General features: G+C 62.0%; 95 protein-coding genes and 5 pseudogenes (2 of these 100 running past the window's edge). 55 read left to right on the top strand and 45 right to left on the bottom strand.

Going from position 1 to position 115,343, the window contains the following annotated elements; translation table 11 throughout:
• The 10 genes from K426_RS23310 to K426_RS23265 all read left to right on the top strand — a co-directional run.
• Positions 1-687: the 3' portion of an amidohydrolase family protein gene (locus K426_RS23310; protein ID WP_145907654.1), read on the top strand. It extends 393 nt beyond the left edge of the window; the window shows 687 of its 1,080 coding nt (coding positions 394-1,080); its start codon lies beyond the left edge, outside the window; the stop codon is at positions 685-687.
• 124 nt (positions 688-811) lie between these two features.
• Positions 812-1,783, top strand: coding sequence for an alpha/beta hydrolase (locus K426_RS23305; protein WP_082749040.1), 972 nt, complete (start codon positions 812-814; stop codon positions 1,781-1,783).
• Positions 1,776-3,713, top strand: a complete 1,938-nt coding sequence (locus K426_RS23300; protein WP_066562839.1) for a flavin-containing monooxygenase — start codon at positions 1,776-1,778, stop codon at positions 3,711-3,713. Before K426_RS23305 ends, K426_RS23300 begins: the two co-directional genes overlap by 8 nt.
• 15 nt (positions 3,714-3,728) lie before the next feature.
• Positions 3,729-5,315 (top strand): class I adenylate-forming enzyme family protein, encoded by a 1,587-nt coding sequence (locus tag K426_RS23295; protein WP_158511774.1) that lies wholly within the window; start codon positions 3,729-3,731, stop codon positions 5,313-5,315.
• 39 nt (positions 5,316-5,354) lie between these two features.
• Positions 5,355-7,091, top strand: a complete 1,737-nt coding sequence (locus tag K426_RS23290) for an N-acyl-D-amino-acid deacylase family protein (RefSeq protein ID WP_066562835.1) — start codon at positions 5,355-5,357, stop codon at positions 7,089-7,091.
• A gap of 317 nt (positions 7,092-7,408) precedes the next feature.
• Positions 7,409-9,160, top strand: coding sequence for an N-acyl-D-amino-acid deacylase family protein (locus tag K426_RS23285; protein ID WP_066562833.1), 1,752 nt, complete (start codon positions 7,409-7,411; stop codon positions 9,158-9,160).
• A gap of 141 nt (positions 9,161-9,301) precedes the next feature.
• Positions 9,302-10,783: an aldehyde dehydrogenase gene (locus tag K426_RS23280; protein WP_237230086.1), complete on the top strand. Its 1,482-nt coding sequence runs from the start codon at positions 9,302-9,304 to the stop codon at positions 10,781-10,783.
• Between the two features lie 499 nt (positions 10,784-11,282).
• Positions 11,283-13,697: a TonB-dependent receptor gene (locus K426_RS23275; protein ID WP_082749038.1), complete on the top strand. Its 2,415-nt coding sequence runs from the start codon at positions 11,283-11,285 to the stop codon at positions 13,695-13,697.
• Between the two features lie 114 nt (positions 13,698-13,811).
• Positions 13,812-14,909, top strand: coding sequence for an NAD(P)-dependent alcohol dehydrogenase (locus tag K426_RS23270; protein WP_066562829.1), 1,098 nt, complete (start codon positions 13,812-13,814; stop codon positions 14,907-14,909).
• Positions 14,909-16,363 carry an aldehyde dehydrogenase gene (locus tag K426_RS23265; RefSeq protein ID WP_066562827.1) on the top strand — a complete coding sequence of 485 codons (1,455 nt, stop codon included), beginning with the start codon at positions 14,909-14,911 and terminating at the stop codon, positions 16,361-16,363. The genes K426_RS23270 and K426_RS23265 overlap by 1 nt, the downstream gene beginning before the upstream one ends.
• Before the next feature lie 67 nt (positions 16,364-16,430).
• On the opposite strand, the gene K426_RS23260 is transcribed toward K426_RS23265, so the two are convergent.
• The 10 genes from K426_RS23260 to K426_RS23215 all read right to left on the bottom strand — a co-directional run bounded on the left by K426_RS23260 (position 16,431) and on the right by K426_RS23215 (position 26,493).
• Complete coding sequence (locus tag K426_RS23260) at positions 16,431-16,856, bottom strand: GlcG/HbpS family heme-binding protein (RefSeq protein ID WP_443018228.1); 426 nt, start codon at positions 16,854-16,856, stop codon at positions 16,431-16,433.
• A 2-nt stretch (positions 16,857-16,858) separates the two neighbouring features.
• The gene (gene glcF / locus K426_RS23255) at positions 16,859-18,160 is read right to left on the bottom strand and encodes a glycolate oxidase subunit GlcF (RefSeq protein WP_066562824.1); all 1,302 of its coding nucleotides are present in this window, start codon (positions 18,158-18,160) and stop codon (positions 16,859-16,861) included.
• 3 nt (positions 18,161-18,163) lie between these two features.
• Positions 18,164-19,324: a glycolate oxidase subunit GlcE gene (glcE, locus tag K426_RS23250; RefSeq protein ID WP_066562823.1), complete on the bottom strand. Its 1,161-nt coding sequence runs from the start codon at positions 19,322-19,324 to the stop codon at positions 18,164-18,166.
• Complete coding sequence (locus tag K426_RS23245) at positions 19,324-20,817, bottom strand: FAD-linked oxidase C-terminal domain-containing protein (protein ID WP_066562821.1); 1,494 nt, start codon at positions 20,815-20,817, stop codon at positions 19,324-19,326. The genes glcE and K426_RS23245 overlap by 1 nt, the downstream gene beginning before the upstream one ends.
• An 85-nt stretch (positions 20,818-20,902) precedes the next feature.
• Positions 20,903-21,244, bottom strand: coding sequence for a 2Fe-2S iron-sulfur cluster-binding protein (locus K426_RS23240; RefSeq protein WP_066562818.1), 342 nt, complete (start codon positions 21,242-21,244; stop codon positions 20,903-20,905).
• Positions 21,245-21,317: 73 nt separating this feature from the next.
• Positions 21,318-22,418, bottom strand: coding sequence for a Zn-dependent alcohol dehydrogenase (locus tag K426_RS23235; protein ID WP_237230084.1), 1,101 nt, complete (start codon positions 22,416-22,418; stop codon positions 21,318-21,320).
• Positions 22,419-22,428: 10 nt separating this feature from the next.
• Positions 22,429-22,812, bottom strand: a complete 384-nt coding sequence (locus tag K426_RS23230) for a VOC family protein (protein ID WP_066562816.1) — start codon at positions 22,810-22,812, stop codon at positions 22,429-22,431.
• A gap of 43 nt (positions 22,813-22,855) precedes the next feature.
• A complete protein-coding gene (locus K426_RS23225; RefSeq protein ID WP_066562815.1) occupies positions 22,856-24,460 on the bottom strand; it encodes an ABC-F family ATP-binding cassette domain-containing protein in 1,605 nt (534 codons plus the stop codon).
• A gap of 109 nt (positions 24,461-24,569) precedes the next feature.
• Entirely contained in the window at positions 24,570-25,439 is an 870-nt protein-coding gene (locus tag K426_RS23220) for a MaoC family dehydratase (RefSeq protein WP_066562813.1), read from the bottom strand.
• Between the two features lie 130 nt (positions 25,440-25,569).
• Complete coding sequence (locus K426_RS23215) at positions 25,570-26,493, bottom strand: LysR family transcriptional regulator (RefSeq protein ID WP_237230083.1); 924 nt, start codon at positions 26,491-26,493, stop codon at positions 25,570-25,572.
• Between the two features lie 164 nt (positions 26,494-26,657).
• Here K426_RS23215 and K426_RS23210 point away from each other — a divergent pair, with 164 nt between their 5' ends.
• The 4 genes from K426_RS23210 to acs all read left to right on the top strand — a co-directional run bounded on the left by K426_RS23210 (position 26,658) and on the right by acs (position 31,314).
• Complete coding sequence (locus tag K426_RS23210; RefSeq protein ID WP_066563881.1) at positions 26,658-27,818, top strand: acyl-CoA dehydrogenase family protein; 1,161 nt, start codon at positions 26,658-26,660, stop codon at positions 27,816-27,818.
• A 284-nt stretch (positions 27,819-28,102) separates the two neighbouring features.
• On the top strand, positions 28,103-28,960 hold the full coding sequence (locus tag K426_RS23205; RefSeq protein WP_066563879.1) for an FAS1-like dehydratase domain-containing protein: 858 nt from the start codon (positions 28,103-28,105) through the stop codon (positions 28,958-28,960).
• A gap of 38 nt (positions 28,961-28,998) precedes the next feature.
• Positions 28,999-29,139: a hypothetical protein gene (locus K426_RS31890; protein ID WP_158511772.1), complete on the top strand. Its 141-nt coding sequence runs from the start codon at positions 28,999-29,001 to the stop codon at positions 29,137-29,139.
• Positions 29,140-29,370: 231 nt separating this feature from the next.
• Complete coding sequence (gene acs / locus K426_RS23200) at positions 29,371-31,314, top strand: acetate--CoA ligase (RefSeq protein WP_066562810.1); 1,944 nt, start codon at positions 29,371-29,373, stop codon at positions 31,312-31,314.
• 139 nt (positions 31,315-31,453) lie between these two features.
• Here the strand turns inward: acs and K426_RS23195 are convergent, their stop codons facing one another.
• The 4 genes from K426_RS23195 to K426_RS23175 all read right to left on the bottom strand — a co-directional run bounded on the left by K426_RS23195 (position 31,454) and on the right by K426_RS23175 (position 33,861).
• Positions 31,454-31,819, bottom strand: coding sequence for a hypothetical protein (locus tag K426_RS23195; protein WP_066562806.1), 366 nt, complete (start codon positions 31,817-31,819; stop codon positions 31,454-31,456).
• Positions 31,820-31,952: 133 nt separating this feature from the next.
• On the bottom strand, positions 31,953-32,927 hold the full coding sequence (locus K426_RS30550) for a tyrosine-type recombinase/integrase (protein WP_082749037.1): 975 nt from the start codon (positions 32,925-32,927) through the stop codon (positions 31,953-31,955).
• A gap of 204 nt (positions 32,928-33,131) precedes the next feature.
• Positions 33,132-33,461 (bottom strand): transposase, encoded by a 330-nt coding sequence (locus tag K426_RS23180; RefSeq protein ID WP_066552878.1) that lies wholly within the window; start codon positions 33,459-33,461, stop codon positions 33,132-33,134.
• Between the two features lie 121 nt (positions 33,462-33,582).
• The gene (locus K426_RS23175; RefSeq protein WP_066562800.1) at positions 33,583-33,861 is read right to left on the bottom strand and encodes a hypothetical protein; all 279 of its coding nucleotides are present in this window, start codon (positions 33,859-33,861) and stop codon (positions 33,583-33,585) included.
• 120 nt (positions 33,862-33,981) lie between these two features.
• Here K426_RS23175 and K426_RS31520 point away from each other — a divergent pair, with 120 nt between their 5' ends.
• The 3 genes from K426_RS31520 to K426_RS23160 all read left to right on the top strand — a co-directional run bounded on the left by K426_RS31520 (position 33,982) and on the right by K426_RS23160 (position 36,496).
• On the top strand, positions 33,982-34,365 hold the full coding sequence (locus K426_RS31520; protein ID WP_145907651.1) for a hypothetical protein: 384 nt from the start codon (positions 33,982-33,984) through the stop codon (positions 34,363-34,365).
• Positions 34,310-35,605 (top strand): DUF3422 domain-containing protein, encoded by a 1,296-nt coding sequence (locus K426_RS23165; protein ID WP_066562796.1) that lies wholly within the window; start codon positions 34,310-34,312, stop codon positions 35,603-35,605. Before K426_RS31520 ends, K426_RS23165 begins: the two co-directional genes overlap by 56 nt.
• Before the next feature lie 297 nt (positions 35,606-35,902).
• On the top strand, positions 35,903-36,496 hold the full coding sequence (locus tag K426_RS23160; protein ID WP_145907632.1) for a cupin domain-containing protein: 594 nt from the start codon (positions 35,903-35,905) through the stop codon (positions 36,494-36,496).
• Positions 36,497-36,584: 88 nt separating this feature from the next.
• On the opposite strand, the gene K426_RS23155 is transcribed toward K426_RS23160, so the two are convergent.
• The 3 genes from K426_RS23155 to K426_RS23145 all read right to left on the bottom strand — a co-directional run bounded on the left by K426_RS23155 (position 36,585) and on the right by K426_RS23145 (position 39,526).
• Positions 36,585-38,273, bottom strand: coding sequence for a bifunctional protein-serine/threonine kinase/phosphatase (locus K426_RS23155; protein ID WP_066562792.1), 1,689 nt, complete (start codon positions 38,271-38,273; stop codon positions 36,585-36,587).
• Between the two features lie 197 nt (positions 38,274-38,470).
• Positions 38,471-38,830, bottom strand: a complete 360-nt coding sequence (locus K426_RS23150) for a hypothetical protein (protein ID WP_197672814.1) — start codon at positions 38,828-38,830, stop codon at positions 38,471-38,473.
• Between the two features lie 288 nt (positions 38,831-39,118).
• Positions 39,119-39,526 carry a glycine zipper 2TM domain-containing protein gene (locus K426_RS23145; RefSeq protein WP_335339806.1) on the bottom strand — a complete coding sequence of 136 codons (408 nt, stop codon included), beginning with the start codon at positions 39,524-39,526 and terminating at the stop codon, positions 39,119-39,121.
• 732 nt (positions 39,527-40,258) lie between these two features.
• Between K426_RS23145 and K426_RS23135 the strand changes: the two are divergent.
• Positions 40,259-41,295: pseudogene (locus tag K426_RS23135) on the top strand (IS3 family transposase); the annotation flags it as partial.
• A gap of 23 nt (positions 41,296-41,318) precedes the next feature.
• Here K426_RS23135 and K426_RS23130 read toward each other — a convergent pair.
• Together K426_RS23130 and K426_RS23125 are read right to left on the bottom strand one after the other, a co-directional pair.
• On the bottom strand, positions 41,319-43,391 hold the full coding sequence (locus K426_RS23130; protein ID WP_066562785.1) for a recombinase family protein: 2,073 nt from the start codon (positions 43,389-43,391) through the stop codon (positions 41,319-41,321).
• On the bottom strand, positions 43,381-43,578 hold the full coding sequence (locus tag K426_RS23125; RefSeq protein ID WP_066562783.1) for a hypothetical protein: 198 nt from the start codon (positions 43,576-43,578) through the stop codon (positions 43,381-43,383). The genes K426_RS23130 and K426_RS23125 overlap by 11 nt, the downstream gene beginning before the upstream one ends.
• 348 nt (positions 43,579-43,926) lie before the next feature.
• Between K426_RS23125 and K426_RS31885 the strand changes: the two are divergent.
• From K426_RS31885 to K426_RS23110, 4 genes and pseudogenes are all read left to right on the top strand, one after another.
• Positions 43,927-44,064 (top strand): annotated as a pseudogene (locus K426_RS31885) (integrase catalytic subunit); the annotation flags it as partial.
• Positions 44,065-44,179: 115 nt separating this feature from the next.
• Complete coding sequence (locus tag K426_RS32010) at positions 44,180-44,587, top strand: hypothetical protein (protein ID WP_162492914.1); 408 nt, start codon at positions 44,180-44,182, stop codon at positions 44,585-44,587.
• A 2-nt stretch (positions 44,588-44,589) separates the two neighbouring features.
• Positions 44,590-44,937 carry a hypothetical protein gene (locus K426_RS31515; RefSeq protein WP_145907626.1) on the top strand — a complete coding sequence of 116 codons (348 nt, stop codon included), beginning with the start codon at positions 44,590-44,592 and terminating at the stop codon, positions 44,935-44,937.
• 251 nt (positions 44,938-45,188) lie between these two features.
• Positions 45,189-45,998, top strand: coding sequence for an arylamine N-acetyltransferase family protein (locus tag K426_RS23110; RefSeq protein WP_066563873.1), 810 nt, complete (start codon positions 45,189-45,191; stop codon positions 45,996-45,998).
• 180 nt (positions 45,999-46,178) lie between these two features.
• Here the strand turns inward: K426_RS23110 and K426_RS23105 are convergent, their stop codons facing one another.
• From K426_RS23105 to K426_RS23090, 4 genes are all read right to left on the bottom strand, one after another.
• Complete coding sequence (locus tag K426_RS23105; RefSeq protein WP_066562776.1) at positions 46,179-47,078, bottom strand: MucR family transcriptional regulator; 900 nt, start codon at positions 47,076-47,078, stop codon at positions 46,179-46,181.
• Positions 47,079-47,376: 298 nt separating this feature from the next.
• Positions 47,377-47,592 (bottom strand): hypothetical protein, encoded by a 216-nt coding sequence (locus K426_RS23100; RefSeq protein WP_066562775.1) that lies wholly within the window; start codon positions 47,590-47,592, stop codon positions 47,377-47,379.
• Positions 47,593-47,740: 148 nt separating this feature from the next.
• Positions 47,741-48,088, bottom strand: coding sequence for a glycine zipper 2TM domain-containing protein (locus K426_RS23095; RefSeq protein WP_066562773.1), 348 nt, complete (start codon positions 48,086-48,088; stop codon positions 47,741-47,743).
• Between the two features lie 343 nt (positions 48,089-48,431).
• Entirely contained in the window at positions 48,432-49,457 is a 1,026-nt protein-coding gene (locus K426_RS23090) for an IS110 family transposase (protein WP_066562771.1), read from the bottom strand.
• 311 nt (positions 49,458-49,768) lie between these two features.
• Here K426_RS23090 and K426_RS32225 point away from each other — a divergent pair, with 311 nt between their 5' ends.
• Both K426_RS32225 and K426_RS23085 read left to right on the top strand, forming a co-directional pair.
• Positions 49,769-49,942 carry a hypothetical protein gene (locus K426_RS32225; RefSeq protein ID WP_197672813.1) on the top strand — a complete coding sequence of 58 codons (174 nt, stop codon included), beginning with the start codon at positions 49,769-49,771 and terminating at the stop codon, positions 49,940-49,942.
• A 30-nt stretch (positions 49,943-49,972) separates the two neighbouring features.
• Entirely contained in the window at positions 49,973-50,317 is a 345-nt protein-coding gene (locus K426_RS23085) for a hypothetical protein (RefSeq protein ID WP_066562770.1), read from the top strand.
• 184 nt (positions 50,318-50,501) lie between these two features.
• Here K426_RS23085 and K426_RS23080 read toward each other — a convergent pair whose 3' ends face one another.
• The gene (locus tag K426_RS23080) at positions 50,502-51,161 is read right to left on the bottom strand and encodes a sigma-70 family RNA polymerase sigma factor (RefSeq protein WP_066562769.1); all 660 of its coding nucleotides are present in this window, start codon (positions 51,159-51,161) and stop codon (positions 50,502-50,504) included.
• Positions 51,162-51,462: 301 nt separating this feature from the next.
• Here K426_RS23080 and K426_RS23075 point away from each other — a divergent pair, with 301 nt between their 5' ends.
• From K426_RS23075 to fdhD, 6 genes are read left to right on the top strand one after another with little or no spacing between them, the layout of a single operon-like run.
• Complete coding sequence (locus K426_RS23075; protein ID WP_066562765.1) at positions 51,463-51,708, top strand: hypothetical protein; 246 nt, start codon at positions 51,463-51,465, stop codon at positions 51,706-51,708.
• Positions 51,695-52,174, top strand: coding sequence for a formate dehydrogenase subunit gamma (locus K426_RS23070; protein ID WP_066562763.1), 480 nt, complete (start codon positions 51,695-51,697; stop codon positions 52,172-52,174). Before K426_RS23075 ends, K426_RS23070 begins: the two co-directional genes overlap by 14 nt.
• Positions 52,171-53,760, top strand: a complete 1,590-nt coding sequence (locus K426_RS23065; protein WP_066562761.1) for an NADH-ubiquinone oxidoreductase-F iron-sulfur binding region domain-containing protein — start codon at positions 52,171-52,173, stop codon at positions 53,758-53,760. The genes K426_RS23070 and K426_RS23065 overlap by 4 nt, the downstream gene beginning before the upstream one ends.
• On the top strand, positions 53,757-56,603 hold the full coding sequence (gene fdhF / locus K426_RS23060) for a formate dehydrogenase subunit alpha (protein WP_066562760.1): 2,847 nt from the start codon (positions 53,757-53,759) through the stop codon (positions 56,601-56,603). Before K426_RS23065 ends, fdhF begins: the two co-directional genes overlap by 4 nt.
• A 10-nt stretch (positions 56,604-56,613) precedes the next feature.
• On the top strand, positions 56,614-56,850 hold the full coding sequence (locus K426_RS23055) for a formate dehydrogenase subunit delta (protein WP_066562758.1): 237 nt from the start codon (positions 56,614-56,616) through the stop codon (positions 56,848-56,850).
• Positions 56,847-57,635: a formate dehydrogenase accessory sulfurtransferase FdhD gene (gene fdhD / locus K426_RS23050; protein ID WP_066562756.1), complete on the top strand. Its 789-nt coding sequence runs from the start codon at positions 56,847-56,849 to the stop codon at positions 57,633-57,635. The genes K426_RS23055 and fdhD overlap by 4 nt, the downstream gene beginning before the upstream one ends.
• Here fdhD and K426_RS23045 read toward each other — a convergent pair.
• The 3 genes from K426_RS23045 to K426_RS23035 form a co-directional block, all read right to left on the bottom strand.
• Positions 57,632-58,678: a tetratricopeptide repeat protein gene (locus tag K426_RS23045; RefSeq protein WP_066562754.1), complete on the bottom strand. Its 1,047-nt coding sequence runs from the start codon at positions 58,676-58,678 to the stop codon at positions 57,632-57,634. The genes fdhD and K426_RS23045 overlap by 4 nt on opposite strands.
• A gap of 137 nt (positions 58,679-58,815) precedes the next feature.
• Entirely contained in the window at positions 58,816-60,438 is a 1,623-nt protein-coding gene (locus K426_RS23040; protein ID WP_237230170.1) for a vWA domain-containing protein, read from the bottom strand.
• A 189-nt stretch (positions 60,439-60,627) separates the two neighbouring features.
• Entirely contained in the window at positions 60,628-61,173 is a 546-nt protein-coding gene (locus K426_RS23035; protein WP_082749029.1) for an RNA polymerase sigma factor, read from the bottom strand.
• A gap of 166 nt (positions 61,174-61,339) precedes the next feature.
• On the opposite strand from K426_RS23035, the gene K426_RS23030 reads away from it, so the two are divergent.
• On the top strand, positions 61,340-61,921 hold the full coding sequence (locus tag K426_RS23030) for a TetR/AcrR family transcriptional regulator (RefSeq protein ID WP_066563871.1): 582 nt from the start codon (positions 61,340-61,342) through the stop codon (positions 61,919-61,921).
• 50 nt (positions 61,922-61,971) lie between these two features.
• On the opposite strand, the gene K426_RS23025 is transcribed toward K426_RS23030, so the two are convergent.
• Together K426_RS23025 and K426_RS23020 are read right to left on the bottom strand one after the other, a co-directional pair.
• Positions 61,972-62,682: a helix-turn-helix domain-containing protein gene (locus K426_RS23025; protein ID WP_066562752.1), complete on the bottom strand. Its 711-nt coding sequence runs from the start codon at positions 62,680-62,682 to the stop codon at positions 61,972-61,974.
• A gap of 113 nt (positions 62,683-62,795) precedes the next feature.
• On the bottom strand, positions 62,796-63,461 hold the full coding sequence (locus K426_RS23020) for a GntR family transcriptional regulator (protein ID WP_066562751.1): 666 nt from the start codon (positions 63,459-63,461) through the stop codon (positions 62,796-62,798).
• 90 nt (positions 63,462-63,551) lie between these two features.
• On the opposite strand from K426_RS23020, the gene K426_RS23015 reads away from it, so the two are divergent.
• From K426_RS23015 to K426_RS22990, 6 genes are all read left to right on the top strand, one after another.
• Positions 63,552-64,304, top strand: a complete 753-nt coding sequence (locus K426_RS23015; protein ID WP_066562749.1) for an SDR family NAD(P)-dependent oxidoreductase — start codon at positions 63,552-63,554, stop codon at positions 64,302-64,304.
• Positions 64,305-64,328: 24 nt separating this feature from the next.
• Positions 64,329-65,498, top strand: a complete 1,170-nt coding sequence (locus K426_RS23010) for an acyl-CoA dehydrogenase family protein (RefSeq protein WP_066562748.1) — start codon at positions 64,329-64,331, stop codon at positions 65,496-65,498.
• Positions 65,495-66,565, top strand: a complete 1,071-nt coding sequence (locus K426_RS23005; RefSeq protein ID WP_066562745.1) for a phosphotransferase — start codon at positions 65,495-65,497, stop codon at positions 66,563-66,565. The genes K426_RS23010 and K426_RS23005 overlap by 4 nt, the downstream gene beginning before the upstream one ends.
• Positions 66,566-66,671: 106 nt before the next feature.
• Positions 66,672-68,405, top strand: a complete 1,734-nt coding sequence (locus K426_RS23000) for an acyl-CoA dehydrogenase C-terminal domain-containing protein (protein WP_066562743.1) — start codon at positions 66,672-66,674, stop codon at positions 68,403-68,405.
• A 14-nt stretch (positions 68,406-68,419) separates the two neighbouring features.
• Positions 68,420-70,495, top strand: coding sequence for a 3-hydroxyacyl-CoA dehydrogenase NAD-binding domain-containing protein (locus K426_RS22995; RefSeq protein WP_066562741.1), 2,076 nt, complete (start codon positions 68,420-68,422; stop codon positions 70,493-70,495).
• Positions 70,496-70,509: 14 nt separating this feature from the next.
• The gene (locus K426_RS22990; protein WP_066563862.1) at positions 70,510-71,688 is read left to right on the top strand and encodes an acetyl-CoA C-acyltransferase family protein; all 1,179 of its coding nucleotides are present in this window, start codon (positions 70,510-70,512) and stop codon (positions 71,686-71,688) included.
• Positions 71,689-72,054: 366 nt separating this feature from the next.
• Here the strand turns inward: K426_RS22990 and K426_RS32650 are convergent.
• Positions 72,055-72,477 (bottom strand): annotated as a pseudogene (locus tag K426_RS32650) (IS630 family transposase); the annotation flags it as partial.
• An 8-nt stretch (positions 72,478-72,485) separates the two neighbouring features.
• Between K426_RS32650 and K426_RS33150 the strand changes: the two are divergent.
• A pseudogene (locus K426_RS33150) lies at positions 72,486-72,563 on the top strand (hypothetical protein); the annotation flags it as partial.
• Positions 72,564-73,150: 587 nt separating this feature from the next.
• Here K426_RS33150 and K426_RS22980 read toward each other — a convergent pair.
• On the bottom strand, positions 73,151-74,182 hold the full coding sequence (locus K426_RS22980) for an IS110 family transposase (protein ID WP_066563859.1): 1,032 nt from the start codon (positions 74,180-74,182) through the stop codon (positions 73,151-73,153).
• Between the two features lie 238 nt (positions 74,183-74,420).
• On the opposite strand from K426_RS22980, the gene K426_RS22975 reads away from it, so the two are divergent.
• Positions 74,421-75,620, top strand: a complete 1,200-nt coding sequence (locus tag K426_RS22975) for an IS256 family transposase (protein ID WP_066562735.1) — start codon at positions 74,421-74,423, stop codon at positions 75,618-75,620.
• 319 nt (positions 75,621-75,939) lie between these two features.
• Here the strand turns inward: K426_RS22975 and K426_RS22970 are convergent, their stop codons facing one another.
• The 3 genes from K426_RS22970 to K426_RS22960 all read right to left on the bottom strand — a co-directional run bounded on the left by K426_RS22970 (position 75,940) and on the right by K426_RS22960 (position 80,351).
• On the bottom strand, positions 75,940-78,387 hold the full coding sequence (locus tag K426_RS22970) for a TonB-dependent receptor (RefSeq protein ID WP_082749027.1): 2,448 nt from the start codon (positions 78,385-78,387) through the stop codon (positions 75,940-75,942).
• A gap of 430 nt (positions 78,388-78,817) precedes the next feature.
• The gene (locus K426_RS22965; protein ID WP_066562731.1) at positions 78,818-79,588 is read right to left on the bottom strand and encodes an enoyl-CoA hydratase-related protein; all 771 of its coding nucleotides are present in this window, start codon (positions 79,586-79,588) and stop codon (positions 78,818-78,820) included.
• A 16-nt stretch (positions 79,589-79,604) separates the two neighbouring features.
• On the bottom strand, positions 79,605-80,351 hold the full coding sequence (locus tag K426_RS22960; RefSeq protein ID WP_066562729.1) for an SDR family NAD(P)-dependent oxidoreductase: 747 nt from the start codon (positions 80,349-80,351) through the stop codon (positions 79,605-79,607).
• A 333-nt stretch (positions 80,352-80,684) separates the two neighbouring features.
• Between K426_RS22960 and K426_RS22955 the strand changes: the two genes are divergently transcribed.
• Genes K426_RS22955 through K426_RS22945 form a run of 3 tightly spaced genes read left to right on the top strand, consistent with a single transcriptional unit; the run spans position 80,685 to position 83,534 of the window.
• A complete protein-coding gene (locus K426_RS22955; protein ID WP_066562727.1) occupies positions 80,685-81,767 on the top strand; it encodes a zinc-binding dehydrogenase in 1,083 nt (360 codons plus the stop codon).
• A 14-nt stretch (positions 81,768-81,781) separates the two neighbouring features.
• A complete protein-coding gene (locus K426_RS22950) occupies positions 81,782-83,038 on the top strand; it encodes a cytochrome P450 (RefSeq protein ID WP_066562724.1) in 1,257 nt (418 codons plus the stop codon).
• A 7-nt stretch (positions 83,039-83,045) separates the two neighbouring features.
• Positions 83,046-83,534 carry a flavin reductase family protein gene (locus tag K426_RS22945; protein ID WP_066562721.1) on the top strand — a complete coding sequence of 163 codons (489 nt, stop codon included), beginning with the start codon at positions 83,046-83,048 and terminating at the stop codon, positions 83,532-83,534.
• Positions 83,535-83,582: 48 nt separating this feature from the next.
• Here the strand turns inward: K426_RS22945 and ribB are convergent, their stop codons facing one another.
• Complete coding sequence (gene ribB, locus K426_RS22940) at positions 83,583-84,698, bottom strand: 3,4-dihydroxy-2-butanone-4-phosphate synthase (protein ID WP_066562720.1); 1,116 nt, start codon at positions 84,696-84,698, stop codon at positions 83,583-83,585.
• A 27-nt stretch (positions 84,699-84,725) separates the two neighbouring features.
• On the bottom strand, positions 84,726-86,411 hold the full coding sequence (locus K426_RS22935; RefSeq protein WP_082749023.1) for a class I adenylate-forming enzyme family protein: 1,686 nt from the start codon (positions 86,409-86,411) through the stop codon (positions 84,726-84,728).
• A gap of 292 nt (positions 86,412-86,703) precedes the next feature.
• On the opposite strand from K426_RS22935, the gene K426_RS22925 reads away from it, so the two are divergent.
• The 4 genes from K426_RS22925 to K426_RS22910 are packed head-to-tail and all read left to right on the top strand — an operon-like array spanning position 86,704 to position 90,307.
• Positions 86,704-87,810 (top strand): LLM class flavin-dependent oxidoreductase, encoded by a 1,107-nt coding sequence (locus K426_RS22925; protein WP_066562715.1) that lies wholly within the window; start codon positions 86,704-86,706, stop codon positions 87,808-87,810.
• A 47-nt stretch (positions 87,811-87,857) separates the two neighbouring features.
• Positions 87,858-88,703, top strand: a complete 846-nt coding sequence (locus tag K426_RS22920; RefSeq protein ID WP_066562713.1) for a crotonase/enoyl-CoA hydratase family protein — start codon at positions 87,858-87,860, stop codon at positions 88,701-88,703.
• 20 nt (positions 88,704-88,723) lie between these two features.
• Complete coding sequence (locus K426_RS22915; protein ID WP_066562711.1) at positions 88,724-89,659, top strand: SMP-30/gluconolactonase/LRE family protein; 936 nt, start codon at positions 88,724-88,726, stop codon at positions 89,657-89,659.
• 54 nt (positions 89,660-89,713) lie between these two features.
• On the top strand, positions 89,714-90,307 hold the full coding sequence (locus K426_RS22910; protein WP_066562706.1) for a TetR/AcrR family transcriptional regulator: 594 nt from the start codon (positions 89,714-89,716) through the stop codon (positions 90,305-90,307).
• Between the two features lie 99 nt (positions 90,308-90,406).
• Here the strand turns inward: K426_RS22910 and K426_RS22905 are convergent, their stop codons facing one another.
• Positions 90,407-91,546 carry an LLM class flavin-dependent oxidoreductase gene (locus K426_RS22905; RefSeq protein ID WP_066562704.1) on the bottom strand — a complete coding sequence of 380 codons (1,140 nt, stop codon included), beginning with the start codon at positions 91,544-91,546 and terminating at the stop codon, positions 90,407-90,409.
• Between the two features lie 344 nt (positions 91,547-91,890).
• Between K426_RS22905 and K426_RS22900 the strand changes: the two genes are divergently transcribed.
• The 3 genes from K426_RS22900 to bktB are packed head-to-tail and all read left to right on the top strand — an operon-like array spanning position 91,891 to position 94,553.
• On the top strand, positions 91,891-92,553 hold the full coding sequence (locus K426_RS22900; protein ID WP_066563854.1) for a TetR/AcrR family transcriptional regulator: 663 nt from the start codon (positions 91,891-91,893) through the stop codon (positions 92,551-92,553).
• A gap of 24 nt (positions 92,554-92,577) precedes the next feature.
• Entirely contained in the window at positions 92,578-93,357 is a 780-nt protein-coding gene (locus tag K426_RS22895) for an SDR family NAD(P)-dependent oxidoreductase (RefSeq protein WP_066562702.1), read from the top strand.
• Between the two features lie 11 nt (positions 93,358-93,368).
• Complete coding sequence (gene bktB, locus K426_RS22890; RefSeq protein WP_066562700.1) at positions 93,369-94,553, top strand: beta-ketothiolase BktB; 1,185 nt, start codon at positions 93,369-93,371, stop codon at positions 94,551-94,553.
• A gap of 45 nt (positions 94,554-94,598) precedes the next feature.
• Here bktB and K426_RS22885 read toward each other — a convergent pair whose 3' ends face one another.
• Positions 94,599-96,932, bottom strand: coding sequence for a pyrroloquinoline quinone-dependent dehydrogenase (locus K426_RS22885; protein ID WP_237230168.1), 2,334 nt, complete (start codon positions 96,930-96,932; stop codon positions 94,599-94,601).
• Positions 96,933-97,186: 254 nt separating this feature from the next.
• Here K426_RS22885 and K426_RS22880 point away from each other — a divergent pair, with 254 nt between their 5' ends.
• The 4 genes from K426_RS22880 to K426_RS22865 all read left to right on the top strand — a co-directional run bounded on the left by K426_RS22880 (position 97,187) and on the right by K426_RS22865 (position 105,242).
• Positions 97,187-97,819 (top strand): TetR/AcrR family transcriptional regulator, encoded by a 633-nt coding sequence (locus K426_RS22880; protein ID WP_158511771.1) that lies wholly within the window; start codon positions 97,187-97,189, stop codon positions 97,817-97,819.
• Positions 97,820-98,175: 356 nt separating this feature from the next.
• A complete protein-coding gene (locus K426_RS22875; protein WP_066562697.1) occupies positions 98,176-100,557 on the top strand; it encodes an arylsulfatase in 2,382 nt (793 codons plus the stop codon).
• Positions 100,558-100,647: 90 nt separating this feature from the next.
• Positions 100,648-102,876, top strand: a complete 2,229-nt coding sequence (locus tag K426_RS22870; protein WP_082749019.1) for a TonB-dependent receptor — start codon at positions 100,648-100,650, stop codon at positions 102,874-102,876.
• 89 nt (positions 102,877-102,965) lie between these two features.
• Positions 102,966-105,242: an arylsulfatase gene (locus K426_RS22865; protein ID WP_237230166.1), complete on the top strand. Its 2,277-nt coding sequence runs from the start codon at positions 102,966-102,968 to the stop codon at positions 105,240-105,242.
• A 508-nt stretch (positions 105,243-105,750) separates the two neighbouring features.
• Here the strand turns inward: K426_RS22865 and K426_RS22860 are convergent.
• The 5 genes and pseudogenes from K426_RS22860 to K426_RS32645 all read right to left on the bottom strand — a co-directional run.
• The gene (locus K426_RS22860; protein WP_066562693.1) at positions 105,751-106,944 is read right to left on the bottom strand and encodes an IS91 family transposase; all 1,194 of its coding nucleotides are present in this window, start codon (positions 106,942-106,944) and stop codon (positions 105,751-105,753) included.
• Positions 106,945-106,948: 4 nt separating this feature from the next.
• Positions 106,949-107,854: a tyrosine-type recombinase/integrase gene (locus tag K426_RS22855; protein ID WP_046764605.1), complete on the bottom strand. Its 906-nt coding sequence runs from the start codon at positions 107,852-107,854 to the stop codon at positions 106,949-106,951.
• Between the two features lie 413 nt (positions 107,855-108,267).
• Positions 108,268-109,299 carry an IS110 family transposase gene (locus tag K426_RS22850; RefSeq protein WP_066563851.1) on the bottom strand — a complete coding sequence of 344 codons (1,032 nt, stop codon included), beginning with the start codon at positions 109,297-109,299 and terminating at the stop codon, positions 108,268-108,270.
• A gap of 126 nt (positions 109,300-109,425) precedes the next feature.
• The gene (locus tag K426_RS22845; RefSeq protein ID WP_066562688.1) at positions 109,426-109,701 is read right to left on the bottom strand and encodes a hypothetical protein; all 276 of its coding nucleotides are present in this window, start codon (positions 109,699-109,701) and stop codon (positions 109,426-109,428) included.
• A gap of 25 nt (positions 109,702-109,726) precedes the next feature.
• A pseudogene (locus K426_RS32645) lies at positions 109,727-109,963 on the bottom strand (transposase); the annotation flags it as partial.
• 512 nt (positions 109,964-110,475) lie between these two features.
• Between K426_RS32645 and K426_RS22835 the strand changes: the two are divergent.
• Positions 110,476-112,857 (top strand): TonB-dependent receptor, encoded by a 2,382-nt coding sequence (locus K426_RS22835; RefSeq protein WP_066562684.1) that lies wholly within the window; start codon positions 110,476-110,478, stop codon positions 112,855-112,857.
• 105 nt (positions 112,858-112,962) lie between these two features.
• Positions 112,963-114,012, top strand: a complete 1,050-nt coding sequence (locus K426_RS22830) for a tyrosine-protein phosphatase (protein ID WP_066562683.1) — start codon at positions 112,963-112,965, stop codon at positions 114,010-114,012.
• A 216-nt stretch (positions 114,013-114,228) separates the two neighbouring features.
• Here K426_RS22830 and dmpG read toward each other — a convergent pair whose 3' ends face one another.
• Positions 114,229-115,248 carry a 4-hydroxy-2-oxovalerate aldolase gene (dmpG, locus tag K426_RS22825; RefSeq protein WP_066562682.1) on the bottom strand — a complete coding sequence of 340 codons (1,020 nt, stop codon included), beginning with the start codon at positions 115,246-115,248 and terminating at the stop codon, positions 114,229-114,231.
• Positions 115,245-115,343, bottom strand: partial view of an acetaldehyde dehydrogenase (acetylating) gene (locus K426_RS22820; protein WP_066562681.1) — the 3' end only. Its footprint extends 843 nt past the window's final position; only the last 99 of its 942 coding nucleotides appear in the window; its start codon lies beyond the right edge, outside the window; the stop codon is at positions 115,245-115,247. The genes dmpG and K426_RS22820 overlap by 4 nt, the downstream gene beginning before the upstream one ends.

Here is a 115,343-nt window from a genome sequence, read left to right as displayed (position 1 = left end):
CTCGAAGCCCATCTTGAAGCAGGCGGCGGCCGGTTTCGCGGCATCCGCAACGGGATGGCGTGGGATGCCGATCCGGCTGTCATGGGACCTTTTGCCGGCAGGCAGGGCCTCTACGCGTCGAACGGTTTCCGCCAGGGGTTGCGCCGGCTGGCGGATTTCGGTCTGTCCTTTGACGCCTGGCTGCTGGAACCGCAACTGCCCGACCTGCTGGACCTCGCCCGCGCCGTTCCCGATGCGCTGATCATCCTCGATCATCTCGGCGCGCCGCTGGGCCTCGGCGCCTATGCCGGGCGTCAGGACGAACGCTTCCCTATCTGGCGCGGGCTGCTGCGGAACCTCGCCGCCTGCGACAATGTGGTGGTCAAGCTTGGCGGTCTGGGCATGCCGCTGGCCGGTCTGGGCACATTCGGCCGGACCTGTTCCTCCGTGGAACTTGCTCAATTGTGGTTCCCCTATTTCGAAACCTGTATAGAGATTTTCGGCCCCCGCCGCTGCATGTTGGAAAGCAATTTCCCGGCCGAGGCGGGGAGCTGCTCCTATCGCATATTGTGGAACAGCTTTAAGATAATATGCAATAAATTCAGTGAAACTGAGAAAGCTGACCTGTTTCATGGTACCGCTGCCAGGGCCTACCGGCTGAAGATGGCGGCGCTTCCTTCGGCGCAGGATGAAAGAGTTGAAGTTTAAACAGTAACGCTTATAGAGATATCTGAATAGGCCGAATCTCCAGATTTGGGCGGGGTCGGAAGAGAGTGAGTTCCCGCAATCAGAACGGGGACTGGAAAAGCGGAATCCTTTGGTTGGAGAGCATATGTTGCACGCTGAGGCTGAAAATCTCATTGAGCTCGCCAACGGTCGTCCCGGCCCCAAGCTGCGCGATCGCGCTCCTGAACAAGCTCGCCATATCGTTCGTGAAAGCTTTGCCACTTTGGATTGCTGCGAAGGCAGCGCAGCAGTCAGTCTGGATATCGTTCTGGAAGGCCCGGCGGGTTCAATCGGCGCCAGGGTCTACAGACCGGACATGCTGTTGTCTCACGATGTCCTTCTGTTCTTTCATGGCGGCGGCTGGGTATATGGAGATCTGGAAACCCACGACGGCCTGTGCCGGACCCTGGCATCGACCCTCAGCGTCCGCGTCGTGGCGGTCAACTATCATCGCGCGCCCGAACATGTGTTTCCGGCCGCTTATCTGGACGGCGTCGCGGCGATGGAGTGGCTGGCCGCTTCGCCCGGCCAATTGGGCGAGGGGGTTTCAGGCATCATTCTGGCGGGCGACAGCGCTGGGGGCAATATCGCCGCCGCGCTGGCCGCGAACGAGGGAACCGGTCGACCGGTCCGGGCGCAGCTTCTGCTCTATCCCGTGCTCGATGTCGCGGGGCAATCGGCATCCTATGACGAATTCGACACCGGCTATCTTCTCGAAGCAGCCGACATGGAATGCTTCATCGCCAGCTATATCCCCGATCCGCTTCTGCGCGATGGACCGTGCGCGTCTCCGCTGCGCGGCCCTATCGCCGATCTTCCGCCGACCGTGATCGTCACCGCGGGATGCGATGTCCTGCGCGACGAGGGGCGCGCCTATGCCGCCCGGCTGATCGGCGCGGGCATCGAATGCCATTTTCTCGAAGCAAAGGGTTTCCCCCACAACTGGGCAACATCCCGTCGCGTCCTGCCTTCGGCACGGATCCATCTGAACCAGGCGATCGACAGCCTGCGCCAGCTCATCTCACGCCAATCACAGTCCGTCACCGCGGACCAGATGGAAAGGGCTCCGAATGCCTGAAACATTTTCCCTTGAAACACTCGATGCCGCCATCAACGAAGCGCATGTGCCCACGTTGCAGATGGTCATCTGCCATCTGACGGGCGAAACCTCCATTCTGCGGCACGAATGGCGGCCTCGCGTTTCCAGCCATGTCGCGCCCGAATCGCAGCTTGCGCCCGAGGATCAGCAATATGTCCGGTCGGTCGCGCGGGATGCCCTGAAGCGGCATTTCGAAGCAGGCTCGCCCGAGTTACCGCAACTCGACATGCAGACCCTGGACAAGATGATTCGCTATCTTGTCGGCGATGCGGCACCGGATGCCTATCTGCCGTTTCTGGAGGAAGAACTGGGCGTTGCCGATCTGCGCACCCCGCAATGGCACAGCCCGGAACTGCGCCGGGGAGCCGCAGGCCTGTCGGCGGTGATCATAGGCGCGGGCATGTCGGGCCTGCTTGCCGCGATCCGGTTCAAGCAAGCCGGCATCGCCTTCACCATCATCGAGAAGAACCCCGAAATCGGCGGCACATGGTACGAGAACACCTATCCCGGCTGTCGCGTGGATTCCGACAATCAGCTCTATTCCTATTCCTTCGAACCCAATGCGAATTGGCCGCAGCATTTTTCCACGCAGGAAATCCTGCTCGACTATTTCCGCAAAGTCGTCGAAAAATATGATCTTCGCGATCATATCCGGCTGGGCTGCAAGGTCGAGGATGCGACCTTTGACGAGGCGGAGGGAAAGTGGAAGGTTCGCTATGCCGATGCTGACGGGGGGGGGCTTTGCGAGCTGACCGCCAATATTCTGGTCAGCGCGGTCGGACAACTGAACGTCCCGCGCATTCCCGATCTTCCTGGCCTGCCGTCCTTCGCCGGCCCGGTGTTTCATTCCGCGACGTGGCGCCACGATGTCGATTTGCGGGGCAAGCGGGTAGCGGTCGTCGGCACGGGGGCAAGCGCGTTTCAGTTCGTGCCCGAAATCGCTCCACAGGTCGCTCAGCTCGACGTTTTCCAGCGCAATCCCCCATGGCTGCTGCCGACGCCCCATTATCATGAACCGGTGAGCAGCGGCCAGCGCTGGCTGCTTGCCAACGTGCCCTTCTATCAGAACTGGTACCGGTTCTGGTTGTACTGGCGCACGGTCGACGGCATGCATCATGCGGTCAAGCGCGATCCCGCGTTCGACGGCGGCGGTCGCGCGATCAGCGCCCAGAACGCGGAGTTTCGCGCGGTGCTGGAAGGCTGGATCAACCGCCAGATCAGCGACCATGCCAAGCTGGGCGATCATGTGGTTCCCAAATATCCGGTGGGCGGGAAAAGGGCGCTTCGCGACGCTGGCAGCTGGATCAAAGCGCTGGAGCGCGACAATGTCGCCCTGGTTACGGAAGGGATACGGGAAATCCGGCCGGAGGGAATCGTTACCGCAGACGGCGAGACGCATCCCGCCGATGTCCTGATCTTCGGCACGGGATTTCGCGCCAGCGAATTTCTGTCGACCTTCAGGATCACGGGACGCGACGGAGTCGATCTGCACCGCTTCTGGAACGGCAATGCCAGGGCCTATCTGGGGACAATGGTGCCCCGGTTTCCCAACATGTTCATCCTGTACGGACCGAATACCAACCTGGTGATCAACGGCAGCATCATTCTTTTTGCCGAATGTTCGGTAGGCTACATGCTCCAGAGCCTGAAGACGATGATCGAGCATGGCCAAAGGACGGTCGAGGTACGGCGCGACGTCTTCGACGACTTCAATGAGCGGATCGACGCGGCAAACGCGGAGATGGCGTGGGGCGTGGAGGGCGTGTCGAGCTGGTACAAGAACGATCTGGGCCGGGTCAGCCAGAACTGGCCTTTCCCGACGGTCGATTATTGGGAAGCCACTCGCCGCGCCGATCCGGCTGATTTCGGCTTCGACGATCCCGTCGAACGCCGGACCCTGGCGGGTTGACCGGGGATGAGCGTCATGCCGGATGCCGATTGGCTTGTTCCGCCGGAAACGCGGCTATCCATGCCGGGCGCGCCCGCGAGCGTGGCACGGATGATAGACGGGCCGGCCAGGGAAACCCCTGACAAGATCGCGCTGATTGGCCGTCACGCCAGACTGAGCTACGCCGAACTTGACCAAAAGGCGGACGCGGCGGTCGCATTGCTGATCGAACTGGGGGTGAAGCCTGGCGACCGCGTTGCCGCGACGGCGGCCAATGGGGCGGATTTGATCACCGCCTTCCTCGCCTGTCAGCGGATTGGCGCCATCTGGGTAGGCATCAACCGCAACTATGCCCCGGCGGAAAAGCGCTATTTTCTGGAGGATTCCGGCGCATCGCTCTATCTGGGAGACCGGGATGCGATCGCGCAGACGGCCGCTGCCGGTATCGTCGCCCTGGAGATGGAGCCGGGCGATGAACAGTGCGCCTGGGCCCAAGCCCTTGCGCGCCACGCGGGACACACACGGCCTGCTGTCGGTCTCGATCCGTGGGCGCCGGCGGCCATCGCCTATACCAGCGGAACGACCGGCCGTCCCAAGGGCGCGGTGCACAGCCAGCATAATATGATCGTCGCCGCGACCATGTCGCAGGTCATGTCTCAGGACGATTCGGACCAGGTGGTGCGCGGCATGACATCGCCCATGACCATTCTCAACATGATGATCCTGGGAGCTATCGCGACCCTGTCGCGGGGCGACCGTCTGGTGTGCATGGACCGCACCGATAGCCGCGGCGTCGCCGACTGGATCCGGGAAGAGCGGATCACCACCACAAACCTGGTTCCGACGATCGTGTACGATCTGCTCACCCGGCCGGACATCCCGGCCGAGGATCTCGCTTCCCTGCGTTGGCTCGTCGTCGGCGGCGCCATGGTGCCCGAAGGATTGCCCCGCCTCTACGAGGAACGGTTCGGCACGCGGATGACGACTGGCTACGGGCAGACAGAGCTGCCCACGACCATCTCGAGAACGCATGAATACTCGGCAACCGTACAGGGGGCGGTCGGGCGACCTCTGCCGCATCTTGAAGTCGCGATCCGTGATGAAGATGATTGCGAGCTTCCTGCGGGGACGGCCGGGGAAATTTGCCTGCGCGCCGCGCGGAGCGGCCCCTTCGCCGGCGTGTACACGCCGATGCTTGGCTATTGGAACCGGGCGGAAGCGACGCGCAACACGATCCGCAACGGCTGGCTGCGCACGGGCGATATCGGGCATCTGGCCGAAGACGGCGACCTTTTCGTCCACGACCGGCGAAGCGACGTCATCATCCGTGGCGGGGCTAACGTCTATCCGGCCGAGATAGAGCGCGTTCTGCGGACCGTTCCGGGCGTGTCCGATTGCGCCGTGATCGGCCTGCCGGATCAGCGGCTGGGCCAGTCGATCGCGGCGGTGATCGAGGCGGCGCCCGCACAGGGTGAAGATGCCCTGATCGCGGAGTTGGACGCCCGGTGCGAAGAGGAAGTCGCCCGTTACAAGCGTCCGGTGGCGTGGCGCGTCGTGGAAAGCCTTCCCCGCAATGCCGGGGGCAAGATCGTGAAGGCCGAATTGCGAAACCTGTTTGGTTAGGTTGGTCCGGCATGCCGCCGGACGCGAAAGGATGATGGAATGAGCGGACAATTGGATATCATCGTGCGTGGCGGCACCGTCCTTGACGGTACTGGCGCGCCCGAATTCACCGCCGACATCGGCGTGGCCGACGGCAGGATAGTAGAAGTGGGCAAGATCAGCAGCACCGCGGCCGAAGAGCTGGATGCGTCCGGCTGCATTGTCACGCCCGGTTTTGTCGATATCCACACCCATTATGATGGGCAGGCCACTTGGGAAAACTGCCTCCAACCCTCATCGGGGCATGGCGTCACCAGCGTCGTGATGGGCAATTGCGGCGTCGGCTTCGCGCCTTGTCGCGCCGGTGACCGGCAACTGTTGATCCAGTTGCTTGAAGGCGTGGAAGATATTCCCGAACCCGTCATGACCAACGGCCTGCCGTGGACATGGGAAACCTTCCCCGACTATCTGGATGTTCTCGCCACGCGCACCCTCGACATCGATTTTGCCGCGCAGCTCCCGCACTCGGCCCTGCGCGTCTATGTCATGGGCGAACGCGGCGCGAACCACGAACCGGCCACGGCCGAGGATCTCGCGGCCATGCGCCAGCTCACCACGGAAAGCATTCGCGCCGGCGCGATCGGCGTGTCCACGTCGCGTTCGCTCGCCCACCGCAGCAAAGCGGGGGACCTGGCGCCGAGCGTGGGAACGGTCGAACAGGAACTGCTCGCGATCGCGCGCGGATTGGGCGACAGCGGCGCGGGCGTGTTCCAGCTCATCTATGACGGGCACGGCGGCGCCGAAAGCGAATTCGCGCTCATGCGCCGCATCGCGGAGGCATCCGGACGTCCCTTGTCCTTCTCCCTGTTGGATCATCCCAACTGGCCCGGTGGCTGGCGCACGATGCTTTCCGAGCTCGAAAAGGCCGTGGCCGACGGGCTGGAAATGCGTGCCCAGATTTTCCCCCGGCCGGTCGGGGTGCTGATGGGGCTGCAGCTTTCACTGCATCCCTTCTCCTTCCATCCGAGCTACAAGGCCATCGCCGATCTGCCGCTCGCCGAACGCGTATCCCGCATGCGCGATCTCGCGCTGCGCGAACGCATGCTGGCCGAGCAGCCCGAATGCTCCAATCCGATCACCTTGCGCCTCATCCAGCGGATCGAGGAAATGTTCGTTCTGGGCGATCCGCCCGAATATGAGCCAGACCCCGGCAAGCGCATCGGCGCGCAGGCGGCGCAACAAGGCGTGCCGGCCATGCAGCTTATCTACGATGCGTTGCTTCAGGAGAATGGCGAGGCGATCCTGTGTCTCCCCGCCGCCAACATGACGGCCGACACGCCGCACTCCACGTCGACCATGATCCGGCACCCCAACACGGTCTTCGGCCTGGGCGACGGCGGGGCGCATTATGGGCTGATCTGCGACGCCAGCTTCCCCACCCACAGCCTGATCCGCTGGGTTCGAGACGCGGCAGGCGAAGAGCGGCAAAGCCTGGCCCAGGTGATCAACAAGATGACCGGGGCTCCAGCCCACGCCGTCGGCCTGTTCGATCGCGGTGTCGTCAAGCCGGGGCTGAAGGCGGATCTCAACGTCATCGACCTGTCGCGGCTGACGTTGCACGCGCCTCGCGCGAAGCACGATCTTCCGGGCAACGCCTTGCGCATCCGTCAAAACGCCGATGGCTATGTGGCGACGATCGCAAGCGGGCAAGTCACGTATCGCGATGGCGAACATACCGGGGCGCTGCCGGGCCGGCTCGTGCGCGGCAGTCAGATGCCCGGAACCGCCGCCCGCTAGAGCATCGTGCGCAAAAAGCGATGCGACAACAAGAACTTGGAGCGCGCGACTCGCGTCCGATTTAATGCAGCGCGCTCCAGGCGGGCGCCGGGCTTCGGCAACCCCGCTCCGGACGCGCGAAGATAATAAAAAGCACTATACAGTATCTTTTACTTGCAACAGTTAGAAGTTACTCTATAAGAGGAATAGGCCGAGACGCCCTGAGTCGCCAATGCTCAAAATCCCAGCATCTGGTGAAAGCCGTCGGGCGCATGCGGTGCTTCAAGAACATTATTAGAGTCATCTCCATAAGGGGGATGTAGGAAAGGAATGACGCAATGACGGTGGAATATGATACAATCATTCGCGGCGGCACCATCGTCGATGGTACCGGCATGCCGAAGTGGGTCGGGGACCTGGCCATCAAGGAAGGCAAGATCGCCGCGATCGACGGTTTGAAGAAGGCGAAAGCGAAAAAGGAAATCAACGCCGAAGGGCTTATCGTCGCTCCGGGCTTCGTCGATGCGCACACCCACTATGACGCGCAGCTGTTCTGGGACCCCTATTGCACCATCTCCGGCTGGCATGGCGTGACCAGCGTGGTCATCGGCAATTGCGGCTTCGGTTTTGCCCCGTGCCGTCCCGAAGATCGGGATCGCTCGATGCTCTCGATGACCCGCAACGAGCAGATCGCCCTTGAGGCGATGCAGGAAGGGATGCCTTGGGACTGGACCACTTTCCCGGAGTTCCTCGACTCGCTGGATCGGACGCCGAAGGGCGTGAACGTGCTGACCTTCGCGCCGCTGTCGCCTTTGATGATCTACGCCATGGGATCGTTTGCCGAAGCCAAGAAGCGCCGCCCCAATGAGGAAGAACTCAAGAAGATCTGCGATCTTATCGATGACGCTATGGAGGCGGGCGCTGCCGGCTGGTCGGTCCAGCGCATGGGCGAACATTCGATCCAGCCTGACTTCGACGGCACGCCGATGGTCACCGACATCATGACCGATGAAGAAGGCTACGCCTTTGCTGAAGTCCTCCGCAAGCGCGGCGAAGGCATCATCCAGCTGACCTATGCTCCTTCAGGCGACAAGATGGCTGAAGACTTTTTCGACCTTCCCACCGTGGAGGGCTGGGTCGAAAAGCTTGCGGAGGTTTCGGGACGCCCGGTACTGCACAACACCCTGCTTGCGATCGACGGCAAACCGGAGGTGCACCGGCATGCGATGGAGTGGCTCCAAGCCTGCCATGAGAAGGGGCTGACGGTCTATGGTCACGCCGACACCAATCGCAACTTCCAGCAGTTCAATTTCGAGACATGGAATGGTTTCGACATTGCGCCGAACTGGAAGGCGGCGCTCATGGGCACGTCCGAAGAGCGGCTCGCCAATCTGAAAAATCCCGAAATCCGCGCAAAGATGATCGCGGACAAGCCGTGGCTCGCAAGCTTCGAGGGCATTGGCCTTATCGTCGACGAGATCGAAGTGCTTGACGGTGCGGGCTATCCTGAGGTCGAGAAATATGTCGGCAAGAACCTGGGCCAGATCGCGGCCGAGGAAGGCAAGGACAATCTCGAAGTCATGATCGAGATCGCCGTGGCGTCGGAACTCAAGGCGACGCTGCGCACCCCCATCGTTCACCGTCCTAACGCGGAATATATCGCCGAACTGATGAAGAGCGGCAAGGCGCTGCCCGGCATTTCGGACGGTGGCGCGCACATGAAATATTTCGTGGGTGGCGCCTATTCGACTGACTTCCTGACGTGGATGGTTCGGGACACCGGCCTGCTGACGCTCGAAGAAGCGCATTTCCTGCTTTCGGCACTGCCTGCGCGGGTCAACGGCTTCAAGGATCGGGGTACCCTGACGGAAGGACAGGCCGCCGACATCATCATCTATGACATGGACGTCCTGAAGCAGGTGCCTGAAGGCCTGTTCGAGACCCGCCAGGATCTTCCCGGCGGCGACTGGCGCCGCGTTCGTTGGGCTGAAGGCTATCGCTGGACGATCGTCAATGGCGATGTCACGTTCGAAAACGGCGTGTGCACGAATGCGACCCCCGGCAAGCTGCTGCGCCATGGCCGCGCGTAACGGCACATCCAGGATCAGGTGAAATGAGGAGCGTAACTGTCGTTACAAGACGTGACGACAGTTACGCTCCTCCTGATTTTGACGTTTGAGAATAGAGTTACGACGTCGATAACGAAAAAGACCATGGAGAAGGAGTTGGCAGTGGCAGATGTTTCCGCGAGAATACGCGATTTCGACCATCTGTTCATCAATGGTGAATGGCAGCCTTCGACGTCTGGAGCCTGTTTCGACATATTCGATTCTTCGACGGAAGCTCTGTTCGCCCGTACCGCACTTGCGCGGCCCGAAGAACTCTCGCGAGCCGTGCAGGCTGCCCGCGACGCTTTCGACACCGGTCCGTGGCCGCGAATGACTCACAAGGAGCGCGCCGGCTACCTGCGCGCGATTGCTGCGAAACTCCGTGAACGCGCAGCCGATCTCGGGGAATGCTGGACCCGGGAAACGGGAATTTTGCATAGCGCCGCGCTGCACGTCGGCGATGGCGTGGCAGGCATGTTCGATTATTATGCCGGACTTGCGGAAAGCTACCCCTTCATTGAGCCGGTTTCGCCGACGGCAGGGGGCGAATATGGTTTGATCGTGCGCGAACCTGTTGGCGTAGTCGGCGCGATCATTCCCTGGAATGGTCCGCTCGGCATGATCGGCGCCAAGGTGGCGCCCGCGTTGATCGCAGGCTGTACCATCGTCCTGAAGGCGGCGCCTGAGGCTCCCGCGGCGCCGATGATCGTGGCCGAAATCGCGCAGATGGTAGGACTTCCGCACGGCGTGCTGAACGTACTCGTCGCCGACCGCGATGTGTCCGAACAGCTCGTGCGCGATCCGCGAGTCGACAAGATCACTTTTACCGGTTCCACATCAGCGGGACGCCGTATCGCATCACTTTGCGGCGAACGGATCGCGCGCTGCACGCTCGAACTCGGCGGTAAATCTGCGGCGGTTCTCCTGAACGATGCTGATGTCGATCATGCTGCCCGGCATCTGGCGGCCAGTGAGACTCTACTTTCCGGGCAGGTCTGTTCCTCCCTCACGCGCATCATCGTGCCGCGAAAGCTTCAGGATGATTTTGTCTCAGCGCTTTCATCGGCATTCGAGCAGGTCAAGGTGGGCGATCCCTTCGATCCGTCCACCGGCATGGGGCCGCTTGCGACCGAGCGGCAACGCAGCCGCGTCGAACATTATATCGACCAAGGTGTTCGGGATGGAGGGCGCCTGGTGACTGGTGGAGGCCGCCCTCGTCATCTTGACAAGGGCTGGTACATTGAACCCACGATTTTCGATAGTGTCGACAATGGCGCCACCATCGCCCAAGAGGAGATATTTGGCCCCGTTCTCGCGGTTATTCCAGCCGATAGTGAGGAGGAGGCGGTGCGGATCGCCAACGACACAATCTATGGCCTCAACGCGTCGGTATTTACTGCCGACATGGATCGCGCATTGGCGGTATCACGCGCGTTGCGTTCGGGCACGGTTGGCCACAATGCATGGCGCTCGGACTTTGGTATTGCATTTGGCGGGTTCAAGCAATCTGGCCTTGGACGGGAAGGTGGAAAGGAGGGCCTCTTGCCGTTTCTGGAAACGAAGGTCGTCATCCTCGATGGCGTCCCGGGAGCAGTTGAGAATTGAAGGCTCTGCGCTGCCCACTTGCCGAGAACGGTAAGGCTGGCACGTCATACTTGCAGCGGCTGAAGGAAAAAGAGCATTCTCAATTATGGGATCACACCATACCATCGGTCTGTCTGGCACCTGTCAGTTGCCTGCAGCATGGACGCTAAAAATCCCTGCTTCCGGTGATTTGTTTCCCACACATAATGTGTGAGCGTTTTCAGTCGGCAGGCTACAAACGTTCCAGATCCTCACCGAAGTGCTTGACGATATCTTCCAATTAAGGTATCTCAATGTTTCCCGCTCAGTATTTTGAAGGGTTGGCGCCACAATTGATCGAACGACTCCCTTGTCGGCATCTTTCCAGCATTCGGCAGGAGTCGTCCATTCAGGACTGCGCACCGTTCAGGGTTACATCGACGGGCTGAATATAGGTTGCAATTCGGCAATGAGCGGGGACTTGCGGTCACGCAAGCGCTCCAGAAAAAGTTCAAAATGAAGAGCAAAATCGGGAGAGGGTATGACGTTTAAGGTTTTGATACTGAGTGGCGTCTCTTTGGCCGTCCTGCCGTCCGCTGCTTTTGGGCAGCAGGCGAGTCCGGGCGGTGCAGAAGTGCAAGCCGTACCTGCCGCGCAATCCGCTCCCAACGGATGGATTCAGGACATCATCGTCACCGCGCGAAAGCGCGCGGAACTGTCGCAGAACGTGCCTGTCTCCATCACGGCGTTCAATCCCGAGATCCTGGCCGAGAAGCGGATCGTCAGCGTCACCGACGTCGCCAACAACACGTCGGGTCTGACCCTGCAGGCGAGCACCACGACGCAGCAGTTTTCCGCGACGATCCGCGGGCAGAACACGCTCGACACCACGCTCAACCTCGATCCAGCTGTCGGCATCTATGTGGACGGCGTCTATATCGGCCCGGAGATCGGCAATGGTACGGCATTGAACTTTGACGATGCCGCAGGCGTCGAAGTCCTGAAAGGCCCGCAAGGCACTTTCTATGGCCGCAATACCTCGGGCGGCGCCATCAAGCTCGACCATGTCGTGCCGGAGTATAAAGTCGAAGGCTGGGCGACCCTGGAGGTCGGGAACTACGACTATCACAAGCTGGCCGGGGCGGTAACGCTTCCGCTGGTCGATCAGTTCGCGACGGTCCGTCTCTATGGCCGCTACAGCGCGCGGGATGGCTATGGCTGGAATCCCACTCAGCGCGTCGACATTCAGGATGACAAGAATTACGCTCTTGCGGGCACGCTGCGTCTTGATCCGGCGCCCGGCCTGCGGGTGGTGGTTCGCGGATCCTATGATCGCGATACCAGCGGCGGCCCGAGCATCCGGCCGGTCGCGCTGGCCGACGGCACCAACCTCATGACGCTGGCGATCGCGCTGGAGAACGGCCTTCCGCTCCAGCCGAACGGTTCGCTCAGTCCTGCCACGCTTGCCCAGGCTCGCGATCTGTTTTTCGCGAATGCCCCCCAGGGCTTCTATGACATGACCAGTCGTTTCCCGACGACGAACCGGCTGAAGATTTGGGCCGTGTCGGGGACGATCGATTATGATGTGTCAGACGCCATCCAGATCCGGTCTATTACCGGTTATCGCGATCTTGATACCTATCGCGGCGTCGATTTTTCGGGTTCGTCCATCGTCACCAATGTGGCGACGGCCCAGCCGCTGAACTACCGGCAGTTCACGCAGGAACTGCTGCTCAACGGCCGCACGGTGGACAGCAAGCTGAAATATACGTTGGGTGCCTTCTATCTGAAGGCAGAGGGCCGCGACATGGCGCGCGTCGTGACCGCGCCCATTCTGGGCGTCGTCTTCGGCGCCGCCTCTCCCATTCCAACCGGCATCAGCATTCAGAATGGCGAAGTCGACAATCGCAGCTACGCCGCCTACGCCCAGATGAGCTATGAGGTCCTGCCGCAACTCAATCTGACGGGCGGCATCCGCTATACCAAGGAGCATAAGGATCTCACGACCCATAATCAGTTCCTGGCCGGCACCTACAACCCTGCCGAGGGTTTCGTTGATCCCTTGCCTTCCATACTCAATCAGACCGTGTTCTGCAGCGAGCAGACGCAGGGGATCGGCGACGCCTGCTCTTCCTTCCAGCCTTTCTCCTTCTCCAAGGTGACCTACACAGCCTCGGCCGACTACAAGATCGACGACGGCATCCTTGTCTATGGCAAGGTGAGCCGGGGCTTCCGGAGCGGTGGCGGACAGTTGCGCCTGGGCGGCGCTGGCGCTCCCCCGTTCGGCCCGGAAACGGTCGACGATTATGAGATCGGCATCAAGGCGGATCTCTTCGACCGCCATGTCCGGTTGAACCTTGCCCTCTATAACGACGACTATAAGGGCCTGCAAAAGACCTTCGTCCAGGTGGTGAACGGGCAGGTCGGAGCCGTGGTGCAGAATGCAGGCAAGGCTCGGGTGCGCGGCGTGGAGTTCGACGCGATCTTCAAGCCCGTCGAGGAGCTGACCCTGAACTGGTCGGGCGCCTACACGGACGCGAAATATGTCGATTTCCGCAGTCCCGTGACGGGAGCCGATCTGTCGGCGCAAAAGTTCCAGGGGGTCGCCGACTTCGTCTGGACCCTGTCCGCAGCCTACAAGATGCCCACGTCCTTCGGCAGCATCGACGCCAACATCGCCTACTGGCACACCAGCGATGTTCCGCTCGATCCCGATGGCGGTCCCAGTGGTTTCGGCGATGCCCCGTGGAACACGCAAAAGGCCTATGGCCTGCTGAGCGCCCGGGTCGCGGCGCAAATCCTTGACGGGCAGGCCACCATTGCCCTGTGGGGCAAAAACTTGCTCGACAAGGAATATTACACGTTCGGCACCGACCTTACCAAATCGCTGGGACATGCGATCAGCTGGGGTGGTACGCCCCGGACATACGGCCTCGAACTGACCTTCCGGTTCTAGGGCCGATCCCGTCCCAATACTCAGTCTGCCCGGATCGGCCACGGTCGCTCCGGGCAGGCATTGCCTTCTAACGGAACCATCGCCCTTGCACATCCAACCGCCAGGCTCCGCCGCATGAAGATCCAGGCCGCTGTCGTCAGGAATCCGGGACGTTTCGACATCGCCCATGTGGACCTCGACGCACCGCGTGCGGACGAAATCCTGGTCCGCGTCGTCGCGGCGGGCATCTGCCATACGGACATTTCGGTATTGAACGGCGATATTCCATGGCCACGCCCGGCGCTGCTGGGTCATGAGGGCGCGGGCATTGTCATGTCGGCGGGAGCGTCGATCACCGACCTCGCTCCGGGCGACCAGGTGGTCATGTCGTTCGCGTCCTGTGGCACATGTGGCCGGTGCACGGATGGCGCCATCGCCTATTGCGAGAATTTCGCGACTTATAATTTTTCCGGAAGGCGTCCCGACGGTTCCCCCAATTGTCACCTTGATGGCGAACCGGTGGGTGCGTCCTTCTTCAGCCAGTCTTCCTTTGCGGCTTATGTGATCGCGCGCCGCAGCAATGTGGTGAAGGTGTCCTCCGTACTTCCCCTGCCGATGCTGGCCCCGCTGGGATGCGGCATCCAGACCGGCGCGGGCGCGGTTCTCAATCGGCTGAAGCCCGAACGCGGGTCCAGCATTGCCATATTCGGCATGGGAGCGGTCGGCCTGTCCGCCGTCCTTGCGGCCCGGATAAGCGGCTGCGATCCGATCATCGCGGTCGATCTCCATGAAGAGCGTCTCGCTTTGGCGCGTGAAATGGGCGCGACCCACATATTGCGCGGGGACAGCGCCGATCTGGCTGCAACATTGCGGAACCTCTCGGATGGAGGCGTGGCCTATGCCGTCGAGGCGACGGGCGTTCCGGCCGTCATGGCGACGGTCACCGGCTGCCTGCGCAAGACCGGCGAGGTGGTTTTGCTGGGTGTCCCGGCTGCTCGGGAAATATCCTTTCCTTCCGGGATCATGAGGGGAATCACAATCCACACCTGCGTCGAGGGCGACAGCGACCCCCAGGAGATGATCCCCCGCTTGATCGAACTCCATAAGACTGGCGATTTTCCGTTCGAAAAGATGATCCGCTTTTTCCCCTTCGCCGATATCAACGAAGCGGTCGGCGAGATGAAGAACGGCAACGCCGTCAAACCGGTCCTCCTTTTCGAGAAGGAAATGTGATGAGCCAGTCCGTGGTACGACTGAAGCATGCCGACCGCCTTTACATTGGCGGCGAATGGCTGCCGCCCTCGACCGATCGACGCTTTGAGATCGTTCACCCCGGCACGGCCGACATCCGGCTGAGCGTGCCCGAGGCGCGCGAGGCAGACATGGATCGCGCGGTCTCCTCAGCGCGGGAAGCCTTCGATCATGGTGCCTGGCCGCGCATGTCGCTGTCGGAGCGGTGCGCCTGCATGCTCCATTGGGCCGACATGCTGGATGCGCGTGCCGAAGATCTGGCTGTCGCTTACACGACGGAAATCGGAGCGACCATTCGCTCCACCCGTCAGAACATGGCCTATATGTCGAGCCTGATCCGGCACGGCGTGAAGCTTGCCGAGGCCTTCGCTTTCGAAGAGGAGATGCCAGTCCCCGGCGGCAAGGCTGTCGTCACGAAGGAGCCTGTCGGGGTTGTGGCGGCGATTGTGCCTTGGAATTTTCCTGCCCATCTTGGCCTGATCAAGATGGTCCCGGCGCTGATTGTCGGCTGCACCATGGTGGTCAAGCCTTCGCCCGAAGCGCCGCTCGACATGATCCTGATGGCCGAATGCGCAGACCTGGCCGGATTTCCAAAGGGTGTTCTGTCCATCGTCCAGGCGGACCGCGACGTCGGTGACCGGCTGATCCGGGATCTGAGGGTCGACAAGGTCAGCTTTACCGGCTCGACTGCCGCCGGGCGGCATATCGGCGCGGTTTGCATGGATCGCGTCGCGCGCGTCAGTCTCGAACTGGGAGGGAAATCCCCGGCCATCATCCTCGATGATGCACCGATGGAGGCGGTCGTGCCGCGTCTGGTCCGGATGTCGACGCTGATTTCCGGACAGGCCTGCATGTCGCTGACGCGCGTGCTGGTATCGGAAGCCAAGGCGCCGGCGCTCGAGGAAGCTCTGGCCGCCGCCTATGCCGCCATAAGGATCGGCGATCCTTTTGACGAGACGATCGACATGGGGCCGTTGATCAACGCGCGGCAACGCGACCGGGTGGAGGGATATGTGGCCACCGGAACCCGGCAGGGCGCTCGCATCGCGACGGGCGGCCGCCGCCCCACCGGGCTGGATGCCGGCTTCTTCTTCGAGCCGACGGTTTTCGCCGGCGTGACCAACGACATGACGATCGCGCAGGAGGAAATTTTCGGCCCGGTCATCAGCGTCATCCGGTATCGGGACGAGGGCGATGCCGTGGCATTGGCCAATGACACGCCCTACGGACTCAACGCCGCGATCTTCACCGAGGATGCGGACCGCTTCCGCGACATGGCAGGGCGCATCCGGGCGGGAACCGTCGCGCAGAACGCGCTGGGGCCGCAGATCAACATGCCCTTCGGCGGCTTCAAGCAGTCCGGCATCGGCCGCGAGGGTGGGGTCGAGGCATTCGAACTCTATACCGAGGTCAAGGTCATCTACCAGGCGGCTTGATCGATGGCATGATGCGGTGTGCCGCAGGCCCCGGCGAGAGGACGTGCTCGCCGGGGTCTGCGGCGTATCAACCCTGTGCCGCCAGGCCCACGGCCGCCACGCCCGCAAGCGCGCATGCTTCGTCATTGTCGGATGTGTCGCCGGTGATACCCACCGCGCCGAGGATGGCCCCATCTGCTCCCTTGACGATGATCCCCCCGGCCGCCGGGATGATGCCAGCCGGCGAGATCGGACCCAGCGAAGCGATGAAGACTGGCCGCTCCGCCGCCATCTCGGCGATGGTGCGGCTCGATACGCCCAGGCTCAGGGCACCGGCCGCCTTGCCGATGGCGATTTGCGGGCGCATCGTGGATGCCCCGTCCTGACGCTGGAGCGCGATCAAATGTCCCCCGGCATCGAGTATCGCTACCGTCAACGGCTTCAGTCCCAGCTCCAGACCCCGGTCGAGTGCGGCCGCGATGATGGCTCGCGCCTGGTCGAGAGAGAGGTTCAAATTCATTCTCCTGCAATGTCGATATGCGCGAGGGTCGATGGGCGCGGTCCGCCAGTCGCCCAGTCGAGCAATTCCACGGTGTGGGCCACCGGAATGCGGCCGTGTCCCAGCTGCATCATGCAGCCGATGTTGCCGGATGCAATCACGTCCGGTTGCAATTGGGCTATGTTCGCGAGCTTGCGATCGCGCAAGGAGCCGGAAATCTCCGGCTGGAAGATGTTATAGGTGCCTGCGGAGCCGCAGCAGAGATGCGCTTCGGCTGGTACGCCAACCTCGTAACCGGCGCGCTCCAGAAGCTGCTTGGGGGGGGCAACCACCTTCTGGCCATGGCTGAGCGAACAGGCGGGATGATAGGCCACCCGCAGGCCGCGTCCATTCCCCGCCGGCAAGGTGGCTTTGTCCAGAAACTCACTGATGTCCTTGGCAAGCGTCGAGATGCGCGCAGCCTTTTTCGCATAGTCGGGATCGTCGCGCAGCATATGCCCGTAATCCTTGACGGTGGTGCCGCAGCCTGAGGCGGTAATGATGATCGCCTCCACGCCCCCCGCCTCGATTTCCGCGGTCCAGCAGTCGACGTTGCGACGGGCAGCGGCCAAGCTGTCCGCTTCGCGCCCGATATGATGCACGAGGGCGCCGCAACATTGCTCCCCGGCGGCGAAACTGGCGGCGTAGCCAGCCTGTTCGAGCAACCGGATCGTCGCGGCCCGGACTTCGGGCTTCAACACCTGCTCGACGCAGCCTTGCAGCAGGATAACGCGCTTTTTGCCGCGGTCGCCGGCGGCGGGCAGGGGAACAAGCCGGGGCAAACTGGATGGGACGAGTGACAACATTGCTGCCAATGGCTTCAATCCGGGCACGCGGGCGAACAGCCGGGCCAGCGGTCTGGCAGGACGTCCCAGCGACAGCGCTAGGCGGAATCGACGCGGTTGCGGCAATACCCATGCCAACACGGCTCGCAACAGGCGCTCATGCCAAGGGCGAGCATAGTGTTGATGGATATAGCTTCGGGCGTGATCGATCAAATGCATGTAATTCACGCCCGATGGGCAGGTCGTCATGCATGACAGGCAGGAAAGGCATCTGTCGACATGCTTCACCGTCTCGGCGGTCGGCTGCCGCTGGTTTTCCAGCATGTCCTTGATCAGGTAGATGCGCCCGCGGGGACTGTCGAGTTCATCCCCAAGCAACACATAGGTGGGGCAGGTCGCCGTGCAGAAGCCGCAATGCACGCATTTGCGGATAATCGCTTCCGATGAACGGTTGGCGGGGTCCTGAAGCAGGGCAGGGGGGAAATCAGTGCGCATCGGTCATTCCAGGAATCTGCCGGTTTCGAATATTTGAGCCGGATCGAAGGCGCGGCGGATCCGTTGCTCCAGCGCAGCCACCCCGGGCGCGCGGGGGTGGAAGGCGGGCACCGCGTCGAGCAAGGCACGGCTGCCGCGCATCAACATCGCATGGCCGCCGGCCTGCTCGGCCAACCGGCGGACGCGCGCAGGGTCAATGTCGGTCGCGGCCCAGATCAGCGCGCCGCCCCAATCGCAAAAATAGTCGGCGCCCGCCGCGTCAAGATCGCTGATCATCGCGGGCGCCTTCGAAGCCGGGATGCTGATCCGCCAGAGGGGCAAATCAACAGGAAGCCGCGCTGCCGTTCGCACCTCCGCCCACAGCGCGTCGCTGTCGTCGCCTGAGGTGACGGCCGCTGGGCCGAATTCCCCCAGTTTTTCCCGCAGCATCGTCTGGCGCGCGACGACCGATGGCTCAAACCCCTGGAGGCATAAGATCGTTCGCGACGCCGCGGCCGTCAGCCGATCGGGCATATAGGCAGCGGCACAGACCTCGGCCTGGCTTGCCATAGCCCGCGCAATCGCGTTGAGCGCCCGGGCGGGAGCGAGATTTTCGATAAGGAGTGTCGCGCTGTAGCGCGGTCGCGGCATCAGCTTCAGGGTCAGCTCGGTCATCGCCGCGAGCCGACCCCAACTGCCCGCCATCAGCTTTGAGAGGTCGTAGCCGGTCACGTTCTTCACAACCTTGCCGCCTGCAATGAAGCGTTCGCCGCGGCCGGACACCGCCTCAAAGCCGAGCAGGTGGTCGCGCGGCGCGCCCAATGTCAGGCGCCGGGGTCCGGCGACGCCTGCCGCAATAACGCCGCCGATCGTTGCCTTGCCCGATTGTTCGCCGAACAGGGACCCTTGATCCCACGGATCGAACGCCAGCGTCTGACCGGCCCCGGCGACGAGCGCCTCGACCTCATGAAGCGGCGTTCCCGCGCCGACCGTCAGGACCAACTCCGCCGGGTCATAGTCGATGATCCCGGAGAAGCGGCGCATCGATACCAGTCGGGCGTCGCGCGACGCGCCGATCGCCGCCTTGCTACCGCCGCCGCGCAGTTCAAGTCGTTCGCCGACATCGGCCGCACTGCGAATGACGTCGCGAAGTTCGTCGATCGTGGAAGGCGCGACCATGGTCATCAGAAGCGCGGCAGTTCAGGGAAGGGCACTGCGCCGCTATGGACGTGCATCCGGCCGAGTTCGGCGCAGCGATGCAGGACCGGGAACATCTTGCCGGGGTTGAGCAGCAGCTGCGGATCGAAGGCGCATTTGACCCGCTGCTGGTGAGCCAAGTCGATCGGACTGAACATCTCGGGCATCAGGTCACGTTTCTCCACGCCCACGCCATGCTCGCCAGTCAAGACCCCGCCGACCTTCACGCAAAGGCGCAAAATGTGGTTGCCGAACTCCTCGGCCCGCTCCAGCTCCCCAGGCTGGTTGGCGTCGTAGAGGATCAGCGGGTGAAGATTTCCGTCGCCTGCGTGGAAGACATTGGCCACCGCCAGTTTGTAACGATCGGATAACGCCTCGATCCGTTGCAGGACTTCGGGCAATTTCCGACGCGGGATGGTGCCGTCCATGCAGTAATAATCCGGCGCCAGCCGACCGACAGCGGGAAATGCCGCCTTCCGGCCTGCCCAGAACAGGAGCCGTTCCTCTTCGCTGTCGGACATGCGCGAGGTAAGCACGCCATTATTGCTGGCAATCTGCGCGATGACCTCTATCAGATGATCGCATTCGGCGGCTGGCCCATCGAGTTCCACGATGAGCAGCGCTTCGACGTCCAGCGGATAGCCGGCTCCGACGAAGGCCTCGGCTGCATGGGTGGCCCGTCGGTCCATCATCTCCATGCCTGCGGGAATGATGCCCGCGGCGATGACATCGGCCACACACTGACCGCCGCCCTCGACGCTTGGAAATCCCAAAAGGAGGGCGCGGGCCGTCTGCGGCCGGGGGAGAATGCGCACGGTCACCTCGGTGACGACGCCCAGCAGCCCCTCCGAGCCGACAATCACGCCCAGAAGGTCGAGACCGGCCTGATCGAGCTGGCGCCCCCCGATGCGCAGCGCCTCTCCATCGATGGTAACGATCTCCACGCCCAGCACGTTGTTCGTGGTCAGGCCGTATTTCAGGCAATGCACGCCACCCGAATTTTCCGCCACATTGCCGCCGATCGAACAGGCGATCTGGCTGGATGGATCGGGCGCGTAATAAAAGCCCGCCGCCTCCACGGCTTGGGTTATGGCAAGGTTGGTGACGCCCGGCTGCACCGTTACGATGCGGTCGACATAGTCGATGTCGAGGATCCGGTTGAACTTGGCCATCCCCATCAGCACGGCGTCGGCCAGCGGCAGCGCGCCGCCGGACAGCGACGTGCCGGCCCCGCGAGGCACCACTTTGACGCCCTGTTCGCTGCACCAGCGCAGGATGCGCGCGACCTGTTCGACGGTTTCCGGCAGCACCACGACCAGCGGCGGCTGGCGATAGGCGGTCAGCCCGTCGCTCTCATAGACGCGGAGCGCCTCAGGCCTGTCGATGACGCTGTCATAGGGCACGATCGAACGAAGCGCATCCACGATCTCGCCACGCCGTGCGATCGTCGCCTTGTCAGGCTCGGGCATGCGCAACGTCATGAGCTGACCCCGTCTGCCGGGCAGCAAATCATCTCGCCAACTTGCTCCGCTTCCGAATGCTCCCTCGCCTGATCCGGAGGTCTGGTCATGATGCGGGTTTGGCCTCCGTCAGATAGCGAGCACGGCGGCACAGCACCCTGACATCCCCGCTCGGCTGCGCGCAGCAGCCGAAACGGACCTTGTTGCCTGAACTCGCGACCCGGGCCACGGCTCGAAACAGCGCTTCCTCGGCGGGAGATTCCTCCATGAAATTCTCTTCTCCCTCCAATATCTCGAATCGGCAGGCGCTGCATTGCGCCACGCCACGACAGATGGTGGGCCAATGCATGCCATGACGGGTGGCGCATTGCATCATCGTTTCGCCGGGCAGGCAGGTCAGCGTCACGCCGGCAGGCTCCACAGTGATGCTAAAGGTGGCCTCGGTCATTATCGTCCTCAATTTCCATATTGAGATACCTCTAATGTATATGTGGCATTTTGCAAGCCTCAGGGCGACCGCGTCAGAATTCAATCACGATCCGCGTGGCGAGACCCTGGTTCAGCCGGGCATAACCCTCGTTGATCCGATCCAGCGAAATCCTCTCCGAGACCAGCTCGTCCAGCTTCAGCCTGCCCTGACGATAGAAGTCGATCAGCCGCGGCATGGCGAGCTGGAAGGACGTGCTGCCCATCAGCGAGCCTGTGAGCTTTATCTCACGAAACAGGATGGAACACAGAGGGATCGCAAGCTCGCCTTCCGGCTGGGCGGCGCCGACCAAAACGGCTGTTCCGCCCTTCTTGAGCATGTGACAGGCATCCCTCAGCGTTTCCGGCGTGCCGACCACGTCGAAGGCGTAATCGATGCCGATGCCGCCATCCGAAAGATCCCGTATCGCCACCGGGAGACCGGCATGGGATTGTACGAGATCGGTGGCGCCGAACAGGCGGGCCTGTTCGAGTTTCGTGCCATCGCGATCGATCGCGATGATCCGCGTCGCACCGGCGATCGCAGCGCTCTGGATCACGTTGAGGCCGACGCCGCCGCATCCTATCACGGCTGCCGAACTTCCCGGCCGGACGCTGGCGGCCGAGGTCACTGCCCCATATCCGGTCAGCACGGCGCAACCCAGAAGTGCGGCCGGAACCGGCGGCATGTCGGGGGGAAGCTTGACGACGGACCGGTGGTGGACGACCATGGCCTCGGCAAAGCCGCCCAGCCGCGCAAGCTGATAGAGCGGGTCGCCAGCGGCATCGCGCAGGCGCGGGTCGGCCCGCCAATCCGCCCGGCCAGGCGGCGTGTCGCAGCGATGGTTATGGCCTGCCTGGCATTGCGCGCAGACCCCGCAGAACACCGATGCGCAGGTGACGACCAAATCGCCGACGGCGATGTCCCGCACCTCTTCGCCGATCTGTTCGACGATCCCCGCCGCCTCGTGCCCAGCAACGACAGGAAATGGAACGGGAATCCGGCCGAGCATGACGTGATGATCGGTGTGGCATAGCCCGCTCGCAAGAACGCGGACCCGGATTTCGTCTGAACGAGGGGTGTCAAGCGTGACGGATTCGATATCGAAGCGGCCGGGCTGCCGGATCACTGCCGCACGCACGGGACCGGTCGTCATGTCCGATGCCTCAGTTCGGGACGTGGAAATAGGCGCACAGCTTGTTCCCGACCGGATCGCGCAGATAGGCAAGATATAGGGAATGACCGGACAAGCGGCGTATCCCGGGCGGGTCCTCGCAGGCGGCGCCTCCCGCGGCCACGCCGGCTTTGTGCCAGGCGTCGACGTCGGCCGCTCGACGGGCTAGAAATCCGATGGTGCCGCCATTGGCGAAGCTCGCGGGACGGCCGTCCAGAGGTTTGGTCAACGCAAACACATTGTCTCCGGCACGATAGATGACATGGCCTGCGCCATCCCCCCGCCCGGGCGGAAGGCCGAGTTCGCCCAGTGTGGCATCGTAGAATTTTCGCGATGCATCCAGGTCGTTGGCGCCGATCATGATATGGCTGAACATTGCCGCCTCCGCTTGAAAGAGAATGTTTTGCCGGTTTGACTTCTCAGGGCGTCATGACCTGGTGAGAGTGGGCAGTCAGATCCAGCCGGTGATCGACGCCGACATTTGCGAGGAAAGACTCATCGTGGCTCACGAGGATCAGCGCTCCGTCATAGGCGGCCAGCCCTCCCTCGATCGCCTCGACCGATTCAATGTCCAGGTGGTTCGTCGGCTCGTCGAGCATGAGCAATTGAGGGGGTTGGGTACCGCCAAGGATGCAGGCCAGACCGGCGCGCAACATCTGCCCGCCGCTCAACGTACCCACCAACTGAAGCGAGGCATCCGCCCTGAAGAGAAAGCCCGCGAGGGCGGAGCGGCACGCCTGCTCGTCCGACCCGGGATTGAGCCGCATGAAATTGTCCAGGATGGACGCCTGCGTATCGAGGATGCCTACGCGCTGGTCGAGCATGGCGAGCGATTGGGTAACCCAGATCGTCCCGGCAGATGGAGTCATCTGCCCGGTGATCATATTCAGCAGGGTCGTCTTGCCAGAGCCGTTGGAACCGGTCACCGCAAGCCGCTGCGGACCCGTCAGCGTCAATGACAGGTCGTGAATGAGGGGCGATGCGGCGTCATAGCCGCCCGTGACCCGATCCAGCCTGAGAACAGTTTGACCCGCCGCCAGGCCGCTTGGCGGAAGGACGATGGAAAGCTGTTGCAAAACCTCGATCCGCGCCCGCGCTGATGCCACCGCCTCCGTCGCTTCCGTGCGTTGCCGCTCGGCAAGCCTTGCGCCCTGGCCGCCGCTCGCTTCGGCATTGTTCTTGCGCGCTCCGAGCAGAATGCGCGGAAGATCGCCCCGGGCACTTTTGCGGGCGCCGGCGGCATCCCGCCGCGCCTTGCGCTCCGTCGCCATTTGCACCTTGCGTTTGGTGTCGGCCGCCCGCTTTTCCGCGTGGGCCAGATCATGCTGCGCAGCCTCCAGCTCGATCGCCTTGCGCTCCCGGTAATGGGTCCAATTGCCGCCGTAGCGGGTCGCACCCAGCGACGTCAGCTCGACGATCGCGTCCATCCGCTCCAACAGTTCGCGATCATGGCTGATCACGATAGCGCCCGCCCGCCATCCTTCGAGCAGGGCGATCACGGCATCCCTGCCTTCTCGATCAAGATTGTTGGTGGGCTCGTCCAGCAACAGGAAAGTGGGTTCGGCGAAGATCGACGCCGCAAGTCCCGCCCGCGTGCGCTGGCCCCCGGAAAGTGTGCCGAGCCGTGTATCCGCGCCAGCATCCAGTCCGACCCGAGCGAGCGCGACCGTCATCCGTTCTTCGAGCGTCCAGTCCGCTTCGGCCAGCTCTTCGAGCGTCGCTTCCCCCATCTCCGCCCGGCGAAGCGTGGCCAGGGAATCGCGCACGCCGAACAGGTCCGCCAATGTTTCCTGCCGGTCGACCTGGACCGTCTGCTTCAGGAAACCAAGGGTGCCGTTCACGGTCACGGACCCTGCCGATGGTTCCAACTCTCCCAGGACGAGTTTGAGGAGCGTCGTCTTGCCCACGCCGTTGCGCCCAACCAGGCCGGCACGCTCTTTCCGGAAGCTGAGGTTCAAATCGGAAAAGAGAATGCGGCGATCCGGCGTCAAGCAAGCGATGTGAGAAAGCGTGATGGAAGACATCGAAGGAAACCCGGTTCAGCCGAAATAAGGCACGATATCGTATTTTTATGGGTGACGAACGGAAAACGCAAGCTTCTAAAGCCCGATCAGCATGGCCTAATGCGATAGGTCAACCGTCGGCGTCGGGGCGCAGCAGGGTACGGCCGTTCCGGATCACCGTCACGCCGCGCGACGGCACGGACGCCTCGAAAGAGGCTGCATCGCCGTCCTTCCAAATATCAATTCGCACGGTGTCGCCCGGATAGACGGGCGCGGAAAACCGCGCCGAATGATGGATGATCCGGCTGGGGTCGTACTCGCAGATGGTCTGGAGCACGGCTCGGCAGCTCAGGCCGTATGTGCACAGCCCATGCAGGATGGGTCCGTCGAACCCGGCCAGCTTCGCCGCCTCCGGATCGATATGGAGCGGATTGCGGTCGCCGCACAGCCGATAGAGGGCGCCCTGGTCGGGACGCGTGGCGATGTCGACCGAAAAATCCGCCGCGCGAGTGGGGACGGCATGCGGCATCGGGGGCGGTTCGGTCGAACCGCCGCATCCGCCGTCCCCGCGCGCGAATAATGTCCGGTTGATCGTGCAAAGCGGCTCCCTATCGGCCGCAGAGCGGATCACCGTTTGAAGGACGACCAGCGCCCCCTTGTCCCGCCCCTTGTCGTAGACTCGGGAAACCGCCCAGTCGGCGATGATTGCAGCGGCGGGCGGCAACGGGCGGTGAAAGATGATCTCTTCCTCGCCATGCAGGACAAGGTGATGGTCGAGGCCCAGTTTGTCGGTGCTGATGCCCGCTCCCCATGAGATCACTGTCGCGAGCGAGGGGACTGCGCGCAGATCCTTCTCGTAGACGAAGGGCAGTTCGGCGGCATTCAGCGGATCTGCCCCCATGCCGATGCCCAAAGCGTACAGCATCGTGTCGCGATCGCCATACTGCGTGCGATAGCCTTCCTCGCGAAGCGACAAGATGGCGGGGTAGTCGAGAGGCATCGAAAAATCGCTTTCGTTCGGCAAAATTGCCCTTCGTTGACCGCTCCGGGTCGAGGGCCTCCAATTCTAAATCAGATACCTCAATATCATATCGACTCAGATGGTCAATGCGATCTTCCTGGCCTTCCCGTCAAAAGCCCGATGGCTTCGACCGTCCCCCTTCTGTTGCGTCATCCGCCATCGCCGGGGCGATGCGCCAGCCGCCGTCCTGCGCGTTCGATAGGATGATTCTGCGCAGCAGGGCGGCAATTTGCTGGCCGCTTATCGCGTCGGCGCGCTGGGCGGCCGTTGCGATGATCAATGGGCGGACGAGTGGCGGCGGGCCGACGTGCCATGCTCTCAGCGTGCCCGCGACCAGTTCCGATCGGACCGCAGACCGGGGAAGGATGGTGAGCGCGGCCCCCTGCCGCACCAGTGCAATCGTCGCATCGAGCGAGTCGAACTCGAGCATGAGATCCAGCGTGACGCCATTGGCCGCCGCATGGTCGTCGATCATCTTGCGTAGCCCATGTTGCGGCGTTGGCAGCACGAGGGGAAATCCGACCAGATCGGCGATCGGCACCGTCGCGCCGACGGGAAAAGGCACTTCCTTGCCGCCGCTGAGAATCGATAGAGGCTCTTCAGCTATGAGGTTCGAGCGCAGGGAGCCGCCCGCCGGCATATGGTACAGGATCGCGGCGTCTATCCGGCCGGCCTGAAGCCATTCCAGCAATGTGCCGCTGAACGCTTCGGCAATGCGCAGACGCAATCCGGGATAATGAATCTGGACATGCTGGACCAGGGGCAGGGTCAGCAATCGCCCGATGGTCGGCGACAGGCCGATCGTGGCTTCGCCGGACAGGCGCTCGCCCAGGCCCCGGATCCGGCGGCTCACCCTGTCGGCTTCTTCCAGCAGCAGGCGCGCCTCGTCGAGCAGGGCGTTGCCCGCGGGCGTCGGGACGACGCCCCGGCCGGTACGCAGGAAGAGCTTTGTTCCCAGCTCGCGTTCGAGCGCCTGCATCTGGCGGCTGAGCGCCGGCTGGGCAACATGAAGAATGGCGCTGGCCGCAGACACGCTTCCGCTTTCCGCGATCTGCCGGAAGTGACGCAACTGTCGAAGGTCCATGCCGCTGTATAGGTTTCGCGAGCTATGCTTTCAATGCATATCCGATAGGCTGAATGGGAAGTGGACCCTTTCGCAGCAATCGGAAAAGAATGATCCCGACAGAAGGGATTGAGATGAGTCACGAACAGGAAAGCTTTCCCGAAATCCGCGAGGCGGTCCGGCGGCTGTGCGCGGATTTTCCAGGAGAATATTGGCAGCATCTCGATCGCGACCGGGCGTATCCGGCCGAATTCGTGAATGCTCTGACGACGGCCGGCTTTCTTTCCGTCTTGATACCTGAAGAATATGGCGGGTCCGGTATGGGGTTGCAGGCCGCCACGGCGGTCCTGGAGGAAATTCACCGCTCCGGATGCAATGGCGGCGCTTGCCATGCCCAGATGTACACGATGGGAACGGTCCTGAAACATGGGTCCGAGGCGCAGAAGCAGGCCTATCTCCCCAAGGTCGCGTCGGGCGAGCTGAGACTGCAGGCCTTTGGCGTGACCGAGCCCACGGCGGGGACCGACACGACCCGCATTCGCACCTTCGCAAAGAGGGTGGGCGACAAATATGTTGTGAACGGACAGAAAATCTGGATTAGTCGCGCCGAGCATTCCGACCTCATGGTCCTGCTCTGTCGAACCACCCCTCGTGACGAATGCGCCAAGCCGTCGGACGGCATCAGCGTGTTGCTGGTCGACATGCGCGATGCGATCGGCAAGGGGCTGACGATTCGTCCTGTCCGCACGATGCTGAACCACGCCACGACAGAGCTTTTCTTCGACGATCTCGAAGTGCCGGTGGAAAACCTGATCGGTAATGAAGGCAATGGGTTCCGGTACATATTGTCCGGCATGAATGCCGAGAGAATCCTGATCGCAAGCGAGTGCATCGGCGACGGGCGCTTCTTTATCGATCGCGCGTCTGCCTATGCCAGGGACCGGGAGGTGTTCGGACGTCCGATCGGCCAAAATCAGGGCATTCAGTTCCCGATCGCGCGCGCTTATGTGCAATTGACCGCCGCTGCTGAAATGGTCGACAAGGCGGCCCGGATGTTCGACGAGGGGCTGGATTGCGGCACCGAGGCGAATATGGCCAAGATGCTGGCGTCAGAGGCCAGCTGGTACGCCGCCGACATGTGCATCCAGACCCATGGCGGATTTGGTTTCGCCGAGGAGTATGATGTCGAGCGTAAATTCCGTGAGACGCGGCTCTATCAGGTGGCGCCGATCAGCACCAACCTGATCCTCAGCCATGTCGCCACCCATGTCCTCGATCTGCCGAAAAGTTTCTGATGAAGCCCTCGGGCCTCCTGGTTGTGTCGCTCGAGCAGGTGGTGGCGCCGTGTCCATCCCCGCATCCGCCGTTTCCTGAGACGCTGACGGCGCGCCGCGTGCCGGAACTCGACGAACATGGCCCCAGTCTCAGAAGGGAGTTTGCCTGACCGCTTCCAGACAGGATACCAGGGCGGAAACCATTCGACGCGGCATCCTCGACCTTTTCGAAGCCGCCGCCGGGAACCGGGCGCAGGTCATCGCCAGCGGCATGGGCGCTGCGCAAAATGGAAGGAGAGGGCGCAATGACCGAATGGGATGGTTGGGTAGGACGGGAAGAGCGCCGCGAAGACCGGGTGGATACTTCGCTCGTCGCCCGCTGGTGCGCGACGTTCAACCGGCCCGCCGCGCAAGAAGGCTTTGCGCCGCAGGGCCTGCACTGGTGCCTGTGCGTGCCCGATGCGCCCACCGCCGGTCTGGCGCAGGACGGACATCCCCGGCGCGACACTTCGGCTGACAGCTTTCTCCCGCCGATCCCGCTTCCGCGCCGGATGTGGGCATCGAGCGCGGTCGAGTTTCTGCGTCCCCTCCCCATCGGGGAAAATGTCGAGCGGGTCTCACAGGTGAAGTCGATCAAGCCCAAGCAGGGCAGCACGGGACCGTTAGTGTTCCTTGAAGTCGAACATGAGACGAGGTTTGGCGGCGAGATTGGCGTGCGCGAGGTGCAGACGATCGTCTATCGGGATGCTTCGGCCGCTGGTGCGCCGCCTGCTCCGCCGCTGCCCGGCGCGGATGCCTTCGATCCCGCGCCATGGGGAACTGTTCACACGATCACCCCGGGCGAGACGCTTCTGTTCCGCTATTCCGCCCTGACCTTCAACAGTCACCGAATCCACTACGACCTCCCTTATGCAAGGGGGGAGGAAGGCTATCGCGGATTGGTTGTCCACGGGCCGCTGATGGCGAGCTTCCTGCTGGATCTGGCGCGCCGTGAACTGGGCGAACAGGCGCTGGCGACCTTCGCCTTTCGTGGAGTTGCCCCGGCCTTTGGCGGCGAGGTGCTCCACCTTGCGCTACGTTCGGCGGGTACCGGGCATGAGCTTGGCGCCTTCGCCCGTGACGGGCGCCAGGTGATGAGCGCCACCGCCACTGTGAGGGCCTGACTGAACGGATCGTCAGAAAGCTGAAAGGGGCATTCGCCGTGGACGAACAGGGCGAGACAATGGGCGAACTTATCGTCGTAAGCAAGGACGCGCCGTTACAGTTGCGGTACAAGCGCAGCGATCCCGAAATTTTCGATCAGTGCCTGGCGGACGCGATACTCTATCGGACGGTATTTTGATCTGACAATACAATCCCAGAACAGTATAATCGCCAGCGATCTTTTGTACCTGGTTGAAGTCGATAGGGTTCCGTCTCACGGCCGCGTCCAACGTAATTGAAGTTATTGATGCAGCAATCGTTCCTGTTTTGAGAGGATGATGGCTAAAGCTGCACCGAGATCTGGCCGATCGGAGCCTTCGATCTGGAAGCTTTTTGAAAAGCGAGGGTTTCGCATTGGAAAGGATGCTGCATGTCTGACGATTTTTTCCCGGTTCCTGCGGAATGGGCGACATCTGCCCTGTTCGACCGGGATGGGCGCGCGGCGGATTATGCGCGGTCGATCGGGGATACCGACGCCTATTGGCTGGAGCAGGCCAGGCGGCTCGACTGGGTGAATTTTCCCACGAAAACCGATGAGAGCAGCTTTGCCGAGGCCGATTTCGGGGTGAAATGGTTTGCCGACGGCGTGCTGAACGTCAGCGTCAACTGCATCGATCGGCATCTGGCCAAGCGCGGCGACCAGACCGCGATCATCTGGGAACCCGACGCGCCGGACGCCGAGCCGCGCCGCTACACCTATGCCCAGGTGCATGAAGAGGTTTGCCGCTTCGCCAATGTGCTGAAGGGCGCGGGCGCGAAGAAGGGCGACCGCATCACCGTCTACATGCCGATGATTCCGGAGGCCGCCTTCGCCCTGCTCGCCTGCGCGCGGATCGGGGCGATCCACTCGGTGGTGTTTGGTGGCTTCTCGCCCGAAGCGCTGGCGGGGCGGATCGTCGATTGCGATTCGACTTTGGTGATCACCGCCGACGAGGGCCGCCGCGCAGGCAGACAAGTGCCGCTCAAGGCCAATGTCGACGCGGCACTGAAGCTGTGCACCAGCGTCCGCAAGGTCATCGTCGTCCAGGCGACCGGCGGGGCTATCGCCATGACCGAGGGCCGCGACCTGTGGCTGCATGAGGAGGCGGCCAAGGTGTCGGCGGATTGCGCGCCCGAGCCGATGCAGGCGGAAGATCCGCTGTTCATCCTCTACACATCGGGTTCGACGGGAAAGCCCAAGGGCGTGCTGCACAGCACCGGGGGCTATCTGCTCTGGGCCAGCCTGACGCATGAGCTGTGTTTCGACTACCGGCCCGGCGACATCTATTGGTGCGCGGCGGACATCGGCTGGGTCACGGGGCACAGCTATATCGTCTACGGCCCGCTGGCGAACGGGGCGACGACGCTGATGTATGAGGGCGTGCCCAATTACCCGACGCCCAGCCGCATCTGGGAAGTGGTCGACCGGCATCAGGTGCAGACCATCTTCACCGCCCCCACGGCGCTGCGCGCGCTGATGAAGGAGGGGGACGAGTTCGTCCACTCGACCAGCCGCCAGTCGCTGCGCCTGCTGGGCACGGTGGGCGAGCCGATCAATCCGGAGGCCTGGCGCTGGTATCATCATGTCGTGGGCGAGGATCGCTGCCCGATCATCGATACCTGGTGGCAGACCGAGACGGGCGGAGCGATGATCGCGCCGATGCCGGGCGCGACGGACCTCAAGCCCGGTTCCGCCACGCTGCCGATGCCCGGCGTCGTGCCGCAGATCGTCGATGCGGAGGGCCATGTGCTGGACGGCGCGGCCGAAGGCAATCTGGTCATCGCGCAGAGCTGGCCGGGGCAGATGCGCACTGTCTGGGGCGATCATGAGCGCTTCTTCCAGACCTATTTCACCACCTTCCCCGGCAAATATACGACCGGCGACGGGGCGCGGCGGGACGCGGACGGCTATTATTGGATCACCGGGCGCGTCGATGACGTGATCAACGTGTCGGGCCACCGCATGGGCACGGCCGAGGTCGAAAGCGCGCTGGTGCTGCATGAGGCGGTGGCCGAGGCGGCGGTCGTCGGTTTTCCGCACGACATCAAGGGACAGGGCATCTACGCCTATGTGACGCTGAACAGCGGGAAGGAAGCGAGCGAGGAACTGCGCAAGACGCTGATCAAATGGGTGCGGACCGAGATCGGGCCGATCGCGACGCCCGACGTGATCCAGTTCGCGCCCGGCCTGCCCAAGACCCGCTCCGGCAAGATCATGCGCCGCATCCTGCGCAAGATCGCGGAAGGGGAGGTCTCGCCCCAGGCGCTGGGGGACATTAGTACACTTGCCGATCCCTCGGTTGTGGATAATCTGGTCGCCAACCGTCAGGGGTAAGGTTGGGTTAAGGGCCAGGGACCTCAAATAGATCGGCCCCAGTCGAAGGCACCTGCCCTCAACACGCTAAACGAGTCTTTGCCTTTGCGTGTTCGAAGAAAGCGAGCAATGGAATGAGATCAAAGCTGTTTGTGGGTTTCTAATATTGATTGGGCGAGTTAAGATGGTTGCCTGCTCCCGCAACCAAAAAAACCCGGCCACACGCCGGGTTTTTTGTTTTACCCTCGCTGACCGGAAACGCGCTCTCCGACGCGCCGGCAGGGGCACCCGGCACTCCCGCGATCGCCGCCTGCTGCAAGCCGCTTCGCAATCCTCCTGCAGTGCATGATACATTCTCGTCCAACTGCTCGCGATAATGATGCCCCATGTTTGGATGCAGGAGCGCCGGCGGCTCGTTGGCAGCCGCCAGAGTTTTTTCCAATTCCCTCTTCCAAGCCTCCATGGCCACAATTCGGATGTTGATCTTATCGGCAGCACCGCCTTTGAGGATCAGCTTCACCCGCATATCGAGATCCAGGTCGATCTTTTTTATCTCGGCCTTAGCGGTCTCGATCGACGATCCCCCTCCAGGACAGTCAGGTCAAGCACGGTTTCGTCGGCCGACCTTAACTGTCTGGGATGCTTGCGCTTGTTCATGCTCACCTCTTCCGAGCCGTAGCGCAAGAGTCAAAAAAATTCACCGGCCCGATCGCAAATATTTCGCGATGGGAGGGTTTATGATCCTGAGGCAAGGGAAGAAGAGTCTCGCAGCGCCCCTTGCCCTTCACCCGCAAGGTTCCAGAATCCCAATCGATGTCCCCAAGGCGCATCTCCCAAATGTCGCCCGCGCGCAGTCCGAGGCGCGCCAGGAGGAGCAGAATCGCACGATCGCGAATGCCCCGTCTGGTTCTCAGGTCACAGGAAGCGACGATCCGGTCGACCTGATCAGGCGACAGATAGCGTGGCAATGATGAGAGTCGCCATTGTGGAATGCGCGGTACTGCGTGTTCAAGGCCAGGACGACACAGGTCAGCGGCGGCCAGAAAACGCAAGTATCCGCGCAGAGCGGTGATCATCGTCTTGGTGTACGCTACAGAGCAGCGCTGGGCCTCATTTAGAATAACCATTCTGATCTCCGCTGGGTTGTATGCATGTGGGTCTGATCCCAGCGAAGGGAGCAGTCGCATTATCATCCTTCCGTGCCGCACGGCCGTTCGGTCGCGAATGCCTCGATGGCGCATGAGCCACTCCTGGAAATCACGAACCAAGGGATCGACGGGGCTGGCAATCGCTTCAGCCAGCGGCGCGACGACACCGCGTCCGGCGAGAAACACGACAAAACGATGAACGCGGCTCAGATAGCTGGTCAAGTGCGGCACGGCGCGTCGATAACCCCCGCAACGACAACGGTGCTTGGCGAACCGGCCAAGAGCGTCGTCTCCCACTTCACTGAGCTCGACGTTCTCGATTACAAGCCAAGCGGCAAAATGACGAGCGCAATCGATGTAACATCGGATGGTCAGCGGCGTGTGCCTCGGCGAACCGAGCTCGTCAGCGAACACAGCGACCCACGGCGTCAACTCACCGGCATCCATGATCCTTGGTGCCGTGGTCGGTCTCTCATTGATGTTCATGACTTCTCTCCCGTGCGCCGGATCGGCGCTTGGGAAGTCTAGATTATGCTGAGTTCCTGCCCGCACAGATCTCTCATCAGCATGTATTTATTAAGTAAAATTAGCCTGGCCGCCCAGGACTCCACATAATCCCACGCGCCGCATAACGCCGCATGTCCGTGTGCCCCGTTGCGATCCATATCCGAACGCCGGAAGGAACTGGGATCACGGCTTGACCGACCGCAGCACTGCCGACACCAGCCCAGGTGATGCGCCAGCGGGAATGCGCACGATCGCCCGCTCAAACTCGACGGTGATCGCCGATCCGATCACTGGCACCGGATCGGCTTGCACCTGCACCTCGGCAAAGCCCTGCGCTGCCTGCCCCATCTGCCGTCGCCATCTGTAGATCTGGTTCGGCCGCAGATCGGCACGGCGGGCAATCTCCGCCACGTTCGCACCGGGCGCCGAAACCGCCGCGACCAGTTCGCGCTTCTGCTGGTCGCTCCATACCCGCCGCCGCTCCGGCCCCGAAATTACCGTGATCTGACTCATCGCACCGTCCTTAGTACCGGTGCAAACACCAGTGCTTGCACCGGTGCCATGTCAAAATATCAGCGGATCACCGCAAGGCGGCCCTCACCGGAGCGATACCGGCCAGCGCCTACCAAGGGCGTCAGGAGCGCGCGCGTTGATCCCGGTCATGCCCAGACCAGCGGGCCGAGAGTTTCACCGGTTCCCACAGGCGCGATCCCATCGCCGTCAGTGCTGCCCCGCCGCTGGCACTTAAAAACAACAGCGCGGCGAGCAGCAATTCTGTCGCGTTCATGTCTGCCGTCGGGTTTTCCATGACCAACCTGCGCAGCAGCCCGCCTTCAGGCCAGGCGGAGATGAGAAGTATCAGGCCCGCGATCCTCAGCCCGATCTTCGCCGCCAGATGTTCATACCAGCTCATATCGGCATCCTCCCTTGGAGAGGATGTTCATTTACGCATGCGGACATAGCTTCTCGAGAGCGAGAAAGGTTGGTTTCCGTTGAAAATGCATAGGATTTGGCGGAACTTTCCGGAATTCCTATGCGAACCTATGCCGATCGCATAAAGCTCCACATCCACCTGATCACGCGACGGGCGACCCATTGCCTCTGCCATCACGAGATGAAAGCGGCCACCCGCGGCATCCTCAATCATCAACACATCATCGACCGATCCCACGATCACGAAATGGTGATTGATGAGGGTTCGAAATGGGGCCGAGCATGGAAGGTGCTGCGGACATTTCCAGACCTGCCATCATCCTTTCGGGCAGGATCAATTGCCAATCGCGATCCCGCCGAAGTAACAGTTGATAGTCACGGCATCGCCGGACTTTTTAATGCAACCATGCCGAGGCAGAAAACCGCACATGGACGACATGACCAGCATCCAGGCCGATCCGTTCGCGGCGCTCAGCCAGCGTAACCACCCGCTACGCGCTTCGCTCTCGCGGGAAATGCATATTCGCGGCCTGCCCCGCTTCGATGCACCGGCTCTTGCTCTACAATTCGTGTTGCTGGTCGATGAACAGCAGGCCCATGAAACTATCGCCCTTCTTTACGAACGCTTTCCCATCCTCAAGACCGGCGACCGCTTTCTTTCCGTCCGGATCGACGATCTCCATTTTTCCTGGGAGCGTCACACCGAATATATGACATACAGTTTTCTTGCGCCAGTCGAAGGCGCGACGCTGTTCGACCTTACTCCTTTTGGCAATGTGCCGCACTGGATGGCGGAGATTCCCGGTCGCGTGATCCGTTCTACTCAGATCGCGATGGTCATGAACGAACCGCTACCCGCCGCCATCGCCGCGCATTTCGCCACCGATGACCTCATCATATCCGATGTCGCGGATGGCCATGCCCGCATCTGGAGCGACTTCCGCTTGCATGAGGACGGCTTTGGCCGGCTGCTTATCCATGACAAGGGTCTGCAAGGCGGTGAAAGCTCACAACTCGTCCAGCGGCTCCAGGAACTGGGCAATTACCGCAAGATAGCCCTGCTCGGTCTGCCCGAAGCGCAACAGGCGACGCCGCTGCTCACTGAGCTTGAGCAAAGGCTGACGGCCATCACCAGCCGCGTCGCGCAGAATGATACGGACGCTGATCAGGTGCTGGAGCAGCTTTCTGCACTGAGCACGGAACTGGCCGAAATCGTGGCGCGCACCCGCTACAGGATGAGCGCCACGCAGGCCTATGCGGAAATCTGTCGCGACCGTATCCGTCGCCTCGCCGTCGTGCCGGTTCGCGGCTACCGCTCACTCGATGATTTTACCGAGCGGCGGTTGCTCCCGGCCATGCGCACCTGCGACGCCTTCACCCGCCGCCTGGAAGATCTGGCGCAGCGCACCGCCTGGACCAGCGCCTTGCTGCGTACCCGGGTTGACACCGCTCTCGCCCGCCGCAACCGTGACCTGCTGGCATCCATGGATCGCCGGACTGCCCTCCAATTGCGGCTCCAGCATACGGTCGAAGGACTGTCGGTCGTGGCGATCAGCTATTACGCGCTCGGTCTCTGGCATCATTTGAAGGAGGCGTTGGAGCTGCAGGGGCTGCATTTGCCCGGTTGGGTCGATATCGCGCTGTTCCCGGTGACGATCATCACGGTTTTCTTGGGCATCGGCCAAATCCGGAAGGTCAAGCGGTTACCCGCAGATGGGCATTGAAAGTCAGCTCCAGGCCGCATCGTCCAGTCGCAACTTCACGCACCGCAATGAGCCCCGCCTCAGAAGGGGGTTGAGGCGGGGCCGTTGGGTTCCTCCAAGGGAGAGGAGCGCTGACCATGCACCTATGCGCGTGAGTTTGCTATTCATCAGGTGAAATAGGCCAAACGAATCTGATTCATTCATCGATCGACATAATCCCTCTGCGCCATAGTCTTCGCTTCCGGACGCGAGCATAATCCAGATTAGCTAATTCTCTCCGAATCAGTTCCGCATCAATGAACCTCGACGCGGACCTTTGTGCTGTTCCGCAAAAGAGCAACCATCACATGCACGTCCTTGACTTGGGATAATGATAATCCGGTCGCTACACTTCTTCCGGTGAACAGGAGATTGGCGATGAAGCACCTCAACCCATCACGCGTCGTCCTTCCGATGACAGCGGCTGCCACGGCGATTTTGACCGCTCTGCCCGCCTTGGCGACAAGTGGTTCGGGCTTTGCTCCCGCGCCTATAGTGACGGGGCATTACGGTTCACTCGATGTGAAGGCCGACAAGGTCGAGAAATGGGATTTGTTCCTGAAGACCAAGGCCGACTCTGATGTGGGCGCGGATCGTCTGACGGTTCAGCCGGGCGGCTATAGCGGATGGCACTCGCACCCCGCGCCGGTATTCATTACCGTCACCGAAGGCGAAATTCAGTGGTATGATGGTGGCAATCCCCTGTGCACCTGGCAAACCTATCATGCGGGCCAGTCGTTCATCGAGCAGGCATTTCGCATCCATCAGATCCGCAACGCCACGGGCAATATCGCAGAGTTTATCGGCATCCGCATATCGCCCGCCGGGGTAGGCTTCCGGATCGATGAAAATAAGCCGACTAACTGCCAATAATGTTCAGGCGACCGCGGGGCGATCTGCCTGACCGGAAGGATCACCTCCGGTCAGGCGGCTTCGATTCCCCGATGCTTTCCAAACCAGCTCAGCGCGTCACCAATGCGACGATCACCATGATGGCCAGCACGAGCGAGACGACTTGCCAGAAACGGACAGGGTCGCGTTCGATGAAGGGAAGCCCGCGCTGGTTGACGCGGGCGACCGCTGCGCCGCCCTCAAGGGCGCGCAAAAGTTCGATGACGTCACCGAACCTGTCGCTGGAATCGATGGCCACGCTGCGCGTCAGGATATTGTCCAGCCAGGCCGGCAATTCGGGTCTGTGCGTGCTGGGCGGGGCGGCCTTGCGAAAGCGCGGTCGGCTGAACGCCTCGATTTCGCCATAGGGATAGCGCCTGGCGAACAGGCGCCAGAGCGTGACGCCCAGCGCATATTGGTCGGTCCCTTCGTCGCCCGCATTTTTGGCGAACATTTCGGGGGCAAGATAGCTGAAGGTGCCGGGAACCTCCTTGCTCGCAAATTCCTCGATCCGGGGCAGGCGCGCGACGCCAAGATCGATGAGCTTCAGCCCGCCATCGCGCAGCAACAGGACATTGTCGGGCTTGATATCACGATGGATGATGTCGAGCCGGTGCAGGGCGGCCACGGCGCGGGTGAGCTTGATCGCGATGGCCAGCCCATCTTCGAGCGAGACAGGACGCGCAAGGCGCTTTTCGAGCGTCTCGCCGTCATAGAAGGGCTGGACGCCATAGAGTCGGGTCTGCCTGTCGGGAGGAACGGGGACGGCCGCAGCCACGAACGGGCTGGAGACACGGCTGCCCACCAGCATTTCGCGCGCGAAAGCCAGACGGGCGCCGCCTTCGGAAAGAAGGTTGGGTTTGGGGAATTTGACGACCATCTGTCCGCCCGACAGCGTGTCGGTCGCGCGGAACAGGCGGGCATAACGGCCATCCGACAGGAGGCTGTCGAGGCGGAAGCCGTCCACGCTATCCCCCTCTCGGGGTGGAGCGAGAATGGGCAATCGCGCAATGTCGCTGGCGACGCTGTCGTGGTCGATGGCGGGAAGGCTCACAACGTCCAGCACCACCGCGCTTGTATTGTCGGCGCTGCCCGCCGACAGGGCGGCATCGACGATCGCGATGGCGTCGGCCTCGGCGGAATTGCGGGCTCCCAGCAGTTTTTCCAGCCGCTTTGGCGACAGGCTGCCATGGACCCCGTCGCTGGTGAGCAGGAGCCGGTCATGCTCGGCCAGCACGATCTGGTGATGGTCCAGCCGGAGATGCTCCTCGATGCCGAGTGCGCGATAGAGGATATGCTTCTGGTCGGGATGAGACCGGCTATGATCCTCGGTCAAAAGGGTCAGGCGTCCCTCGCGATAGTGCCAGGCGCGGCTGTCACCTACATGGCAGAGATGGGCGCGACGGCCCTTGAGAATGAGCGCGGTGAAGGTCGTCGCGGCATGCGCCATCGTCTCCGTCCGTCCCATGGCGGCCAGCCAGCGGTTGAACGGCGCCATCACACGCTGGACCGCCGCGGGCGTGCCGATGGTGTCGGGCTGGTCGTAAAGTCCTTCGATCAGCGCGCGAATGGCCAACTCAGCAGCGATCCGTCCACCCCGCGCCCCGCCGACCCCATCGGCCAGGGCGGCGATCATGCCATGGCGGATGCGTTCGGTTTCCGTCGCGGCATAGATGCCGACAAAGTCCTGATTATCGGGTCTCGCGCCCTGCTCGGAGGCATGTCCCGCAGCAACCCGCAAGCGTCCTTCAGGCCTCATTCCGTCCACCCCCCTCATGCACATGCGCACGAAGGGAGCGGGGAAGATGGGGGTTCGTCAAGCCCTCCATCCGCAAAGTATGCAAACTTCTCTGGTCATCAAAGCGAAAAGTCAGCCGTCTCCCAGTGCGCTACAGCCTCAATTGCGCTGACGCATTTGCGGTCGGTTACGCCGTAATAGGCCATCCGCTGCCCGTATCAATCATCATCGTCATCATGATGGTGACGCCAATGCCGATCGTTATGGCGATACCACCGCCTGTCATAATAGCGCGGATAGCTGTCGTAATAATAGTAATTATATGACCGGTAATGCGGTCGGTAATATCGTTCGCGATAATAATAATCATCATCATCGTAATAATAGCGCGGCCGATCCGATGCGATGGCCGCGCCGATGGCCAAGCCGACAATTCCTGCGCTCAAGGCGAGCGCCGTATCATTGTCATAGTGACGCGAATAATAACGATGATGATCGCGTGCCTCCGCAGGCGTGACGCTGATTGGCATGGACGCTGCCAACATCAGCCCAAAGGCCGCGTTACGGAGCATTTTCATCTCCTGCCTCCTTATTCTTTGCCCTGTCCGCACCCGGCGGAAGGGGTAGAGCGTTTTCCAAGCGGATAGAATCAGCTGACTCGGAAAACGCGGCAAAACAAAGATCTAGAGCAGCCGATCCGATGCAAGCGGGTCGGATTCTGCTCTAGTCTGTCACTCAAGCATAGGTGCGCTGAACTCGATCTGAACCCGCTCCAGCAAAGAGGGGCGTGGTTCCATAACGGTTCCACCCCCCACATCCTCCCGCCATCAAAGGGAATTCAGACCATTGTGCCTGGATAATCCTGGTCAGCAATCGGAGTTGCGGTCGACTTCCCGGCCCAGCAAGGCGCCTGCGCCCGCACCGATAATGGTCCCCGGCGCCCGATCGCCATAGCGATCGACCGAACGTCCCAGCAATGCGCCTGCCGCACCGCCCAGCAGCAGCCCCGTCGTTCCGCTGCCGCCACAACGATAGTGGCGCTCACCACGATAATAGCGCCGTGGTTCGGCATAGCGGGGGCGCTGATAGTCCCGCTCCTCATAATAACTGCGGCGGTAATGCGGACGGTCATCGTCATCGTCATCGTCGCCGTCATCATGATATTCTTCGTACCGATACCAACTTCCCCGGCCGTCATGGGCATGGGCCAGAGATGGCAGGCCTGCCAGTATTGAAGCAGCCAGGGAAAGTGCCATTAGGGGTTTGCGCATCATTTTTCACCTCCTCCACAGACGGTTACGTCTCGACGAGCAGCGTTATTACCATCCGTCTCTGGCGTATTTCTGAACGGGGCAGTCAGCAATCGTTCAGCAACAGATCGCGTTTACGGCGCGTCATTGCCCAATCCTACGATCGCCTCTCACAATCATTATTGTCGCATATTGCATTGAAGGGCCGTCATTCTCGGAATAGGCCAGCATATCCGCGGCTTCGTCCGGCTGGCTGTGTGCCGCCGTGGGGCTTGCCGTCATGACCCTGTCCATGCAGGTTCATGCGATTGAAGCCAATCGCTCCGCCATCGCCGGTGCGGCGGACCGCCTTGATTATACGTCGAGACAGGTCGGCGCGTTTGCAAGACATCCCGCAAACTGTTGAGGTCGTGACGGAGGCCGTCATCCGCGACCAGCGCGATGCCGTTACAGAGTGGCGTAGATCTCGCTTCGCTGCAGACGGACGCCTGGCGGCGTGTGATCTGCTTTGAGAATGTCGCTCCCGCCGCTGACAATGCCGATGGGTTTCAGAATGGTTGTTGGATTTTATCCAGGCTGGCATAAAGAAGGTTCGCACGGAGTGGGGACGATTTGTGATGACGAATGGCGAACCATTTATTGATTACTACAAGATTTTGCAGGTCAGTCCGAACTGTGACGCGCGTGCGCTGGTGATCTGCCCCCTTCTGAGTGGCCCATCGACTATCATAGTCTGGACCACGAAGGAGGAATGGAATGGCACGGAAGCACAAGCCCGAGGAGATCATCGGCAAGCTGCGTGAAGCGGAAATCGTGCTGGCGCAGGGCGGGACGGTGGCCGACGCCTGCCGCCGGATCGGCGTCACGGAGCAGAGCTACTATCGCTGGCGCAAGGAGTACGGCGGCCTGAAGATGGACCAGGCGCGGCGGATGAAGGACCTGGAGCGGGAGAATGCGCGGCTTCGGCAGGCGGTATCGGACCTGACGCTTGACAAGCTGATCCTGCAGGAGGCCGCCAGGGGAAACTACTGAGCCCCGCGCGGCGACGGCGCTGTATCGATCACATCCGAGGGATGATGCGGGTGTCCGAGCGACGGGTCTGCCGTGTGCTTGGACAGCATCGATCGACACAGCGTAAGGCGTCGCGCGGGGCGGATGACGAAGTGGCTCTGACCGAGGACATCATCGCGCTTGCTCGGCAGTATGGCCGTTACGGCTATCGCCGGGTGACCGCCTTGCTGCGCGATGCCGGCTGGCATGTGAACAGGAAACGGGTCGAGCGCATCTGGCGGCGCGAGGGGCTCAAGGTGCCGCAAAAGCAGCCGAAGCGCGGCCGTCTCTGGCTCAATGACGGATCGTGTATCCGGCTGCGACCTGAGTATCCGGGGCACGTATGGTCGTACGACTTCGTCGAGGGTCGCACTCACGATGGCCGCAAGTTCCGCATCCTGTCGATCATCGACGAAGCCAGCCGGGAGTGCCTGGCCCTGCCGGTGGCACGGCGGCTCAGGAGCGAGGACGTGCTGGCGGCGCTGGCCGAGCTGTTCGTCACGCGGGGCCCGCCGGCACACATACGGTCGGACAATGGCCCTGAATTTATCGCCACAGCCGTCCAGCAGTGGTTGGCGAAGATCGGCGTGAAGACGCTCTATATCACACCCGGCAGCCCGTGGGAGAATGGCTACTGCGAGTCCTTCAACGGCTCGATGCGCGACGAGTTGCTCAACGGCGAGATCTTCTACACGCTGGCCGAAGCCCGTATCCTGATCGAAGCCTGGCGGCGGCACTACAATCCTGCTTCATAACACCCATCTGTCTATGTTGTTGAAGTAAATAGGCTTTGCTGATCGGGATGCGATCCCGTGGGGTATTTTGGGTTTTTCCGGGCGCGGTTTACGAGTTGATGGGCGGCAGATCCACCAAGTTCGGCCCGGCTGAATATCCATGGTCCTTCCGGTAGAGGATGGATGCCTTTGATCTCGCCGGCTTCCGCTGCGACCCGGAGCGTCTTCGGGGTCACGCCGATTTGGCGGGCCGCCTGGCTCAAGTTCAGCCATGAAACATCGCCATCGGTTCCTGCGCGGAAGACCGGAATCTTGTGATGCGACCTCAGCGCGGTGACCCGTTCACGCGTCCAGCGGTTGCCGTGCCCGGTCATCAGCCCGTTCCGGTTGAGGATCCCAGCGATCAGGTCGTCATTGGCGATGAGCACGAGTTGGCGCACGGCGACAATGACGTCGGCCGGGGTGCTGTTACGCTGTCCCTTGCGGCGCTTGGGCAGTCGTAACTCGGTATGGACGCCGCCCGCCCAATGGATCAGCAACACGATCTCGGATGCGTCGCCGTCGATGTCAGCGATTACCTCTTGGATGAGAGTGCGCACGATGCGCTTCTTCAAGCGCGCATCGGTCTGCGGGTCTTTCCAGACGGCTCTGAGATCGGCGGCAAGGCCGTCGATCTCCTTCAGGGACGTCGACGCTGGTTGCGGCATCGCGGCATCATGCGCGGCGATCCTGGCTTCCACTTCACTGACGCGCGTGAGTGCGCGGTTCCATCGGGCTTCCAGTTCCGCCGTTACCAACCGGTTCTGAGGATCGGCCGCATCGTATTGTCGGAAGGCCCGATCGGCTTCGTAACGGGCCGCTTCGAAATCGCGCATCAGCGCGTCGCGGACCTGATCGCGGCGACTGGCTGCTTGTGCTTCGGCTTCAACCGCGGCCGCAATCGCTCCGGGTTCGAGGACCGGAATGAGCGCCTGCTCGATCGCATCATCGACGCGTAATCCGCCGAATGCGATACAACGCGGCTCGCCATTGTCGAGCAGGCCCCGCCAGCAGGAATAGCGGGGAATATCATGCCTGGCACCGGTGTAACGCACGGTCAGCTTGCGGCCGCACCGCCGGCAACGGACGAGCCCGGCGAGCAGCGCATCGCCATGCTTGGGCGCCCCATGATGCCGACTAGTGGGAACATTGTCGCTCACCATCTTGCGGATAATCTCCGATCGCTCCCAACTGACATAGCCTTCGTGCGAACCAGGGATGAGCGCCAGCCACTCGTCCCGCGCCTTGCGGCGACTCTGCGATCGCATACCGCCGCCATTATATCCGGTGGCGGTGCGGCTTTTACCATAGGCATAGGCGCCACCGTAAATCGGGTTCTCGATCATCCGGTGAATGGTTGCGTAGTTCGGCTTGCGCCACTCGACATCGCCGTTGTTGCGCTTGGCGGGAAGGTCCAGCCCATGCTCGATAAACCAGAGCAGCGCTTGCCGTGCACTGCCGAGCTCGGCGACCTTGTCAAACACCAGGGCGATGGCTTCTTGGACCCGACGATCAGGATCCTTCTCGATCCGGTCGCCGACCTTCACGAAGCCGACCGGGGCCGCAACAATCAGCTCACCGCGCCGGGCCTTCTCGTAGCGGGCCGAGAGCGAACGCTGGCGCAGAAGATCCAGTTCATACTCATTGAGGCTGCCCTTCAGGCCAAGCAGCAGCCGGTCATTGCCTTGGCGCGGGGCGTACACAGTCTCTTGGTCGATCAGCACCGTATCGACGACCCGGCACATCTCGATAAGCTGTTGCCAGTCACGGCTGTTGCGGGCGAAGCGCGAAACTTCCCGTGCAGCGACTGCACCGACTTTGCCGAGGCAGACCTCGGCAACCATCCGGTCGAAACCAGCGCGTGTCACACCTCCTGCGGCTGATCGGCCAAGATCTTCGTCGACGGTCTCAATGCGAGACCACCCCAGAGTGACCAGGCGATCACGCATTGCGTATTGCAGAGCGCTGCTCTCCCGGTTGTGAAGGACCTGATGGGGGGAGGACTGCCGCACATACAGGATCGCCTTGCGTTCGAGATGCTGCGGGCCGATCTTCTCAAAGTTCATCGTACGTCTCCCGTGGTTCCGCGACGGGATCGCTGTCGATATGCTCGAGTAGCAGGCGTACGATCAGCGGCATCAACGCTTGGCGTGTCGGCGGCGGCAGGGTCTGCCATCGCGGAAGCTGCGCGATCCCGGAACCGCTGGGGCTGGAGAACAGATCGAGCTGCACTGTCATCGGCTTGCGTGCCATCAAGACCTCCCGAATACGAGTCGTGAGGGCTGAATGCTGCGCTCGAAACCGATGAAGCCGAAATCTTCTTGGCTGCCACCTGCAGGAGTCTGGACAGCGCGCTCAGCGCGCCGATATCCACGCGAGATGCAGCTTCAAGGCACGTCATGGTACAAACAGCGCGGTCAAACATCCACGCCGGAATCTCAAGCAAGCGATCGGACGTCGTACCTGTGAGGTTGCACCGAAAAACAATCCCCCCGGCGCGTTCCACGGCTTGATGCACGTGGATCGGCCGACCCCTCCAGGGGTGCCATTGATAGATAACTTCCCGGATATCGGTCCCGTGGGCGTTGCGTCGCCGTGTTGTACAACACCGTCAGGCCGCATAGCTCGCTGGGCTATCGACCACCGGCCCCGGAAACGGCGACGGCGCCATGGCCGCCCTCCGGTTCCGCTTCGCTCCACCTGCGGCCGGCCATGGCGCCGGAGGCGACAATGCACTAACAATCAACCCGGACCACTCGGTGGGGGCCGATCACTGGAAACTGCCTATCGCTTTCTTGCGAAGAAATACCACCCCGACCATGTGGAAACGGCTGACGTCACGAAATTCAATGAGGTGATCGAGGCGTATAAGGCGCTCAGAAATCCCGACCAGCGCGCTCAGTATGACCTTCTCTACACCGGCAAAACCGGGTTTATATTTTCTGCGAATGTTGAAGTCGATGACGAAAAAACTGCGAATGCTGACGCAGACGCGCATGCTAAAATCCTGTTATTTCTATATAAAAGGAGAAGGGAAAATGCTCAGGATGCCGGGGTTGGCCGATATTTCGTCCAGAAGATGTTGAACTGTTCGGATGAGCATTTTGAGTTTCATCTATGGTATCTAAAGTCGAAAAGTTTAATTGAAATCACCGAACAAGGAACTTTGGCGATCACCATTGAAGGCGTAGATCACGTGATCTCCATGTCTCAGACCATCATGCGAGAAAAATTGCTGATTGGACGAGTGATCGATACCTAGGATTGGGCAACTCTATCGAACGGCAGCTTTTTCATCGCACTCACCCAAAAAATGACGGACCACTCCCCGACCATCTTGCGGGGCGAGCATGGCGCTATGCCCAGCAGGGCGTGGTTGAGGTGGAGGAGCAGGTGTTCCCTGGCCATCCGGATGTTATGGACGCCGACCTTGCTGACGACTTCGGCACCATTCCTCGACTTGAGCTGATGAAACCTTTATTGCGCCGGATCGTCGATCCGAGCCGGCTGTATCCGATCCAATCCTGGCTGGAATATGCTGTCGAGGAAACTGGCGGCAAGGGTCGAGGGAAACGAACGACACAGGCCCGCCCGCCGTCGGTGGAGGCATGACGTCTTGTCCGAGAGCCGAATGTGGGAGATCTGCACATCCGGTTCGATAGCAGGGAATGGAAATGGACCGTCTGGCGAGCCCCGGAGGTGTGCCGCACGGTATCGCGCCACTTCCTGACACTACCGAGGTCGAAGAGGCGGCTTCACGGCATGTCCGATGTTGGCTCCCTTCCCTAAATTTCTCTTCCAAATGATCGGCTATGGCAATCGGCAAGCATCTATGGTCATTTACCGACGGAGGGGATGAGGTCATGCAGACGAGACTGACGGATACTGAGTTCGAAGCCTATCTGGCGCGGATTGGCATCCGGCGGCCGGAACGGCCCGATCTTGGAGCGTTGATCTCGATCCACCGTGCCCACTCCTATAGCTTCACCTGGGAAACGATCGACTGCTTCATGGGCTGGCCCTCCAGCATCGATCCCCAGGACGCCTTCGCCAAGATGATCGATCGCCGCCGGGGCGGCTGGTGCTATGAGATGAACGGCCTGCTTGGCGCGGCCTTGTCCGCCTGTGGCTTTGCCGTGACGCGGCTTTGCGGAGCGGTTCGCCGCGCGGAACTCGGCGATAACGTCATCGGCAATCATCTGACCCTCCGTGTAGATCTGGATGAGCCCTGGCTTGCGGAGGCAGGACTGGGCGACGCGCTTGTCGATCCCATTCCCCTGGCGATCGGATCGTCGACGCAACGCGGCTATGAATTTTCGATCGGGCAGGCGGACGGAAACTGGCTGCGTTTCCATAATCACCCTCATGGCGGGGCGCCGACCTTCGATTTCCAGGCGGACTATGCAGACGAGGCCGCTCTTGAAAATGCGCAGCGCTGGCTGCTCGAAAGCGAGGAGTCTCCGTTTGCCGGCAATCTCCTGCTGCAGCGCCATTTTCCCAACCGCATCGAAAGCATCCTTAACGGCATGTGGCGGACGACGACGCCTCAGGGTGTGGTCGAAAGGCCGATCGGAAGCGCACCGGAATTTGCGGCGCTGCTGGCTGGCATTTTCCAGATCGATGAGCCTCGGACAGACGCCATCTGGGAACATGTGCGGGAAATCACCGCATAGCGTCTATCGCAGAACGGGGCGCCAGTGTCTTTCGGTTGTCGTAGAAAAAGACAGGCGAGGTGATTTGGATGGGGCGTGCGCGAAACAGTCATCGCATGCGCCTCTTGCATTCATTGTCGAGGACCGTCGGCCTCGAAACTGTAGCGGGAGCGAGACTGACGGTCCCGCTCCCGTGGTTCATCAGGCTTTCACTGGTGCGGGTTCGGCCGCCTTGGCATCAGTGCCAAGGTGCGAGCCCGCAGCTTCAAGCGCAGCCTTCAACGTCTTGGGCTTGGATGCCGATTTTGCCTTGGGAGCGGCGCCAACCTTCTTTGCGGGCTTGGCCTTCGCAGCTTCTGCGGCTGGAGCAGGCTCGACCTTGGCATTGGCCTTATCCGCTTTTGGACCCGCTATTCCCAGACGCTTGCGCGCTTCGCCTTTCGCTGTGGCGGGTGCGGCGCTGGCACTGGTTAAACGGTTCGAGATAAGCGGGGCGGCCTTGGGGGTGGAATCCTTCGCTTTGGCGGCTTTCTTCACCGGCGCAGGTGCAGGGTTCGCAGCACCCTTCGGAGCGTCGGCCACGGCGGGGGCAGCCTTTGCAGCAGGGACAGCCGCAGCCTTCGCAGGCTTCTTCGCTGGAGCTGAGGCTGCTTTCTTGGGTGTCTTCGGGGCCGCCTCAGCAGGCTTGGCAGCGGCGACCGGCTTCTTGCCCAGGCCGATCTTTTCCGCGACGGCGCGCCGGGATTCCGAATAGCTCTGAGCCACCAGCGGATAGGTCTTCGGCAATTTATAGCGTTCGCGATATTGCTCAGGGGTGAGGTCGTTCGCCGCGAGATGGCGCTTCAAGGTCTTGTACGGCTTGCCGTCGATCAGGCTGATGATGTGATCGGGCGACGACAGGCTCTTGCGCACCGACACGGCGGGCGTGAAAGTCGGAGCAGCAGCTTCCTCTGCGGCGGCTGCCGGATTTTCCGTCAGCGCAGCGCGCGTCGTCTTGATCAAGTCCGCCAGGCTGTCGCTCGCGACGGAGTTGTTGGAAACAAAAGCACTGACAAGCTGGACGGTGAGAGCGGTGATGTCGGATTGATTAGCTTCGGCCATTTTGCGAACCCGTGGAGAGAGGAATGTTGGCGCTATTTGCGCGCTTCAACATCAAATGTAAATATTGCGATTTGGCTGCATCCCAAGATCAGATTGCCCGATGAAGCAATCAAATAAACTGGACCCGATGTTATGCCGCGTCGAATGGTAAGGCGTGGCAGAACCAAAGGGGCTATTAACGCCGTGTCCGCTACTGTCCGTGGCTTGATCGACCTGACCTCACGCGCTTCAGATGCAAAAGCTAAAGCTGCGGCACACGCAGCATAACAACGATGGTTCGGGTCTATAGAACCCGGCGCTAATCACTTGATGGCGGTACGGCCGTGTCGAGATGAATGTGCTTGGATAGGGCGGCCAGTTCTTTTGCCGTCTCGGAATCGCGATTGTCCTGAGCGCCACCGGCCGCTTCCTTGAGGGCGCCCATGATGCCTTGCACCTGTTGCCGGTTGATCGCCCCGGATTGAAACAGCGCACGGATTATCGCTCGAATTGCCAGCTCGGTTCCGCTGTCCATCGCTTGCCTCCATCAACTTCCGCCGACATGATCATAGCATCTTTTGATCGCTGGCGGATGTAAGGCGATAATGGCCGGCGCATATTTTCGCTCGCGTGGAAGGCAAAGCGGTGGCGTCCGTCTGGGCGCCGCCGCTCGTCCTCAACGCTTAGCAGCGCGAATTGCGATCGATGGCGCGGCCGGCCAGCGCTCCGGCGCCAGCGCCGATGATGGTGCCCGGTGCGCGGTCGCCTCGCGTATCGACGGCGCGGCCCAGAAGCGCGCCGGCTACGCCGCCGAGCAGCAGGCCGGTGGTCCCGCCCGACTTGCGGCAGCGATAACCGCGATCATCGCGATAGCCGCGATAGTCGCGGCGATCAGAATAGCGAACCCGCTCATGGCGATCATAGCGGCTCCAGCCACGATCGCCGTCATGGGCGAACGAAGTCGCCGGCACGGCAGCCGAGAGGGTGGCGGCGGCAAGAGCGATGCCGAGAATGGATTTGCGAATGGTCATAACGGGTTGTCTAATCGCATTTCATTCGTCAAGGCGGTTTGGAAACAGAGGATCGTCCCGCGCAGATGTTTGCAGCGCGACGGTCAATCTATCGTATCAATTGTCTCAGTCTGTCGTTTGTTTGCGCGAGGATAATCGTATGCCGGGAGCAGGGTTGTCTTCGCGGTCGGCATGGAGCCGCCGCATCATGGGTCTTCGCGAGCGAGGCCTTCCTATGTCTCCTACGCAGTCTCTAGCGAGCTGCAGCCAGTATGAGCGGAATGGCCTGACCCACGTCCCCGGCAGGGACGCCTCGACGCGTCAGCTGACGACGCGCTGAGAGTGGTAGCCTGGCAGGCTCCCGTTATGCGGAGGCGCCGGCCGATGTGTTGAAGACTTCTCCCGTTTTGAGCATGCTATGCATGATGACCGCGAGTTTGCGCGCTACGGCGACAGCAGCGCACTTGAAGCCCAACCGTTCACACAAGCCGAGCCCCCAATCTTTCAGGCTGCTTTCACTCCTGGTTCGGGTAAGGAGCGCTACTGCCGCTTCATAGAGCAGCCCGCGCAGATAATTGTCGCCTCTTTTCGAAATGTGACCATTTCGATCGACCTCACCAGACTGATAGCGGCGTGTGGTAAGACCTAGCCATGCCCCCACTGAACGCGACTTACCGAAGTTATCAGGGTCTTCAATGGCAACGAGATAGGAGACGGCCGTGGCAGAACCGACACCCGGGATCGTCATCAATAGCTGTGCCTCGCGGCTTTTTCTCGCCATGGCCAGTAAATAACGAGTCAGAACGGCAGCTTGCTTGCGGATGTCGCGCCATGCTTCGAGCAGGGGCAATATGATCCTCGCCAGGCCATCTTCCTTCTCCAAAAGTTCCCGAACATGTCCCTCGAACACGCGGCCGCCGCCCTTGGGGACGATGAGACCAAATGTCTTCATGACGCCACGAATCTGATTGCCAAGCTTGGTCGAGATGCGAATGAGTTGCTCGCGCGCGCCTGCGAGCGTGCGGGTTAGCATGGCGTCAAAGGACTTTACGCGGACTTCCTTGTAAAATCCCGCCTCGGCTAGCTGAGCCAGGCCATCGGCGTCGTTGGCATCAGTTTTATTGAGCGTTTCATCCAATATCTTCTGCGCGTGGCGCGCTTCAATGCAGATCGCGGGGACCCCTTCGGCCGTCAACGCGTGAAAGAACCATGTCGATAATGGCCCTGTCTCGAACACCACTCGTCGGGCGGACGGGGCATGCTTGCGGATCGCCTCTGCCAAAATCTTCGGATCCGAAGGAGCTTTGCCGCGCCAAATCCGCTTTCCGTCCTGCCGGATCGAGATCGCGGTATCTTTCAATGAAACATCGAGGCCGATATACTGATCCATGGTTGCTCTCCGTGCGATGTTTGGGCCCGGTCCAAAATCGTGAGCCCGTTTCTCCATCTTATCGGGGGGCAACCACCCTGTCGTCCCGCGCTTGCTGCTCAAGGGGATGGGCGACTCGCTCCGCGATTACCCCATGTCTCCTCAAATCTTTGTGTTGCCTGGCCTTATTCCACCTCGCGCATGGGCCCAGGCTGAACCGCTTTGTTATCAAAGGTTAAGCTGACCGTGCTTTGCGAGGTCTCTCTGCTTTCTCCCTCACCATAGCATTGCTTTCTTGCCTGTCCGGCGCAGGCGGGTCATAGGCTTTGGAAATGAACGACGAAACAGATGCGATTATCGCTCGCGTGGTCGAGCGGATTCCGCTGTACCTGCGCAACAATCTGGCCTCGAAGGATGCCGGTGTTCGCAAGGAGGCCGAGGAGGCGCTTGCGGCGATGATCTCAAGCGCGCTGGCGAATGGAACCGCCGAAACTTCCGAGGATTAAGGCGCCATCGACTTTTCTGGAACTTTGACGATGCGAGCGGTGCCGGACACCGGGACAATCTCCATCGCGATCGTGGCGTCGTTGCTGCTCATGTCGGCCAACTCCGCCGCGGCGCATCCGGCGGATTTCATGCAGGTAAAATGCGCGCAGGGGCGAAGCTTTTTCCTTCGGATCGAAAAAAAACAGGCCATCATCCGGTCGGGCGCTGTGCAGATGCGGCTCGATCGGCGCATTTCCGCGCTGGGGCAGCAATTTGAGAGCGAAGCTGCGACCTTGATCATCGACGGCGATTTCGTGGCCTTCGTTCCCAAGGGTGATCCGAGCTGGCGCGACTGTCGCATCGAAGCGGCAACGGAGGCTTCGCCGCATCCCTGAAGGATGAGCAATGAGCAACGGGATCAATCCGTTATGGAATGGCTTCGAGCTTGAAATCATCTGGGAGAGGCATAAGTTCAAAAGCGTCACTCTTCCCTTTCGAGTGACTCTCCCTGAACCTTCCCCGCGTGGAGCCTGGCTCCGGCGGGGCATCTTTTATCCCTGACCAGCCCTGTGTCCGGCCTCAAGCTGCTTGCGAAAGCAGCGGCGACCTGTCGGCCTCCAGCAAGCCTGCCCTGCGGCCCTGTATCTGGTCAAGATAGGCAAAGATGGAGACGATGGCCGGCGTGGCGGTTGCGCTGTCCTGCCGCTTGGTGTCGAGCGTGCCGCCGTTCATCAGCGCTTCGAGCGCATCCCGCCCGCGCGCGACGCGGCTTTTGATCGTGCCGATCGCTGTCCCCATAATATCGGCCGCTTCGTCATAGGAGAAGCCGCCCGCACCCACCAGGATCAGAGCCTCGCGTTGGGATTCGGGCAGTTGCGCCAGCGCGCGCGTCAGATCGCGCAGCTCGACGCACATATGCTGGGCCGCTGGCGCCGCCAGCAAGCGGTCGGCCACAAGCTCATCCCAATCGCCGGTAAAGCGGCGGCGGCGCATCTGGCTGAAATAATGGTTGCGCAGGATTGTGAAGGTCCAGGCACGAAAATTGGTGTCGGCCCAGAAGCGACTGCGTGCGGCCCATGCCTTGAGCATGGTTTCCTGGACGAGGTCGTCGGCGGTATCGCGATCGCCGCATAGGCCACGGGCGAAGGCACGCAATTGGGGGATGATGCCAGCCAGCTTTTCCTTGAAATCCCCGTCCGAGAGGGTGGTTCGCGTTTCAGTCGATCCGCAATCTTCCATGTCGTTCACCTCTCTCATCAACGGGAGAAGAACATTTCGGATCAGTATCGGTTCCGCTTTTCTAAAATTGTGCGCCGGACCTCATTATATACGGGTCGATTTGGTTCTGACTCATGATTGATGCGATTGGCTGATTTTCCAAGGAGGATCAGCATCATATCGCGTCAATTGCGTGATGGAACATTGGTGCCAGCGAACCTGGTCGCGGAACAGGTCGGAAATATTGGAGAAGTGATGGAAATTGCGGTTCGCTCGGCTCAACCATATTCCCGATGTCCGAGCCGCGGCGTAAGCAACTGCGGTGCATAGCGAATTGGAAGCGACAGGCGGAAAAAGCGGAGAATTGCATCTGGCTCCTTCCGCCCGAACGATCGGGCGGCTGATGATGGCAGAGCGCGAAGATCGTTATTGCGACGGTTTGACCATCATGTTTGATAGGGTTTATCTATCAAACATGATGGTCTTCGATTTGACGCCGGCTCCGCCGGAGCGCAGCATAGCGCGCGGGAAAAGGCGTCGGAAGAATGAAGAAGATGCAGCAAGGTGAGGCCGTCGATGAAACGGCGCGGTTGATCGAGGATTGGACCAGCGTGCATGGCCAGACGCGGGACCGGCTGTTGCCGTTGCTGCACATGTTGCAGGAAGAGATAGGTTCTGTCGATGATGCGGCGATCCCGGCTATAGCCAAGGCACTGAACCTGAGCCGCGCCGACGTGCATGGGGTGGTGACATTCTACCATGATTTCCGGCGCACGCCGGTTGGGCGGCATGTGGTGAAGCTGTGTCGGGCGGAAAGCTGCCAGGCACGCGGCGGCGCGGCGATGGAGCGAGCGGCGGCGGAACGGCTGGGTGTCGCCATGGGTGAGACGGGGCGCGACGGACAGGTGACGCTGGAGCCGGTTTACTGCCTGGGTTTGTGCGCCGTGGGGCCGAATGCGCTGGTCGACGGGCGGCCGATTGCGCGGGTTGACGCGACGGTTCTGGAACGGATTGCGCGGGAGATCGCGGCATGACGCCGGGCCAGAAAAACAAAGTCTATGTCAGCCGGGACATGGCGTCGGTAGCCTTGGGTGCAGACGATGTGGCGCACGCTTTCGAGACTGCCGGATGTGAGGTGGTGCGCACCGGCAGCCGGGGGTTATTTTCCATCGAGCCTTTGGTTGAGGTGGAACGCGATGGGGCGCGGGTTGGGTTCGGGCCGGTGGGACCGGACGATGTGGCGGCCGTGCTGGACGGAAGCCATGCGGCGCGGCTGGGGGATGTGGCCGCCTTGCCCTTTTTCGCGGGGCAGCAGCGTTTTACCTTTGCCCGCTGTGGGATCATCGATCCGCTGAGTCTGGAGGATTATGCCGCGCATGGCGGTTGGCGCGGGCTGGATGCGGCGCGGGCGATGGCGCCGCAGGCGGTGGTGGATGCGGTAAAGGCTTCCGGCTTGCGGGGGCGCGGCGGGGCTGGCTTTCCGACCGGGATCAAATGGCAGACGGTGCTGGATGCGCCGGGCGAGCCCAAGTTCATCGTTTGCAATGCTGATGAAGGCGACAGCGGAACCTTTGCCGACCGGATGCTGATGGAGGGCGATCCTTTCTGCCTGATCGAGGGGATGGCGATCGCCGGGCATGCGGTGGGGGCAGGCCACGGCTATATTTATATTCGCAGCGAATATCCGTTTGCGGTCGCGGCCATGCGGCAAGCCATCGAGATTTCCGCCCAGCGGATCGCTCCCTTCACGCTGGAGGTGCGGGTAGGGGCAGGCGCCTATGTCTGCGGCGAGGAAACGGCGCTGCTCGACAGTATCGAAGGCAAGCGGGGACAGGTGCGGGCGAAACCGCCTCTTCCGGCGCTGGAGGGGCTGTTCGGGCAGCCGACGGTGATCAACAATGTGCTGAGTCTGGCGGCGGTTCCCTTCATCCTGGCGGAAGGAGCTGAGGCCTATGCGGCGGTCGGTTTCGGGCGGTCGCGGGGCACCATGCCGGTGCAGCTTGCAGGCAATGTGAAGCATGGCGGGCTCTACGAAATCGGCTTCGGTATCACGCTGGGCGAGTTGGTGAACGACATTGGCGGCGGGACGGCCAGCGGAAGGCCGGTGCGTGTGGTGCAGGTGGGCGGGCCGTTGGGGGCTTATTTCCCGCCGGGCATGTTCGATCTGCCCTTCGACTATGAGGCTTTCGCGCAGGCCGGAGGACTGATCGGCCATGCCGGGATTACCGTATTCGACGACACAGTGGACATGGCGCATATGGCGCGCTTCGCAATGGAGTTCTGCGCGGTCGAAAGTTGCGGGAAATGCACGCCCTGCCGGATCGGGTCGACGCGGGGCGTTGAAGTGATGGACCGGATCATCGCGGCGCGGGATGCCGAGCCGGTGGTGGTGGAAGAGGTCGGCGGCGGATTGGCGAAGGCGCTATATTCGCGAGCGCCTGAGCGGATCGACAGCGGGCTGGAGACGCAGACGGCGCTGTTGCGCGACCTGTGCGATACGATGAAATATGGCTCGCTCTGTGCGTTGGGCGGTTTCACGCCCTATCCGGTGCTGAGCGCGCTCGATCATTTTCCCGAGGATTTTGGGGCTTCTGCTCCGGTGAAGGAAGCTGCGGAATGACCTATACGCGCGAAGCCGATCATGGAACGCCGCCTGCTGTCGCGACGAGCAAGAGCGTGACCCTCACCATCGATGGCGATATGGTCACCATGCCGGAGGGCACGTCGATCATGCGGGCGGCTTCGCTGACCGGCTGCTCGATCCCGAAACTGTGCGCGACAGACAATGTCGAGAGCTTCGGCTCCTGCCGCCTCTGTCTGGTCGAAGTCGAAGGGCGCAATGGCTATCCCGCTTCCTGCACCACGCCGATTGCCGAGGGCATGGTGGTGCGGACGCAGAGCGAGCGGTTGAAGCAGTTGCGGCGCGGGGTGATGGAGCTTTACATCTCCGACCATCCGCTCGACTGCCTGACCTGCCCGGCTAATGGCGATTGCGAGTTGCAGGAACAGGCGGGCGCGGTGGGCCTGCGCGACGTGCGCTATGGCTATGATGGCGCGACCAATATGGGGCAGGCGAAGGACCAGTCGAACCCCTATTTCGACTTCGACCCCAGCAAATGCATCGTCTGTTCGCGCTGCGTGCGGGCTTGCGACGAGGTGCAGGGGACTTTTGCGCTGACCATCGAGGGAAGGGGCTTCGATTCCAAGGTTTCCCCATCCCAAGGGCAGGATTTCCTGTCGTCCGAATGCGTGTCCTGCGGCGCCTGCGTCCAGGCCTGCCCGACCGCCACGCTGACCGAGAAAAAGGTGGTGGAGATCGGCACGCCGGACCGGGCGGTCGTGACCACCTGCGCCTATTGCGGCGTCGGCTGCACCTTCCGCGCCGAGATGCGGGGCGAGGAGCTGGTGCGGATGGTGCCGTGGAAGGAGGGCAAGGCCAATCACGGGCATAGCTGCGTGAAGGGCCGCTTCGCCTGGGGCTATGCCCAGCATCGCGACCGCATCCTGAAGCCGATGATCCGCGCTTCGGTGGACGAACCCTGGCGCGAGGTGTCGTGGGAGGAGGCCATCGCCCATACCGCCAGCGAGTTCAAGCGCATCCAGGCAAAATATGGCACGCGCAGCATCGGCGGCATCACCTCCAGCCGCTGCACCAATGAGGAGACCTTCCTCGTCCAGAAGCTGATCCGGCAGGGTTTCGGCAACAATAATGTAGATACCTGCGCGCGGGTCTGCCATTCCCCGACGGGCTATGGATTGAAGACGACGTTCGGCACTTCGGCGGGCACGCAGGATTTCGACAGCGTTGCCGAGGCCGACGTCATTCTGGTCATCGGCGCCAATCCGACCGACGGCCATCCCGTCTTCGCCAGCCGAATGAAGAAGCGGCTGCGCGAGGGCGCGAAGCTGATCGTCATCGATCCCCGGCGGATCGATCTGGTGAAGTCGCCCCATGTCGAGGCGGCGCATCATCTGCCGCTGCGGCCCGGCACCAATGTCGCCATGCTGACGGCGATGGCGCATGTGATCGTGACGGAAAATCTCTTCGACGAAGCCTTCATCCGGGATCGTTGCGACTGGGATGAATTTATGGACTGGGCGGCCTTCGTCGCTGAACCCAGCCGCTCGCCCGAGGCGATCGAGCCGCTGACGGGGGTGAAGGCGGAAGAGGTGCGCGCGGCGGCGCGGCTTTATGCCACCGGGGGTAACGCCGCGATCTACTATGGTCTTGGCGTCACCGAGCATAGTCAAGGGTCGTCCACCGTCATGGCGATTGCCAACCTCTCCATGGCGACCGGCAATGTCGGGCGCGAGGGCGTCGGCGTGAACCCTTTGCGCGGGCAGAATAATGTGCAGGGCGCCTGTGACATGGGCAGCTTCCCGCACGAATTTTCCGGCTATCGCCATGTGTCGGACGATGCTGTGCGCGGCCAGTTCGAGCGGGCCTGGGGCGTGACGCTGGATGCCGAGCCGGGCCTGCGCATCCCCAATATGCTCGACGCGGCGACGGACGGGACGTTCAAGGGCATCTTCATCCAGGGCGAGGATATTCTTCAGTCCGACCCCAATACTCATCATGTCGCGGCGGGCCTTGCCGCGATGGAATGCGTGGTGGTGCAGGATCTGTTCCTCAATGAGACCGCCAATTACGCCCATGTCTTCCTGCCGGGGTCGACCTTTCTGGAGAAGGATGGAACCTTCACCAATGCCGAACGGCGCATCCAGCGCGTGCGCAAGGTGATGGCGCCGCTCAATGGTTATGGCGATTGGGAGATCGTCCAGCTTGTTGCGCAGGCCATGGGGCTTGGCTGGTCCTATGCGCATCCGTCCGAGATCATGGACGAGATCGCCGCGCTGACCCCGACCTTCGCGGGCGTGCATTATGACCGGCTGGACGTGGAAGGATCGCTGCAATGGCCTGCCAATGACGCGGCGCCGGACGGGACGCCGACCATGCATATCGACGGCTTCGTGCGCGGCAGGGGCAAATTCGTCGTCACCGACTATGTGCCGACCGATGAGAAAACCGGGCCGCGCTTCCCGCTGTTGCTGACGACCGGCCGCATCCTCAGCCAATATAATGTCGGCGCGCAGACGCGGCGGACGGCGAACGAGGCCTGGCATCCGGAGGACCGGCTGGAAATCCATCCGGCCGATGCGGAGAACCGGGGAATCAAGGATGGCGATTGGGTCTCGCTCAAGAGCCGGGCCGGGGAAACCAGTCTGCGCGCATTGATCACCGAGCGGGTCGCGCCGGGCGTGGTCTACACCACCTTCCACCATCCTGATACGCAGGCCAATGTCATCACCACCGACTATTCGGACTGGGCCACCAACTGCCCGGAATATAAGGTGACGGCGGTACAGGTCATGCCCTCCAACGGGCCAAGCGACTGGCAGCGCGACTATGCCGATCAGGCCCGCCACAGCAGGCGGATTGCGCCGCTGGCAGCGGCGCAATAGGATCGGGCGCATGAGCGATGAAAATGAGGTCATGTCGACCGAAGACCGCCTGATCTACATGGCAAACCAGATCGCCCGCAATCTTGTGGCATCGGGTGAGGCGGAGGCTGTGGCGATGACGGCGGATCATATACGCGCCTTCTGGGATCCGGCGATGAAGCGGCGCATCGCCGTGCTGGCGGCGGAGCGTCCCGAGGCGCTTTCCTCCATCGCCGCCGCCGCCGTCCGCCGGGTCGCGGCCCCTTGAGCGCCGTGCTGGAGGATGAATCCGTCATATTCAGGCAGGTGACGCCGGAAGGCCGGGTGACGGCGGTGACCCGCGAGCTGGCCGAGGAAGTGCCGGTCGCGATCGAATTTAACGGCATCGGCTATGCCGTGCTGATGGCGACGCCTGCGGATGTGGCGGACCTGGTGCTGGGCTTCGCGCTGGCGGAGCGGCTGATCGGGCCGGAGGATGCGCCCTTCGACGTCGACATGCATGCGACGGAGCAGGGGATCATTGCCCGTGCGACCTTGCCGGAGGGGCGGACGGAAGCTTTGCTCAGCCGGGTGCGGCATCGCGCTTCGGAATCCTCCTGCGGGATTTGCGGCGTGGAGAATCTGGAACAGGCGATCCGGCCTTTGCCGGCCGTTACCGGCCCGTCGCTGGCCGACAAGGGGGCGATCTTTCGGGCACTGGGCGATTTGGGACAGCATCAGCCGCTCAACATGCGAACCGGCGCGGCGCATGTCGCGGCGCTGGTGGCGGCGGACGGCACGATCCGCCTGGCGCGGGAGGATGTCGGGCGGCATAATGCGTTCGACAAGCTGATCGGCGCGATGCGGCGGCGCGGATGGGAATGGGATGGCGGCTTCGCGCTGCTTTCTTCGCGCTGTTCCTATGAATTGGTGGAAAAGGCGGTGCTGGCGGACTGCCCCTTGCTGGTGACGATTTCCGCGCCGACGCGGCTTGCGGTCGAACGGGCGGCGGGGGCGGGGCTGCCGCTGGTGGTGCTGGCCCGCCCCGACGCGATCCTGCTGAGCGGGGATTAGTCGGGATCGTAGCGGCTGTCGAGTTCGGCGGCGCGGGCTCGGTCTGCTTCCGCTTTCCGGATTTCTCCGCGCTGCTGCAACAGCAGGCTGCGATGATAATAGCCCTGCGCCGCATAGGGCGCATAGCGGACGGCCTTGTCGAAATCCTCCAGTGCGCGGTCGCTCTCGCCCTGCGCCTGATAGGCCATTGCGCGATTGAGATAGGCTTGGGCCGATTTCGGCGCGACGGCGATCGCCTTGTCGAAGGCGGCGACGGCATCGCGCCAGTCGCCCTGCCAAGCCCGCGTCAGGCCATCGGCCATAGGCGCGCCGATACGGCCCCTGTCTCCTTTGGCGGCGGGATCGACCTGCCGCTTGCAGGCGGTGAGGTCTTGCTGTGGGTCCAGCACGGTGCAGGCGTTCCAGTCGCCCCGTCCGCGCAGCAGGCCCGGATCGGCCCTGGCGCTGGTGACGACGATGTCCCCGGCGGCTTCGCTATCGGCCGCCTTGTTGGCGCGCCTTGCCGAAACCTCCGCATTGGCAAGGACTGCGGGGGGAGGGGGAGCGGCAGGAGAGGCAGCGGGAGCCGCCGCCATGCTTCCATAAGCCTGCATGGCGGGCGCTTGCTCTGGCGGCTGTACCGTCTTTTCCCGAACCGGCTCTAGGGCAGGCGCGGGGGGTTTTGTGGCTGACTTCTCCGGGACGATAGCTGGCGGTTCGGAGCGCAAGGGCGGCGGAACGGGCGCGGCGGCCATATCGGCAGCGGCCCGTTCTTCCTGCGGTCGGGCGGCGATCCGAGGGGAAGGGGCGTCCTGTCGCGGCATATTCATCCATGCGACGGGCAGGACGACAAGCGCAAGCAGGGATAGGGCAAGCGCGCTCCCCAGATAGGGACGGTCCAGCAGATGCCGCCAGCGCGCAGCTTTGCCGGTCCCGACAGGTGGCGCACCCTGCTCCGTTCCATCGAACCGGCGCAATGCCGCCTCGATCGCTGCCTCGCGCCGCGCTGGGGCAGGCGGCGGCGGATCGGGCAGGGAGAAGGGTGTGTTTCGCTCGCCGGCCATTTACGGCTTCCTGTCATCCTTGCGGGACGGGCCTTGCGTCGGATCAGGAGAGGCGGGCGGGTACATAGGCTGGTCTTATGCGGCAAAGCGTTGCGGTGCGAAAGGGGCCGGTTTTCCCTGACTAGCCCCCTTCCCGATCAAAGTGGTTGCATGGAGGCAGCCGTCCTGGCGGTGCGGACCAACTGGATGAATTCGCCGCGATAGCCGAATGGATCGGCGCCGCGCGCTGCCGTAGCGATGCGCAGCACATCGTCATAGCTCAGCGATCCGCCATAGCGCCCGCCCCGCAGCAATTCGGCAAAGGCCGCCACGCCGGTCGCAAAGCGGGCATCGAGCGGCGCATTTTCGAAGCGGGCGAATTCCACGGCCCGGTTGATCGGGGTCGCGATCAATTGGCTCCGATCCGATTTGGGCGCCTTGTAGCGGATCTTGACGAAGCCATATTCGCTTGCGCTCCCGGCTGGCGCTCTGGCTGACGGGGCGTAGCGCAGGTCGGGGACGGCGCGGGGACCGCCCACCGGCACGATTTCATAGAGCGCCGTCACCGTCTGGCCCGATCCGACATCGCCTGCATCGACCCGGTCATTGTCGAAATCCTCCCGGTTCAGCATCCGCGTTTCATAGCCGATCAGCCGATATTCCGCGACGGTCGCGGGGTTGAATTCGACCTGGATCTTCACATCCTTGGCGATCGGGAAGAGGGTGGAGCCGGCCTCCTCCACCAGCATCTTGCGCGCTTCGCTGAGGGTGTCGATATAGGCGGCGGCGCCATTGCCGTTCTGCGCCAGCGCCTGCATCAGCGCGTCATTGTAATTGCCCATGCCAAAGCCAAGGACGGACAGGAAAATTCCCTTGTTCCGCTCGCGTTCGACAAAGCCCTTCAACTCATCGACATTGGTGATGCCGATGTTGAAATCGCCGTCCGTGGCCAGCATCACCCGGTTGACGCCCGCCGGGTCCAGATTGGCGGCAGCCAGCGCATAGGCCTGGCGAACGCCCTCCGCCCCCGCCGTGCCGCCGCCCGCGCCAAGGCGGTTGATGACCTCCAATATTCTGTGCTTCTGGCTGACCGGCGTGGGTTCCAGCGCGGTCCCGGCGCTGCCCGCATAGGTGACGATGGCGACATGGTCATTGGGGTCGAGCTGGCCGACCAGCATGGACAGGGATTGCTTCACCAGCGGCAGCTTGTTGGGCTCGTTCATCGATCCGGAGGTGTCGATCAGGAACACCAGATTGGCGCGGGGCCGCACGGCGCGCTGGACCGCATAGCCGCGAATGCCGATGCGGACGAGCTTGCGTCCTGCCGTCCAGGGGCTGGGGAAGACCGCGACATTGGTCGTGAAGGGCTGGGCCACGCTGCGCGGCGCGGCATAATCATAGGGGAAATAGTTGATCATCTCCTCCGGCCGGACGGCGGCGGGTTGCGGCAGGACATTCTGGTTGAGCGACGCGCGCACGAAGGAATAGGATGCGGTGTCGACATCGATGGAGAAGGTCGAAACCGGCTGTTCCCGGACGATCTGGAAGCGGTTCTCCTCCTTGTTCACGAATGTGTCGCGCCCGACGTCATGATAAGCGGGCGGCCACGGCCTGCGCTCCGGCATGGCGAGCATCGGCGCAGGGGGTGGAGGGGCATATGCCGGTTCCGCCCGAACCGCTCCATTGGCCTTGCGGGTCTGGTATGCGCCGCCGGCGCTGTCGGCCCGCTGGGAGGTAACGACGATTTCCTCAGCCGGTGCGGGGGCGTTCGGCGCTGCCATTTCGTGCGTCCCCTGACCGGCACAGGAAGCCAGGGCCAAGCACATCAACCCTGTGGCGATGGAAGGAAGGAAGCGAGACATAAAATTCTCCCATGATGGAGACGGCGCAGATCATCCGTCAGTCACTGGGACGCGGCTCAAGGGGGAAAGCTTGGGAGGTTGAGAAAATTTTTTCCGGAGGGGCGTGAGCTAACGCGCCTGCGCTTTGTCGAAAGACAGCAATCGTCGGATTTCGTGCATCCGCCACGCGACGGTGGACTCGCTTACCCCCAGCAGTGGGGCAGCTTCCGCATGGGTAAGCTGTTGACCGGCGATCAGCACCGCCGTGTCCCGATAGGCGGGCTTCAGTCGGGCGATCGCGCTTTTGAGCCAGATGGCGTCGTGCAGATCGCGGCCGTCCGGCGCGGGCGTCAGTCCGGCGATCACCGCCAGCCGCTCGGCAAAGCCACTGAAGGAGCGCTTGCGGCGGCGCAGGTCGCGGCAGGCATTATAGACGATGCCGCAGAGCCAGGTGGTGAACTTTGCCTCCCCGCGAAAGCTGCCGATCTTCTCGACCAGGGTGCAGCACACTTCCTGCGTGATGTCGTCGGCATCGCTGCGCGAGCCGGTCAACTGCCAGGCGAGCCCGTGAATCCGGTCATAATGCCTCCGTAGCAAGGTTTCGAAAGCCTTGCGGTCGCCGTCGACCGCCGCGGCGACCAAGAGGCTGTCCGGGAAATAGGACGGGTCATCCATCGGTCAGGGCCGCATCCCGCCGCCCATGACGGCCGGCGGCCCTGCACTCCCATCTTTCCGGCCAGCCCCCGACATTCCGACAGAGCTAGCAAAGATGAAGCGCCTGTTCCACTTATCCGGAACAGAGGCTTCGCGGGCTTTCAAGGATGTGCTAGCGCCGGTCGTGATGACAAAGCCTATTCTATCCGGATCGACCGATGAGGGGTCGGCGCGCCGCCGCCAGATTCTGGAGATTGCGGCCCAGCTATTCGCCAAAAAGGGCTATCGCGGAACGTCCATGCGGGACATTGGCGAGCAGGCGGGCGTGCTGGGCGGTTCGCTCTACCATCATATCAAGTCGAAGGATGCGCTGTTCGTCGAGCTGCACAATGCCGCGCTCGACGGGGCGGAGGAACAGATAGCCGAAGCCGTCGGGGCGCAATCCGATCCATGGGCGAAGCTGACGGCGGCCTGCGCGACGTTGCTGGACATTCAACTCGCCCCCGATTCGCTGACGACGCCGATGATGAACGATTTTCGGGAGGTGCCCGATGATGTCCGCAAACAACTGATCGCGCGGCGCGACCGGTTCGAGGGGCTGTTCCGGTCGCTGGTGGAGGAGCTTCCGCTGCCGCCGCATATCGATCGGCCAGTCTATCGCAATCTGCTTCTGGTTCAACTGAACGGCATGGCGGACTGGTATCGGCCTGGCCGGCTCACGCCGGGCGAGATGGCCGCGCAGATCGTTGCCGTCTTTCGGCACGAATAATCCTTGGTGGAGGGACGTTGGCGACAGTGCCGCCACCGTATCGACCAATGCTAATATTCGATATAGATGTGAACCTTGAACTTATTCACGCCCGCCGCTTCGGCAATTTTCGTTTTCGACAGATCGATAATATCTTTGAGCGACTTGGCGTAAGGTTCGGGGGATGCTTTCTTCCCTTCAGGAAGCGGAGAATTGTCCTTGCCGAAAAGCAATTGCTGTTCGGTCAGGCCGAAAATACCCGACAAAATGTGCAAATTGTCCTTTCGCGGCATGGTCCTGCCCGTTTCCCATCCCCAGATGGTGGGTTTGCTGAACCCCGTCTGCTCGGACAGGGCGGCGCGGCTCAGACCCCGTTCCTGCCGCAATCGACGCAGGCGTTCGGGCAGCCCCTCCGCAACGGTCGCCTCGGGTCGATCTGCAATGGGTTTTGCCTCATCGCGGCTCGGGCTGCGCAGCCGCACCGCACTCACCACCCCTTGCGGCAGCGGTTGATCGAAACGGCAACCGAACAGCGACTCATTTTGCCAGACGACATGCGCGGCGACTTTGTCGGCATCGGGCAAGGACACCATGACGCTTTGCCCGATCTTGAGCTGAGACTTGGTGTCGATGAGCATGCCGGCCGTGGAGATGTCGTGGATTACGACATTCGCGCTTGTTTCGTCCAGCGTGTTGGGCAGTTCGAGGCGAATGCGCCAGCGAGCGGCTCCGCGCCTGTTGTCGGACTTCGGGGGCTGATCTACTATCGCGTGAATAGGCATTTTTCGTTTATGCGCGCGGGCGGGTTTCAGGAACGTTAATGCGACGGCAACTGACGCGAGCGCATCCGGCGGCTGGCCTTCGATTGGCGATGCCTAGCTGAAGTTTCCGCGTCTTACGGGCGGCGGGGTGTCGCCATGATGATCTGCCGAACATGCCGCACATGATCGTGCCCGGCTTTTTCGGCCGTGACGGAATCTCGCCTTACGATGGCGTCGACGATCGAGCGATAGTCCGCGAGCCGGATGCTGCGGAGCTGCCGGCCCTGATATTGGGCGTGGATGATGTGCATGCTGATGGCCGGGAACAGGCGCTGCAGCTCGCGATTGCCACCGATCGTGAGCAGCGCGCGGTAGAAATGGCGGCGTGCCCGGCTGAACATGCCGGGTTCGTCATGGACGTCTGCTTCGATCACCATCGCTAGCGTCGAGCGCAGCAATTCGCCGTGCTGGTCTTCGTGATAATGCATTGCCGCCGAACGGGTCGCCAATGCGGTCATCGCTTCGGCCACCTCCAGCACTTCGAGCGTTTCGTCCATGCTCAGCAAGCGTATGGCGGGCGAGCGGTGCGGATTCAGGTCGATCACGCCTCGTCCACTCAGGCGCTGAATGGCCTCCCGCACGGCGTTTCGTCCCACGCCATAAAGAGCCGCCAGTTCCGTTTCGGCCAAACGCTGGCCCGGAACCATCCTTCCCTCCTCCAGATCGCGCAGGATGCCGCGATAGACCCGTTGGGAAGAACCGGCCTTCGTTTCTCCGGTGTTCGCGTCGTTGGTCAGCATTCCGCTTCTATGGGCACAATCGGGGGGATGCTCAAGTTCCAATTGATTGTTCCACAATAATGTTCCATTTGAACAACCGAGAGGTGCCGAATGAGTCGATGGAATCTTGAAGGGAAGGTTGCTCTGGTCACGGGCGCTTCGGGTGGTCTTGGCGCCCATTTCGCCAAGGTGCTGGCGGAAGCGGGCGCGGAGGTCATCGTCGGCGCCCGCCGTCAGGAGGCGCTGGCCGATGTCGCCGGGTCCATTGTCGCGGCCGGCGGCAAATGCTCCGCCATCGCGCTCGACGTGTCCGATATGGCGAGCATTTCGGCAGCGACGCCCGCATTGGAGCGGATGGACATCCTCGTCAACAATGCCGGCATCGTGCGCGATGGCCCCGCGCTCAGCCATGGCGAAGCGGATTGGGACGCGGTGATCGACACCAACCTCAAGGGCATGTTCCTGATGTCGCAGGCGGCCGCCAGGGCTATGGAGGCGCGGCAAAAGGGCGGTTCCATCATCAATATCGCGTCCATTCTGGGCATCAGGCAAGCGGGCGGCGTCGTTTCCTATGCGGTGTCCAAATCCGGGGCGATCCAGATGACGAAAACCCTCGCGCTCGAATGGGCGCGCCTTGGCATCCGGGTGAACGCGCTGGCGCCGGGCTATCTTGAGACTGAACTCAACGCCGACTTCTGGGCAAGCGAGGCGGGCAAGGCGATGATCAGGCGCATCCCGCAGCGGCGCCTGGGCAATTTGCAGGAACTGGACGGGCCGCTGCTGCTGCTGGCGTCCGACCTGTCCTCCTACATGACCGGGTCCGTCATCGAAGTCGACGGCGGCCATCTGGTCAGCACCCTGTAACCCCTCCGGCAGAAAGAGAGACGCATGACGCAACGCGCGCAAGAGATCGCGGCGAAGGTCGAAAACTTCGTCCGCGAAACGATCATTCCCTATGAGAAAGACCCCCGTTTCGAGGTCCACGGCCATGGTCCGCCGGAGGATATGGTGTGGGAGATGCGGGAAAAGGCGCGTCAGGCCGGCGTGCTCACCCCGCACATATTGCCCGACGGGTCGCATTTGACGCAGCGCGAAACGGCCATGGTGCTGATCCGGTCCGGCCTGTCTCCATTCGGCCCGATCGCCTGCAACACCATGGCGCCCGATGAAGGCAACATGTATCTGATCGGCCATGTCGCCAGCGCCGAACAGAAGCGCCGTTTCCTCAAGCCGCTGGTGGCGGGCGAGGCGCGGTCCGCCTTCTTCATGACCGAACCGGCCGGGGAGGGCGGCGCGGGTTCCGATCCTTCGATGATGACGACCACCTGCCGGCTCGACGGCAATCATTGGGTCATCAACGGGCGAAAGGCGTTCATCACCGGCGCGCAGGGGGCGAAGGTCGGCATCGTCATGGCGAAGTCCGACGATGGCGCGTGCATGTTCCTGGTCGATCTGCCCGATCCGGCGATCCGTATCGAGCGCGTGCTGGACACCATGGACAGCTCGATGCCCGGCGGTCATGCCATTATCGAAATCACCGATTTGCGGGTGCCCACCGACCAGATGCTGGGCGCGTCCGGCGAAGGTTTCAAATATGCGCAGGTGCGGCTCAGCCCGGCGCGGCTTTCCCATTGCATGCGCTGGCTGGGAGCCTGCATCCGCGCGCAGGAAATCGCCACCGCTTATGCATGCACGCGGCAAGCCTTCGGCAAGCTGCTGATAGACCATGAAGGGGTTGGGTTTATGCTGGCGGAAAACCGCATCGCGCTCCAGCAATGCGAGTTGATGATCGACTGGTGCGCGGGCGTGCTCGACACCGGATCGCTCGGCACGAAAGAAAGCTCGATGACCAAGGTCGCGGTGTCGGAACATCTGATGAAGATCGCTGACAATTGCGTGCAGGTCATGGGCGGAACGGGCGTGTCGGGGGATACGGTGGTCGAGCAGATCTTTCGCGAAATCCGCGCCTTCCGCATTTATGACGGCCCGACCGAAGTGCATAAATGGAGCCTGGCCAAGGGCATCAAGCGCGATTTCCTCAAAGGGGCGGCGGCATGAGCGCGCAGGCGCAAGATAATGTCGGCACGACGCCGGTCCGCGAAGGCTTTGCCTTCGATGAAGCATCGCTTTCGCGCTGGATGGCGGACAATGTGCCTGGCTTTGCCGGTCCGATGTCGGTCGAACAATTCAAGGGCGGCCAGTCCAATCCGACCTATAAGCTCGTCACGCCGGGGCATGGCTATGTGCTGCGCCGCAAGCCGCCCGGCCAGCTTTTGAAGGGCGCCCATGCGGTCGAACGCGAGGCGAAGGTTCTCGCCGGCCTGGAAAAGGCGGGATTTCCCGTGGCGCATGTCCATGGCCTGTGCACGGACGACAGCGTGATCGGCACATGGTTCTACGTCATGGATATGGTCGAGGGCCGCATCTTCTGGGACGCGACCGTGCCGGGCGTGAGCAATGGCGAGCGCGCCGCCATTTTCGACGCGATGAACGCGACCATGGCCCAGCTTCACATGGTCGATTATGAGGGCGTGGGCCTTGGCGACTATGGCCGCCCCGGCAATTATTTCGAGCGGCAGATTGCGCGCTGGTCGAAGCAATATCTGGAGGACGGCGACGCCGGGCGCGATCCGAACATGGATCGGCTGATCGAATGGCTGCCCGCGCATATTCCGGCCGATGACGATCGCAGCGCCATCATTCATGGCGATTTCCGCATCGACAACATGATCTTCCATCCAACGGAACCGCGGGTGCTGGCGGTTCTCGACTGGGAGCTTTCGACTTTGGGCCATCCCGGCGCCGACTTCGCCTATAATGCGATGATGTACCGCATGCCGCCGCATATCGTCGCCGGTCTGGGCGGAGCGGATATCCAGGCGCTCGGCATCCCGTCCGAGGAGGATTATGTCGCGCTTTATTGCGCGCGTACGGCACAGGCGTCGCTGCCCGGCTATGAATTCTACCTCGCCTTCAACTTTTTCCGGCTGGCGGCGATTTTTCACGGCATCAAGGGCCGCGTCATCCGGGGAACGGCGTCTTCGTCCCAGGCGCGGGAGCGGGTCCGGGTTCTGCCCGAATTGATGGACCTGGCATGGAGGCAGGCGGTCCGAGCCGGTGCATAGCTGACGGATTGCGGTGGCGGCAGACGGATGCCGCGCGCATCCCTGCGCAATTGACTGTAACAGATGTTTGGTATAGCAGGGCGCCGCGCTTTGAGGAGGAGTCCCGATGTTCAGCTATGTTCCGCCGATCGATGATTACCGCTTCCTGTTGACCGAGGTGCTCGGCTTCGACCGGGCGATGGCGGAGACGGGCAAGGAGGTCGATGCGGACCTGGCGGCGGCGGTGCTGGAAGAAGCGGGGCGCATGTGCGCGGAGCGGCTGCACCCGATCAACCGTCATGGCGATGAAGAAGGGAGTCGCCTCGTCGACGGCGAGGTGCGGACACCGGAGGGCTTTGCCGAAGCCTGGCGCGATTTTGTGGCCGCAGGCTGGGCTTCGCTCTCGGCGGACCCGGAATATGGCGGGCAGGGCTTGCCCTTCATCCTCCAGCTCTGGCTTGACGAGATGCTGTCGGCGGCGAATCTGTCCTTTGGCTTGTTCCCCGGCCTGACACGTGGCGCGTGCGAGGCGATCATGGCCCATGCCAGCGATCGGTTGAAGGCCACCTACCTCCCGCGCATGGTGAGCGGCGAATGGACCGGCGCCATGGCGCTGACCGAAAGCGGCGCGGGCACGGACCTTGCCCTGCTCAAGACCAAGGCGGTTCCGGATGCCGACGGCGGCTATGCCGTCACCGGGCAAAAGATCTTCATTTCCTCGGGCGACCATGATTTCGGCGGCAATATCGTTCATCTGGTGCTGGCGCGCCTGCCCGATGCCCCAGCGGGCGTGAAGGGGATCAGCCTGTTCCTGGTGCCCAAATATCTGCCCGATGCGGACGGCGGCTTCACGATCCGCAATGCCATGTCGGTCGGGGCGCTGGAAAAGAAGATGGGCATTCATGCCCAGCCGACCTGCGTGATGAACTATGACGGCGCGACCGGCTGGCTGGTGGGGGAACCGAACAAGGGTCTGGCCGCCATGTTCACCATGATGAACGCCGAGCGGCTGATGGTCGGCATTCAGGGTCTGGGCATTGCCGGCGCCTCCTACCAGCAGGCAGCCGGCTATGCGAAGGAGCGGCTCCAGGGGCGCAGCGCCGATGGCGCGCGGGGTCCGGTGGCGATCATCGAGCATGCCGATGTGCGGCGGATGCTGCTCCATATCCGCGCTTTCGTGGAGGCCGGGCGCGCTCTCGCAGGTTGGACGGCGTTGCAGCTCGACCGGGCGCATCACCATGCCGACGCGGCCGAGCGGGCCAAGGCCGATGCGCTGGTCGCCCTGCTGACCCCGGTGGTGAAGGCGGCCTTCACGGATTATGGCTTCGAAAGCGCGGTGCAGGCGCAGCAAGTGTTCGGCGGCCACGGCTACATCCGCGAATGGGGCATGGAGCAATATGTCCGCGATGCGCGCATCGCCCAGATCTATGAGGGCACCAATGGCGTGCAGGCCATGGACCTGGTCGGGCGCAAGCTCTCCATGGCGGGCGGCGCGGTGGTCGACGGCTTTTTCGCGCTTGTCGCGGAAGAATTGAAGGCGGCGGAAGGCTTGTCCATCGCGGAAAGGACGGGCGAAGCCCTCACCTTGCTGCGCGGCGTGACAGCTTCGCTGCGGGGCGCGGGCGTGGAAGCGGCGGGCGCGGCGGCGGTCGATTATCTGCGCCTCTTCGCGCTGGTTTCCATGGGCTGGATGTGGACGCGCATGGCTGTCGCCGCCAATGCGGATACGCCGCTGCATGAGGCCAAGCGCGCTGTTGCCGACTTTTTCGCTCAACGGATGTTGCCGCAGGCACAGGGTCTGGCGGGCAGCATCGCGGCAGGTGAAGCCACGATCATGGCGCTTGGCGCCGACGCCTTCTGAGCGAAAGGGATAGCATGGCTGTCGAGGTTATTCATGAGGGCGCGACTATATTGCTGCGCCTGTCCAACGGGCCGGTAAACGCCCTGTCCGTCGGCAATGGCTTTGTCGGAGACATTATGGCGAAGGTCAGGCTGGCGGTCAGCGATCCCGCCTGCCGGACGATCGTTGTCACCGGCGCTGGCCGGATGTTCTGCGGCGGCGCGGACATCAGCGATTTCGATGGCGACCCGGCGCAGATCGGCCTCTTGCGCGACCTGATCGCCGCGGTCGAGGATTCCGGCAAGCCGGTGATCATGGCGATCCACGGCATGGCGCTGGGTGGTGGTCTGGAACTGGCGATGGCGGGCCATGTCCGCATCGCGCAGGCGGGAAGCCGTCTGGGCTTGCCTGAAGTGATGCTGGGCCTGTTGCCGGGCGCGGGCGGCACGCAGAGGCTGGCGCGGCTGATCGGCGCTGGAGCGGCGCTCGACATGATGCTGTCGGGCAAGCCCGTGACGGCGGAGCGGGCGTTGTCGCTCGGCTTGGTCGATCAACTGGTGGACGGCGATGTGGTGGAAGCGGCGCTGGAGGTGGCGCGCAATGCCCCGCCGCTGCGCCGGACGGGTGCTTTGCCGGTTCCTGCCGATCTTGGGGAGGCGATCGAGGGGCGGCGCGCGAAGCTGCGCGGCGGCTTGAGCCAGGCGCCGACCCGGATCATCGATTGCGTGGCTGCGCTGTCGGATGATCTGGCCGCTGGCCTTGCCTTGGAAGCGGAGCTGTTCGGGGAACTGATGCGCTCCGAGGCGTCGCGTGGTTTGCGCCATGCCTTTTTCGGGGAGCGGACGGTGGCGCGCATTCCGGGGTTGTCGGGCGATGTCCGGCCACGTGAGGTGCGGCATGTCGGGGTGATCGGCGGCGGGCTGATGGGCACCGGCATCACCCTTGCTTTGCTGAATGCCGGCGTACCTGTGACGATGGTCGAACTGCGCGCCGACGCGCTGGCCAAGGCGGAAGCCAGCATCCGCAAGACGATCCAACGCGACGTGGAAAAGGGCCGGATCGATCAGGCCGTGGCCGATGCGCGCATCGCCGCCTTCACCCCCGCGACGGAACTGGATGCGCTCAGCGACGCCGATCTGGTGATCGAGGCGGTGTTCGAGGATATGGGCGTCAAGAAGCAGGTCTTTTCTGCGCTCGATGCAATCACCCGGCCGGATGCGATATTGGCGAGCAATACGTCGACGCTCGACCTGGATGCGATCGCGGCGCTGGTAGCCGATCCCTCGCGGGTGGTGGGCCTGCATTTCTTCTCGCCCGCCAATATCATGCGGCTGCTGGAAGTGGTGCGGGGTCGGGAAACCGCGCCGGACGTGCTGGCGACGGCGATGGCGTTCGGCAAGCGCGTCGGCAAGGTCAGCGTCGTATCGGGCGTGTGCGACGGCTTCATCGGCAATCGCATGTTCGAGGAATATCTGCGCCAGGTCTGGTTCATGCTGGAGGAAGGCGCGCTGCCACAGCAGATCGATGCCGCGATGGAGCGCTGGGGCATGGCGATGGGACCGTGCCGGACGATGGATCTGGCCGGACAGGATATCGGCTGGGCGATCCGCAAGCGCCGCGCCGTGGAACAGCCCGACCGTCCCTATTCGGGCGTGATCGACCGTATCTGCGAGCTCAGCCGTTTCGGGCAAAAGACGGGCAAGGGCATCTATGTCTATCCCGATGGCCGGACGGCGGAGCCCGACCCGGAGATCACCAAGCTGATCGAGGATTATTCGGCGGAGATCGGCCTGACCCGGCGCGCCATCAGCGATGAGGAAATCGTCAGCCGCTGTCTGCTGGCGCTGATCAATGAAGGGGCGCGGATCGTGGGCGATGGGATCGCCTATCGTCCGGTCGATGTCGATATGATCTACCTCCATGGCTACGGCTTTGGCCGTGAGCGGGGCGGGCCGATGTTCCAGGCCGATCTGATGGGCTTGCCCGCTATGCTTGACCGGCTTCGCACTCTGGCCGCCGGTCGTAACGGCTGGGCCTGGACGCCCGCGCCGCTGATCGAACAACTCGCCGCAAAAGGCGGGCGGTTCGAAGATCTCAATATTCAAGGTTAATGGAGAAGAGGAAGATGACGGACGTATTTCTGGTGTCGGCGGCACGGACCGCCATCGGCAGCTTCGGCGGCTCGCTCAAGGATCAGAAGCCGGGCGAACTGGCCGCCCATGTGGCGAAAGCCGCGATCGGGCGGGCGGGCATCGACGGGAGCCAAATCGGCAATGTCGTGCTGGGCAATGTGATCCCTTGCGAGCCCAGGGACGCCTATGCCGCGCGCATCGCCGCCATCGGCGCGGGCGTGCCGCAGGAAAGCCCGGCGCATAGCGTGAACCGGCTTTGCGGATCGGGCCTGCAAGCGATCATCGCTGCCGCGCAGTCGATCCTGCTGGGCGATTGCGAGATCGCGCTGGGCGCGGGCGCGGAGATCATGAGCCGCGCGCCTTATTTCCTGCCTGCCGCCCGCTGGGGCCAGAAGATGGGCGATGCGGTCGTGCAGGATGGCCTGATCGGAGCGCTGAGCGATCCGTTCCAGGGCATTCATATGGGCGTGACGGCGGAAAATGTCGCGGCGCGCTACGGCATTTCGCGGGAAGATCAGGACGCGCTCGCCTTTGAAAGCCAGAAGCGGGCGGCCAACGCCATCGCTCAGGGCTATTTCAAGGATCAGATCGTGCCGGTCGAGGTGTTGGTGCGGCGCAAGCCGGTGCCGTTCGACACCGACGAATTCGTCCGGACCGATGCGGCGGCGGAGGATTTCGGCAAGCTCAAGCCCGTCTTCCAGAAGGACGGCACGGTGACGGCGGGCAATGCCTCGGGCATCAACGACGGGGCGGCGGCGGTCGTGCTGGCGAGCGGGGAAGCGGTGAAGGCGCAGGGGTTGAAGCCCCTGGCGCGGCTGGTCGCCTATGGCCATGCAGGCGTCGACCCCGCCTATATGGGCATCGGGCCGGTGCCTGCGACGCGCAAGGCGCTGGAGCGGGCGGGGCTGAGCGTCGCTGATCTCGACGTGATCGAATCCAACGAAGCCTTCGCGGCGCAGGCCTGCGCCGTCGCGCGGGAACTGGGTTTCGATCCGGCGAAGGTCAATCCCAATGGCAGCGGCATTTCCCTCGGCCATCCGGTCGGCGCGACGGGCGCGATCATCACGACCAAGCTGATCTATGAATTGCAGCGCACCGGGGGGCGTCTTGGCCTGACGACGATGTGCATCGGCGGCGGCCAGGGCATCGCCGCCATCTGGGAACGGGTGTGAACCACGGCTGACCGGCGGGCGCGACGGTTCCGCCGCCGCGCCCTCCACCCTCGCAAATGGGCGGCTGCACAGGGGAAACCTGGCGGCCGCCCCTCCATCATTTTCCGCTGAGATCGAGCCGGACGTCGACGATCATACACTGTTGGGTAGGGGTTGAACGAACTTCAGATTCATCAAGGTCACTAGCAAATATCCGATCCTAGGGCCAATCGACATTCAGCCCTGACGGCCTGCAAATGGCGCTTTTCCGTGCTCCGGTGCTCACGTACTTTTAGTACGCTGCGTTGAAGCGAGGCCCGTGACTCGCTTCAAGGGTCACGAAAAACCACCATTTTTGGCACGTCATGATCTGAATGTTGATTAGCCCTAATGGATTGATTCCGACGTTTGGAACCCACCGTTTCGTGCTGCAATGATATCATCGGGCTCGTCTTTCCAGATGAAAGGCTTGAGGTCGGCGGTGTTGTATTCGCGGATGAAGCGGTTGAGGGCGGCCTGGAGATCGCCGAGGGAATGGAAGACGCCATTCTTGAGCCGGCGCCGGGTCAGCTTGGCGAAGCAGCCCTATACGGCAGTGAGTCAGGAGCAGGAGGTCCGCGTGCAATGGAAGGTCCAATGCGGATGGCGGGCGAGCCATTGCTGGACCTTGTCCTTCTTGTGGGCCGCATAGTTGTCGAGGATCACGTAGATCCTCTTGTCCGCTAGCACTGCGCGCTCGCTATGGTTGAGGAAACAGATAAACTCCCGGCCAGAGCGAAGATGCTGGCGCCTATGCTGGCCTCGTTCCACGCCGAAGTCAGTCAGGTGAACCCGATACGCAGGGGCATATCTCCAGGGCCGGCGATCGCTGTACGGGGCAGCCAACATCATCTTAACCCGGGTCAAAAGACCCTGTGCGATTCAGAGTTGGGGCAGGAAAATAGCCGAAGCCAAAGGTCCACGGCGGGCCAAGGTCGCGGTTGCTCGTAAGCTGGCTGCATTACTGTATTCCGTTTGGTTGAACGAGACCGAGTGCCGCTGGGTCTGACCCGTCGCTCCCGATCCCGATCAGCCATGCCCGGACGAAAGGCTCTCCCAGCCGTCCGACGACCTCGAAGACAACATTTGGAAATCGGGCACGGATAAACAGGAATCGCGATGCGAATATCAATTAGAACATTCGCGACTGTCGGCTTTGGAGAAGGCAGCCAGCTAACTGCCGCTCCCTGGGTTGTGTCCCGGGAGGTTCTCTAATCGCCTTGGTCAAGTGCTGATCTCTCAGCGATCCATCCTGCGTGCCGGGCTCTTGGGTTCTCTCCGCGGTCACCGCGTCGGGTGCCGCACGTTTGCGTTCCAGGTCGGGTGGATCGAAGTGGTGTGCGCGGTCATTGCCGCTAACCTGGGAGCGATCTCACCCTCGCCGCGCGTCCCGGCTGGACGCATTCCGTTGTGCTGATGATCAGTGTCGTTTCAGTTGCGAGATCTATGCCATCGCCGGCTCCCGGAAGGGCGTGTTAGTGCGCCACATCGCATGCAATGTTACAGCAAGTTTCCGCGCCAGAGCCACCTTGGCTTTCCGGGGTCCTGTTCTTTCGGCGATAGCTTTGGCCCAGCTGCGTAGGCGTGGGCCACCAAGGTCCCGACAGACGATCGCATTCGCCGCCTCGAACAGGCATTTCCGCGTGAACCCATCCCCGCGTTTCGAGATGCGACCGTTCCGGCTAATCTCGCCAGACTCGTAGCGCCTTGGCGTCAGCCCGAGGTAGGCACCGGCGCCGGACGACCGTCGGAACCGGGCGGCATCATCGAAGGCTGCTACTACGGACATCGCTGTGATCGGTCCTACACCGGGGGCGGTCATTAACAATCTGACCGTCGCATGCCGCTTGGCGATCGCCCTGATCCGCTTGTCGAGTGTTGCTATGTGAGACAGAATGTCGCGGCGAGCCTGTATCAGCGTTTTAAAAATCGGGATGAGTTCTGGGGCAACCAGCAGTTCCTTGGCGATGATTTCGTCGGCCCGACGCTTGAATCCACCGACACGCTTGCCAAACATAACACCAAAGGTCTTCAAAAGCCCCCGGACCTCGTTCTCCAGCCGAACCCGCATTCCGACGAACGCTTCCCGGGCTGTCAGCATCGCCCGATTGACGTAGGCGTCGTGGCTCTTGATCTGCACAGCCTTGAACCAGCCGGTCCGTACGATCTGGGCCAGACCACGGGCATCATGACGATCGGTCTTGTTGGGCATCATTTTCAACACACCGTTGGCATGGCGCGCGTCCAGACAGATGATCGGCACCTCTCGCGCCACCAATTCGTTCCAAAGCCAGACAGCCAGAGGGCCAGTTTCCATGCCGACCCGCTCAAGGCCATCTGATCGCTCCGCGAGCCAATTGGCAATCGCCTCCGGGCAGGTCGGCACCTTGGCCTCCGCCAGCATCGCGCCGTCCTGGTCCACCAAGCAAATCGCCGTCTGATCCTGCGACACATCCAGAGCTGCAAACACCGCCATTGCATCCTCCTTGTTCAAAGCTTCGGCATAAAGTGTCGAAGCGGAAGTCCCATTCTGCATCAGTTGTTGAGATATGGGGCGTGGCGATTACGCTAAGTGGTGTAGCTTCCGCCGGTAGCGAAGCTGACCGGACGCGCGCTCACCGATAAAGCGCTGTAGCGGCCGGTCAGTTTCGCGGGTGGTCATCGGCGAACTTCGGTAAGTTTGGGTTGCAACACTCAACTCACGGAGACCACCGATGACCGCTGACAAGATGGACCTGCACACCCTGGTTGGGAAGAGTGCGGACGGCGATTTTCTGCGCGACATGATCGGCTTTGCCGCGCAGCGGCTGATGGAACTGGAAGTGGGCGGCCTGACAGGCGCTGCCTATGGCGAGAAGGATGCCGAGCGTCTCGCACAGCGTAACGGCTATCGCGACCGGGATTGGGAGACACGCGCCGGCACCGTCGAGCTGCGGATCCCCAAGCTGCGCAAAGGCACGTATTTCCCCGGCTTTCTCGAACCGCGCCGCCTAGCGGAGAAGGCCCTGACCGCCGTCATTCAGGAAGCCTATATTCAGGGCATATCGACCCGGTCGGTGGACGATCTGGTCAAAGCCATGGGCATGAGCGGCATTTCGAAGAGTCAGGTCAGCCGGCTGTGCGAGGAGATCGATGTACGTGTGAAGGCCTTCCTCGATCGCCCGATCGAAGGCGACTGGCCCTATCTCTGGATGGACGCCACCTACATAAAGGTCCGGCGGGCCGGCCGAATCGTCTCGGTCGCCGTCATCATCGCCGTCGGCGTCAACAGTGACGGCCGGCGCGAAGTCCTCGGTATGGCGATCGGCCATTCCGAAGCCGAGGTCTTCTGGACCGACTTCCTGCGCAGCCTTGCCCGCTGCGGTTTGCGCGGCGTGAAGCTGGTCATCTCCGATGCTCACGAGGGCATCAAAGCATCCGTCGCCAAAGTGTTCAGCGCAACCTGGCAACGCTGCCGCGTCCATTTTATGCGCAACGCCCTGGCCCATGCAGGCAAGAGCGGTCGCCGGGTCGTGTCGGCGTTCATTGCCACCGCCTTCGCTCAGGACACCCCGGAAACCGCCAAAGCCCAGTGGCGCAGCGTTGCCGATCAGCTACGCCCCACCGTGCCAAAACTCGCTGCTCTGATGGACAGCGCGGAGGAAGATGTGCTGGCCTACATGACGTTCCCCGCACAACACCGCACCAAATTACACTCCAATAATCCGATCGAGCGGCTCAATGGCGAAATCAAGCGGCGTACCGACGTCGTCGGCATCTTCCCCAATGAAGAGGCCATCACCCGCCTCGTCGGCGCTATCCTGCTCGAACAAAATGATGAATGGGCGGTCCAGCGCTCCCGCTACATGACACTTGAGAGCGTCTCGGGATTAAGCGATAATGCCATCATCACGTTGCCTGCCATGGCAGCATGATCAACCCGGCTTGGCCGGAGATCGCCAAGGCTACGCCGGCGAACCTACACCATCAGGTGGGACACGATCGCTCCCTGCGTGGTGTTGAATTTCTCAGCGTGATAGCCGGTCGTTCCAGTGGGGATTTGCCTCACCCGAAAACAGTCATTTCAGGTTGCCCCAGCGATGGGAACTCGGTTTGCCCTGCGGGGCAAGCCGGGTTCCTGCTATCCGATTTCCGCTGCCTCAGCCATATTGCGATCCTTTGATCGTCGGCCGAGGCGCCGGGGCATCTTCTTAAATTAGACGGCAACTTTATGGATTGCCGCCGGAAGAAAGGTCAGAACTTCATGGTGACTTCGGCACCGAAGGTCTGGGGTTCGCCAGGGATCACCGTATTCATGCCGCCCGATGCGCCAAGGACGTAACCCGACTGATAATATTGGCGATCGAATAGGTTCTTGGCGTAGATACCGAGCGAAAGCGGGCTTCCCATGATTTCATTCCAGCTTAAGCGCGCCGCAATGGTCGTGTATCCTTTGATCTTGGTGCCCGGCGTGATCGAATAATTATTGTTCGAGAAATAGGATGAGGTTTGCGAGAAGCTGTCGACCCGGAAATGCATCTCGCCCCACTGCGCCGGTGTCGGCAGGGTCAGATCGGCATATAGGGATCCCGACCATTTGGGCGCGTCGGGATAGGAATCGAACGGAACGACGAAGCCGGGCGTGCCGGTCTGCACTGACAGGTCGACGATGTTCTTGGTGTATTTCGCGTCCGTATAGGCGCCGGAAAAGCCCAGTTTCAACCAATCGGCCGACATGATGTCGCCGTCCATCTCGACACCCTTCACCTGCGCTTCGGGCACGTTGACGGTGAAGGCGGACGGCGCGCCGGCCACCACGGCGTAGAGCGAATGCTGCGCGTTCTTCACGATCTGCTTATAGGCGGCCACGTTGAAATGGGCACGCTGACCGAGCAGCATCCCGCTGAACTTGTAGCCCAGTTCGAAATCATGGGTATATTCATTCTTGAAGAAATTCGCGAGACCGTAGGGCACCACGGCGCCGTTGAAGTTGCCGGCCCGGAAGCTGCCGCGTTGCGTGAAGTAGAACTGGCTCGCCGGACTGGCCTGCCATTGCAGGGTGCCGACCCAGCTTGGCGCTTTAAGCGTCGCCTTTTCACGGGGGAAGCCGACGAAGAAAGCATGATCGTCGTAGGATGTCATGCCGACCGTTTCCCAGGTGTAGCGGGCGCCAGCCGTGAACTTCAGCCCTTCCAGCACGGCGTCCGACAGGTCGTAGGTAGCCTGTCCGTAAACCGCGCGCGAACGCGTGGTGCCGTGGGTGTGGTACAGAACCTCGCCTGCCGGGGTCGGGAGTTCGGCTCCGACGATGACGGGGATGGCTTCTTCCTTCGTGGCATAGTTGTAGAAGCCGCCGATGATATATTCGAGCTTGCCGTCGGCGGATTTTCCCTGAAGCTGGAGTTCTTCGGAAATGCTCTTGTTGCGGAAAACCTGTCCGCCCGGAGGGCCGGTATAGTTGCCAGAGCTGTTATAGAGGTCGAGCGAGGCGAAGGGCGATCCGCTCAATATGCCAGCGGTCCGGGCGAAGGTCTTCTCGAAGCCGAAGATATTCTTGACCGTGAGATTGTCGTTCAACTCGAAAGTCGTGGTGTTCGACAGGAAATAGCTGCTCGCCTTGTGGGGCAGGTCGTAGGACAGATAGGTTTCGTAGGGATGGGCCTTCTGCCAGGCGAGGTAGCCGGCAACCGCGCCGGGGAATGTGCCGGGTCCGGGCGGGCCGTCGCCTACGCCGGGGAAGAAGCCATTGCCGTAGAGTGCGTCCAGCGTCGCCGTCAGATTATAGGTGATGCCGGTCTGGCTGGAAGTGTTGGTCGAGCCGAGCGGATAATAGGAATAGAGCTGGCCGTTGGATTCCGTGCCCCGGAACCGGCTATATTGGAAGACGGTGGTGTTCTCGATCGTGTCGGTCGGGCGCAGGACTGCCGTGATGCGGCCGGAGCGGTTGTCGACATCGCCCAGCGTATTGCCGGTCAGCAGGTTGTGGACATAGCCGTCCTGCTTCTGATAGTCGCCAGCGACACGGAGCAGGATCTTGCCCGGTATGACGGGAATGTCGACCGCGCCCTGTAGCTGGATAAGATCGCGTTCACCCGCGCGAATGGTGCCGAAACCGCCGAAATCCTCGCCCGGCTTGGCCGATGCATACAGCACCGCGCCGCCGGTTGCGTTACGTCCGAACAGCGTGCCTTGCGGCCCCTTGAGCACCTGCACCGACGAGAAGTCGTAAAAGGCCGTAGCCGAATTGCCGCCGGTGAAGGGAACTTCGTTCAGATAGGTGAGCACGGCCGGACTGGCGCCGGAGAAGGGGTCCAGCGTCTGGCCCCGCATGGTGAAGCTCAACTGGTTCTGGTTCTGGCCGTTCTTGACGATCAGGCCGGGGACGAGCGCCGCGAGATCCTGCTCCTTCGTGACCACCCGGTTCTGCAAGGTTTCGGAGCTGAGCGCCGCGACGGAGAGCGGGACCTTCGACAGCGATTCCTCGCGCCGTTGCGCGGTCACGACGATGTCGGACGTGTCGGCGGGCTGGGGCGCGCTTTCGGCCGCCTGCGGGGCGCTGGATGCGGACTGGGCGATGGCGACATTGCCGGCCAGTCCGAACAGGGCGATGGCGGCCGATCCCGCCGATGCCATCAATATCCGACGATAGAGAGGGGAAACGGCCTGGCCGGTATCATAGGCCCGAAGTTCGTCTTGCCTCATATTCTACTCCTCACCTGATTATTGTTCGTTGATCACCGCTGGACGCCATGATTGCCGTGGACAGGATGGGCATGGTGCAAAGATGTCGTGATTTTCACTCATCCTCATCTCCATGGTCGCGATTGTCTCGACAGGTTCATCGACCGGCGCTCTGCGGCACCTACAGGCTTTGCCTAATTAAAATTAGGGTAAAGTGCAAGAGGGATTATGCGGCACATGTTGCGTTCGTTCCGCTGTTTCTTTTCGTCGCCATCTGGGCAGAATGCGCTGATCCATGCGAAATAATCATTAGAAATATGGCATTATTAGGGAATTATCCGCCCGGCGCACATAATGCTGACCGCGATAGGAAAATTGGCGACCGCACTTTTTCAGGAAAGGCTTTTCTGCTTTTGATAAAAAATTTCGAATTTCAATTAGGATTGCGATTCTATCGCCCGAGCCATTGGGGTGCCCGCCGTTCCTTCCATGCGACCGCCGCTTCCGCACGATCCTGTGTCGCCTGATAGCTTTTGATCTGAGGGTAGGAAGCGGATAAAGCGTCAGGCAGTGAATGCCTCAGCCCGTCCAGCGCTGCCTCTTTGCCCGCTTGTGACACCAGTGGCGAGCATTCCAGCAGCCTTGCGATCCAGCGGCTCGTCTCCGCGGGCAATGCGCTGCGGTCGACGCAGGCGTTGATCAGGCCAAATCGTAACGCGTCCTGCGCGGTCAGCGGTTCGCTGGCGATGATCATGGCCATGGCGACATGATGCGGAAGCTGCCGGATGGCGCGATGGACGACGCCGCAATGGTCGATGATGCCGGCCCGCGCCTCTGGCAGGCGGAACACAGCGTCCTCGGCGGCGATGATGATGTCCGCGCACATCGCCAGCTCGAAACCGAGGCCGAGAACATACCCCTGCACCGCGCAGATTAGGGGTTTGCGCAAGGGATTCAGCCGCCCCCCTATGCCCGACAGGCCGCCGCCGAAGGAAAGGCCGTCATGGCCCAGCGGTGGGTTCGCCATGTCCGCCCCGGCGCAAAAGGCCCTGTCGCCGGTGCCGGAGAGAACAGCGACCCGGATATCCGGATCGCCGTCCACCCGTTCCCAGGCATCGGCAAGCGCCCGGTCCATCTCATCGTCAATGGCGTTGAGCGAGGCGGGCCGGTTAAGCCGTATCTCGGCAACATGGCCGCTGCGGTGAAACTCGACCGTTGGCACGGCGCCTCCCTCCCGGTCAGTGCGCCAGCATGCCCGCGTCGACCAGATGTTCCGATGCGGTGATGTAGGATGATTCATCCGAAGCCAGGAACAGCACGAGGTTCGACACTTCGGATGGATCGGCGATGCGGCCCAACGGGATTTGGGCCAGCGCCTCGCCGCCGACCTCGTCGGTCGCCTCGACCATCATCGGCGTCTGGATGAAGCCGGGATGCACGGAGTTCACACGGATATTATTCTTCCCATATTCCATGGCCGTGGCCTTGGTCATGCCGCGCACGGCGAACTTGCTCGCGACATAGGCCAGGCTGGGGAAGCCATAGTTCGCCGCCATGCCGGCGATGGAGGAGATGTTCACGATCGAGCCCTTATTGGCCTTCACCATCGTCGGCAGCACGGCCCGCATGCCGTAAAAGACCGAATGCTGGTTGACCGCGCAGACGAGCTGATAACCCTCTTCCGTCAGGTCGACCGTATTGGCCATCGGGCCGAGGATACCGGCATTGTTGACGAGGATGTCGATCGTTCCGAAGGTTTCGACCGCCTTGGCGACGATGCGCGCCCAGTCGTCGGCCTTGGTCACGTCATGCGCCAGGAATATCGCCGCTTCGCCGATTTCCTTGGCCAAGGCCGTGCCCTTTTCGACGTTGAGGTCGGTGAGGACGAGTTTGGCGCCTTCACGCGCGAACATGCGGGCGTGGGATTCCCCCATGCCGCGAGCAGCCCCTGTGATGATGGCTATTTTGCCTGCGAGACGACCCATATGCTCTCCTCCACGATTCTGCATTTGCCTAATATTGGTTATTGAATATTCATGGCGCGTAAATGTCAATAGGGTGGGCTTAAGACGGCTGCCTGAGCGCCCGCGACTCAATTCAAATATCCAGAAAATATCATGTAAAAACAGATATTTGATAAGAAATACATGCTGTCTTTGCGGGTTGTCACTTGATGCCGTCCGCAATCGGCTCTTGCATCGATAGGCTAATTTTGATTAGTTTCGTTTCAATGGCGGGGACGTCGACCCTGCAAGTGAGTTAAAAGTCGTTCGAACGCCGTAGCGACGGGTACGACGACAAAGCTGAGAGGATGAGGGATGCAGGGCAGAGCTGCGGTGATGGTGGAGAAGAACCGCCTCGAAACTTGGGACGTGGATATCCATGCGCCCGAGGCGGGTGGCGCGTTGGTCCGCACGATATTGGGCGGCGTGTGCGGCAGCGACGTCCACATATTGAGCGGAGAGGCGGGCGAGATGCCCTTTCCGATCATCCTGGGCCATGAGGGCGTCGGGCAGATCGAGCAGCTCGGCGCCGGTGTGTCGACCGACTATGCGGGCGTGCCGGTCAAGCCCGGCGACCTTGTCATCTGGTCGCCCATTGCGCTCTGCCATCGCTGCTATTCCTGCACCGTCCTCGAACAGACGCCGTGCGAGAACAGCCAATATTTCGAGGATGCGGCCAAGCCCAACTGGGGCAGCTATGCCGATTATGCCTGGTTGCCCAATAACATGCCCTTCTATCGCCTGCCGGACCATGCCCGGCCGGAGGCGGTCGCGGCGCTGGGATGCGCCTTGCCGACGGTATTGCGCGGCTTCGACCGCTGCGGTCCGGTGCGGTTCGGCGACTCTGTCGTCGTTCAGGGGGCAGGGCCGGTGGGCCTGTCCGCCGCGCTGGTGGCGGCGCAGGCGGGCGCGCGCGAAGTGATCGTGATCGACGGCGCCCCTGCACGGCTGGAGGCTGCGAAGTCGCTCGGCGCGACGGCAACGGTGTCGCTCGACCTGCCCGCCGAGGAGCGCAAGCGGATGATTTACGACCGTGTCGGCCGTCAGGGTCCGGACATCGTCATCGAAGCGGCTGGCGCGCTGCCGGCCTTTCCCGAAGGCGTCGATCTGAGCGGCATTCACAGCCGCTACATCATATTGGGCCTGTGGGGTGCGATCGGCACGCAGCCGATTTCCCCGCGTGATCTGACTCTGAAGAATCTGACGGTCGGGGGTGCGTCCTTCCCGGCGCCCAAAAATTATTATCAGGCGATGCAATTTGCGGCACGCGTTCAGGATGCGGTGCCGCTGGGCCAACTCGTCAGCCATCGCTTCGGTATCCATCAGGCAGCCGAGGCCCTCCATGTCACGAAAACCGGCGTCGCCACCAAAGCGGTGATCGACCCGACCATCCGTTGAAAAGGAATGCGGCCATGAACACCGATCTGCTGACCCCGGCCCCCGCGAAACCACGCGTTCCCATGCCCGACCATGTGCCGTCGGCACTGGTCCGGGACATCGATATTTACGGACTGGACGGCATAGAAGAAGGCTTTCACGAGGCATGGAAGCGCGTGCAGCAGCCCGGCACGCCGCCGCTGGTCTGGACGCCGCTGACCGGTGGCCACTGGGTCGCGACCCGCGGCGCGGTGATCGACGAGGTCTATCGCAGTCCCGACCGCTTCTCCAGCCGTGTCATCTGGGTGCCGCGCGAGGCGGGCGAGGCCTATGAAATGGTCCCGACCAAGATGGACCCGCCCGAGCATACGCCCTACCGCAAGGCGATCGACAAGGGGCTGAACCTGGCCCAGATTCGCAAGCTGGAGGCGGATGTGCGGGCCGTCGCGGTCGAGCTGATCGAGGGGTTTGCGGACAAGGGCGGGTGCGATTTCGCGCGCGATTATGCCGGGGTCTTTCCGGTCAAGGTGTTCCTGGCGCTCGCCGGCCTGCCGATGGACGATGCGCCGATGCTGAACGCTCTGGCCAAGGAGATGACGCGTCCTTCGGGCAACACGCCCGAGGAGCAGGGCCGGTCGCTCGAGGCTGCGAACAAGGGCTTTTTCGCCTATGTCGCGCCGATCATCGAGGAGCGGCGCGGCGGCACCGGAACCGACCTCATCACCATGATGGTGAACAGCGAGATCAACGGGCAGCCGATGCCGGAGGACAAGATGCTGGGTCTTGTCTCGCTGCTGCTGCTGGGCGGTCTCGATACGGTGGTCAATCTCCTCAGCTTCATGATGATCTATCTGGCCCGCCACCCCGATACGGTGGAGGAATTGCGGTCCGACCCGATGAAGCTGCAACGCGGTGTCGAGGAGATGTTCCGCCGTTTCGCCGTGGTGTCCGACGCGCGCTATGTCGTGGCCGACATGGAGTTTCATGGCACGCAGCTGAAGGCCGGCGACCTGATCCTGCTGCCCACGGCCCTGCACGGGCTGGACGACAGTGAGCATGCCGATCCGATGAAGGTCGACCTGTCGCGTCGCAACGTCGCCGCCCATTCCACCTTCGCCCAGGGGCCGCATCGCTGCGCCGGCATGCATCTGGCCCGGATGGAGGTGATCGTCACCTTGCAGGAATGGTTGGCTCGGATTCCGGGCTTCGCTATGGAGGAGGGCGCGACGCCGACCTATCATGCAGGCATCGTCGCAGCCGTTGAAAATGTCCCTCTCGTCTGGAAAGTCTGATTCTCCCATGACCGTCACGATCGACCCGCACGATTTCCGCCGCATATTGGGTCACTATCCGACCGGCGTCTGCGCCATCACTGCGGTCCAGCCGGACGGCGTTCCCGCCGCCATGATCGTCGGCTCCTTCACCTCGGTATCGCTCGATCCGCCGCTGGTCGCCTTCTTCCCTGACAGGGGATCATCGAGCTGGCCCAAGATCGAAGCGGCGGGACGCTTTTGCGTCAATGTGCTGGGCGACGGGCAGGAGGGGCTTTGCCGCATCCTTGCGTCCAAGGACCCGAACAAGTTCGAGGGCGTACCGCATCATCTTTCTGCGCTGGGGTCGCCGGTGCTGGATGGTGCGCTCGCCTGGATCGATTGTACCATCCACGCCGTGCACGAAGCGGGCGACCATCATATCGTGCTGGGCGCAGTGCATGCACTCGACGCCCACCATCCCGGCGCGCCCCTGTTGTTTCATAAGGGCGCCTATGGCCGGGTCATGCCGATCTGAGCCTATCGCCTGGGGTCGGCGCTATCGATCCCAGGCTGGTGAGTGATATCATCCCTCGACGGGACTGCGCAGCGGAACCCGTCCGACCACCGTCAGGCCGAAGCCCTCCAGTGCCGCGAGCTTGGCTTTGCTGGAGGTCAGCAAGGTCATCTGGCGCACGCCCAGATCCAGCAGGATCTGGGCGCCGATGCCGTAATCGCGGGTCGCATTGGTGTCGTGATAGGTCTTTCGCCCGCCCTTGATGCGTTGCGAAATGGAATCCGGGCTGGGATCGCGGACGAAAACGGCGACGGCCTGCCCCTCATGCGCGGCCATGGCCTGAAGCGCCTGCGGCACATATTCGGGGTGCGCCTGCGACCAGCCGAGCAGGTCGGCCGTCAGGTCCACCTGATGCACGCGGACCAGCGTTTCGCGGTCGGGACGGACTTCGCCCTTCACCAGCGCGACATGTTCTCCACCGTCAATCTGGTTGCGATAGACATGGATGGTGAGGTCGCCGCCGTAGAAACTGTGGAACGGCGCGCTGGCGACGCATTGCACCAGCTTTTCCGACCGGCGGCGATAGGCGATGAGGTCGGCGATGGTGCCGACCTTGAGGCCATGCTCTTTCGCAAAAACCAATAGCTCCGGCAGACGCGCCATGGTTCCATCGTCGTTCATCACCTCGCAGATGACGCCTGCTGGCGTGAGGCCCGCGAGGCGCGAGATGTCGACCGCCGCCTCCGTATGCCCGGCCCGGACCAGCACGCCGCCGTCGCGCGCCGTCAGCGGGAAGATATGGCCGGGCGAGACGATGTCGGCAGCGGTCTTGGTGGGATTGACGGCGACGGCGACGGTGTGGGCGCGATCCTGCGCCGAAATGCCGGTGGTCACGCCTTCGCGGGCTTCGATCGATACGGTGAAGGCCGTGCCATGGCCTGACTGGTTGTTGACCGTCATCGGCGGCAGTTTCAGATGCTCCGCCCGCGCCTGCGTCATGGCGAGGCAGATGAGGCCGCGTGCATGCTTCGCCATGAAGTTGATCTGTCGCGGCGTCGCGAACTGGGCGGGGATGATGACATCGCCTTCATTTTCGCGGTCGTCGGCGTCGACCAAGATATAGGGGAGTCCGTCGATGGCATCCTGGATGATGTCTTCGATCGATGAGATGCCTTCGGTGCTCATTGCTTTTCTTTCCATTTGCCTGTTGGTTCAGGCTGCGCCCTTCGCCGCAGCGAGCTGTGCCAATGCCATGTCCTTGAGGATGTCCTTCTGCACCTTGCCGGTGCCGGTCTTGGGCAGTTCATTGTCGGCAATGAACCAGATGTCGCGCGGCAGCTTGTAGCCCGCCACTTGCGGAGCGAGCCAGGCGAGCAGTTCTTCGGCGGTGAAGGACTGGCCGTCGGCCAGCACGATCCAGGCGCAACCGCATTCGCCCCATCGGTCATCGGGCATGCCGATGAAAAAGGCCTGTGCAATGGCTGGATGGGCAGTGACGAGTTGCTCCAGCTCCTTGGGGGAAACCAGTTCGCCCTTGCTCTTATAGAGTTCCTTCGACCGCCCGGTGAGGAACAAATTGCCGTCGGGCCTGAACTGTCCAAGGTCGCCCGTGCGAATCCAGCGGCCCGGAAGGAAGAGTTTGGCGGTTTCCTCCGGGCGGCGGAAATAGCCGAGGCTGTTCATCGGTCCCCGCGTGCACAATTCGCCCGCGGCGCCGTGCGGCAGATCTTCACCGGTTTCCGGGTCGATCGTCTTGAATTCGCAAATCCTGCCGCCCAGCGCGGGGATTCCGGCTACACCGGCCTCGACGATGCAGCCCTGCGTTTCCGAGACGATCTCGATGGGATCGCCCGGCTTGGTACACACGATGGTCGCGGTCACTTCGGTCTGGCCGTAGCTGGTGAAAATCTCCTCGCAGCCGAAGACGCGCTGTATCTCGCGCCAGACCCAGCTCGGCGTCGGGGCTGCGGCGCTGTGCACGGCGGTCAGGGAGGACAGATCGTAACTTTGCGTCTTCGCCTGCTCCATCATGGCGATCGTCATGGTCGGAACGCCCATGAGGTAAGTCGCGCGGTGGCGCTCGGTCGCCGTCAGCAGGGCGTGCGGATCGAAGCGGAGCAGGGGAATGATGGCGCCGCCGACGATCATCCCGGACAGCAGCCCCACGACAAGGCCGAAGGAATGATAAAGCGGCAGCGAGAAGACCGCGCGCCGGCCGTCCTCGAACGCCTGATGATAGGCCCCAGCATAAGCGGCCCGCAGCAGATTGTCATGGGTCTGCATCACCCCCTTGGGCGATCCGGTCGTGCCGGAGGTGAACATGATGACGGCCGGATCATGGGGTTCGGCGCCCTGTTCGGGCAGTTCCCCGGCCGGTAGCGCATCGAAAAAATGCTGCGGCGCGTTGATGTCGTACACCAAGCCTCGGCGCAATTCCGGCAGGGGGGCATAGTCGCCGGTCCGCCATCCCGGCATGCGCTCGTCCAGTTCCCGATCGAAGCGGCGGGAACCGAAGCCGGCCATGCTGACGAGCAGCGCGCATCCGGCTTCGCGGATGACATATTCCAGCTCCTTGGGGCTATAGAGCGTGTTGATCGCCACGGCCACGGCCCCGCTACGCCAGATCGCGAAAAGCAGGGACACAGTGACGGGATAATTGGCCATCATCAGGCCCACCCGTTCGCCGCGCTGGATGCCGAGGGCCACGAGGCCCGCCGCGATCTGCCGGGATTGCGCCTCCACCGTGGCATAATCGAGCGTTTCGGCATCGGTGATGACGAGCGGGCGCGTGCCATAATCTTCGGCGGCGCGTCTGAGATAAGCGTCCAGCGTCATCTCCTGCCAGACAGGATGCCGGTCTGCCATGGCCTGGCGCCGCGCTGCGATGGACTCACTCACCGGTCGAAATCTCCTCTGCCTAATTTCTGTTATGATGCAAATTTACGCCATGTTCGTCAAGGGCGACGGTTTTTCGCTGTTGTTTCCTGTCTCTGCCTTCGATTTTCAAGGGAAAGTGAAATATCATTTAAATACCAGAAATGTATAGATAAAATTATGGAAGAAAACCGAGTTTCGAGCTTTCTCAATGGCCGAAAATGGCCTCATGGGCAGCTTTGCCGTGCGAAGGGGCTTGCCAAATCAACCTAATTGTAATTAGTTTAATTCCAAGAGATGTGTTTTGGAGGCGAATATGGAAGTGGGATTGGGGCTGACGTTCCAGAATCTGAACGACAAGGTCAGCGATATCGACGTGTTCCGTCACGAGCTCTCGCTGGCGGCGCGTGCCGAGGATCAGGGCTTCGATTCCGTCTGGACGCCGGAGCATCATTTCACCGGCTATATGATGACGCCCAACGTGCCCCAGTTCCTGTCCTGGGTGGCGGGTCAGACCAAGCGGATCAAGCTGGGCACGACCGTCACCGTGTTGCCGTGGCAGAACCCGGTTCGCATCGCGGAAAGCTTCCTCCTGCTCGACCAGTTCTCTGAAGGGCGCGCGATCCTGGGTATCGGCCGGGGTCTGGGCAAGGAGGAGTTTGACGGCTTCGGCGTGCCCATGGGTGAGGCGCGCAAGCGTTTCCGCGAATATGCCGAGGCGTTGCTGGAAGCGCTGGAAACCGGCGTCATGGAATATGACGGCGACTATCTGAAGCAGCCGCGCGTCGAGCTGCGCCCGCGCCCCTATGCCAGCTATCGGGGTCGTGTGTTCGCCTCCGCCGTGTCGCCGGAATCGGTCAAGCTGATGGCCAATCTGGACGTCGGGTTGATGATCATCGCGCAGAAGCCCTGGGACCGGGTCCAGGAGGATATCACCAGCTATCGCGAGCGTTTCTTCGCGATGCAGGGGCGTCCCGCACCCAAGCCGGTGGTCGTCGCTTTCGTCGCCGTCAATGAGGATGCAGCGAAGGCGCAGGAAATGCGCGACAAATATCTGCTTGAATATGCCCGCTCGACTTCCTCCTTCTATCAGTTCGGCAACAAGGAATTCGCCTCGATCGAAGGCTATGAATATTATGGCGCGCTGGCGGCCAGCGTGGAGAAGAATGGCATCGAGAAATTCAACAACTTCCTCGCCGATCTCCAGATATGGGGCCGCCCGGAAGAAGTGCTGGAGAAGCTGAAGGCGATGGTCGATCGCTTCGACGTGGGCAGCTTCATCATCTATACCCAGTTCGGCGACATGCCCTTTGAGGTGGGCCGGGAAAATTATGAGCTTTTCGCGCGCAAGGTTCTGCCCCATCTCAAGGACATCGATGTGTCCGCGCCGGTCGCTCCGGTCAGCATGCAGACTTTGGCGTGATGCGGCGGCCGATCAGGATCGGCGCCTTTTGAGAGGATGAGGACAGGATGAGTGAGCCATTGCTCCTGTACGATGTGCGTGACGGCACCGCGTGGATCACGCTGAACCGGCCAGAAAAGCGCAACGCGCTGAGCGAGCCTCTCCAGGAGCAACTCAATGCGCTGCTGTGGGAAGCCGATGAGGATGTTCGCGTGCACGCGGTGGTCCTGAAGGCGGCGGGGCCGGATTTCTGTTCGGGTTATGACCTCCAGCGCTACGATCAGCCGATCCCCGGCCAAGTCGATCACCGGCGCGGCCGGGCGAAGTTCGACGATGACAGTTGGCATCAGGAACGCGCCCAGCGGCTGCGCATGGCGCTGTTCGACATGCACAAGCCGGTGATCGCGCAGGTCCATGGCCGTTGTCTGGCGGGAGGGACCGATCTGGCTCTGCTCTGCGACATGGTGATCTGCGCGGACGATGCGATCTTCGGCTTTCCGCCCGCGCGGTCGCAGGGGTCGCTGCCGAGTCATATGTGGCTCTATCTGGCCGGGCCGCAATGGGCGAAGCGGCTGCTGCTGACCGGGGATTCTATTCGCGGCGAGGATGCGGCCCGGATCGGCCTGGCGCTCAAGGCCGTTCCCGCCGACCAGCTGGAGGCGGAGGTCAAAGCGCTCGCGGCGCGGCTGGCGCTGATCGACCCCGATCTGCTGAGCGCCAACAAGCGGATCGTCAATATCGGCCTCGAACTGATGGGCGCGCGGACCTTGCAGCGCATGGCGGCGGAAATGGACGCGCGCGGGCATCTGGCGGCGAGCCGGACGCGCTTCAACGAAACCGTGCGGACGGAAGGGTTGAAGGAAGCCGTCCGGCAACGCGACGAACCCTTTGGCGATCCGATCGTAAAGCTCTGATAGAAGGACGGGATGAGGCTATGATGGAAGGCGAAGGCTGGCGCTGCCTGTGGGACGCGAAGGCCATCCTGGGTGAAAGCACCATCTGGGACGATCGGGACGGCTGCATCTATTGGGTCGACATCGAGGCGCCCAGCATCAACTGGTATCATCTGGCGAGCGGCGAGAAGGGCCGGTGGGACGCGCCAGCCTGGATCAGCGCCATCGCGCCGCGGGCAAGCGGCGGCTTCGTCGCCTCCTGCGCCGACGGTTTTGCTCATGTCGATCCGAAGCGGCAGGTTTACCAGCCCTTCATCCATCCCATCCCCAACCCGAAAGTCGCGCGCCTGAATGACGGCGTCACTGATCGCAAGGGACGCTACTGGTCAGGGTCCTGCGATTCCAGCCAGTGGGACGAAAGCACCACGGCTGAGGACAAGGAAAGCACGCTCGGCAATTTCGAGGTCCGCAGCACCGGCGAACTCTACCGGCTCGATGCCGATGGAACGGTCAGCACGCAGGAACGCAATATCGTCACCGCCAATGGCCCGGCGTTCAGCCCCGATGGCAGGATCGCTTATGTGAACGATTCCATGCCGCTGGTGAGCTGGGCCTATGATGTGGCGAAGGATGGCACCCTGTCCAACCGACGCGATTTCCTGACGTTCAAGCCCGAGGATGGCTATCCCGACGGCATGGCCGTCGATGTCGAAGGCTGTATCTGGATGGCCTTTTACGAAAGCTGGATGTTGCGTCGCTTTGCGCCGGATGCCACTTTGCTGGAGGAACGGCGCCTGCCGATCCGGCGCGGCCTTCGCCCGGCCTTTGGCGGTACAGATTATAGCCGGCTGTTCCTGATCACCGGATCGCAGGGCTTCACGCCCGAAATCTTCGCGCAGCAGCCGCTGGCTGGTGGTCTGTTCGAGATTCTCGATCCACCCGCCGCAGGCGTCCCAAACACGCCTTTCGCCGGATAGGCTCGCCATAGGCGAAAGGGCTGTATTTCGCTGAAATAGCGGTTAAGAGGGCGCATGGCACAAGCAGATAATGGCCGAACGCGCATTCTGGATTCCGCCGCCGCGATCCTGCGGCAAAAGGGGCTGGCCGGCGCCAAACTGAGCGACATTGCAAAGGGGGCCGGCATGCTGGCGCCCAGTATCTATCATCATTTTCCGTCCAAGGACCATCTGGTCGAGGAGGTGATGATGGAGGGCATCTATCATAACAACCGTCACATCATGGCGCGCGTGGAAGGGCTGGGGTCGGGGGCGTCGTCCATGGTGCGGCTGCGCGCGGCGATTGTCGCGCATGTCGACTTCCTGTTGACCGGTGATGACTATTCGTCCGCCGTCTCCCGCGTGTTTGACGACTTGCCCGATGAGATGCGTCAGCGCGTGCTGGCGGCCTATTCCAGCTTTGATAACTATTGGCGCGATTTGATCGTCGCGGCCCAGGCCGACGGCAGCGGTGCCAGGGCTCTGGACGCCACTGTCGTTCGCAAGTTCCTGATTGCGATGCTCGATTCCTGTTCGTCCTGGTATCGTCCGGGAAAGCTGGGGCCTGCGCAGATTGCCGAACAGGCGGCCGATCTGCTTCTCCACGGGTTCGCGGTCGAACGTCCCTGACCTTTTATGGCGCGTACTGCGCGCATCGCTTTTCAGGCACAAAAAAAAGGGGTGAGAGATCGATGATCTCCCACCCCTTTTTGCGTTGCGATCCGAAGATCAGGCGACCGCCGCCTCACTCACCGCTTCGCGCGTGCCCGGCAGCTTCACGCGGGGCGCGACTTCCTTGGCGAGCAGTTCGAGCGAATAGAACCAGGGCGACGGATCGTCATAATAGTCATGGGCTTCGACCTGGAGCGTGCCCCAACCGCCGCATTGTTCGAACAGGGTGTTGAGCTTGTCGACGACGGTGTCGGGCGAGCCGACGACGAAGACATTGTCGACCAGGAATTCGAGGTCGGCATCCTTGGGATCGATGCCGGCGTCCTTGGCGAAGCCGTCCATCATGCCGAAGCGGTGCCAGATCGGGATCAGATATTTGTTGAAGCAATAACCGATCGGCCCCTCCATCACGAGCCGCTTGGCCTCCGCGTCGGTGTCCGCGCAGAAGACGGTCTGCGAGACGGCATGGCGCTGGCGGTTCGGCGTGAAGCCTGCCTTGATATTGGCCTCCGAATAGATTTCCCAGTGACGCTTGAGCGCGTCGAGGCCGGAGAAGATCGATACCGGCTTGAAGTTGCGCTCGCCCGCGAGTTTCATCGACGGCGAATTCTGGCTGAACCCGGTGACGGCAAACTCGGGAAAGGCGCCGTTCCAGGGCGAGAAATCGGCCAGCATATGCTGTTCGTCTTCCTCGGTTTCCGCCGGGGTTTCCTCGGGAAAGCCGGCGTCCCAATATTTGCCCTCGTAGAAAAAGGGCTCGCGCTTCCAGATCTTCTCCATGATGGTGAGGGATTCACGCACCATGTCGTTCAGCATCTGCGGCTCCGCTTCCCTGATGCCGTGCATGTAGGAGGCCTGCGGATAGGCGCCGGCGCCGATGCCCATGAAATAGCGGCCTTCCAGAATCTGCGACAGCCAGCCGACCATAATGGCGAGCTTAGCGGGATGCTGGTGGGGCAGGATGTGCGCCATCGGAGCGAACTTGATCTGGCTCGTTTGCAATGCGGCAGCGGCCATGATGAGTTCGGGGTTGGGGATATTCTCCCAGATCTGCGAGGCATGCTCGGAGATCATCATCGAGGTGAAGCCTGCCTTGTCGCAGGCCACGCTGTTCTGAACGCCCCATTCGAAGGTCTGCCGCGCCGTTCGGCCCGGGCGCATATAGGGGTGGAAGATGAGGCCGGTTTCCATCGCCATGAAAGTCTCTCCTTGAGCGTAATCGCAACGAGCCGATGGCTGCCGTCTTTGGGCGGCATATGGGCCAGGGCTGTCTAACAGTGATTAGGGATAATCCAGCGCGGGAATTTAAGTCAAGTGTAATTTCGCGTCTGGGCTAGGGCTTTGGCCCAGCGCGCAGAGGTTGTGAGCGCGGTGCGTCGACATATTATGCCGAAATACCGCTAAAATTCTTGCAATATGCCCATTTTTCTGCGATCGGTTTGGCGGTTGGGAAGGGGTGGTTTCTGGAAATATATTTTTCGGCCCGCCTTCAATGCCGGGTATTTCTAAAACAGATGTAATAAGGAATGTGGGTGGCGGGCATGGATAACCAGCTGGAGGATGGGGCGGCGACCGAAAGTCTCGACGGCAAGACCCGCCTCATCCTCGCCGGTGAGCGGCTGTTTGCGAAGGGCGGCATCCATGGTGCCTCGATGCGCGAGATTGCCGCACAGGCCGGGCAGGGCAATCACGCGGCGGTGCAATATCATTTCGGATCGCGTGAGGGTCTGGTGCGCGCCATCTTCGACTTTCGCATGGATCAGATGGAGGACGCGCGCGGCGCCCTGTTGCGCCGGGCGGAAGCAGGCGGGCGGCTGAAGGATGCGCGCACCATATTGGAGATCATCCTGCTGCCGCAGCTCGACCTTCAGGACGCCGATGGCAACCATAGCTATGCCAGCTTCCTCAGCCAGTATCTGCTGCAAAGCCGTTCTCCGGAATTTGGCGATTTCAGCGGATCGGAGCCGCCCCATCTGACCCGCGCGCTCCATCTGCTGCGCGATCGGGTTGATTATCTGCCGCCGCATGTCGCGCAGCGGCGGCTCATCAGCATCAGTCTCATGTTCCTCAACATCCTGGTCCGCCATCATGGCACGGACGGGGAGATGTTCGGGGAGACGTTCGAGGAAGCGCTGGAGGACACGATGGAGCAGATCGTGGCCGTCATGTGCATGCCGCTAAGGCTTGGCCCGACACAGGCCTGAAGCCATATCCACAGGAGAGAGAAAATGCGGATCAAGGACATGCCCGCCGTCGTGACCGGCGGCGCATCGGGATTGGGTGAGGCGACGGCGCGGGCGCTGCGGGGCGCCGGGGCCAGAGTCGCGATCTTCGACGTGAATGCCGAGCGCGGCGAAGCGCTGGCGGCTGAGATTGGCGCCCTGTTTTGCGCCGTCGATGTGACCGATGAGGCATCGGTCGACGCTGCCTTTGCCAAGGCGCGCGATGCGCAGGGGCAGGAGCGCATTCTCGTCAACTGCGCGGGCATCGCGTCGGGCGAAAAGACGGCCAGCCGCGACAGGGAAAGCGGCGCGCCTGTTGCCCATCGCATCGCGGCCTTCATGCGCACCGTGAGCATCAATCTGGTGGGAACCTTCGCCTGCATCGCCAAATCGGCGGCGGGCATGCTGACGCTCGATCCGCTGGAGGATGGTGAGCGGGGCGTCATCATCAACACCGCTTCCGTCGCTGCCGAGGATGGGCAGATCGGACAGGCGGCCTATGCCGCCTCTAAGGCCGGGGTGAAGGGCATGACGCTGCCGATCGCCCGCGATCTCATGGGCGACGGTATTCGCTGCAACGTCATCCTGCCGGGGATATTGGGTACCCCGATGCTCGCCGGGTTGCCGCAGAATGTTCAGGATTCGCTGGCCGCGACGGTGCCCTTTCCCAAGCGTCTGGGAAAGCCGGAGGAATATGCCGAGACCGTGCTGTTCCTGATCGGCAATGGTTACATGAACGCGGCTTCGGTGCGTCTTGACGGCGCGCTGCGCATGGCGCCGCGGTGAGAGGAGAGATTATGGAACCGATCTACATATTGTCGGGCGTTCGCACCGCCATCGGCGATTTCGGCGGCAGCCTGAAGGATATTCCGCCCGCTCGTCTTGGCACGCTGGTCATCGCGGAGGCCGTCCGGCGCGCGGGGCTGGTGCCGGATGCCGTGCAGCATGTCGTCATGGGCAATGTCATTCCCAGCGAACCCAAGGATGCCTATCTCGCCCGCGTCGCAGCGGTTGGGGCAGGCGTGCCTGTCGAAGCGCCCGCGCTGACGCTCAACCGGCTGTGCGGATCGGGTGTCCAGGCCATTATTTCCGCCGCGCAGATGATCGCGCTGGGGGAATGCGGCATTGCCGTGGCCGGGGGCGCCGAATCGATGACGCGCTCGCCCTATCATATGGCTGCGGCGCGCTTCGGACAGAAAATGGGCGATGTCGCTATGGTTGACGCGTTGACGGCTGTGCTGTCCGACCCGTTCGAAGGCATGCATATGGGCGTGACGGCGGAGAATGTGGCCGCCGACCATCATATCACACGGGACATGCAGGACGAACTGGCGGTGCTCAGCCACCAGCGCGCGGCGACTGCGCAGGCGGAAGGACGCTTCAGGGAGCAGATACTGCCCGTCGAGATCAGGAACCGCAAGGGCGTGCAGCTGTTCGACACGGACGAGCATGTCCGCGGTGGCGCGAATGTGGAGGATATGGGCAAGCTCAAGGCCGTGTTCCAGAAGGGTGGCACGGTCACGGCGGGCAATGCGTCCGGCATCAATGACGGCGCGGCGGCGCTGGTCCTCGCCTCGCAGGCGGCGGTCAGGGAAAAGGGGTTGAAGCCCAGAGCCAGAATATTGGGATGGGGCCATGCCGGGGTCCAGCCCGATCGCATGGGCATCGGGCCGGTCAAGGCCGTGCCGATCGCGCTGGAGCGGGCTGGCGTGACGCTCGATCAGGTCGATGTCATCGAATCGAACGAAGCCTTTGCGGCGCAGGCCTGTGCCGTCGCCCATCTGCTCGGCTTCGATCCCGAGAAGGTCAATCCCAACGGGTCCGGCATTTCGCTCGGCCATCCGGTCGGTGCGACGGGCGCGATTTTGACGGTCAAGGCTCTCTATGAGCTGGAGCGGATTGCGGGGCGCTATGGCCTTGTCACCATGTGCATCGGCGGCGGGCAGGGGATCGCCATGGTCATCGAGCGGGTGATCGATTGAAAGCCTTCTGCCCGCCGCCTCGCCGGCGGCGGGCAGGCTGCCATCCTATTTGCTGGGGAGGGCAAAGGCGACGATCTGATCGCCCAATTTGCTGCCCAGCAGCTTGTTTCCTCCGGCCGAGATGACGACGAACTGCCGCCCGCTGCGCGCGGATAGGTAGGTCATCGGCGTCGCCTGTCCGCCAGCGGGCAGGCGCGCGGTCCACAGCAGGCGCCCTGTCCGGCTCTGGAAGGCGCGGATCGCTCGGTCCTGCGTCGCGCCGATGAAGGTCAGCCCTCCGGCGGTCGAGATCGGTCCGCCCGTATTGGGCATGCCCGTCCGCAGCGGCAGGTGGGAGGCGACGCCAAACGGCCCCGCGTCGCGCGTCGTGCCCAGCGTCTCGGCCCACAGCATCTTGCCCGTGCGGATGTCGATGGAAGCGATCCGGCCGAAGGGCGGCTGGTTGCACGGCACGCCCAAGGGCGAAAGGAAAGGCTTGCTGGCGGCCGCATAGGGGGTGCCCATCTGCGCCATGACGGCGAAATTCCCCTTGCCGCCGGGGTGGACCGGTTCCACGCCCATCGCGTCAGCCTGCCTGCGTGGGATCAGACGGGTGTAATTTGGCACATGGCTCATGTTGACGATCAGCCGGCCCGTGCGCTTGTCCACGGTCAGGCCACCCCAGTTGGTGCCGCCCAGATAGCCGGGATAGGTGATGGATGGCGTAAGGCCCGGAGGGGTGAAAATCCCCTCATAACGCGCCTCCCTGAATTTGATCCGGCACCATAGCTGGTCAAACGGGGTCAGGCCCCACATGCGCGCCTCGCTCAGCGGTTCGCCGATCAGTGAGGCCAGGCTGGAGAAGGGCTGGGTCGGCGACAAGCGTTCGCCCAGCACGGTGCCGGTCTGAGGCACTGGCCGTTCGGTCACAGGCGCGATCGGCTTGCCGGTTTCGCGGTCGAGGAGGAAGATCGCGCCCCGCTTGGTCGGCGCAAGCAGCGCCTTGCGGGGTTTGCCGCCGATGTCGATATCGATCAGCGTGGGCTGCGCGGGGACGTCATAGTCCCACAGATCATGGTGGACGGTCTGGAACACCCAGCGCGAAGCGCCGGTTTCGAGATCGATCGCCACCACTGACGTGCCATATTGCTCATCAAAGGGGCGGCGCCGCGCGCCATAATAGTCAGGCGTCGGATTGCCGAGCGGGGCGTAGACCAGCCCCAGCGCCTCGTCGGCGCTCATCGGTCCCCAGCTATTGGGTGTCGAGCGCGTATAGGTCTTGCCGCCCGTCGGCTGGCCATGGTCATGGGGCCGGCCGATGTCGAACGCCCACTGGAATGCGCCGGTCCGCGCGTCAAAGGCGCGGATCGCGCCCGATGGTTCGCCCCAATATTGATTGTCCGTCACCCAGCCGCCAAGGATGATCTTGCCGCGTGCAATGGTGGGAGCGGAGGTCGGATAATAATAGCCTTTTATGTCCACGGCCATGCCCGTCAGCAGGGAGATTTCGCCATTCCGTCCAAAGTCTTGGCATGACTGCCCGGTGAAGCGGTCGACCGCCAGCAGCCGGGCATCGACGGTGTTGGTGATGATCCGTTCGGCGCATTCGCCCACGCCGCCGGGGGTTTTATAATAGGCAACGCCTCGGCAGCCCGCGCTCTTGACCCCTGTGAGGTCCGTTCCGGAAGCATGGCGCCAGATTTGCCGCCCCGTCTCGGCGTCGAGCGCCACAATGTCGTTGAAGCCGGTGCAGATGTAGAGTGCTTCACCGACCTTGATCGGTGTCGCCTGCATGCCGCCCTTGCCGACTTCGTTGATCGCGCCGGTGCTGTAGGTCCAGGCGACCTTGAGGCCGCTGACATTGGCGGGCGTGATCTGGTCGGCCGTGCTGAAGCGGGTGCCGGAAAGATCGCCGCCGAAATATTGCCAGGAGGCGTCTGTGACCCGACCGCCCACAGGCTCTGCCTGCGATGGCGCGCTTGTCTCGGGCCAGAGCATGATTGTCAGGACGCCCGCCGCGAGCACGCCCGTCGCCACGGCGCCGGTCAATGCGGGCCGCCGCGACAGCCTGTCGTTTATGTGCCGAGGGAGGAAGAGGAGACCGAACAGCAGCGGCAACGGCAACCTGGGCAGCAGTCCCCATCCCGTTCCGCCTGTTTCCCAATATGTCCACAGAAGCGTCAGCAGCAGAAAGGCCGCGTAGACGGGCTTGCCCCACCGGCTGTTCCGCAGGCGCAGCCACGCTGCGGCCACCATGAATATGCCCGCTGCCGCATAATAGGCTGATCCGCCGACGCCGATGAGCATGATCCCACCCGCCAGCATGGCGAAACCGAACAAGGCAAGCAGGATCGTGCCGAGCAAACTGCCAATGCGGAGTGCCGCGCCTTCATGACGCACGCTGGGCCGCCTCTCCCGCCTGAGCTCATTCACTTTCACCTTGCTGCTCTCCAGTCTAATTCTTCTTGAGAAGGCGGGATCGGCCGTCGATTTGCCTAACGTAAATTAGATTGATTTTTGCCGGACAGATTGTCAACACTGCTTCTGCGTCAATCCGGCTGAGCGGCTCATTCCGGCTTGCAAGGCGGGAAGGGCTGGCGGATGGATGGTAAGCGGAGGTCAGTTCGCCTTTCGAAGTGAGGGTGCCGGTGCGCGTGGCGAAAAGTGACAGGACGAAAGAGCGTATTCTGGGCGCGGCGGAGCGGCTTTTCGCGCGCCAGGGGATCGAGGGCACTTCGCTTCGGGAAATCTCCACGGCGGCCGGCCTGTCGAATATGTCGAGCGTCCAATATCATTTCGGCGGCAAGGACGAGTTGCTCGAAAGCCTGTTCACCCACCGCATGCTTCAAATGGAGGAGCAGCGCGGGAAAATGCTGGAGCGGGCGGAGAAAAACGGCCTTTTGGGCGATATCCGGACCTTGATGGAGGTCATCTGCCTTCCTCATCTCGAACTGACCGATGCGGATGGCCGGTACAACTACGCGGAATTTCTGACGCAATATCTTTTCCGCTATCGGCCACCGTTGGGGCCACTCACCGATCCGCCAGAGCCGCCTGTGCCATTGCACCTCTTCCACGTTCAGAAGCTGATTCGCGAGCGGTTGGCCTTTCTCCCCGAAGAAGTCATCGTACGCCGTCTCGTGACAGGTGTGATGTGTTTCCTCACAGTCCTCGTCAACCATAAATCCTTCGCGATTCCGGGTGGAGGGAAGGGGCAACTGGAAGCGGCCCTTGCCGATACTCTCGACCAGATCAGCGTGGCGCTTGAACTGCCCTTTCGGGGGTGATGACGGGATTTTCCGCGTGACATGGCGGTGCTGGGAAAGGCTCCTGCACTGCGTTGAACGGATGGCCGGGGCCAGAAAATCCGCCGCGCATAACGGAAAAAATTATGTAACACTTGCATTAAAATCTAATAGAGATTAGGTATGTCTCCAGCGAGACTGGCTGACGGTTGCTGTTGTTCGCCGTGCCGCTGTCCGTTTGCATAAGAAAGGCGGCCTGCAGGGCCGGTCATGCAGCAGGAGAGGGTCTGAATGCGCGCTTCATATGCCTGCCTTCAATCCCATCCCCGATCCGGGGGCATCGATAATTTGCCGCCGCTTCCGGACATTGAAAATGAGATGAGGGAGAGACGTTGACCATGTGGCAATCCGATCGAGTGACCGGCGCGAACATCGCGTCGCGCAGGATGTGGCGACGCCGGGTGGCGTTGGCCGCTTCGGGCGCCGCTGTTGCTCTTCTGCCTGCATCGCTCCTTGCCCAGACCGTGATGCCACAGCCGCAAATGCCCTCGTCGCAATTCGCGGGGCGGGTCGCTGCGGGCACGAAGCCGAGTTGGCCGAGGCAGCCCCAGGCGCCCAAGGGCGCGCCCAATGTTATCCTGATCCTGACCGACGATGTGGGTTATGGTGCTTCGAGCGCCTATGGCGGTCCGGTCCCCACGCCGACCTTCGATGCCTTGGGGCAGCGCGGGCTGCGCTATACGCAATATAATAATGCGGCGATCTGTTCGGCGAGCCGCGCCGCGCTGCTGACGGGGCGCAACGAACATGCGGTCGGCATGGGGACCGTCACCAACGCGCCGACAGGCTATGAAGGCTATACCAGCGTCATGCCCAAATCGGCGGGCACCGTCGCCGAGATGCTGAAACAGAACGGTTATATGACCGCAGCAATCGGCAAGTGGCACCTCGTCCCCGAATGGGAAGAAAGCCAGGCCGGGCCGTTCGACCGCTGGCCGACACAGCAGGGTTTCGAATATTATTACGGCTTCATTGGTGCCGACACGGACCAGTTCGCGCCATCGCTGATGAACGGCACGACGCCGGTCGAGCCGCCGCACAATGATCCGGCCTATATATTGGATCGGGATTTGGCCGACCATGCGATCGCCTGGATCGATCAGCAGAAGCAACTGGCGCCCGACCGCCCGTTCTTTATCTATTACGCCACCGGCAGTACCCATGCCCCGCATCAGGCGCCGGCCGAATGGCTCGCCAAGTTCCGCGGGCAGTTCGATCAGGGGTGGGACTTGATGCGCGAACAGAGCTTCGCGCGCCAGAAGAAGCTGGGCGTCATTCCCGCCGACGCGAAGCTGACGCCGCGACCTGCCTTCATTCCGGCCTGGTCGTCGCTGCCGCCGGAGAGGAAGAAGGTGTTTTCACGCCTGATGGAGGCCTATGCCGCCGAGTTGGCCTATGCCGACGCGCAGATTGGCCGGGTGATCGATCATCTGAAGGCCGAAGGGCAGCTCGACAACACGATGATCGTCTTTGTGCAGGGCGATAATGGCGCCAGCGGCGAAGGCGCCAAGCAGGGTTCGCTCTACGAACAGGCCTTCATCAACCAATATGCCGAGCCTTTCGAAGACTTGGTTCAGAATATCGACAAGATTGGCGGGCCGGAAGCCTATAATAATTATCCGACCGGCTGGGGTTGGGCGATGAACACCCCGTTCCAATATTATAAGCAGACCGCTTCTCACTTTGGCGGGCTGCGTGATGGAATGATCATCTCATGGCCGGCAAGGATCAAGGATGTCGGCACATTACGGTCGCAGTTCCATTATGTGACCGACATTGTACCGACCATTCTCGACGCGGCGGGCGTACAGGCTCCTGCGGTTCTGAATGGTGTGCAGCAGATGCCGATCGACGGCATTTCCATGGCTTACACCTATACCGCGCCCGCCGCGCCGTCGCAGCGCCACACCCAGGTATTCGAGATCATGCAGAATCTGGGCATCTATCATGACGGCTGGTGGGCGGGCACGACGCCTACCAACGCGCCCTGGGAATTTTTCAAGACGGTCGGCACCACCGATCCCAATGATCGCAACTGGGAACTTTACCATGTTGCGGAGGACTATTCCCAGTCGAAGGATCTGGCCAAATCCAACCCCAAGAAGCTGCGCGAGATGCAGCAGATTTTCTGGGCCGAAGCGGCACGCAACAAGATCCTGCCGATCCATAGCGCGACCGAAGGTGCGGCCGGTGTTCCCAGCCTGCGGGGAACTCGGACCAGCTTCACCTACAAGCCCGGCCTGACCCGTGTGCCGCCGCGCGCCGCACCGGAAACGATCGGGCACAGCTACACCATCACCGCCGACATGGCTTTGCAGAATGCCGATACTAACGGCGTGATCGTGACGCAGGGCGGCAAATTCGGTGGTTATGCCCTCTATCTCGACAAGGGCGTGCCCGTCTTTCACTATAATGCCATCGGCCAGCGGCAATATCAGGTGCGCGGCGGTCAGGCGCTGGCGCCGGGCGATCATCAACTCAAGGCCGTTTTCAAGACCGATCAGCCCAAGGGTGGTTCGGGCGGCACGATGACGCTCTATGCCGACGGGCAGCAGGTGGGTTCCGGCCGGATCGACGCGACGCTGTTCGCCCGCATCTCGCTCTATGAGGGGTTCGATGTCGGGCAGGACAGCCTCTCGCCGGTGAACAAGGATTATACGATCGCGAACAGCAAATTCGGCGGTGAGCTCAAGAGCGTCACCTTCGACATGGAGAATTAGGCAAAGCAACACAGACGTCAGCGCGTTTTGGCACGTCGGACGTCTTGTGACGAAAAGCCGCGATATGCGGCCAAGAGGGAGGAGAGGACAATGACAGGACGCAGGAATATGGGCAGCAGGTTGATGATGGCACGCGCCGGGGTGGCGCTTGTTCCGATCGTCATGGCTGCATTGCCGGTAGCGGCGATGGCCCAGGCGGCAGGGACACAGGCGGATGCGCCGCAGGCGGCCGAACCGAATGTCGGGGACATCGTCGTGACTGCGCAGCGTCGCAGCGAAAGCATGATGAGCGTGCCGGTCGCGATTTCCGCCTTCAGCGGGGATACTCTGGCCAAGGCGGGCATCGCGAACGTTCAGGCCATTCAGGTCGCGACCCCCTCGCTGATCATCAACAATACGGGTCCGAACGTCCAGCCCTTCATCCGCGGCGTCGGCAGCCGCCTGTTGCAGAACGGCTTCGATCCGAGCGTCGCAACCTATGTCGACGGGCGCTATATTTCGCGGCAGACCGCGATTTCGCTCGACCTGTTCGACGTGCAGCGCGTCGAGGTTCTCAAGGGGCCGCAGGGCGTTTTGTTCGGTCGCAATGCATCGGCGGGCGCCATCCGGGTGATCACCAATGAGGTGAGCGACCAGGCTGAAGGCATGTTCAAGGCCGGATATGGCAATTACAACCATCTGACGGTGCAGGCGATGGGCAATATGCCGATTTCCGACAGCTTCGGCATCCGCATCGCGGGCATGACCGACCAGCATGACGGTTTCGCCACCAACATCGATCCGCGCGGCCGGCGCGAATGGGACGACAAGAATATGTCTGCCGTTCGCGGCAAGGCGCGGTTCGACAATGGCACGGTCGACGCCAATCTGACGCTCAGCTATTGGCGTCAGAATGATGAGGCGGGCAATGACACGGTCGCGCTGGGTCCGCTGCAATATCATACCGGTATCGTTCGGGGCGGGACGACGGGCGTGGGCATCAAGCAAGTGTCGAGCCAGGTCGATCGATCGATCAAGAAGCGCGAGTTCGCTGGCGAGTTTGATCTGGGCATCGATCTGGGGGGAGCTCGGCTGTCCTCGATCACCACCTATGCCGATCTCAACAATGTCCTGAGTTTCGATGGTGACGGCACCAGTGCAATTCTGGTCGACGCATTCGTAAAGGAGAAAACCAAGACCTTCGCTCAGGAATTGCAGATCAGTTCAGATAATGACGGGCCGATCGAATGGATCGCCGGTCTTTACTACTTCAACGACAAGACCGGCTATGATATCTTCATCGACAACGGATCCCGTCTCTTCTCGCAGGGGCATCAGTTCGTCAAGACAACTTCCTATGCCGGTTTTGGGCAGTTGGGCTGGAAGGTGTCCGACGCATTGAAACTGGTCGTGGGTGGCCGCTACACGAAGGATAAGAAGGCGGTCAGCTTGACCCCCTCCAACTATAACGGCATTCCCACCGTCTCGCCCTCTAATTCGGATGAGGCATCCTGGTCGAAGTTCACGCCTACCGCGACCCTTGAATATAGTTTCGCTGACTCGATGCTTTATGCAAAGTTTGCGCGCGGCTTTAAGAGTGGCGGTTATAATTATCCCTATGGCGGATTGGCGCCGGTCAATCCGGAAGTGCTCGACATGTACGAGGTGGGGCTCAAGAGCAGCCTCTTTGACCGTAAGGTCCGCCTGACCTTGTCCAGCTATTATTATGACTATAAGGATCTTCAGGTGTCTCGCGCCGCGACCGAGGGCAGTGCGGTCATCATCACGCAGAATGCGGCGAATGCGCGTCTTTATGGTGTCGACGCCGATCTGACCTGGAACGTCACGCGCGACCTGACCTTCTCGGGCGGCTTTGCCTGGCAGCATTCGGAATATCGCAACTATGACCTAGCCACCGCGAAGGTGTTCCGCGCCTTGCAACCGGGCGGTTCCGGGCCAGGCATGATCGATATTCCCTATGATGCGGATGGGGAAAGCCTGCTTCGGGCGCCGGCCTTTTCTGCCTATGCGTCGGTCAACTATTCGATCCCGGTCGGTAACGCAAAAGTGCCGGTCAACATCGCCTATTCCTACAAGGGCAGCTATAAATTCGATTTCATTGCAAACCCGTCGACCGAAGTTCTGCGGCAGAAGGCCTATCATCTGGTCAACGCACGTATCGGCTACGAGCCGGATGGTGGCCGATGGTCGGCCGGCTTCTGGGTCAATAATCTGTTCCGGGAGCGCTATTTCGATGACGTCGTGGCGTCCGGCACGGGTTTTCGCGGTTCCTATGGCGCGCCCCGCACTTATGGCGCTGACCTGACGTTCCGGTTCTGATCGGGGTATGAAGTGAGGCTCGCCACGCCCGAGTGCCGGGCGCGGCGAGCGAGAATGTTGCGAAAGGGCAGGATTATATGGCGGGCAGGTTGCGGAAGATCCATGCGATGAGCCTTATGGTCCTGGCGCTGACTCCGCTCGCTCCTGGCGCGGCGCAGGCACCCGCGCAGGAGGCTCCCTCCGCATGGCCGCGCACGCCTGTACCGGCCAAAGATACGCCAAATGTGCTGGTGATCCTTACCGATGATGTCGGGTTTGGCGCCGGCTCGACATTCGGTGGCCCTGTACCCACGCCAACCTATGACGATCTGGCGCGACGCGGCCTGCGCTACAACGCCTATCACAACAGCGCCATTTGTTCGGCGACGCGCGCGGCATTGCTGACGGGACGCAATCCGCATAATGTCGGCATGGGGCGCGTCACGAATGCCCCGACCGGCTATCCTGGCTATACGGGTTTCATCCCGCCATCTGCCGCTACTGTCGCGAAAATTTTGCGCCAGGACGGGTTTCGAACCGCTGCATTCGGCAAATGGCATCTGATCCCGGACTGGGAGGAGGGACCCGAAGGACCGTTCGATCGCTGGCCAACCGGCATGGGTTTCGAAGATTATTATGGGTTCGTGAGTGCCGACACGGATCAATATCATCCGGCCCTCTACCGCGGCACGACACCAGTGGCGCCTCCGAATTCGCCGGGTTACATTCTGGACGCTGACCTTGCGGATAAGGCTTCGGACTGGATCAGGCAGGAACGGCAGCTGGCGCCTGACCGTCCCTTTTTCCTCTACTTCGCGTCAGCGAGTACCCATGCCCCCCATCATGTCCCGAAAGATTGGATCGATCGCTTCAAAGGCAAGTTCGATGCAGGTTGGGATCGCATCAGAGAGGAAAGCTATCGCCGGCAAAAGGCGATGGGGATCATCCCGGTCACCAGCAGGCTGACGCCGCGTCCCTCCTTTCTTCCGGCCTGGTCCTCGCTCAGCTCCGATCAGAAGCGCCTGTTTGCCCGGATGATGGAGGTATATGCAGCGCAACTGGCCTTTGCCGATGCGCAAATTGGGAAGCTTATTGAGACCCTCAAGGATACGGGGGCACTCGACAACACGCTCGTCATTTTCAGCCAGGGTGACAACGGCGCCAGTGCCGAAGGCGGTGCAACCGGATCCCTTTACGAGCAGGCCTTCATGAACCGTTTCGATGAGACGGTGGAGGAAATGCTTGCCCATATCGAAGATCTTGGTGGGCCGCGTTCCTATGGGAATTATCCGGCGGGGTGGGCTTGGGCGATGGACGCGCCCTTCCAATATTACAAGCAGACCGCATCGCATTTGGGTGGTGTCCGAAATGACCTCGTGATCTCCTGGCCGGCCCGGATCAAGGATGTCGGAAAAGTGCGGACGCAGTTTCATTTCGCGTCGGACATCGTTCCGACCATATTGGAGGCGACCGGAGTGAAAGCTCCTGCCACGCTGGACGGTGTACCGCAGAAACCACTGGATGGCGTTAGCATGGCCTATAGTTTTGACAGCCCCAAGGAACCATCGCACAGGCGAACGCAGGTGTTTGAAACCATGCAGAATCTGGGCATCTATCATGATGGATGGTGGGCCGGGACGGTCCCACTTGAAGCGCCCTGGGATTTTTTCAAACCCGATCAGAAGAAGGGGAATGAGGGACGGGAGTGGGAGCTTTACGACCTTCGAACCGACTATTCTCAATCGATCAATCTCGCTAAGCGCGATCCGCAGAAATTGAAAGAGATGCAGACGCTTTTCTGGGCAGAAGCGAAGGGGAACAATATCCTGCCGATCCATGCTCCGTGGGAAGGTCCAAAGGGCCGTCCGTCGGCTATTCCGGAGGGTAAAGGGTTCTCCTTCAAGGGATCAGTATCTCGTTTGCCAACAAGCGTGGCGCCGAACACGGTTGGAAAGTCGTTTACGATCGATGCGGAAGTTGTACTCGACGAACGGGCCAACGGGGTCATCGTCACCCATGGCGGCCGGTTCGGTGGCTATGCACTTTTCATGGATCAGGGAAAGCCGACCTTCCACTATAATGCGCTGGGCGCTGAACAATATATGATGCGTGGTGATCAATCGCTGACATCGGGCTATCATCGCCTCAGGCTAGAGTTTCATATTGCCAAAGCTGTCCCGGGTTCGGGCGGTGAGTTCAGGCTCTTCGCCGACAACAAAGAGGTTGCTTCAATGAAGGGAGCCAGGACGATCGCGACTCGTAACTCCCTGCGCGAAGGGATGGACATCGGGCAGGATAGCCTCACACCCGTGAGTGAGGCGTATGGAACAGATAACAGCATACTTCAGGGTCGAGTATTGGACATTGAATTCAACTTCCTCGAATGAAACCGCGCACCGCTGTTTCCTGCAGACGTCAGAAATCTACAGTCCATTTGCCCTTGGAGTATTGAGAATGCTCCAGATCGGGGAACGGCGGCTTACTCCGGGCTCCTTTCAGAACCCGTCCTTCCGCAATCGGCCAGTTTTTGGGCGTCCAAGATGGAAAAGCGGACCGGCAGAAACTGGGACCGGAAAATCCGGGGCTGAGCGTCCTGCATGGTTTAGGGTTTCGGGCGCTTGCGTACGAAAGCCTCCCATGCAGGAACCCGCGATTCCAGCAGGTTGCCCTATGGGGATTTATGCTTCCGGTTGGTTCGGCTGGATAAGAGAGGAGCGCTGATGGACGCGCGAGGGCGGCGGAACGGCTGGTGTTGGGATGCGCCAGAGGCGTGTTCGCCGTTGTGACCGTGATAATGCCAAGAGCCGACACCGGCCCAGCCATCGCCGGGCGCATGTCGTTTTGTTGACCACCGCGCGACATGCGGGGCCGTAGCGACGGGCTGATCATGCCGGGTCATGAGACGGGCTCCCGGATCGGCAGGGTTGGCTTGGGCGGCGCCCGTGGCTGACCCCAGCGCGCAAAGGTCTCGATGACGATCATGCGCCCGCCACAGCACGGGCATGGTGGGCAGGTGTCGAGCGGGGTTTCGGGCATTGGCACCTCCGGCTCTGACGGGACGGCCAGCAGTTTGCGGGCGAGCGCGAGATTGTCCCTGCGCGCTGCGCTGGCGAGCAGACCGTAGTGGCGTATTCGATGGAAGCCGCGCGGCAGGACGTGGAGCAGGAAGCGGCGGATAAACTCGTCGGCGGTGAGGGTCATGGTGCGGTGGCGTTCAGCGCCGTCGCGCCGATAATCCTTGCAGCGGAAGGTGACGCCGTTTGCATCAAAGGCGACCAGGCGCCGGTTCGAGATGGCGACGCGGTGGGTGTAGCGCGACAGATAGGCGAGCACCGCCTCCGGTCCGGCAAAAGGCGGCTTGGCATAGACGACCCAGCGCTTCTTGCCGACCGGCGCCAGGTGCCGCAGGAAGGTTCGACGGTCGGCTAGGCCGGTCATGGCTCCGTAGAAGGCGAGCCGCCCTGCGTCGTGGAGGACGGTCAACCGGGTAAGGAAGAGCCGGCGAAACAGTTTCCCGAGCACGCGCACCGGCAGGAGGAAGGCCGGACGCGACGAGATCCAGCGGCTTCCATCGAACGCGATGCCGCCACCCGGCACGATCATGTGGACATGCGGATGGTGGGTCATCGCCGATCCCCATGTGTGCAGCACAGTGGTGATGCCGATCCGGGCACCCAGATGCCTGGGGTCGGCGGCGATGGTCAGCATCGTCTCCGACGCTGCTTTGAACAGCAGGTCGTAGAGGAGCGCCTTGTTCTGCCACGCGATGGCGGCGATCTCCGCCGGAAGCGTGAACACGACATGGAAGTAACCGACGGGGAGTAGGTCCGCCTCCCGTTCGGCCAGCCAGGTGCGCGCGGCGGCGCCCTGGCATTTGGGGCAATGCCGGTTCCTGCAGCTGTTAAACGCGATCCGCCAGTGCCCACAGTCCTCGCAGGCCTCGACGTGACCGCCCAGAGCAGCGGTGCGGCAGGTCTCGATCGCGGACATCACCTTGAGCTGGTGCAGGCTGAGATGCCCTGCATGCGCGGCCCGGTACGTCGGCCCGGCAGCCCGGAAGATGTCGGCGACCTCAAGGTCGGGGCGCACCGGCTCAGCCGGCGGGCGTCTTGCCCTCCATCAGCGCCATGAGTTGGTCGAGCGGACCCGACACGGCGTGGATCGTTCGGGTGGACACCTTGGTGTAGAGCGCGGTGGTCTCGAGCTTGCTGTGGCCCAACAGGACCTGGATCACGCGGATATCGACATCCTGTTCGAGCAGATGCGTGGCAAAGCTGTGGCGCAGCGTATGGGGACTGACGCGTTTACGGATGCCGGCCACCTCGGCCGCCTCCTGAACCGCGCGGTGCAACTGCCGGGTCGAGATCGGGTCAGTGACAGTCTGGCCCGGGAACAGCCAGCCATGCGGGATCAGGACCCCACGCTTCCTGCCTTCGCGCCACCACATCCGCAGCAGTTCGAGCAACTGCGGGGAGAGCATGGCATTGCGGTCCTTGCCGCCCTTGCCCTGTTCGACGCGGATCAGCATTCGCGTGCTGTCGATATCGTCGACCTTGAGGTGGGCGACCTCCGACACGCGCAGGCCCGCGCCATAGGCCACGCCCAGCGCCGCTTTGTACTTCATGCCCGGTGCGGCCTGGAGCAACCGCGCGGCCTCCTCGACGCTCAGCACTTCCGGCAGCCGGGGCACGATGCGGGTGATCACCAGCGACCGTGACAGATCCCGCCGCTTGAGCGTGACGGTGTACAGGAAGCGGAGCGCCGACACCGTGCTGTTGATCGTGCTCGGCCTGACGCCACTCTCGTGCTGCATGAGCTGGAAACGGCGCAGGTCTTCTTCCGTCGCGGTGTCGGGAGGGCGGCCAAGGAAGGCAGCCAGACGCTTCACATGCCGGACATAATCCTTCTGGGTGTGGGGACCGAGACCCCGCATCATCATGTCGTGCTGCATCCGCTGGCGCAGCGGGCTGATCGGGGCGGTGTTGATCGAGACAGTCATGGTAAGTTCCTCTTCGCTGAAGGAACTTCCAACCTCAGAGGGCAACCTCGCCCCGCTAAAGGCCCATATTTACCGCACTACCGCGCCCCAAGCGACCCTCCCGCGGAGCGGGTCGTCTAATCGCCCCTCTGTCAAGCCAGCCAAATCATTCGTTCGTTCATTCATTTATAACTGTTGCCAAGCGTATGCCGGGTACAGGGTCGTCTACGCGGTCGATGCAAGTTGATCGCCGCAGGATGGGTTCCGTAGGCAAGATCTTCCTATGTTCGTGACGCAATCTGCTCCCAAAGGCCAGTTGCTTCCCGCTTCGCGGAATGATCTCAGCCGCGTCCCCGGCAGGGACGGCTCGGCGCGTCCTCAAAGGACGCTATCGGTAAACTTTAGATGCGCTGGTGACAATGTGCCGTCGTTCATCAAGTTGGCGCGGCGGCTCCAGCATTTGGATCAAACAGCTCGCCTGTCTTCAGCATTGCGTGCATGATTACCGCCAGTTTGCGCGCGAGCGCGACTGCAGCTCGTTTGAAACCAAGCCGCTCCTTCAGCGCCAGGGCCCAGGTACGCAATGCGTTCGTCTCTGTCGACCTGTTCAAAATGACCGAGGCTGCCTCGTACAAGAGGGTGCGTAACTTAGCGTCGCCGCGACGGGAGATATGACCTTCATAATCCACCTCTCCCGATTGATACCGCTTTGGGGTCAGACCGACCCAGGCGCCTACAGCGCGCGAGTTTTTGAAGTTGATCGAATCCTCCACTGCTGCTGCGAAGGCCGTGGCAGTGACCGTACCCACACCAGGCACGGACGTGAGCAGGCGGCAACGTTGATCCGCGCCGGCCATCGCAACCAGTTGCTTGGTCAATTCCGCAACGCGAAGCCGGATATCTCCCCAGGCTTTAAGTAGAGGTAAGATGATGCGTGCCAAATTGTCCTCGCCTTCCAAAAGCGAAATTATATTGCGGTCGAAGACGCTGCCGGCGCCTTTGGGCACTACCAGCCCAAACGTCTTCATCAGCCCACGTATCTGGTTCGACATCTGCACCCTCATCTTCATGAGTTGACGGCGGGCGGCGATCAGCGTCCTCATCAACATGCTGTCGAAGCCTTTGACGCGGACCTCCCTATAGAAACCAACTTCAGCCAGATGGGCCAGGCCGTCAGCGTCGTTCGCATCGGTCTTGTTGGCAGCCATATCGAGAGCGGCCTTGGCATGGCGCGCATCTATACAGATCGCCGGCAGACCTTCCGCAGTGAGGGCATGGAAAAACCATACCGACAAAGGTCCGGTCTCAAATACCACGCGCTTTGCATTCGGTGCGCGCTTTCGGATCACTTCTGCGAGAAGCTTCGGGTCGGATGCACACTTGCCACGCCAAATGCGCTTGCCGTCCTGACGAACCGATACTGAAGTGTCTTTCAGGGAGACGTCGAGTCCTATATGCTGATCCACGGTTGTCCTCCATATGATGCTGGGCCCGGTCCAAAATCGTGAGCCCATTCTTCATCTTATCGGGGGGCAACCAACCTTCCAGTAATCCCGTGCATCTGGCCAACGGCCGGCGCTCCCGCGATTACGTCATGTTCGTGCATGGGTCGAGACCAGAGTGACGTGACACCCAGCTTTCCACCAGGTGGATAGCGCGGTGACCCGTTCACGCGTCCAGCGGTTGCCGTGCCCGGTCATCAGCCCGTTCCGGTTGAGTATCCCATCGATCAGCTCGTCATTGGCGATGAGCACGAGTTGGCGCACGACGACAATGACGTCGGCCGGGGCGCTGTTACGCTGTCCCTTGCAGCGCTTGGGCAGTCGTACCTCGGTATGGACGCCGCCCGCCCAATGGATCAGCAACATGATCTCGGATGCGTCGCCGTCGATGTCAGCGATTACTTCTTGGATGAGAGGCGATTGTGGCCGCCTGTTCCATCATGATGCGGGCGAAGGCGGTGAGGTGCAGTCCGGCGAGCATTTGGGCATAACGCTCATAGTCTTTGACGAGGCGCCGAAAGCGGGTCGCCCATGCGAATGACCGCTCGACAACCCAACGACGTGGCAAGAGGACGAAGCCGTGATTGGCTTCGGGCAGCTTGACGACCTCCAGCATGATACCGTGCGTCGCTGCGGCATCGGCGGCACGGTCCCAGCTATAGCCCTGATTGACATAGGCGATGTCGACATGACCGCTGGTGACAGTTTGGATGAAATGGGCGAGCCTTTCGACTTTGCCAGGCTGGACGCTATCGATCAAGCGGCAGCGCTTCGGAAGCTGACCCGCAGCGCATTCATGACAGTCCCCATGACAGAGGCCGCCAGAAACGAAATCGAAGGGCGCCATTGAGGCATTGGCATGCCCCAGCCCGTTAACGACCTGGAAATGTGGGCCTGAGCACAGTTGATCATAAAGCAGCGTGACGTAAACCAAGCGCACCTCGCGTTCCCGAAAGCAGCCCTCCCCCAATCGGGATGCGCTGCTCAACAGGCGATGGCCCAGCTGGACATACCCAGTCTTAAAAGTTCAGCAGAAGCATCGCAAAAGAGTCACCGATCATTCGTGCAGTTGCAACATCGCTTCCCTAGTGACGCTGCGAGACCGGTCCGAAGAGACAGGTTCGATCCAAGGGGAAAATCATGATCAGCATGCGCAGCCGGGTGGCCTTGACGGCCTCCAGCCTCATATTCGTCGCCTTGAGCACAACGCATGCGGGTGCCGCTGACGCTGTCGCGGCCGACGCGTCACTGGATGACAGCGGCCTTGCGATGGTTGTCGTCACCGCCCAGAAGCGTCCCGAAAGTCTCCAAGCCACCCCGATCTCCATCTCCGTGATGCGGGGAGAGGACTTGATCAACCGCCATGTCACGTCACTTGTCGACCTGGGCGATGGCTCCATTCCCTCCCTGAAGATCGCGCCCTTCTACTCACGCAGTTCCGCGCTGGTCGTGAACATCCGGGGCATCGGCGTGCTGTCGGACGCCAACCAGCCTGCGCGCGATCAGGGCGTCGGCGTCTATATCGACGGCGTCTATCTGGGCCGCGCCCAGGGTCTGGGCACGGCGCTGTTCGACATCGAGAATGTCGAAGTGTTGAAGGGCCCCCAAGGCACCCTGTTCGGACGCAACACCGAAGGCGGCGCCGTCAATATCATCACCAGGAAGCCGAGCGGCGAACTGCACATGAACGCCACGGGCGGCATCGGCAATTTCGGCGCCTATAAGGGCGAGATGCATCTGGATCTGCCGTCGTTCAACGATATCGCGGTCAAGATCGACGGCGTGGTCGCACATCGCGACCCGCTGGTGAAAAACCCGCTCTCCGGCGCCGATGGCTTCAACCAATATGACAAGCGCGGCCTGCATGTCGAAGCGCTCTGGAAGCCCTCGTCCGATTTCAGCGCTGACTATTCCTTCGACATCTCGAAGGATGAATCGACCTCGCTCTACCTCAACCTGGTCGCGCCCGGTACCAACACGCGCGCTGCGATCGCCACCGTCCAGCCTGATCGCGTGCGTACCGCCAATGTCGGCGTGCCGTTGCAGCCGAGCGTTGGCAATGTGCACGGCCATCGCCTGACGCTTGAATGGCAGGCCGTGCCCGAACTGACGCTGAAGTCGATCAGCTCGTATCGCAAGTTGCGCCAGAGCCAATTTGACAATGCGTCCGCCTCGACCTCCATGTCCTCGCCCGCCGCGTCGTTGGCCGCGAACGCTGCTGGCGGCTTCACCAACTTTCAGTTTGCCCGCTACAGCCTTGCGCATTTCTGGCAAAATCAGCGAAGCCAGGAATTGCAGGCGATCGGCGATGTCGGCCGGGTTAGGTTCGTCGCCGGCGCGCTCTACTATCGCGAACATGTGTCGGACAATGCGCAGGCGTACAACACCAACATGTTCACCAACGCCGCTGGATCTGCCTACACGGTCCTTTCGCTCGATCCCGCCGCGCAGCGGATCGACCGCGCCAGCCATGTCACGACGAAGAGCATCGGCGCCTTCGGCCAGGCGACCTGGACGCCCGACATCCTGAACGACGCCGTACACCTTACCGGCGGCCTGCGCTGGACCAGGGACAGCAAGCATGGCGCGCTGGAGATCGTGAACGGCGCGCTGCCTGTGAATCGCAACGGCGTGTCCGGCGAGATCGGGCTGGACGCCAGCTGGTCGCGGGTCGACCCGATGGTCAATCTCGCCATCGATCTCAGCCAGGACATGCATGTCTACGGCAAATGGTCAACCGGCTACAAATCAGGTGGAGCCAATTCTCGCTCGCAGGAATATGACCCTTTCAACCCGGAATCGGTGTCCATCTTCGAAATTGGCGCGAAGACTGAGTTTTTCGACAATCACGGGCGTTTTAACATCGCCGCCTATGCCGGAACCTACAAAAATATCCAGGTCGACTTCAGCCGACCTTATGAAACCGGCGGCGTGCGCCAGACGCGTACCACGCTGTCGACGGTGAACGCGCCGGGCGAGGGCGGCGTGCACGGCATCGAGGCGGAACTGACGGTCAATCCGCTGGAGGGCCTGACGCTGTCGGCTTCCTACGCCTATCAATATGTCCGCATCCCCTCGACGGTGAACCCCTATCCGAATGCGACGGGCGTCATCAGCCCGACCGTGGTGCCGATCTATCAGACCTATACGCCCAAATATGCGGCCAGCGGCGCGATCGATTACGAGCTACCGATGAACGGCTTCACCATCCGCGCGCATCTGGACGGCAATTATGACTCGGGCTTCTATGTCAATGCCAACGACCCGGTCTATGTCGGTTCGGGCAGCGCATCGAATGTCTATCAGCCGATCGGCGAAAAAGCCTTCATCGTGAATGGCCGCCTCGCGATCGCCGACGTGGAGACAGGCAGTATGGACGCGAAGGTCAGCTTCGCGCTGTGGGCACGCAATCTCTTCAACGAACGGCATCTGTTCTACAAAGCGCTCAGCCCGACCTCGGGCCTCAATGGTTTCTTCAACGAGCCACGCACCTTTGGCGGCGAGATCAATCTTCGCTTCTAACGAGGGCGGGGACGATGGGCTGGGTCGCCATCGTCCCCCTCCGCCATTTGGATTTCACAATATTGCGCCAAGGTTGCCGATAAAGGCTCCGAAGAGGAACGTCCCATGAAGCTTCAGACCACCTTGCCCCTGATCGCGCTGCTGTTTGTCAGCACGGCCCATGCCGCGCCTGTCGAGGCTCCGCTGGTGACGCGGACGGCCCCAGACACTCTGACGATCAGCTGGACCGGTCGGGAACCTGTCGACATTTTTCTCTCCGATGATCCCGGCGCAAAGCCGAACGATGCGAAATTGGTGTCCAAGGAGGATCGCGACGGCACGGAAACGGTGAAGGTAGCAGCCGGCGAACGTGCCTATTTCCTGCTGAAGGGCCACAAGTCGGGCGATATGGTGCGCGTCGCGGAGCGCGTGCTGCCCCTGCAACAGGGATCGAACTTCCGCGACATTGGCGGTTATCCGGCCGCCGAAGGCAAGCATGTCCGCTGGGGTCTGATCTATCGTTCCGGCGGTCAGCCGCTTCTGACCGACGCGGATGTGCAGCAGATCCACGCGCTCAAGCTCGCGAACCTGGTCGATTTGCGGTCGAGCGAGGAGCGGGTGATCGCCCCTACCCGTATCGACGCTGTGCCCTATCAGGCCGTCGGCTATTCGATGCTGACGTTGACTGGCGGCGGCGCACCGAAAAATGGGCAGGGTGTCTATCGTAACATGCCGGCCATGATGGCGCCGCAATTGCGTTTGATTTTCCAGGATCTGCTCGCCCGAAAGGGGGCCATCGCCTATAATTGTTCGGCGGGACAGGACCGCACCGGCTTCGTCACGGCAATGATTTTGTCCGCCCTGGGCGTTCCGCGCGATACGATCGTCGCCGACTATCATCTCTCGACCACCTACAGGCGGCCAGAATGGGAAATGCCCAAGATCGACACCGCCGCCCAGGCGAACAATCCGGTTGCCATGTTTTTCGCGAAATATCAGCAGAACCCGGCAGCGGCTAAACCGCAGCCTCTGAAGGACGCCGACGGCACCCCATTTCTCAGCCATGCATTTAACGAGATCGATAGCCGATGGGGTTCGGTGGAAAACTATCTCGAACAAGAGATCGGTTTAACAAAGCTGGACCTGGCATCTCTCCGAGCTGGTTACCTCGAGTAGCGAGCGGATATTTGGCGTGACGGTTGCGTAGCCGCGGCATCCGACCCAATAGCCGTTCGTGGGCGATTTTCGCGTTCCAGATTCCGGCCCTCGTTCATGTTCCGATTAGCGCGGGAAACAACAGAGATTGGCTGGAGCAAGTGCAAACCGCCTTTGCATTAGAATCATGATGGAAGGGCATGTCAACCTCCTAAGCACATCATGCCCTCCACTTCACTATCGCCGCAGGTCCAGCGCGACGTCGACGATCATATCTTCTTGGCCGCCGACCATCTTGCGACGCCCGACTTCGGCCAGGATGGCGCGTGTGTCGAGCCCATAGTCCTGAGCCGCCTTTTCCGCATGGCGCAGGAAGCTGGAATAGACGCCCGCATAGCCCAGCGTCAGGGTTTCGCGATCCACGCGCACGGGCCGGTCCTGCAACGGACGGACCAGCTCTTCGGCGGCGTCCATCAGCGCATAGAGATCGCAGCCATGGTTCCAGCCATAGCGGTCGGCGGCGGCGATGAACACTTCCAGCGGCGCATTGCCGGCGCCCGCCCCCATGCCGGCCAGGCTGGCATCGACGCGGATCGCGCCGTTCTGCACGGCGACGATCGAATTGGCGACGCCCAGCGAAAGATTGTGGTGGGCATGAACGCCGCGCTGCGTCTCGGGCTTCAACACCCGGTCATAGGCCTGCAGCCGCGCCGCATATTCTTCCATATTGAGCGCGCCGCCGCTGTCGGTGACATAGACGCAATGCGCGCCATAATCTTCCATCAGCTTGGCCTGTTGCGCCAGCGCTTCGGGGTCGGTCATATGGCTCATCATCAGGAAGCCTGAGACATCCATGCCCAGGTTGCGCGCCGCCTCGATATGCTGTTTTGAAACGTCCGCCTCGGTGCAATGGGTCGCGATGCGTACCGAACGCACGCCCAGATCATAGGCATGCTTCAGATCGTGGACCGTGCCGATGCCGGGCAGCAGCAGCGTGGTGAGCACGCTATGCTCCAGCACTTCCGCCACAGCGGCGATCCACTCATAATCCGTGTGCGCGCCGAAGCCATAGTTGAAGGACGATCCGCTGAGCCCGTCGCCATGGGCGACCTCAATGGCGTCCACTTTTGCGTCGTCCAGCGCCTTGGCGATCTTCTTCACATGGTCGATGCCATATTGATGCCGCACGGCGTGCATCCCGTCGCGCAGCGTGACGTCCTGGATATAGAGCTTGGTCTGGGTCGGATCGAAGGTCATGCCGCGGCTCCTTCATGCATGCGGACGGCGATCTTTTCGGCGGTGCGCAGCGCAGCCGAGGTCATGATGTCGAGATTGCCGGCATAATCGGGCAA

The sequence above is a fragment of the Sphingobium sp. TKS genome, assembly GCF_001563265.1.
In the GTDB taxonomy this organism is placed as follows: Bacteria; Pseudomonadota; Alphaproteobacteria; order Sphingomonadales; family Sphingomonadaceae; genus Sphingobium.
The sequence above is the reverse complement of the archived record's forward strand: the minus strand, read 5'-3'. Positions and strand labels throughout refer to the sequence as shown.

What these genes read in the sequence shown, in the direction of transcription:
- K426_RS23305 (WP_082749040.1), top strand. Translation starts at nt 812, where the DNA reads ATGTTGCACGCTGAGGCTGAAAATCTCATTGAGCTCGCCAACGGTCGT.
- K426_RS23300 (WP_066562839.1), top strand. Translation starts at nt 1,776, where the DNA reads ATGCCTGAAACATTTTCCCTTGAAACACTCGATGCCGCCATCAACGAA.
- K426_RS23295 (WP_158511774.1), top strand. Translation starts at nt 3,729, where the DNA reads ATGCCGGATGCCGATTGGCTTGTTCCGCCGGAAACGCGGCTATCCATG.
- K426_RS23290 (WP_066562835.1), top strand. Translation starts at nt 5,355, where the DNA reads ATGAGCGGACAATTGGATATCATCGTGCGTGGCGGCACCGTCCTTGAC.
- K426_RS23285 (WP_066562833.1), top strand. Translation starts at nt 7,409, where the DNA reads ATGACGGTGGAATATGATACAATCATTCGCGGCGGCACCATCGTCGAT.
- K426_RS23275 (WP_082749038.1), top strand. Translation starts at nt 11,283, where the DNA reads ATGACGTTTAAGGTTTTGATACTGAGTGGCGTCTCTTTGGCCGTCCTG.
- K426_RS23270 (WP_066562829.1), top strand. Translation starts at nt 13,812, where the DNA reads ATGAAGATCCAGGCCGCTGTCGTCAGGAATCCGGGACGTTTCGACATC.
- K426_RS23265 (WP_066562827.1), top strand. Translation starts at nt 14,909, where the DNA reads ATGAGCCAGTCCGTGGTACGACTGAAGCATGCCGACCGCCTTTACATT.
- glcF (WP_066562824.1), bottom strand. Translation starts at nt 18,160, where the DNA reads ATGCGCACTGATTTCCCCCCTGCCCTGCTTCAGGACCCCGCCAACCGT.
- glcE (WP_066562823.1), bottom strand. Translation starts at nt 19,324, where the DNA reads ATGACCATGGTCGCGCCTTCCACGATCGACGAACTTCGCGACGTCATT.
- K426_RS23245 (WP_066562821.1), bottom strand. Translation starts at nt 20,817, where the DNA reads ATGACGTTGCGCATGCCCGAGCCTGACAAGGCGACGATCGCACGGCGT.
- K426_RS23240 (WP_066562818.1), bottom strand. Translation starts at nt 21,244, where the DNA reads ATGACCGAGGCCACCTTTAGCATCACTGTGGAGCCTGCCGGCGTGACG.
- K426_RS23235 (WP_237230084.1), bottom strand. Translation starts at nt 22,418, where the DNA reads ATGACGACCGGTCCCGTGCGTGCGGCAGTGATCCGGCAGCCCGGCCGC.
- K426_RS23230 (WP_066562816.1), bottom strand. Translation starts at nt 22,812, where the DNA reads ATGTTCAGCCATATCATGATCGGCGCCAACGACCTGGATGCATCGCGA.
- K426_RS23225 (WP_066562815.1), bottom strand. Translation starts at nt 24,460, where the DNA reads ATGTCTTCCATCACGCTTTCTCACATCGCTTGCTTGACGCCGGATCGC.
- K426_RS23220 (WP_066562813.1), bottom strand. Translation starts at nt 25,439, where the DNA reads ATGCCTCTCGACTACCCCGCCATCTTGTCGCTTCGCGAGGAAGGCTAT.
- K426_RS23210 (WP_066563881.1), top strand. Translation starts at nt 26,658, where the DNA reads ATGAGTCACGAACAGGAAAGCTTTCCCGAAATCCGCGAGGCGGTCCGG.
- K426_RS23205 (WP_066563879.1), top strand. Translation starts at nt 28,103, where the DNA reads ATGACCGAATGGGATGGTTGGGTAGGACGGGAAGAGCGCCGCGAAGAC.
- acs (WP_066562810.1), top strand. Translation starts at nt 29,371, where the DNA reads ATGTCTGACGATTTTTTCCCGGTTCCTGCGGAATGGGCGACATCTGCC.
- K426_RS23195 (WP_066562806.1), bottom strand. Translation starts at nt 31,819, where the DNA reads ATGCGGGTGAAGCTGATCCTCAAAGGCGGTGCTGCCGATAAGATCAAC.
- K426_RS30550 (WP_082749037.1), bottom strand. Translation starts at nt 32,927, where the DNA reads ATGAACATCAATGAGAGACCGACCACGGCACCAAGGATCATGGATGCC.
- K426_RS23180 (WP_066552878.1), bottom strand. Translation starts at nt 33,461, where the DNA reads ATGAGTCAGATCACGGTAATTTCGGGGCCGGAGCGGCGGCGGGTATGG.
- K426_RS23175 (WP_066562800.1), bottom strand. Translation starts at nt 33,861, where the DNA reads ATGAGCTGGTATGAACATCTGGCGGCGAAGATCGGGCTGAGGATCGCG.
- K426_RS31520 (WP_145907651.1), top strand. Translation starts at nt 33,982, where the DNA reads ATGCGAACCTATGCCGATCGCATAAAGCTCCACATCCACCTGATCACG.
- K426_RS23165 (WP_066562796.1), top strand. Translation starts at nt 34,310, where the DNA reads ATGGACGACATGACCAGCATCCAGGCCGATCCGTTCGCGGCGCTCAGC.
- K426_RS23155 (WP_066562792.1), bottom strand. Translation starts at nt 38,273, where the DNA reads ATGAGGCCTGAAGGACGCTTGCGGGTTGCTGCGGGACATGCCTCCGAG.
- K426_RS23150 (WP_197672814.1), bottom strand. Translation starts at nt 38,830, where the DNA reads ATGAAAATGCTCCGTAACGCGGCCTTTGGGCTGATGTTGGCAGCGTCC.
- K426_RS23145 (WP_335339806.1), bottom strand. Translation starts at nt 39,526, where the DNA reads ATGATGCGCAAACCCCTAATGGCACTTTCCCTGGCTGCTTCAATACTG.
- K426_RS23130 (WP_066562785.1), bottom strand. Translation starts at nt 43,391, where the DNA reads ATGAACTTTGAGAAGATCGGCCCGCAGCATCTCGAACGCAAGGCGATC.
- K426_RS23125 (WP_066562783.1), bottom strand. Translation starts at nt 43,578, where the DNA reads ATGGCACGCAAGCCGATGACAGTGCAGCTCGATCTGTTCTCCAGCCCC.
- K426_RS23110 (WP_066563873.1), top strand. Translation starts at nt 45,189, where the DNA reads ATGCAGACGAGACTGACGGATACTGAGTTCGAAGCCTATCTGGCGCGG.
- K426_RS23105 (WP_066562776.1), bottom strand. Translation starts at nt 47,078, where the DNA reads ATGGCCGAAGCTAATCAATCCGACATCACCGCTCTCACCGTCCAGCTT.
- K426_RS23100 (WP_066562775.1), bottom strand. Translation starts at nt 47,592, where the DNA reads ATGGACAGCGGAACCGAGCTGGCAATTCGAGCGATAATCCGTGCGCTG.
- K426_RS23095 (WP_066562773.1), bottom strand. Translation starts at nt 48,088, where the DNA reads ATGACCATTCGCAAATCCATTCTCGGCATCGCTCTTGCCGCCGCCACC.
- K426_RS23090 (WP_066562771.1), bottom strand. Translation starts at nt 49,457, where the DNA reads ATGGATCAGTATATCGGCCTCGATGTTTCATTGAAAGATACCGCGATC.
- K426_RS32225 (WP_197672813.1), top strand. Translation starts at nt 49,769, where the DNA reads ATGAACGACGAAACAGATGCGATTATCGCTCGCGTGGTCGAGCGGATT.
- K426_RS23085 (WP_066562770.1), top strand. Translation starts at nt 49,973, where the DNA reads ATGCGAGCGGTGCCGGACACCGGGACAATCTCCATCGCGATCGTGGCG.
- K426_RS23080 (WP_066562769.1), bottom strand. Translation starts at nt 51,161, where the DNA reads ATGGAAGATTGCGGATCGACTGAAACGCGAACCACCCTCTCGGACGGG.
- K426_RS23070 (WP_066562763.1), top strand. Translation starts at nt 51,695, where the DNA reads ATGCAGCAAGGTGAGGCCGTCGATGAAACGGCGCGGTTGATCGAGGAT.
- K426_RS23065 (WP_066562761.1), top strand. Translation starts at nt 52,171, where the DNA reads ATGACGCCGGGCCAGAAAAACAAAGTCTATGTCAGCCGGGACATGGCG.
- fdhF (WP_066562760.1), top strand. Translation starts at nt 53,757, where the DNA reads ATGACCTATACGCGCGAAGCCGATCATGGAACGCCGCCTGCTGTCGCG.
- K426_RS23055 (WP_066562758.1), top strand. Translation starts at nt 56,614, where the DNA reads ATGAGCGATGAAAATGAGGTCATGTCGACCGAAGACCGCCTGATCTAC.
- K426_RS23045 (WP_066562754.1), bottom strand. Translation starts at nt 58,678, where the DNA reads ATGGCCGGCGAGCGAAACACACCCTTCTCCCTGCCCGATCCGCCGCCG.
- K426_RS23040 (WP_237230170.1), bottom strand. Translation starts at nt 60,438, where the DNA reads ATGGCAGCGCCGAACGCCCCCGCACCGGCTGAGGAAATCGTCGTTACC.
- K426_RS23035 (WP_082749029.1), bottom strand. Translation starts at nt 61,173, where the DNA reads ATGGATGACCCGTCCTATTTCCCGGACAGCCTCTTGGTCGCCGCGGCG.
- K426_RS23030 (WP_066563871.1), top strand. Translation starts at nt 61,340, where the DNA reads ATGACAAAGCCTATTCTATCCGGATCGACCGATGAGGGGTCGGCGCGC.
- K426_RS23025 (WP_066562752.1), bottom strand. Translation starts at nt 62,682, where the DNA reads ATGCCTATTCACGCGATAGTAGATCAGCCCCCGAAGTCCGACAACAGG.
- K426_RS23020 (WP_066562751.1), bottom strand. Translation starts at nt 63,461, where the DNA reads ATGCTGACCAACGACGCGAACACCGGAGAAACGAAGGCCGGTTCTTCC.
- K426_RS23015 (WP_066562749.1), top strand. Translation starts at nt 63,552, where the DNA reads ATGAGTCGATGGAATCTTGAAGGGAAGGTTGCTCTGGTCACGGGCGCT.
- K426_RS23010 (WP_066562748.1), top strand. Translation starts at nt 64,329, where the DNA reads ATGACGCAACGCGCGCAAGAGATCGCGGCGAAGGTCGAAAACTTCGTC.
- K426_RS23005 (WP_066562745.1), top strand. Translation starts at nt 65,495, where the DNA reads ATGAGCGCGCAGGCGCAAGATAATGTCGGCACGACGCCGGTCCGCGAA.
- K426_RS23000 (WP_066562743.1), top strand. Translation starts at nt 66,672, where the DNA reads ATGTTCAGCTATGTTCCGCCGATCGATGATTACCGCTTCCTGTTGACC.
- K426_RS22995 (WP_066562741.1), top strand. Translation starts at nt 68,420, where the DNA reads ATGGCTGTCGAGGTTATTCATGAGGGCGCGACTATATTGCTGCGCCTG.
- K426_RS22990 (WP_066563862.1), top strand. Translation starts at nt 70,510, where the DNA reads ATGACGGACGTATTTCTGGTGTCGGCGGCACGGACCGCCATCGGCAGC.
- K426_RS22980 (WP_066563859.1), bottom strand. Translation starts at nt 74,182, where the DNA reads ATGGCGGTGTTTGCAGCTCTGGATGTGTCGCAGGATCAGACGGCGATT.
- K426_RS22975 (WP_066562735.1), top strand. Translation starts at nt 74,421, where the DNA reads ATGACCGCTGACAAGATGGACCTGCACACCCTGGTTGGGAAGAGTGCG.
- K426_RS22970 (WP_082749027.1), bottom strand. Translation starts at nt 78,387, where the DNA reads ATGAGGCAAGACGAACTTCGGGCCTATGATACCGGCCAGGCCGTTTCC.
- K426_RS22960 (WP_066562729.1), bottom strand. Translation starts at nt 80,351, where the DNA reads ATGGGTCGTCTCGCAGGCAAAATAGCCATCATCACAGGGGCTGCTCGC.
- K426_RS22955 (WP_066562727.1), top strand. Translation starts at nt 80,685, where the DNA reads ATGCAGGGCAGAGCTGCGGTGATGGTGGAGAAGAACCGCCTCGAAACT.
- K426_RS22950 (WP_066562724.1), top strand. Translation starts at nt 81,782, where the DNA reads ATGAACACCGATCTGCTGACCCCGGCCCCCGCGAAACCACGCGTTCCC.
- K426_RS22945 (WP_066562721.1), top strand. Translation starts at nt 83,046, where the DNA reads ATGACCGTCACGATCGACCCGCACGATTTCCGCCGCATATTGGGTCAC.
- ribB (WP_066562720.1), bottom strand. Translation starts at nt 84,698, where the DNA reads ATGAGCACCGAAGGCATCTCATCGATCGAAGACATCATCCAGGATGCC.
- K426_RS22925 (WP_066562715.1), top strand. Translation starts at nt 86,704, where the DNA reads ATGGAAGTGGGATTGGGGCTGACGTTCCAGAATCTGAACGACAAGGTC.
- K426_RS22920 (WP_066562713.1), top strand. Translation starts at nt 87,858, where the DNA reads ATGAGTGAGCCATTGCTCCTGTACGATGTGCGTGACGGCACCGCGTGG.
- K426_RS22915 (WP_066562711.1), top strand. Translation starts at nt 88,724, where the DNA reads ATGATGGAAGGCGAAGGCTGGCGCTGCCTGTGGGACGCGAAGGCCATC.
- K426_RS22910 (WP_066562706.1), top strand. Translation starts at nt 89,714, where the DNA reads ATGGCACAAGCAGATAATGGCCGAACGCGCATTCTGGATTCCGCCGCC.
- K426_RS22905 (WP_066562704.1), bottom strand. Translation starts at nt 91,546, where the DNA reads ATGGCGATGGAAACCGGCCTCATCTTCCACCCCTATATGCGCCCGGGC.
- K426_RS22900 (WP_066563854.1), top strand. Translation starts at nt 91,891, where the DNA reads ATGGATAACCAGCTGGAGGATGGGGCGGCGACCGAAAGTCTCGACGGC.
- K426_RS22895 (WP_066562702.1), top strand. Translation starts at nt 92,578, where the DNA reads ATGCGGATCAAGGACATGCCCGCCGTCGTGACCGGCGGCGCATCGGGA.
- bktB (WP_066562700.1), top strand. Translation starts at nt 93,369, where the DNA reads ATGGAACCGATCTACATATTGTCGGGCGTTCGCACCGCCATCGGCGAT.
- K426_RS22875 (WP_066562697.1), top strand. Translation starts at nt 98,176, where the DNA reads ATGTGGCAATCCGATCGAGTGACCGGCGCGAACATCGCGTCGCGCAGG.
- K426_RS22870 (WP_082749019.1), top strand. Translation starts at nt 100,648, where the DNA reads ATGACAGGACGCAGGAATATGGGCAGCAGGTTGATGATGGCACGCGCC.
- K426_RS22855 (WP_046764605.1), bottom strand. Translation starts at nt 107,854, where the DNA reads ATGACTGTCTCGATCAACACCGCCCCGATCAGCCCGCTGCGCCAGCGG.
- K426_RS22845 (WP_066562688.1), bottom strand. Translation starts at nt 109,701, where the DNA reads ATGTTGCTGATCCATTGGGCGGGCGGCGTCCATACCGAGGTACGACTG.
- K426_RS22835 (WP_066562684.1), top strand. Translation starts at nt 110,476, where the DNA reads ATGATCAGCATGCGCAGCCGGGTGGCCTTGACGGCCTCCAGCCTCATA.
- K426_RS22830 (WP_066562683.1), top strand. Translation starts at nt 112,963, where the DNA reads ATGAAGCTTCAGACCACCTTGCCCCTGATCGCGCTGCTGTTTGTCAGC.
- dmpG (WP_066562682.1), bottom strand. Translation starts at nt 115,248, where the DNA reads ATGACCTTCGATCCGACCCAGACCAAGCTCTATATCCAGGACGTCACG.